Annotated in this window: 118 protein-coding genes, 2 riboswitches and 1 other annotated feature (1 of these 121 cut by a window edge); of the genes, 17 read left to right on the top strand and 101 right to left on the bottom strand. The window is 43.9% G+C overall.

All coding sequences use genetic code 11. From position 1 onward, the window contains the following. Nucleotides 1–20: 20 nt before the first annotated feature. Both rlmD (CHH91_RS10900) and CHH91_RS10895 read right to left on the bottom strand, forming a co-directional pair. Nucleotides 21–1,421, bottom strand: coding sequence for a 23S rRNA (uracil(1939)-C(5))-methyltransferase RlmD (rlmD, locus tag CHH91_RS10900; RefSeq protein WP_095223465.1), 1,401 nt, complete (start codon nucleotides 1,419–1,421; stop codon nucleotides 21–23). A 201-nt stretch (nucleotides 1,422–1,622) separates the two neighbouring features. Beyond that, entirely contained in the window at nucleotides 1,623–3,149 is a 1,527-nt protein-coding gene (locus tag CHH91_RS10895; protein WP_095223464.1) for an AbgT family transporter, read from the bottom strand. A 574-nt stretch (nucleotides 3,150–3,723) separates the two neighbouring features. On the opposite strand from CHH91_RS10895, the gene CHH91_RS10890 reads away from it, so the two are divergent. Both CHH91_RS10890 and CHH91_RS10885 read left to right on the top strand, forming a co-directional pair. After that, entirely contained in the window at nucleotides 3,724–4,482 is a 759-nt protein-coding gene (locus CHH91_RS10890; protein WP_095223463.1) for a DUF5694 domain-containing protein, read from the top strand. Nucleotides 4,483–4,713: 231 nt separating this feature from the next. Beyond that, nucleotides 4,714–6,024: an MATE family efflux transporter gene (locus CHH91_RS10885; protein ID WP_095223612.1), complete on the top strand. Its 1,311-nt coding sequence runs from the start codon at nucleotides 4,714–4,716 to the stop codon at nucleotides 6,022–6,024. 550 nt (nucleotides 6,025–6,574) lie between these two features. On the opposite strand, the gene CHH91_RS10880 is transcribed toward CHH91_RS10885, so the two are convergent. From CHH91_RS10880 to CHH91_RS10855, 6 genes are all read right to left on the bottom strand, one after another. After that, complete coding sequence (locus tag CHH91_RS10880; protein WP_176465760.1) at nucleotides 6,575–6,805, bottom strand: DUF3953 domain-containing protein; 231 nt, start codon at nucleotides 6,803–6,805, stop codon at nucleotides 6,575–6,577. A gap of 66 nt (nucleotides 6,806–6,871) precedes the next feature. Beyond that, entirely contained in the window at nucleotides 6,872–7,531 is a 660-nt protein-coding gene (locus tag CHH91_RS10875) for a hypothetical protein (protein ID WP_095223461.1), read from the bottom strand. Nucleotides 7,532–7,853: 322 nt separating this feature from the next. After that, on the bottom strand, nucleotides 7,854–8,837 hold the full coding sequence (locus CHH91_RS10870; protein WP_095223460.1) for a tRNA dihydrouridine synthase: 984 nt from the start codon (nucleotides 8,835–8,837) through the stop codon (nucleotides 7,854–7,856). 256 nt (nucleotides 8,838–9,093) lie between these two features. Further along, nucleotides 9,094–9,771 carry an N-acetylmannosamine-6-phosphate 2-epimerase gene (locus CHH91_RS10865; protein ID WP_095223459.1) on the bottom strand — a complete coding sequence of 226 codons (678 nt, stop codon included), beginning with the start codon at nucleotides 9,769–9,771 and terminating at the stop codon, nucleotides 9,094–9,096. Nucleotides 9,772–10,340: 569 nt separating this feature from the next. After that, entirely contained in the window at nucleotides 10,341–10,661 is a 321-nt protein-coding gene (locus CHH91_RS10860; RefSeq protein ID WP_095223458.1) for a carboxymuconolactone decarboxylase family protein, read from the bottom strand. Nucleotides 10,662–10,678: 17 nt separating this feature from the next. Further along, the gene (locus CHH91_RS10855; protein WP_286160754.1) at nucleotides 10,679–11,044 is read right to left on the bottom strand and encodes a tautomerase family protein; all 366 of its coding nucleotides are present in this window, start codon (nucleotides 11,042–11,044) and stop codon (nucleotides 10,679–10,681) included. Nucleotides 11,045–11,182: 138 nt separating this feature from the next. Here CHH91_RS10855 and CHH91_RS10850 point away from each other — a divergent pair, with 138 nt between their 5' ends. Next, nucleotides 11,183–12,061, top strand: a complete 879-nt coding sequence (locus CHH91_RS10850; protein WP_095223456.1) for a LysR family transcriptional regulator — start codon at nucleotides 11,183–11,185, stop codon at nucleotides 12,059–12,061. 302 nt (nucleotides 12,062–12,363) lie between these two features. Here CHH91_RS10850 and CHH91_RS10845 read toward each other — a convergent pair whose 3' ends face one another. The 3 genes from CHH91_RS10845 to CHH91_RS10835 form a co-directional block, all read right to left on the bottom strand. Next, a complete protein-coding gene (locus CHH91_RS10845) occupies nucleotides 12,364–13,317 on the bottom strand; it encodes a DNA/RNA non-specific endonuclease (RefSeq protein WP_095223455.1) in 954 nt (317 codons plus the stop codon). A 587-nt stretch (nucleotides 13,318–13,904) separates the two neighbouring features. Further along, nucleotides 13,905–15,290 carry a 23S rRNA (uracil(1939)-C(5))-methyltransferase RlmD gene (gene rlmD / locus CHH91_RS10840; RefSeq protein ID WP_095223454.1) on the bottom strand — a complete coding sequence of 462 codons (1,386 nt, stop codon included), beginning with the start codon at nucleotides 15,288–15,290 and terminating at the stop codon, nucleotides 13,905–13,907. 108 nt (nucleotides 15,291–15,398) lie between these two features. Beyond that, nucleotides 15,399–16,316 carry a diacylglycerol kinase gene (locus tag CHH91_RS10835; protein ID WP_095223453.1) on the bottom strand — a complete coding sequence of 306 codons (918 nt, stop codon included), beginning with the start codon at nucleotides 16,314–16,316 and terminating at the stop codon, nucleotides 15,399–15,401. A 366-nt stretch (nucleotides 16,317–16,682) separates the two neighbouring features. Here CHH91_RS10835 and CHH91_RS10830 point away from each other — a divergent pair, with 366 nt between their 5' ends. Next, nucleotides 16,683–17,345, top strand: a complete 663-nt coding sequence (locus tag CHH91_RS10830; RefSeq protein ID WP_286160753.1) for an O-methyltransferase — start codon at nucleotides 16,683–16,685, stop codon at nucleotides 17,343–17,345. Between the two features lie 50 nt (nucleotides 17,346–17,395). On the opposite strand, the gene CHH91_RS10825 is transcribed toward CHH91_RS10830, so the two are convergent. The 13 genes from CHH91_RS10825 to CHH91_RS10770 all read right to left on the bottom strand — a co-directional run bounded on the left by CHH91_RS10825 (nucleotide 17,396) and on the right by CHH91_RS10770 (nucleotide 30,927). Then, a complete protein-coding gene (locus CHH91_RS10825; RefSeq protein ID WP_095223451.1) occupies nucleotides 17,396–18,097 on the bottom strand; it encodes a dienelactone hydrolase family protein in 702 nt (233 codons plus the stop codon). 126 nt (nucleotides 18,098–18,223) lie between these two features. Then, nucleotides 18,224–19,654, bottom strand: coding sequence for an Asp-tRNA(Asn)/Glu-tRNA(Gln) amidotransferase subunit GatB (gene gatB, locus CHH91_RS10820; RefSeq protein WP_095223450.1), 1,431 nt, complete (start codon nucleotides 19,652–19,654; stop codon nucleotides 18,224–18,226). Then, entirely contained in the window at nucleotides 19,651–21,117 is a 1,467-nt protein-coding gene (gatA, locus tag CHH91_RS10815) for an Asp-tRNA(Asn)/Glu-tRNA(Gln) amidotransferase subunit GatA (RefSeq protein WP_095223449.1), read from the bottom strand. Before gatA ends, gatB begins: the two co-directional genes overlap by 4 nt. Before the next feature lie 11 nt (nucleotides 21,118–21,128). Beyond that, nucleotides 21,129–21,419 carry an Asp-tRNA(Asn)/Glu-tRNA(Gln) amidotransferase subunit GatC gene (gene gatC, locus CHH91_RS10810; RefSeq protein ID WP_093727350.1) on the bottom strand — a complete coding sequence of 97 codons (291 nt, stop codon included), beginning with the start codon at nucleotides 21,417–21,419 and terminating at the stop codon, nucleotides 21,129–21,131. Nucleotides 21,420–21,695: 276 nt separating this feature from the next. After that, a complete protein-coding gene (locus CHH91_RS21250) occupies nucleotides 21,696–21,830 on the bottom strand; it encodes a hypothetical protein (RefSeq protein WP_286160752.1) in 135 nt (44 codons plus the stop codon). Nucleotides 21,831–21,842: 12 nt separating this feature from the next. Next, nucleotides 21,843–22,760 carry a tetratricopeptide repeat protein gene (locus CHH91_RS10805; RefSeq protein WP_141234154.1) on the bottom strand — a complete coding sequence of 306 codons (918 nt, stop codon included), beginning with the start codon at nucleotides 22,758–22,760 and terminating at the stop codon, nucleotides 21,843–21,845. Continuing rightward, entirely contained in the window at nucleotides 22,712–23,104 is a 393-nt protein-coding gene (locus CHH91_RS10800) for a helix-turn-helix domain-containing protein (protein WP_176465759.1), read from the bottom strand. Before CHH91_RS10800 ends, CHH91_RS10805 begins: the two co-directional genes overlap by 49 nt. A 218-nt stretch (nucleotides 23,105–23,322) precedes the next feature. Further along, nucleotides 23,323–24,522: a CamS family sex pheromone protein gene (locus tag CHH91_RS10795; protein WP_095223446.1), complete on the bottom strand. Its 1,200-nt coding sequence runs from the start codon at nucleotides 24,520–24,522 to the stop codon at nucleotides 23,323–23,325. 13 nt (nucleotides 24,523–24,535) lie between these two features. Beyond that, nucleotides 24,536–26,542, bottom strand: a complete 2,007-nt coding sequence (gene ligA, locus CHH91_RS10790) for an NAD-dependent DNA ligase LigA (RefSeq protein ID WP_095223445.1) — start codon at nucleotides 26,540–26,542, stop codon at nucleotides 24,536–24,538. 14 nt (nucleotides 26,543–26,556) lie between these two features. Next, a complete protein-coding gene (pcrA, locus tag CHH91_RS10785) occupies nucleotides 26,557–28,776 on the bottom strand; it encodes a DNA helicase PcrA (protein ID WP_095223444.1) in 2,220 nt (739 codons plus the stop codon). Nucleotides 28,777–28,789: 13 nt separating this feature from the next. Continuing rightward, complete coding sequence (gene pcrB, locus CHH91_RS10780; protein WP_095223611.1) at nucleotides 28,790–29,479, bottom strand: heptaprenylglyceryl phosphate synthase; 690 nt, start codon at nucleotides 29,477–29,479, stop codon at nucleotides 28,790–28,792. Between the two features lie 138 nt (nucleotides 29,480–29,617). Then, nucleotides 29,618–30,610: a Gfo/Idh/MocA family protein gene (locus tag CHH91_RS10775; protein ID WP_095223443.1), complete on the bottom strand. Its 993-nt coding sequence runs from the start codon at nucleotides 30,608–30,610 to the stop codon at nucleotides 29,618–29,620. Nucleotides 30,611–30,624: 14 nt separating this feature from the next. Beyond that, nucleotides 30,625–30,927: a YerC/YecD family TrpR-related protein gene (locus CHH91_RS10770; protein WP_095223442.1), complete on the bottom strand. Its 303-nt coding sequence runs from the start codon at nucleotides 30,925–30,927 to the stop codon at nucleotides 30,625–30,627. Nucleotides 30,928–31,090: 163 nt separating this feature from the next. On the opposite strand from CHH91_RS10770, the gene CHH91_RS10765 reads away from it, so the two are divergent. Next, complete coding sequence (locus tag CHH91_RS10765; protein WP_095223441.1) at nucleotides 31,091–31,357, top strand: YgaP family membrane protein; 267 nt, start codon at nucleotides 31,091–31,093, stop codon at nucleotides 31,355–31,357. A gap of 38 nt (nucleotides 31,358–31,395) precedes the next feature. On the opposite strand, the gene purD is transcribed toward CHH91_RS10765, so the two are convergent. The 17 genes from purD to CHH91_RS10680 all read right to left on the bottom strand — a co-directional run bounded on the left by purD (nucleotide 31,396) and on the right by CHH91_RS10680 (nucleotide 49,171). Continuing rightward, a complete protein-coding gene (gene purD / locus CHH91_RS10760) occupies nucleotides 31,396–32,649 on the bottom strand; it encodes a phosphoribosylamine--glycine ligase (RefSeq protein ID WP_095223440.1) in 1,254 nt (417 codons plus the stop codon). 18 nt (nucleotides 32,650–32,667) lie between these two features. Beyond that, nucleotides 32,668–34,194 (bottom strand): bifunctional phosphoribosylaminoimidazolecarboxamide formyltransferase/IMP cyclohydrolase, encoded by a 1,527-nt coding sequence (gene purH / locus CHH91_RS10755; protein WP_095223610.1) that lies wholly within the window; start codon nucleotides 34,192–34,194, stop codon nucleotides 32,668–32,670. Nucleotides 34,195–34,199: 5 nt separating this feature from the next. Beyond that, nucleotides 34,200–34,772 (bottom strand): phosphoribosylglycinamide formyltransferase, encoded by a 573-nt coding sequence (gene purN, locus CHH91_RS10750; protein WP_095223439.1) that lies wholly within the window; start codon nucleotides 34,770–34,772, stop codon nucleotides 34,200–34,202. After that, nucleotides 34,769–35,794, bottom strand: coding sequence for a phosphoribosylformylglycinamidine cyclo-ligase (gene purM, locus CHH91_RS10745; RefSeq protein ID WP_095223438.1), 1,026 nt, complete (start codon nucleotides 35,792–35,794; stop codon nucleotides 34,769–34,771). Before purM ends, purN begins: the two co-directional genes overlap by 4 nt. A gap of 10 nt (nucleotides 35,795–35,804) precedes the next feature. Beyond that, entirely contained in the window at nucleotides 35,805–37,217 is a 1,413-nt protein-coding gene (gene purF, locus CHH91_RS10740; protein ID WP_095223609.1) for an amidophosphoribosyltransferase, read from the bottom strand. After that, on the bottom strand, nucleotides 37,193–39,415 hold the full coding sequence (gene purL, locus CHH91_RS10735; RefSeq protein WP_095223437.1) for a phosphoribosylformylglycinamidine synthase subunit PurL: 2,223 nt from the start codon (nucleotides 39,413–39,415) through the stop codon (nucleotides 37,193–37,195). The genes purF and purL overlap by 25 nt, the downstream gene beginning before the upstream one ends. Continuing rightward, nucleotides 39,399–40,082, bottom strand: coding sequence for a phosphoribosylformylglycinamidine synthase subunit PurQ (purQ, locus tag CHH91_RS10730; protein ID WP_095223436.1), 684 nt, complete (start codon nucleotides 40,080–40,082; stop codon nucleotides 39,399–39,401). The genes purL and purQ overlap by 17 nt, the downstream gene beginning before the upstream one ends. After that, nucleotides 40,079–40,330, bottom strand: a complete 252-nt coding sequence (purS, locus tag CHH91_RS10725) for a phosphoribosylformylglycinamidine synthase subunit PurS (protein WP_095223435.1) — start codon at nucleotides 40,328–40,330, stop codon at nucleotides 40,079–40,081. The genes purQ and purS overlap by 4 nt, the downstream gene beginning before the upstream one ends. Further along, nucleotides 40,327–41,040, bottom strand: coding sequence for a phosphoribosylaminoimidazolesuccinocarboxamide synthase (gene purC, locus CHH91_RS10720; RefSeq protein ID WP_095223434.1), 714 nt, complete (start codon nucleotides 41,038–41,040; stop codon nucleotides 40,327–40,329). Before purC ends, purS begins: the two co-directional genes overlap by 4 nt. Before the next feature lie 25 nt (nucleotides 41,041–41,065). Then, nucleotides 41,066–42,361 carry an adenylosuccinate lyase gene (gene purB / locus CHH91_RS10715; protein WP_095223433.1) on the bottom strand — a complete coding sequence of 432 codons (1,296 nt, stop codon included), beginning with the start codon at nucleotides 42,359–42,361 and terminating at the stop codon, nucleotides 41,066–41,068. Continuing rightward, nucleotides 42,358–43,485, bottom strand: a complete 1,128-nt coding sequence (gene purK / locus CHH91_RS10710; RefSeq protein ID WP_095223432.1) for a 5-(carboxyamino)imidazole ribonucleotide synthase — start codon at nucleotides 43,483–43,485, stop codon at nucleotides 42,358–42,360. The genes purB and purK overlap by 4 nt, the downstream gene beginning before the upstream one ends. Further along, nucleotides 43,472–43,963, bottom strand: coding sequence for a 5-(carboxyamino)imidazole ribonucleotide mutase (purE, locus tag CHH91_RS10705; RefSeq protein WP_095223431.1), 492 nt, complete (start codon nucleotides 43,961–43,963; stop codon nucleotides 43,472–43,474). The genes purK and purE overlap by 14 nt, the downstream gene beginning before the upstream one ends. A gap of 100 nt (nucleotides 43,964–44,063) precedes the next feature. Then, nucleotides 44,064–44,163: riboswitch (purine riboswitch) on the bottom strand. A gap of 119 nt (nucleotides 44,164–44,282) precedes the next feature. Next, a complete protein-coding gene (locus tag CHH91_RS10700; protein ID WP_095223430.1) occupies nucleotides 44,283–44,501 on the bottom strand; it encodes an NETI motif-containing protein in 219 nt (72 codons plus the stop codon). Next, nucleotides 44,464–45,039, bottom strand: a complete 576-nt coding sequence (locus CHH91_RS10695; RefSeq protein WP_095223429.1) for a DUF2179 domain-containing protein — start codon at nucleotides 45,037–45,039, stop codon at nucleotides 44,464–44,466. The genes CHH91_RS10700 and CHH91_RS10695 overlap by 38 nt, the downstream gene beginning before the upstream one ends. Before the next feature lie 43 nt (nucleotides 45,040–45,082). Next, nucleotides 45,083–45,850 (bottom strand): tryptophan-rich sensory protein, encoded by a 768-nt coding sequence (locus CHH91_RS10690; RefSeq protein ID WP_095223428.1) that lies wholly within the window; start codon nucleotides 45,848–45,850, stop codon nucleotides 45,083–45,085. Nucleotides 45,851–46,013: 163 nt separating this feature from the next. Further along, nucleotides 46,014–47,348: an NCS2 family permease gene (locus tag CHH91_RS10685; RefSeq protein ID WP_095223427.1), complete on the bottom strand. Its 1,335-nt coding sequence runs from the start codon at nucleotides 47,346–47,348 to the stop codon at nucleotides 46,014–46,016. 111 nt (nucleotides 47,349–47,459) lie between these two features. Then, nucleotides 47,460–47,561, bottom strand: a riboswitch (purine riboswitch). Nucleotides 47,562–47,656: 95 nt separating this feature from the next. Further along, nucleotides 47,657–49,171, bottom strand: coding sequence for a UDP-N-acetylmuramoyl-L-alanyl-D-glutamate--2,6-diaminopimelate ligase (locus CHH91_RS10680; RefSeq protein ID WP_095223426.1), 1,515 nt, complete (start codon nucleotides 49,169–49,171; stop codon nucleotides 47,657–47,659). 179 nt (nucleotides 49,172–49,350) lie between these two features. On the opposite strand from CHH91_RS10680, the gene CHH91_RS10675 reads away from it, so the two are divergent. Beyond that, nucleotides 49,351–50,403: an FUSC family protein gene (locus CHH91_RS10675; RefSeq protein WP_095223425.1), complete on the top strand. Its 1,053-nt coding sequence runs from the start codon at nucleotides 49,351–49,353 to the stop codon at nucleotides 50,401–50,403. 17 nt (nucleotides 50,404–50,420) lie between these two features. On the opposite strand, the gene guaA is transcribed toward CHH91_RS10675, so the two are convergent. From guaA to CHH91_RS10640, 7 genes are all read right to left on the bottom strand, one after another. Then, nucleotides 50,421–51,941: a glutamine-hydrolyzing GMP synthase gene (guaA, locus tag CHH91_RS10670; protein WP_095223608.1), complete on the bottom strand. Its 1,521-nt coding sequence runs from the start codon at nucleotides 51,939–51,941 to the stop codon at nucleotides 50,421–50,423. 249 nt (nucleotides 51,942–52,190) lie between these two features. After that, nucleotides 52,191–54,380 (bottom strand): DUF4129 domain-containing transglutaminase family protein, encoded by a 2,190-nt coding sequence (locus CHH91_RS10665; RefSeq protein WP_095223424.1) that lies wholly within the window; start codon nucleotides 54,378–54,380, stop codon nucleotides 52,191–52,193. Next, the gene (locus tag CHH91_RS10660) at nucleotides 54,373–55,617 is read right to left on the bottom strand and encodes a DUF58 domain-containing protein (RefSeq protein ID WP_095223423.1); all 1,245 of its coding nucleotides are present in this window, start codon (nucleotides 55,615–55,617) and stop codon (nucleotides 54,373–54,375) included. Before CHH91_RS10660 ends, CHH91_RS10665 begins: the two co-directional genes overlap by 8 nt. Beyond that, entirely contained in the window at nucleotides 55,607–56,575 is a 969-nt protein-coding gene (locus CHH91_RS10655; RefSeq protein ID WP_095223422.1) for an AAA family ATPase, read from the bottom strand. Before CHH91_RS10655 ends, CHH91_RS10660 begins: the two co-directional genes overlap by 11 nt. Nucleotides 56,576–56,728: 153 nt before the next feature. Further along, complete coding sequence (locus CHH91_RS10650) at nucleotides 56,729–57,946, bottom strand: cation:proton antiporter (protein ID WP_095223421.1); 1,218 nt, start codon at nucleotides 57,944–57,946, stop codon at nucleotides 56,729–56,731. 3 nt (nucleotides 57,947–57,949) lie between these two features. Beyond that, nucleotides 57,950–58,447 carry a cation:proton antiporter regulatory subunit gene (locus CHH91_RS10645; protein WP_095223420.1) on the bottom strand — a complete coding sequence of 166 codons (498 nt, stop codon included), beginning with the start codon at nucleotides 58,445–58,447 and terminating at the stop codon, nucleotides 57,950–57,952. A gap of 11 nt (nucleotides 58,448–58,458) precedes the next feature. Then, nucleotides 58,459–58,677: an AbrB/MazE/SpoVT family DNA-binding domain-containing protein gene (locus tag CHH91_RS10640; RefSeq protein ID WP_095223419.1), complete on the bottom strand. Its 219-nt coding sequence runs from the start codon at nucleotides 58,675–58,677 to the stop codon at nucleotides 58,459–58,461. A gap of 257 nt (nucleotides 58,678–58,934) precedes the next feature. Between CHH91_RS10640 and CHH91_RS10635 the strand changes: the two genes are divergently transcribed. After that, nucleotides 58,935–59,210, top strand: coding sequence for a hypothetical protein (locus CHH91_RS10635; protein WP_095223418.1), 276 nt, complete (start codon nucleotides 58,935–58,937; stop codon nucleotides 59,208–59,210). Between the two features lie 37 nt (nucleotides 59,211–59,247). Here the strand turns inward: CHH91_RS10635 and CHH91_RS10630 are convergent, their stop codons facing one another. From CHH91_RS10630 to CHH91_RS10620, 3 genes are all read right to left on the bottom strand, one after another. Then, complete coding sequence (locus CHH91_RS10630) at nucleotides 59,248–60,336, bottom strand: N-acetylmuramoyl-L-alanine amidase family protein (RefSeq protein ID WP_095223417.1); 1,089 nt, start codon at nucleotides 60,334–60,336, stop codon at nucleotides 59,248–59,250. 215 nt (nucleotides 60,337–60,551) lie between these two features. Next, a complete protein-coding gene (locus CHH91_RS10625; protein ID WP_217973721.1) occupies nucleotides 60,552–61,367 on the bottom strand; it encodes an N-acetylmuramoyl-L-alanine amidase in 816 nt (271 codons plus the stop codon). A 177-nt stretch (nucleotides 61,368–61,544) separates the two neighbouring features. Further along, nucleotides 61,545–62,018, bottom strand: a complete 474-nt coding sequence (locus CHH91_RS10620) for a VOC family protein (RefSeq protein ID WP_095223415.1) — start codon at nucleotides 62,016–62,018, stop codon at nucleotides 61,545–61,547. 132 nt (nucleotides 62,019–62,150) lie between these two features. On the opposite strand from CHH91_RS10620, the gene CHH91_RS10615 reads away from it, so the two are divergent. After that, nucleotides 62,151–63,893, top strand: a complete 1,743-nt coding sequence (locus CHH91_RS10615; RefSeq protein ID WP_176465757.1) for a methyl-accepting chemotaxis protein — start codon at nucleotides 62,151–62,153, stop codon at nucleotides 63,891–63,893. Nucleotides 63,894–63,935: 42 nt separating this feature from the next. On the opposite strand, the gene CHH91_RS10610 is transcribed toward CHH91_RS10615, so the two are convergent. After that, nucleotides 63,936–64,148, bottom strand: coding sequence for a hypothetical protein (locus CHH91_RS10610; RefSeq protein ID WP_095223413.1), 213 nt, complete (start codon nucleotides 64,146–64,148; stop codon nucleotides 63,936–63,938). 227 nt (nucleotides 64,149–64,375) lie between these two features. Here CHH91_RS10610 and CHH91_RS10605 point away from each other — a divergent pair, with 227 nt between their 5' ends. Continuing rightward, a complete protein-coding gene (locus CHH91_RS10605; RefSeq protein WP_095223412.1) occupies nucleotides 64,376–64,663 on the top strand; it encodes a hypothetical protein in 288 nt (95 codons plus the stop codon). A gap of 27 nt (nucleotides 64,664–64,690) precedes the next feature. Here CHH91_RS10605 and CHH91_RS10600 read toward each other — a convergent pair whose 3' ends face one another. Next, nucleotides 64,691–65,188: a GNAT family N-acetyltransferase gene (locus tag CHH91_RS10600; protein ID WP_095223411.1), complete on the bottom strand. Its 498-nt coding sequence runs from the start codon at nucleotides 65,186–65,188 to the stop codon at nucleotides 64,691–64,693. A gap of 460 nt (nucleotides 65,189–65,648) precedes the next feature. Between CHH91_RS10600 and CHH91_RS10595 the strand changes: the two genes are divergently transcribed. Next, the gene (locus CHH91_RS10595) at nucleotides 65,649–65,873 is read left to right on the top strand and encodes a YozQ family protein (protein ID WP_095223410.1); all 225 of its coding nucleotides are present in this window, start codon (nucleotides 65,649–65,651) and stop codon (nucleotides 65,871–65,873) included. A gap of 39 nt (nucleotides 65,874–65,912) precedes the next feature. Here CHH91_RS10595 and CHH91_RS10590 read toward each other — a convergent pair whose 3' ends face one another. The 16 genes from CHH91_RS10590 to CHH91_RS10515 form a co-directional block, all read right to left on the bottom strand. After that, nucleotides 65,913–67,415 (bottom strand): PH domain-containing protein, encoded by a 1,503-nt coding sequence (locus CHH91_RS10590; RefSeq protein WP_095223409.1) that lies wholly within the window; start codon nucleotides 67,413–67,415, stop codon nucleotides 65,913–65,915. Next, complete coding sequence (locus tag CHH91_RS10585; protein ID WP_095223408.1) at nucleotides 67,415–67,909, bottom strand: PH domain-containing protein; 495 nt, start codon at nucleotides 67,907–67,909, stop codon at nucleotides 67,415–67,417. Before CHH91_RS10585 ends, CHH91_RS10590 begins: the two co-directional genes overlap by 1 nt. 244 nt (nucleotides 67,910–68,153) lie before the next feature. Continuing rightward, nucleotides 68,154–69,632, bottom strand: coding sequence for a DHA2 family efflux MFS transporter permease subunit (locus CHH91_RS10580; protein ID WP_095223607.1), 1,479 nt, complete (start codon nucleotides 69,630–69,632; stop codon nucleotides 68,154–68,156). 180 nt (nucleotides 69,633–69,812) lie between these two features. Then, nucleotides 69,813–70,436 (bottom strand): TetR/AcrR family transcriptional regulator, encoded by a 624-nt coding sequence (locus tag CHH91_RS10575; protein ID WP_095223407.1) that lies wholly within the window; start codon nucleotides 70,434–70,436, stop codon nucleotides 69,813–69,815. Nucleotides 70,437–70,595: 159 nt separating this feature from the next. Then, the gene (locus CHH91_RS10570) at nucleotides 70,596–71,504 is read right to left on the bottom strand and encodes an aldo/keto reductase (protein ID WP_095223406.1); all 909 of its coding nucleotides are present in this window, start codon (nucleotides 71,502–71,504) and stop codon (nucleotides 70,596–70,598) included. 22 nt (nucleotides 71,505–71,526) lie between these two features. After that, the gene (locus tag CHH91_RS10565; protein WP_095223405.1) at nucleotides 71,527–72,723 is read right to left on the bottom strand and encodes an ornithine--oxo-acid transaminase; all 1,197 of its coding nucleotides are present in this window, start codon (nucleotides 72,721–72,723) and stop codon (nucleotides 71,527–71,529) included. Between the two features lie 126 nt (nucleotides 72,724–72,849). Continuing rightward, a complete protein-coding gene (locus CHH91_RS10560) occupies nucleotides 72,850–73,464 on the bottom strand; it encodes a YczE/YyaS/YitT family protein (protein WP_095223404.1) in 615 nt (204 codons plus the stop codon). Further along, nucleotides 73,454–73,900, bottom strand: coding sequence for a GNAT family N-acetyltransferase (locus tag CHH91_RS10555; protein WP_286160751.1), 447 nt, complete (start codon nucleotides 73,898–73,900; stop codon nucleotides 73,454–73,456). The genes CHH91_RS10560 and CHH91_RS10555 overlap by 11 nt, the downstream gene beginning before the upstream one ends. Before the next feature lie 188 nt (nucleotides 73,901–74,088). Then, a complete protein-coding gene (locus CHH91_RS10550) occupies nucleotides 74,089–74,673 on the bottom strand; it encodes a DUF2238 domain-containing protein (protein WP_095223403.1) in 585 nt (194 codons plus the stop codon). A gap of 104 nt (nucleotides 74,674–74,777) precedes the next feature. Then, the gene (gene dltD / locus CHH91_RS10545; protein ID WP_095223402.1) at nucleotides 74,778–75,938 is read right to left on the bottom strand and encodes a D-alanyl-lipoteichoic acid biosynthesis protein DltD; all 1,161 of its coding nucleotides are present in this window, start codon (nucleotides 75,936–75,938) and stop codon (nucleotides 74,778–74,780) included. Beyond that, nucleotides 75,938–76,174 carry a D-alanine--poly(phosphoribitol) ligase subunit DltC gene (gene dltC / locus CHH91_RS10540; protein WP_095223401.1) on the bottom strand — a complete coding sequence of 79 codons (237 nt, stop codon included), beginning with the start codon at nucleotides 76,172–76,174 and terminating at the stop codon, nucleotides 75,938–75,940. The genes dltD and dltC overlap by 1 nt, the downstream gene beginning before the upstream one ends. 15 nt (nucleotides 76,175–76,189) lie before the next feature. Next, nucleotides 76,190–77,347 (bottom strand): D-alanyl-lipoteichoic acid biosynthesis protein DltB, encoded by a 1,158-nt coding sequence (dltB, locus tag CHH91_RS10535; RefSeq protein ID WP_095223400.1) that lies wholly within the window; start codon nucleotides 77,345–77,347, stop codon nucleotides 76,190–76,192. Beyond that, nucleotides 77,344–78,852, bottom strand: coding sequence for a D-alanine--poly(phosphoribitol) ligase subunit DltA (gene dltA / locus CHH91_RS10530; protein ID WP_095223399.1), 1,509 nt, complete (start codon nucleotides 78,850–78,852; stop codon nucleotides 77,344–77,346). The genes dltB and dltA overlap by 4 nt, the downstream gene beginning before the upstream one ends. Before the next feature lie 17 nt (nucleotides 78,853–78,869). Then, nucleotides 78,870–79,016, bottom strand: a complete 147-nt coding sequence (locus CHH91_RS10525) for a teichoic acid D-Ala incorporation-associated protein DltX (protein ID WP_095223398.1) — start codon at nucleotides 79,014–79,016, stop codon at nucleotides 78,870–78,872. Between the two features lie 15 nt (nucleotides 79,017–79,031). Continuing rightward, nucleotides 79,032–79,703, bottom strand: coding sequence for a response regulator transcription factor (locus CHH91_RS10520; RefSeq protein ID WP_095223397.1), 672 nt, complete (start codon nucleotides 79,701–79,703; stop codon nucleotides 79,032–79,034). Nucleotides 79,704–79,785: 82 nt separating this feature from the next. After that, nucleotides 79,786–81,531, bottom strand: a complete 1,746-nt coding sequence (locus tag CHH91_RS10515; RefSeq protein ID WP_095223396.1) for a sensor histidine kinase — start codon at nucleotides 81,529–81,531, stop codon at nucleotides 79,786–79,788. 195 nt (nucleotides 81,532–81,726) lie between these two features. Here CHH91_RS10515 and CHH91_RS10510 point away from each other — a divergent pair, with 195 nt between their 5' ends. After that, complete coding sequence (locus CHH91_RS10510; protein ID WP_095223395.1) at nucleotides 81,727–82,356, top strand: cupin domain-containing protein; 630 nt, start codon at nucleotides 81,727–81,729, stop codon at nucleotides 82,354–82,356. Between the two features lie 65 nt (nucleotides 82,357–82,421). On the opposite strand, the gene CHH91_RS10505 is transcribed toward CHH91_RS10510, so the two are convergent. Further along, a complete protein-coding gene (locus CHH91_RS10505) occupies nucleotides 82,422–82,853 on the bottom strand; it encodes an RrF2 family transcriptional regulator (protein WP_095223394.1) in 432 nt (143 codons plus the stop codon). A gap of 159 nt (nucleotides 82,854–83,012) precedes the next feature. Here CHH91_RS10505 and hmpA point away from each other — a divergent pair, with 159 nt between their 5' ends. Then, nucleotides 83,013–84,188, top strand: coding sequence for an NO-inducible flavohemoprotein (gene hmpA, locus CHH91_RS10500; RefSeq protein WP_095223393.1), 1,176 nt, complete (start codon nucleotides 83,013–83,015; stop codon nucleotides 84,186–84,188). Between the two features lie 37 nt (nucleotides 84,189–84,225). Here hmpA and CHH91_RS10495 read toward each other — a convergent pair whose 3' ends face one another. Continuing rightward, nucleotides 84,226–84,663 (bottom strand): Rrf2 family transcriptional regulator, encoded by a 438-nt coding sequence (locus tag CHH91_RS10495; RefSeq protein WP_095223392.1) that lies wholly within the window; start codon nucleotides 84,661–84,663, stop codon nucleotides 84,226–84,228. A 152-nt stretch (nucleotides 84,664–84,815) separates the two neighbouring features. On the opposite strand from CHH91_RS10495, the gene CHH91_RS10490 reads away from it, so the two are divergent. After that, a complete protein-coding gene (locus CHH91_RS10490; RefSeq protein WP_095223391.1) occupies nucleotides 84,816–85,457 on the top strand; it encodes an NAD(P)-dependent oxidoreductase in 642 nt (213 codons plus the stop codon). A gap of 38 nt (nucleotides 85,458–85,495) precedes the next feature. Here CHH91_RS10490 and CHH91_RS10485 read toward each other — a convergent pair whose 3' ends face one another. The 5 genes from CHH91_RS10485 to CHH91_RS10465 all read right to left on the bottom strand — a co-directional run bounded on the left by CHH91_RS10485 (nucleotide 85,496) and on the right by CHH91_RS10465 (nucleotide 90,702). Further along, nucleotides 85,496–86,005: a type 1 glutamine amidotransferase domain-containing protein gene (locus tag CHH91_RS10485; protein ID WP_095223390.1), complete on the bottom strand. Its 510-nt coding sequence runs from the start codon at nucleotides 86,003–86,005 to the stop codon at nucleotides 85,496–85,498. Between the two features lie 81 nt (nucleotides 86,006–86,086). Continuing rightward, on the bottom strand, nucleotides 86,087–87,382 hold the full coding sequence (locus CHH91_RS10480) for a CitMHS family transporter (RefSeq protein WP_095223389.1): 1,296 nt from the start codon (nucleotides 87,380–87,382) through the stop codon (nucleotides 86,087–86,089). Nucleotides 87,383–87,507: 125 nt separating this feature from the next. Then, nucleotides 87,508–88,209, bottom strand: a complete 702-nt coding sequence (locus CHH91_RS10475) for a response regulator (protein ID WP_176465756.1) — start codon at nucleotides 88,207–88,209, stop codon at nucleotides 87,508–87,510. Then, complete coding sequence (locus CHH91_RS10470) at nucleotides 88,175–89,815, bottom strand: ATP-binding protein (RefSeq protein ID WP_095223387.1); 1,641 nt, start codon at nucleotides 89,813–89,815, stop codon at nucleotides 88,175–88,177. The genes CHH91_RS10475 and CHH91_RS10470 overlap by 35 nt, the downstream gene beginning before the upstream one ends. Nucleotides 89,816–89,928: 113 nt before the next feature. Further along, on the bottom strand, nucleotides 89,929–90,702 hold the full coding sequence (locus CHH91_RS10465) for an SDR family NAD(P)-dependent oxidoreductase (RefSeq protein WP_286160750.1): 774 nt from the start codon (nucleotides 90,700–90,702) through the stop codon (nucleotides 89,929–89,931). A gap of 136 nt (nucleotides 90,703–90,838) precedes the next feature. Here CHH91_RS10465 and CHH91_RS10460 point away from each other — a divergent pair, with 136 nt between their 5' ends. After that, nucleotides 90,839–91,435 (top strand): TetR/AcrR family transcriptional regulator, encoded by a 597-nt coding sequence (locus CHH91_RS10460; protein WP_095223385.1) that lies wholly within the window; start codon nucleotides 90,839–90,841, stop codon nucleotides 91,433–91,435. Nucleotides 91,436–91,479: 44 nt separating this feature from the next. Here CHH91_RS10460 and CHH91_RS10455 read toward each other — a convergent pair whose 3' ends face one another. From CHH91_RS10455 to CHH91_RS10440, 4 genes are all read right to left on the bottom strand, one after another. Next, on the bottom strand, nucleotides 91,480–92,844 hold the full coding sequence (locus CHH91_RS10455) for an amino acid permease (protein ID WP_095223384.1): 1,365 nt from the start codon (nucleotides 92,842–92,844) through the stop codon (nucleotides 91,480–91,482). A 147-nt stretch (nucleotides 92,845–92,991) separates the two neighbouring features. Then, entirely contained in the window at nucleotides 92,992–94,338 is a 1,347-nt protein-coding gene (locus tag CHH91_RS10450; RefSeq protein WP_095223383.1) for an amino acid permease, read from the bottom strand. A gap of 76 nt (nucleotides 94,339–94,414) precedes the next feature. Next, nucleotides 94,415–94,639, bottom strand: a binding site (T-box leader). A 75-nt stretch (nucleotides 94,640–94,714) separates the two neighbouring features. Next, nucleotides 94,715–95,509, bottom strand: a complete 795-nt coding sequence (locus tag CHH91_RS10445; protein ID WP_095223382.1) for a 2-keto-4-pentenoate hydratase — start codon at nucleotides 95,507–95,509, stop codon at nucleotides 94,715–94,717. Nucleotides 95,510–95,685: 176 nt separating this feature from the next. Then, complete coding sequence (locus CHH91_RS10440; protein WP_095223381.1) at nucleotides 95,686–95,874, bottom strand: hypothetical protein; 189 nt, start codon at nucleotides 95,872–95,874, stop codon at nucleotides 95,686–95,688. A gap of 133 nt (nucleotides 95,875–96,007) precedes the next feature. Between CHH91_RS10440 and CHH91_RS20565 the strand changes: the two genes are divergently transcribed. After that, the gene (locus CHH91_RS20565) at nucleotides 96,008–96,172 is read left to right on the top strand and encodes a hypothetical protein (protein WP_176465755.1); all 165 of its coding nucleotides are present in this window, start codon (nucleotides 96,008–96,010) and stop codon (nucleotides 96,170–96,172) included. Between the two features lie 548 nt (nucleotides 96,173–96,720). Then, a complete protein-coding gene (locus CHH91_RS20560; RefSeq protein WP_176465754.1) occupies nucleotides 96,721–96,861 on the top strand; it encodes a hypothetical protein in 141 nt (46 codons plus the stop codon). Nucleotides 96,862–96,875: 14 nt separating this feature from the next. Here CHH91_RS20560 and CHH91_RS10435 read toward each other — a convergent pair whose 3' ends face one another. Both CHH91_RS10435 and CHH91_RS10430 read right to left on the bottom strand, forming a co-directional pair. Continuing rightward, on the bottom strand, nucleotides 96,876–97,442 hold the full coding sequence (locus CHH91_RS10435; protein WP_095223380.1) for an NADPH-dependent FMN reductase: 567 nt from the start codon (nucleotides 97,440–97,442) through the stop codon (nucleotides 96,876–96,878). Beyond that, nucleotides 97,442–98,509: an LLM class flavin-dependent oxidoreductase gene (locus tag CHH91_RS10430; RefSeq protein WP_095223379.1), complete on the bottom strand. Its 1,068-nt coding sequence runs from the start codon at nucleotides 98,507–98,509 to the stop codon at nucleotides 97,442–97,444. The genes CHH91_RS10435 and CHH91_RS10430 overlap by 1 nt, the downstream gene beginning before the upstream one ends. 120 nt (nucleotides 98,510–98,629) lie before the next feature. Here CHH91_RS10430 and CHH91_RS10425 point away from each other — a divergent pair, with 120 nt between their 5' ends. After that, entirely contained in the window at nucleotides 98,630–98,998 is a 369-nt protein-coding gene (locus tag CHH91_RS10425) for a winged helix-turn-helix transcriptional regulator (protein WP_095223378.1), read from the top strand. Between the two features lie 39 nt (nucleotides 98,999–99,037). Here CHH91_RS10425 and CHH91_RS10420 read toward each other — a convergent pair whose 3' ends face one another. The 19 genes from CHH91_RS10420 to CHH91_RS10330 form a co-directional block, all read right to left on the bottom strand. Next, the gene (locus CHH91_RS10420; protein WP_095223377.1) at nucleotides 99,038–99,676 is read right to left on the bottom strand and encodes an FMN-dependent NADH-azoreductase; all 639 of its coding nucleotides are present in this window, start codon (nucleotides 99,674–99,676) and stop codon (nucleotides 99,038–99,040) included. A 177-nt stretch (nucleotides 99,677–99,853) separates the two neighbouring features. After that, nucleotides 99,854–100,360: a DUF3231 family protein gene (locus CHH91_RS10415; RefSeq protein WP_095223376.1), complete on the bottom strand. Its 507-nt coding sequence runs from the start codon at nucleotides 100,358–100,360 to the stop codon at nucleotides 99,854–99,856. A 114-nt stretch (nucleotides 100,361–100,474) separates the two neighbouring features. Beyond that, the gene (locus CHH91_RS10410) at nucleotides 100,475–101,335 is read right to left on the bottom strand and encodes an SDR family oxidoreductase (protein WP_095223375.1); all 861 of its coding nucleotides are present in this window, start codon (nucleotides 101,333–101,335) and stop codon (nucleotides 100,475–100,477) included. 147 nt (nucleotides 101,336–101,482) lie between these two features. Continuing rightward, nucleotides 101,483–101,962 carry a GNAT family N-acetyltransferase gene (locus CHH91_RS10405; protein ID WP_095223374.1) on the bottom strand — a complete coding sequence of 160 codons (480 nt, stop codon included), beginning with the start codon at nucleotides 101,960–101,962 and terminating at the stop codon, nucleotides 101,483–101,485. Nucleotides 101,963–102,047: 85 nt separating this feature from the next. After that, complete coding sequence (locus tag CHH91_RS10400) at nucleotides 102,048–102,416, bottom strand: VOC family protein (protein WP_095223373.1); 369 nt, start codon at nucleotides 102,414–102,416, stop codon at nucleotides 102,048–102,050. A 30-nt stretch (nucleotides 102,417–102,446) separates the two neighbouring features. Beyond that, nucleotides 102,447–102,884: a DinB family protein gene (locus tag CHH91_RS10395; RefSeq protein ID WP_286160749.1), complete on the bottom strand. Its 438-nt coding sequence runs from the start codon at nucleotides 102,882–102,884 to the stop codon at nucleotides 102,447–102,449. Between the two features lie 357 nt (nucleotides 102,885–103,241). Next, entirely contained in the window at nucleotides 103,242–103,727 is a 486-nt protein-coding gene (locus tag CHH91_RS10390; protein ID WP_095223371.1) for a hypothetical protein, read from the bottom strand. Beyond that, a complete protein-coding gene (locus CHH91_RS10385) occupies nucleotides 103,708–104,538 on the bottom strand; it encodes a DUF3100 domain-containing protein (protein WP_095223370.1) in 831 nt (276 codons plus the stop codon). Before CHH91_RS10385 ends, CHH91_RS10390 begins: the two co-directional genes overlap by 20 nt. Then, nucleotides 104,522–105,817, bottom strand: coding sequence for a M20/M25/M40 family metallo-hydrolase (locus CHH91_RS10380; RefSeq protein ID WP_095223369.1), 1,296 nt, complete (start codon nucleotides 105,815–105,817; stop codon nucleotides 104,522–104,524). Before CHH91_RS10380 ends, CHH91_RS10385 begins: the two co-directional genes overlap by 17 nt. Before the next feature lie 295 nt (nucleotides 105,818–106,112). After that, entirely contained in the window at nucleotides 106,113–106,652 is a 540-nt protein-coding gene (locus tag CHH91_RS10375; RefSeq protein ID WP_095223368.1) for a PadR family transcriptional regulator, read from the bottom strand. Between the two features lie 42 nt (nucleotides 106,653–106,694). After that, nucleotides 106,695–107,876 (bottom strand): YhgE/Pip domain-containing protein, encoded by a 1,182-nt coding sequence (locus CHH91_RS10370; RefSeq protein WP_095223367.1) that lies wholly within the window; start codon nucleotides 107,874–107,876, stop codon nucleotides 106,695–106,697. Nucleotides 107,877–108,087: 211 nt separating this feature from the next. Next, nucleotides 108,088–109,233, bottom strand: a complete 1,146-nt coding sequence (locus CHH91_RS10365) for a family 43 glycosylhydrolase (protein ID WP_141234152.1) — start codon at nucleotides 109,231–109,233, stop codon at nucleotides 108,088–108,090. 18 nt (nucleotides 109,234–109,251) lie between these two features. Then, nucleotides 109,252–110,037 (bottom strand): HAD-IIA family hydrolase, encoded by a 786-nt coding sequence (locus CHH91_RS10360; protein WP_286160748.1) that lies wholly within the window; start codon nucleotides 110,035–110,037, stop codon nucleotides 109,252–109,254. A 22-nt stretch (nucleotides 110,038–110,059) separates the two neighbouring features. Then, complete coding sequence (locus tag CHH91_RS10355; RefSeq protein WP_095223366.1) at nucleotides 110,060–110,317, bottom strand: DUF6171 family protein; 258 nt, start codon at nucleotides 110,315–110,317, stop codon at nucleotides 110,060–110,062. Continuing rightward, the gene (locus CHH91_RS10350; RefSeq protein WP_095223365.1) at nucleotides 110,314–111,528 is read right to left on the bottom strand and encodes a sn-glycerol-1-phosphate dehydrogenase; all 1,215 of its coding nucleotides are present in this window, start codon (nucleotides 111,526–111,528) and stop codon (nucleotides 110,314–110,316) included. Before CHH91_RS10350 ends, CHH91_RS10355 begins: the two co-directional genes overlap by 4 nt. Continuing rightward, nucleotides 111,528–113,018 (bottom strand): alpha-N-arabinofuranosidase, encoded by a 1,491-nt coding sequence (locus CHH91_RS10345; protein ID WP_095223364.1) that lies wholly within the window; start codon nucleotides 113,016–113,018, stop codon nucleotides 111,528–111,530. Before CHH91_RS10345 ends, CHH91_RS10350 begins: the two co-directional genes overlap by 1 nt. A gap of 29 nt (nucleotides 113,019–113,047) precedes the next feature. Then, nucleotides 113,048–113,671, bottom strand: a complete 624-nt coding sequence (locus CHH91_RS10340) for a YesL family protein (protein ID WP_095223363.1) — start codon at nucleotides 113,669–113,671, stop codon at nucleotides 113,048–113,050. Nucleotides 113,672–113,696: 25 nt separating this feature from the next. Continuing rightward, nucleotides 113,697–114,536, bottom strand: a complete 840-nt coding sequence (locus CHH91_RS10335) for a carbohydrate ABC transporter permease (RefSeq protein WP_095223362.1) — start codon at nucleotides 114,534–114,536, stop codon at nucleotides 113,697–113,699. Beyond that, nucleotides 114,536–115,343, bottom strand: the 3' portion of a protein-coding gene (locus tag CHH91_RS10330; RefSeq protein WP_095223361.1) for a carbohydrate ABC transporter permease. 131 nt of this gene lie beyond the right edge of the window; only the last 808 of its 939 coding nucleotides appear in the window; its start codon lies off the right edge, out of view; the stop codon is at nucleotides 114,536–114,538. Before CHH91_RS10330 ends, CHH91_RS10335 begins: the two co-directional genes overlap by 1 nt.

The following is a 115,343-nucleotide window of genomic DNA, read 5'->3' as shown; positions in this document are numbered from 1 at the left end:
TCTGTCCTTTTTATTCTTGCTCAATCTAAAGTTAATACAGCAACACACTCCACATGCACTGTATGCGGGAATAAATCTACCGGCTGAACTTCCTTCAAAGTATATCCGAAATCATTCAGTTCCTTAATATCGACTGCGAATGTTTCTGGATTACAGGATACATAAACGATCCGCTTAGGTTTGGATCGGCCGATTTTTCTCATAACTTTCCCGCCGGCACCAGATCGCGGAGGATCCAGCAGCAGTAAGTCCGGCGTGCCAAATTTCTCTAAGACTTGATCCATTCCAAATCTGGCATTATCGGCTAAGAAATAGGTGTTGGAAATGCCGTTGTCTGCTGCATTGCGTTTTGCTGATTCGATGGAACTTTCTACAATTTCGATGCCGGCAAGTTTTTCTACTTTGCTAGCAAAAGGAAGTGAAAAGGTTCCTACCCCGCAAAACAGCTCCAGCATCGTTTCTGTTTTTTTCGGCTGTGCCATTTCAAGGGCAAGGTCGATCAGCTTCTGTGCCTGTACTGGATTTACCTGGAAGAAGGTGTCAAACCAAAGACGATAGCGATAGCCTCCGATTTCATCGTAAATGAAATCACGCCCGGCCAGTAGATGCATGTCCTCCGCTTGGATGCTATCGGCCCAGTCTGTATTCACCAGCCATAATAGACTTTTTACCTTCGGGTAATTTTCAATCCGTTTCTTGAGCTGCTCAGCGGCCTGAGCCAATCCTGCATCCGGTGTTTGTGTCGCAAATAGTGCAACCATGATTTCCCCTGTCACAAAGGACTGCCTTACCATCAAATGCCGAAGCAGGCCCTCATGCGTATCTTTGTTATACCCACTTAATGCATGGTCCTTTACCCAGCTCGCTACTTCCATTGCGACTGCCTTCATCTCTTCTTCCATGATCAAACATGTCTCGAGCGGGATGATCTTACGGAAATTTCCTTGTTCATGCAAGCCCATTGAACCATCCGGCGCAAAAGCAAAATCCATCTTATTGCGATAATGCCAAGGGTTTTCCATACCAAGGGTGTCTTTCACTAGCTCTGGATCAAAACCCTGTTCTAACAGAGCATCCTTAACATGTGTTGTTTTATGTCTTAATTGCCCTTCATACTGCCAATGCTGCCAAGCGCATCCGCCACATAGATCGAAATGTGGGCATGGTGCAGTAACGCGTTCTGGATGTGCCTCCAAAACTTTTTCCAAAGTCGCTTTGGATCTTTTCGCATGCGGCCAAGCGACTGTGGCCTGCACTTTTTCGCCTGGTAATGTCTTCGGGACAGTCAGTTTCACTTTCCGCAGCTTGTCCTGTCCCTTATCCACCCATACAACTGCCTGGCCAGACCCTTTATTATCTAGTTGGCCTATTTCTGTTTCCATGATTTCTGGATCGAGGATTACTCTCGTTGCTTTATTCATTATTTTTCCTCCCTTCTTATGAGGAATCTATTTATCTATCAATTAAATGGTAGGTAATTTTTCTGAAATGATTCCTATACTTTTTTAACATGTTTTTCAGCAGGATGCCAGATAAAGTTTCTGCTCCATGTATATCTCAATACTTACAAATGGAAAAAGACCTGATTCCATTCAAGGAATCAGGCTTCTATTATGCAAAGATCAAGGATATTCGACTGGAGTACCAGGACCTATCGGCAGCCCAGTCCACATCCAAATCAGCATCATTACTACCCATCCGATAGTAAAAACAATGGAGTAAGGAAGCATAGTCGAAATCAGCGTTCCAATTCCGACCTTTTTATCATATTTTTGGGCGAAGGCGATGACGATCGCAAAGTAAGGCATCAGCGGGGAGATAATGTTTGCGGTTGAGTCGGCTATTCTGTATACGAGCTGTGTGAACTCAGGTGAATATCCTGACAGCATCATCATCGGGATGAACACAGGTGCCATGATAGCCCATTTAGCAGAGGCACTTCCGATAAACAAATCGATAAGAAAAGCGACTGCGACGAAGATCAAAATCAGCGGTATGCCCGTAAGACCAGTCGCATCAATGAATTCTGCACCTCGTACAGCGAGGACAGTACCAAGATTTGATTCATTGAAATAAGCAACGAATTGCGCTGCCGCGAAAGCAAGGACGATGTAGGAGCCCATCGTTGCCATGGTATCCGACAATTGATTGGCGACATCTTTATCATTTTGGATTTCTTTTGTCATAAGACCGTACACAAGCCCTGGTATGAAGAACACAATCAAGATGACTGGAACAAGTGTATTGAGGAATGGCGCATCGATAATACTGCTTTCACCCGCGCGCAATGGTCCCCACGAGGGAATTACCAGCAATGCAATGCCCACGATAGTAATAAGGAAGGCGATAAGTGCTCCCCATAAGCCCCTTTTCTCTAGAGGCTTTAAGTAGTTAACCTCTCCCTGGACAGCACCTTTGTACGTACCAAGTCGTGGTTCTACAATCTTGTCAGTCACCCATGTACCTAATATGGTAATCAGGAAAACGGAAGCGAACATAAAGTAATAATTCATTGCGTAATTCATGCCCTCGGCATATGAAGGATCAATAAGTGCTGCGGCGTCTCTCGTCATACCGCCAAGAAGCGGATCAAGCGACGTGAGTAACAGATTTGCGCTGTAGCCTCCCGATACTCCAGCGAAGGCAGCTGCGAGTCCAGCCAACGGGTGCCGTCCCAGACCTGCAAATAATACTGCTCCCAATGGCGTCAGCACCACATAGCCTGCATCTGCAGCCATACTGGACATCACCCCAGCGAATACTAAAGCCGCTGTCATCAGTGTCCGGGGAACGGACGTTACAAGACCACGAAGCGAGGCACTGATCAATCCTGACCGTTCTGCAATTCCGATACCAAGCATCGTTACCAAAACTGTTCCAAGCGGAGCGAAATTAGTGAAGTTAATTACTGCACTCTCGAATAGATATAAAATCCCTTCAGAGTTCAGCAGGTTTTTGACAGCGATTGTTTCCCCTTCATTCACAGGGTCCTCTACACTTACACCGATAGCAGAAAAAATAGCCGATAACACAACCACTGCTGCAGCAAAAATAAAAAATAACGTAACCGGATGCGGAAGCTTGTTGCCAACTCTTTCGATAAAATTCAAAGACCGCATGATGAAATTATTTTTTTGCGACTGCTCCATCCCCTATACCTCCTGTTTAAATTAGTTTAAAAATTCAAACAATTGTATAAAAATAACAACCTAAGTATAGACAAGAGTGTGGGTGAATGAAATAGGCAAAAAATCCAGTTCTTGGTATTATGATTTTATATATAAAAGACCCAGTATAATGAAATAATATTTCACATATACCAGGTCAATATGAGGATTATCATGTAGTAAAAAGAACGACAATTACATATTTCTATCTGATTCTATTATTAATTTCTTCCGCCGCGGGAATTTGATTTAGCTTTTCCTCTTCTTTGTTCATCAGGACGTTTTCCTTCGCCATTCTTTTTCTCACGAGGTGCATAGGAATCTTTAACCATGGAATCTCCCTCCTCTTCTCATCAAATTGTTCAGAGTTAGGATTTCCGTAATCAATTTCGTTATGCAAAATGCTGAACATGTAATTATAAAAGAGGAGCAGGAATGAACTAAGCATTCAACCTGGGAAATAGTTTTACTATGTGTTCAAGGATTTTTAAGTAAAGACAGTGATATTCAATCCAACAGTTATTCACGGAAAAGTGAAAAGGAGGAGAATCATAAAGTGGTTAAAGTTAAACCATCTGTTCTAATTTTGGGAACTTTCCATATGGGAGAGCGTGGCAACCGAGATATTTATAAGCAAGATACAAGAGATATGAAAGCTAAAAAACAGCAGGACGAAATGGAAGAAGTCGTTGAATGTATCAAGCTATTCAATCCAACCAAAATAGCAGTTGAATTTGAATCAATCAGAGCAGATCTTCTTGATAGCCAGTATAACGATTACGCAAAACAAGGGATAAAAGATGAATTAGAGAGTGACGAGATACATCAAATCGGTTTTCGACTTGCTAAAGAACTCGGTCATGACAAACTATTTCCAGTGGACTGGAATCGTCCTGTGGGAGGTGTTCCTTTAGGATATGTTTATGATTTTTTAAAAGAAATCGACCGAGAGTTGTATGATCAAGTGATTGAGGAAGGTGACAGACATAATGAAAGTGTACAATCCTTACTGGAAACAAAAACAGTGAGAGAAGTTTTGATTTATCTGAACGATCCCCGTAATACAAAAAAGCAACAAGAAACGTATATGAAATTTGCATTAGCTGCCTATGAGGATTTCTACGTTGGCATTGATTGGCTTACAAATTATTGGTATCGCCGTAATCTGATTATTTTCGCAAATATAAAGAGACTCGTACAAAAATCCGATGAAAGAATTCTAGTGATATATGGAGCAGGACACAAATATCTTCTTGATAATTTTTTTAATGAAAGTGCATTGTTCCATGTTCATGAAGTTTCAGATTATTTATAATCAAAAGTTCCTTAACGATGTGCAAATACGGTCAAATGAAAATTCTTCGAGTTTGTACCGATTTCTGTTCTATGTTATAACCTAAAAATAGTGTTTTGCTAATGGATTAGACGGTATGCATCGTTTATACCATTAATCCAGCTAAATATAATTATGGACAGCACATCCATATATAAACGTTAGGAAGTGTCATTCACCTTGGTGCAACAGGATTTTACAGAAGGCCGCATTATGAAGCAGCTCTTCACATTTGCCGGACCTATTATGCTTACGAACTTATTACAGGTTTCGTATCAATTCATCGACAGTCTCTGGGTCGGGAATCTTCTGGGCGCAAATGCGCTTGGTGCAGTTACCGTATCCTCCACTGTTTTGTTAACAGTACTTGCATTCATAATCGGAATAAATAATACTACCTTGACGGTCTTGTCCCAGCAGAGAGGACGAGGAGACGCAAAAGGATTAAAAGACTATCTAAACGCCTTCGTTGTCGTACTCGGATTATTATCCATTTTTGTTGGTATTATCGGTTTGCTTTTCTCCCGTCAGATTGTCATCATGCTCGATACACCTGCTGAGATGGTGGATGAAGCTAAGGCCTACTTACAAATTAACTTTATCGGTATTCTATTTTTAATGGGATACAACTTTATCGGCACTGTCCTAAGAGCTTTAGGGGATAGTAAAACACCGTTAAAGTTTGTTTTCATCGCCGTCATTTTAAACACCATACTCGTTCCGCTATTCATATCAGTCTTTGGCTGGGGAATACAAGGCGCAGCATATGCCACTGTCTTATCGCAGGCAGTCGCTTTCCTTTTAGGTTTGGGATACATACTTCGCAATGGACTCGCTCCGTTGTCTATCCCCTTCTTACCAAAGAAGGAACAAGTATTGCTTATTTTAAAGCTCGGCATTCCATCTGGACTGCAAATGATGGTCATCTATGCTGGTGTAACAGCCATTATGAGTGTCGTCAATTCCTTCGGCGGCGCGGTCGTTGCCGGCTTTGGAGCCTCTCAAAGAATTGACAGCCTGATTACCCTTCCTGCTATGGCATTAGGAACAGCCGTCAACAGTATGGCTGGTCAGAATATCGGTATTGGCCGCTGGGATCGAGTAAAAGAAATCGCCAAGTATGGAGCACTCTACAATTTAGCCATTATGCTCATGATTGCAGTCCTTGTCTTTTTACTCGCTGAGCCTTTAACAAGTTTGTTCATTGAGGAGAAATCAGCCGTTTCATTCGGTACCGACTACTTAAAGATTATTGCTTTCTTTTATCCCTTTATCGGGCTTAATTTCATTTTAAACGGTATAGTGCGAAGCTCGGGTGCCATGTACCAAGTACTGATTTTAAACATCCTATCCTTCTGGCTGTTGCGCTATCCGCTGACGTATATTTGCTCCTCTTACATTGGGGAAAACGGTATTGCACTGGGAATGGGGATTAGTTTTATTCTAAGCAGTATTTTTTCTTTTAGTTATTATAAGTGGGGGAAATGGGATAAGAAGGAATTGTTTGCAGAGGAAAAGCGTTAATCATTTAATACTTAACTACTACTCGTAAGACAATAACCAATTTGTTGTATAATAATAGAAAACAATAACACATGAGGTGATTAGCTTGAACCTCCTCACCACGTCTATTGCCATCATACTCAGCCTGTAATTGTCTGTATTTTCTTTGGGAGACCTTTACAGGCTGAGCCTTATCCCAAGGAGTTGGTGGCAAGTGAAACCATGTAGACAAAATAGAAGCCGTGCATATTATCGGCATCATCGAAGAAGAGTCATTCAGCGTAAAACGAAGATTGGAAAACTTTACGGATGGCACGTACGCCATACTGGCTATTATGCAAAAGGAAAGGTACATTGCTCTTGCTGGATGTGTACCCAAAAGACGAATAGAGATGGACTTCCTCATTCCCAAACCATTCAATTAGATCGTTTGAATAGTCAATTATGTAATTACTTTGATGACTGTGAAATTTAGTCTTTACAGAGCAGGATGATACATTTATCCTGCTCTTTTTAATTTGCTTAGAAAGACTGCGGAAATGTTTAGTTCTATCCGTATCCATAATCTCTTTCATATCCAAAGAGTATAGACAGCAACAAAAAGGACAAATACAGATACAACAAAACACGTAATAGCATCCGCCTGACGCTTTGCCTTAAATTGAGATATTCCCATAACAATCATCATTAGGCCTAAGAAGAAAAACATATATGGAGTTAACTCATGATTACCTGTAACCAAACCATAAACTGCTATCATTACTACTATAAAAGCTAAGGCAATTCGTAATACTTTTAACAAAATAACAGCCCCTAACATAATGTACGTGTCAATCGAACCCTTTATCGTGGGTCCCTAATTTTAGAGTTAAAGTTTCCTCATCTTTTCACCAGACTTAATAATGATGTTGACACCAAATGCATTACCCGATTCGACGTGGTTCTCTATATTAGAGACATCGATATCCGTCTTTATTTTTACAACCTTTATCTCTTTTCTATCTAAACTAATCTCATAAGGAGCTTTATTGTTCATAAGTGAGACCATTGGAACATCATCTTCAAAGTGGAAATCCTCGTGAAATTCAAGAGTAAATTGAACATCATCGCTACTGTAATTTTCAAAAGATAAATTACATTCTCCACTCAGTGTAGATTCATCAACCATTTCAAATTCACAATTACTATTCTCCACATTGTAATAAACAGCATCAATTCCTTCCGCAAATGTCTTTTGATAAGTACTAATAATCATTTGGGGCAAAACAACAACTAAAATAATTGCAACCAAGACTGCACGCTTATGAAATTTCTTCAACGACCTGGTAAGGAAAAACAAACTCGCAATGAATAGAGTCAATGAAAATACAACAATGAAGTTCAAACCATTTACAGTACGAATCGTAAAATTCAAGACTGATAAAATGGTATCTCCATATGGAGTTCTATGGGGAAAAGGAAAACTTATTGCTATAGATACAATGAAAAGGAAAAGCGCAACCCATAACATTTTTTTACTTCTTATCAACTGTACACCTCCGACTCAATAGTTAAAAAATATATACCTATGTCTACGAAAACTACACAGATTTAGATTCAAATATACTTATTATGTAAAAGAAGAATAAGTAATTAAGTCACCTACTTTTTTAAAACTACATATAAAATAGACCTTGAAATCGGAGTATTTATTTTCCGACAACAAGGTCTGATTAAAGAATGTTTATTCCACTAACCTGTAATAAAAACGGCCTAGTATCATTCGGTTTATTACTGTTATTTATATTAGTCAAATCCACTTTTAGGAACCAAACTGGCTCAGGTTTCCACTTCACTTATAGGCTAAAATTCTACTGCTCTTCCACCTCATCAAGATACTTTCTCTCAAAGTCATCAAGCAATGCACGTACTTCATCTGTTGACTTCGTGTTCATGCATTGGTTTCTTAATTCACTTGCTCCTCTGAATCCACGTAGATAAATTTTGAAGAATCGAGGAAGAGGCTTGTACGCACGGGCTTCTGTTTTAGAATATTTGTCATGGAGATCCAGATGCAGTCTCAAAAGATCAAGCAATTCCTTGCTGCTGTGCTCTTTCGGCTCCTTTTCGAAGGCAAATGGATTTGTAAAAATACCGCGCCCAATCATAATACCGTCAACTCCGTATTGTTCAGCGAGTTTCAGGCCAGTTTCACGGTCAGGGATATCGCCATTGATCGTTAGGAGTGTATCTGGCGCTATCTCGTCACGAAGTTTCTTGATTTCCGGAATCAGTTCCCAATGTGCATCTACTTTGCTCATTTCCGCTCTTGTACGCAGATGGATGGACAGATTAGCAATATCCTGTTCCAATACATGTGTAAGCCAATCGCGCCATTCTTCTATATCGGTGTAACCAAGTCTGGTTTTCACACTAACTGGCAATCCGCCAGCTTTTGCAGCTTGAATCAGTTCTGCTGCAACTTCCGGACGGCAAATAAGGCCGCTTCCCTTTCCATTTCCCGCAACATTAGGAACAGGACAGCCCATATTAATATCCAAACCTTTAAATCCCATCTCTGCCATACCAATGCTCATTTGACGGAAGTTCTCAGGCTTGTCTCCCCATATGTGGGCTACCATCGGCTGTTCATCCTCCGTGAAAGTCAAACGACCACGTACACTGTCTTTTCCGTCTGGATGACAGTAGCTTTCTGAGTTCGTGAACTCTGTAAAAAACACATCTGGTCTGCCAGCTTTGCTCACTACATGACGGAACACAACATCCGTCACATCTTCCATAGGTGCCAATACAAAAAATGGTCGTGGTAAATCACGCCAGAAATTATCTTTCATATATAAAATCCTCTCATTATAGTTACCAGATCAAATATTTATTTAAAGAGCAAAATGCCTTTGCTTCTTTTACACTTATAGCATTTACATATCAAACTACAGTAAAAAATACAACATTTTATTTTACTACTAACTAGTAAAAAGTGCAAAGAAAACTGTATAACAGCGTAGATACACAAAAAAAGACCCAGAAATCGGAGATACTTATTTTACCGAAATCAGGGTCCTTATATCAAATCTATGTACAGTTAAGCCATCAATTTAATGTCTCTACAAACCGTTCCGTAATTTGCTGAGGTCTAGTAATCGCACCACCGACCACAACAGAATACGCACCAAGTTGCAAACAGCGTTTTGCCATTTCAGGAGTTATCACATTTCCTTCAGCAATGACAGGAATACTAACACTCTCAATTACTTCTTTTAAAAACTCAAAATCGGTATCATAAAGCTTCTTATTCTTTATTTCCTCCGTGTAGCCGTACAAAGTAGTCGACACACAATCAAAGCCAAGCTGATCAGCTTGTATGGCATCCTCTAAAGTAGCAATGTCCGCCATCAATTGTATCGATGCATCCTTTTCTCGAACATACCGTACTAATTCCCCTAATTCAATTCCCTCAGGCCTTCTTCTTTCTGTAGCATCCATAGCGATCATTTCACATCCGCTTTCCAACAGCTCATCAATCTCTTGAAATGTGGGTGTGATGTATACCGAGGAATCATTGTAATCACGCTTAACTATTCCGACGACTGGCAGTGTCACTTCTTTTTTTATTTCTAAAATATCTTCTTTAGAATTGGCACGAATACCTTTTGCTCCTCCTTGCTTAGCAGCTAATGCCATTTTGGACATGATGAATGAACTATGTAGTGGTTCTTCTGGTAAAGCCTGACAGGATACGATTAAACTATTTTTCACTTCATTTAGCATTTGTGAATTTCCTCCTGATGGATTATAGATACTGCGCTTAAACTTAAGTATAACTAATATCTCTTATACTGAAAAAAAAATATCTGTAAATAAACTTTATTTGTCCCTCAATAAGCGTAATAACTGTAAACCGTCTGATGGATAATTTCTTAAAGGACCTGCCCAACGAGGATAGGGAAAAGGTATAACTGATGAAATAAAAATAATTATATTACAGAGTACTACTCCATTTAAAATAGAGCTCATAAAAACTTGAGAAATCTCTCGTTTTAAATATATAAATAAATAAACAAACAAGTAGAAAGGACATAACTGGACCACCTGCTAAGGCGAAGATTCTTTGTTGTTTATCTAAACTGCTTTCCCAGCTACAATAACCAAAATGAGACCAGCGAATATGAAAATGCAGCCTTCCTATACTAAAATTTTGCTTGTTATCTTTATTCCAATTTCCCAGATAAATTCTCGCATGGGATTTAGACGATAAAACAACCTACATTAATATAACTACTGGAGGATAATAATTATCTTCACTAAAGCACACTACTCCAGAGAAATGTAGCATCATCTTAATCGCCAAAGATAATTTTAGCAGTCTCTAACGCTGATGCTGCTTTTGGCCATCCGACATAAAAACTGAGATGTGTAATCACTTCTATAAGCTCTTCTTCGGTAACACCATTTTCTTTTGCCAAATGCAGATGGTACTTAAGCTGATCTAAATTGCCTCCGCTCACCAGGGCTGAGACAGTCACCATACTTCGATCTCTGAGGGAAAGTTCCTCTCTCCTCCACAAATCACCAAAAAGGACTTGCTCTGAATAGTCGACAAATGTTGATGCAAAATCCCCAAGTGAAAATCTCACGGTTGGTTTTATTGGTTTGTGCATATCCTTTCCTCCTACAATCAAATTATCATCTGCGCAAGACCATCTCCAAAGGACCAATTCTCTAAACTTGTTTCAACTAACACAACAAATATATCTTCTTTAGGTATATTAATTTGACTGTGCAATTGATTGGCTAATTCCTTATATAAGGATTGTTTCTGTTGCTGCGTCCTTCCTGGACCACATGTGATTTGAATATACAAAAGACTATTACTCCTATCATTTCTAAGAAGATAAGTCGGGTCGTAAATAAATTCTTCTTTCTTGTGAGAATGGAATACCTGAAAGCAGTCCTTTTCCGGAACATTGAATTCTTTCATAAGTGCCTCCATTATCGTATTGCTTACAAGAGATAAACTATCTTTATCGTGCTCATTCTCCATATAACTCACTCTTACGAACGGCATCTTCATGTCATCTCCTCTCCCTTGGTTAATTTTAATTTTACGCCCGAAAACTTGTTTTGTATAATTGAATAATATAAACAATATTATTCAATTATCGAATGGAGATTATTAAAAATGGATTTAAAGGAGTTAAAAGCATTTCAAACAGTTATCCAAGAAGGCACATTCTCAAAAGCTGCCCAAAAATTGAATTATGCACAGTCCACCATCACCAATCAGATAAAAAGATTAGAAGCGGAATTGGGATTCAAATTATTTGTAAGGGGCTGGGAGGCTAAGTTGACCCCTTCAGGGCAAATTTTCGCCAAAGAGGTAGATCAGCTTATCCACCATTGGGAATTTGTATTGGACCAGTCTCAAAAATTGCAAAAAGAAGAAGTTGGAACACTTAATATAGGAGTCATAGAACCTGTTGCCACCTCTGTTCTTCCTGCAGTCCTCCAAAAGTTCCGAATCCAAAAACCCAATATTACATGCAATTTTATTATCGGTAATACTGACTTTCTCCACAAGGAACTGCTCAATCATGAAATAGATTTTGCCATTTCAGGAGAACCAGCCATTCACACCCAGCAATTTGAAGAGTTATACAAGGAAGAGATATCTTTCATCATGGCAAAAAAACATGCTGATACAATTGGAGACATTTCCTTAATTAAGGATCTTTATGAGCAACCCCTGTTTATAGGTGGGGAAAGCTGTTTATATCATATGAAATTACAAAAGGAACTATCGCGAAGACACGTTAAACCATTCACTTATACAATTGGGCAAATTTCTGCCATACCCGAATTTCTTAAGGGTTTCCCTTCGATAGGAGTGGTACTTTCCTCTTTAGCATTATCAGACGAATTTATCAAAGTACCAATAAAAATGGAGGATCCTTTCATCCCAATAGGTATCTTATATAAAAAAGAATCAAATCAATTCCTGAAAAATACAAAGAAATTATTGTTTGAGTTATTTCGTCAAGAAACTTATCCGTCATCTTGATCTTAGCCTTAGAGGAGGAGAGAAGAACAGAGAATAATAACTATGGCTATGCACAAAAAAAGACCCGGATATCGGAAATGTTTTTTACCGAAATCCAGGTCTTATTAGGTGATGTTCTATTAAGTTAGACATAACAGAAAGAAATAAATATAACCCAAAACATTAATATAGCCGGCAGATTCACAATAATATTATATACAGTTGTAGTCGGAAGCCAATTATAAGATGATATATCATTTGTCTTTTAATGCATAACCAAACGAGAAAATATTCTTTCAATCATTTATTAAAATTATAGAGGCTTACTCACCTACCATTCCGTCATTATCACGATCGTCCATGTATGGGTATAACCAATGATCACTCGTTATCGGCATACTAAAACCTGCCGCTTTCGCTTCTTTAATCGTCACCTGTCCATTGCCGTTTGTATCTACACTAGAAATATCGTCGCTTGTGTTTGAACTGGCTGATTCGGAAGGCATATTGCCTGTTAATCCGAGTGATTCGTTCACTTCGTCCGGGTTAACATTTTCAAATGTATCAACAATCTCGTTTCCTCTTAATGTATAGGTATACTGATAACTTGAAGGAATCTGGGTTTCTGTATCCGGATAGGTGATGATGGCTTCAAAATTAGTGGCTCCTCCTGCATCACGGATATTTTTTTCCATATAGGCTTGATCACCGTGCCGGTTGAGGGTGCTGTCTTGAGGAGTAATATTATAAGCATTCGATACCCCTCCGAGAGAATCAGCAATGATATGCCCCTCATCTAAAACGTCACTTTCAACACCAGGAACCTTTGCCTCATCAGAATAGTACCTGCCTGATGATAATACAGGTTCACTGCTGTCATCTTGTAAAATGATTTCATCAGCAATGACACGTACCAGTTGCCCGTATTCATTAGTGAATGCCCAATATTCACGGTCCCCATAACCAATGTCCACGGCGACATGCGGTTGACGATAACCAGATAAATCACCACCATCTACCTCCATAATATCGTAGCCAGGAAACTCTTCATCATCTGCACCGGTTGAAGCTTCCTTCGCTTGAGGCTCCTCGCTTTCTTGTTTATCCTCAACCTTCGCTTCAGCTTCTTGCCTTTCAGTTTTGGTATCTGAACTCTCTGCTGCTATTACTTTAGAAACTGTTTCTTTATCGGTAGTGGCTGCATCTTCTACATTGGTACAACCAACCATGAATATGATTGTTAAAAGTAAGACTAAATAGTTCATTCTTGTTTTCATTTTAGGATTCTCCTATGAGTTTCGTATAAATCACTCTTAAAGTCTCGTATTATATCCCCTTGGGTATTATTCCATGAAATCTGCTACGCTGCTGCTTCCTTTGACTTCCAGAGGTGTGTTTCTAACCCTTGTTAGCTTAATTGATCTTTTATACTTCTCCTATCAATATTTCTTTAAGTAGATTCTTACAGTCAAATAGATGACTAGTTCAATTTTATCATATAGATATCTTATTATGCTTACAGTAATTTCTTGATTAGTAGATTTCTTAGTAATTCTTTAGGCCCCCTTTGCTTTACTTGATATAAAAAGACAATGTAAAAACCTTAAAATTGGTAGAGCTAATATTGCCAAATTCAAGGGCTCTTTATAGGAAGGTCTTGTACTCGTAACTTGTTCAACAATGATAAACACTTCCTAAATCCTTCCGAACCCCCTATTTTCACATTTTTCTGTTCAAAGTTGGCTGTTTTTCACCTTTATTCCTCAGTTAAAATAAAAACCTCCGATAATAGAAATAAGACCCGGAAATCGGAATTGTTTATTACACCGAAATCCAGGTCTTATTTGATTGGGAAGAGTTTATTTTAGTTAGACACCTTCAACTCAATCTCCGCAACACATTCAATATGCCCAGTCTGAGGGAACATGTCTACAGGCTGTACTTGCTTCGTCTCGAAGCCACCATCTTCCAAGAAGCGTAAATCACGAGCTAGCGTGCTTGGGTTACAGCTGACGTACACGATGCGTTTTGGCTTCATGTCGATCATTGCTTGAAGCAAATCTTCTTCACAGCCCTTACGCGGCGGGTCGACGACGATAACGTCAGGGTTTAAGCCTTGTGATTTCCACCATGGCATCACTTCTTCGGCTTTGCCAACGTAGAATTCTGCGTTGTCCATGTGGTTTAGTTTGGCGTTCATTTTAGCATCGGAAACTGCTTGTGGTACGATTTCCACACCGTAAACTTTCTTCGCTTTTTGAGCTAGGAATAACGAGATTGTACCAATTCCTGAGTAAGCGTCAATGACAGTTTCATTTCCGCTCAGGTTGGCATATTTCAGCGCTTGGTCGTACAATACCTTCGTTTGTGCCGGGTTGACTTGGTAGAAGGATTGCGCAGAAATGGCGAATTTGATATCCCCGATTGTATCGTAGATATATTCTTCTCCCCATAGCAGCTTCGTCTTGCGGCCAAGGATGACATTCGTGCGTTCCTTGTTGATATTCTGTACAATCGATTTGATTTGCGGATACGTTTCATGCAGCTCCGCAACAAGCTCTTTTGCATATGGCAGTTCGTTTACACGTGTAACAAGTACAATCATCGTCTCATTCGTCTGCTGGCCTGTGCGGACCATGATATGGCGCAGCACACCGCGATGTGTTTCTTCATTATAAGCAGGAATGCCAAGACGGCTGGCGATGCGGCGGACAGCTTCTACCATTCGGTCATTGACTTCTTCCTGAATAACACATGTTTCCATATTTTCGATGATGTCATGACTGCGTTTGCGGTAAAAGCCTGTGATCATTTCACCGTTGCGTTCTGCTGTCGGAATCTGGATCTTATTACGATAGCGCCATGGATCGTCCATACCATGCGTTGGATGCACAGGTACATGCTCCAGATGGCCGATTTTCTTCATGGCGTTTTGTACTTGTTTTTGCTTCATGTCCAGCTGCATCTTATAGCTCATATGCTGCAGCTGGCAGCCGCCGCATTGGATGTATACATCACATGGCGGTTCAACTCGATGTTCACTTGGCTTTGTTACTTCAAGAAGTTTACCAAAGCCGAAATTTTTCTTCGTTTTAATCACTTTCACTTGCGCTGTCTCACCTGGAAGCGCATATGGTACAAACAATGGATAGCCGTCTATTTTACCGACTCCGTCTCCGTCATGTGTCAGGTCTTCGAAGGTCAGTTCGATTGTTTGATTCTTTTCAACTGGTGGCGCTAATTTTGCCATTTTCATCGTCCTTTTTGATTTGCTTTCAAGATTGTATCACATTGTGGCTGAAATCAGAAATCCAGGTCAATTGCCCGGGAAATATGTCGAAAAAAGAAACAAGACAGCTTAGTCAACTAAGCTATCTTGTTTCTGAATGAATTCCTCTGTCACGAAGTATTCAATGTGCTGATGCAAATTGACGAATTCACCTGGCAATAAACCACCGTATTCGCCATCAATGTTCAACTGCATTTTATCAGCAGGTTTTACCTTAATTCGGTTCGCTCTTGTATAGAAGATAAGATCATGATCCAAATGCGCTCCTCGGATTGCCAAGGAAGCGATACGGATGAATTCAGCTATGTTCGTTTTGCGTAAAATCACCAAATCGAATAACCCATCATCCAACAGCGCGTCCGGTGCGAGCTTCTCGAAGCCTCCGACAGAGTTTGTGTTGGACACAAGGAAAAGCATAATCTCGTCCTCGAACCATTTCCCATCATACTCAATTTCTACCTTGATCGGACGAAGCGATGGCAGCATTTCAATGCCTTTTAAATAATAGGCCATCTGGCCAAGCATCGTCTTCGTCTTGCTTGGAACATCATAGGTAAGCTCAGTCAGCTTCCCCCCGCCAGCAATATTCATGAAGTAATGATCATTGACCTTACCGATATCAAGCTTGCGAGTCTTGCCTTCTACAATAATCTCAGCTGCCCGCTTGATGTTGCGCGGAATATATAGTGCCCGAGCTAAATCATTCGTCGTACCGACCGGAATGATACCGAGCTTCGGCCGGTTTGGCTGTTCAGCTAAGCCAGATACGACCTCGTTGACAGTACCGTCCCCGCCGCATGCAACGACAAGATCATAGCCGCGCTCTACTGCCAAACGCGCTGCCGCCGTTGCATCTCCTTCACATGTGGTTGCATGCGCCGAAGTCTCATAGCCTGCCTTTTCAAAAATTTCTAATACATCCGGGAGTTCCCGTCTGAACGCTTCTTTACCTGAAGTTGGATTGTAAATGATCCGAGCGCGTTTCATTGTATTGCCTCCTACCAAACCTTACGTTCACATTGTCCAAGTCTTATCATAGCTTTTTTTTCCTATTTTGAAAAGGTCTTTGCCCGTTTCTGGAAGCCTATCTCCTGTCAGTATAGGAATAATATGACCTTTTTAACCGGGTATCCGCAAATTACTGTCCTTTGGTCAAGTACGTCAACAGGCCTGCCATTCCCAGATTTTTCATGAAAAATTCCATCTTGCTAGCTTGTAAACTGGCATATTACTGGCTCTTTTCGTATATGTATTGATGTTCTGCTTTATTTTGTAGCGACAATATAACGAAGTAATATAGTTTTTTCTATTCATCCGATAAACTAAAAGAAAGATGAGGAGGAGATGAAACGCATGGAGAACAAATGGACCGACGTTGATAATGTGTTTTTGAAAAGCTTGCTGCCTGCTGAAGAGGATCATGAATATGTACTGGAAGCAAATCGAGAAGCAGAACTGCCTCAGATCGATGTATCCCCCTTGCAAGGAAAGCTGCTGCATTTGATGGCCAAAATCAGAGGTGCTAAGCGAATCCTTGAAATCGGTACTCTTGGCGGCTACAGCACGATTTGGCTTGCCAAAGCGCTTCCCGCTGCCGGAAAACTGTACACCCTGGAAAACCACCCCTATTACGCCGAAGTAGCGAGAAGCAATATTGAAACAGCTGGACTGGAGGATAAAGCAGAAGTTATCGTCGGTAATGCAATAGACACACTGCCAACACTCTATGACGAGCAAAAAAACGTTTTTGATTTCATCTTCCTCGACGCCGATAAACAAAGCTATCCAGAATACCTGAAATGGGCTATCAAGCTAGCAGCACCTGGAGCCGTCATTATCGCCGATAATGTAGTCCGCAGAGGCGAAGTAGCGAACGAGCAGAGCACAGACGAACGCGTGCAAGGCGTACAGCAGTTTTTGAAATTGCTTTCCGAAGAACCTCGTATTGAAGCTACAGCTGTGCAGACTGTCGGAAGCAAAGGCTATGACGGATTTGTTCTCGGCTATGTAAAATAAAATAAGGTAAGATGGGCGCTTTCTTTATGTTTAAGCACAAGCGTCCATCCTTAATTGAAATTCTCCTTCAGCCAATACTTCATCCCATCCACCATATCCTCTGTAAATTGATGATCGACTTCATTGTATATATCGAAAGTGACATCTGGACTGCTGCAGTGTGTGTAATAAGCATACTGTCCAGAACAATCGAGAGTCTGATCGCTATCTCCATGCATTAGCAATACAGGCTTGCCGCTATATGTATAATTTATTGGGTCATACGTTTCCAGCACTTTTCCTTCCTTGCCTGACAGTTTGTCTCTTCCGTCAGCTCTCCTGAAAAATGCATCTGCCACAACAAAAGCGCCGGATCCATTCACATTGACCAAGCCTTGTATGTCAGGATTCTTTGCAAAAATACTATTAGCTATAAAACCGCCCATGGAACTGCCAATGACCAGTATATTTTTCTTATCTATTTTCAAGTCAGCTACCAATAAATCGAATTCATCGATTGTCTGAAATACTGTACCCCAGAACATTTGCTGACGAGTATGAACGTTAAAGTAATTATCTACAGTTCCTCTGCTGTCATGATGGACTATATCAGGTAAAACGACCGTATAACCTTCATTCTGAAGCTCTTCCGCCAAGTCATAATATCCAGCCGTACTGCCTGCCCATCCATGATAAATGATCAGTATAGGAGCTTTTACGTTTGTACCTTGAAAAGAGCGATAAGACAGACAGTTTCTGTTTACTGTTAGCATCAATTGAGTGAATTTCCACCTTGCAGCCTCCCCTTTCTGATATTCTATCAAAACTAGCAGTGACCTGGGGACGACCTTAAAAATTTCAACACAATAAAAAACCCCGCCAAAAGGCGGGGTTTTTTATTAGCGTTTATTCATTTCCGCAATCAGGATTTTGTTTACCATCGGCGGGTTGGCTTGGCCTTTTGTCTGTTTCATGACTTGGCCGACTAGGAAGCCGAGTGCACGGTCTTTCCCGTTCTTGAAGTCAACAACAGACTGTTCATTTTGATCAAGGATCGCTGTAATGATTTCTGTCAGCTGACCTTCATCAGAGATTTGGACAAGTCCTTTGTCTTTTACAATCTGCTGTGGATCGCCACCATTTTCAATAAGCTCCGCGAATACTTTCTTCGCTAGTTTAGAGGAAAGAGTGCCATCTTCAATCAATGTAATCATTTTAGCTAGTCCTTCTGGCGTTAGAGCTGTATCAGCAAGGTCTTTCTGCTGTTTGTTCAAATACGCAGAAACCTCACCCATCAGCCAGTTGGAAGCAGCTTTCGGATCAGCGTCAGCTTTCAATGTCGCCTCGAAGAAGTCGGACATTTCCACGCTTAGCGTCAACACCATGGCATCATAAGCAGGCAAGCCAAGCTCATTTACGTAGCGGGCTTTACGAGCATCTGGAAGCTCAGGGATGGATGCACGAATGCGTTCTTTCCAAGCGTCGTCGATGTACAATGGTACAAGATCCGGTTCCGGGAAGTAACGGTAATCGTCAGAACCCTCTTTAACACGCATCAGAATCGTCTCTTTTGTAGACTCATCATAACGGCGAGTTTCCTGCAGGATTTCTCCTCCAGCAAGCAATACCTTCTGCTGGCGTTTTTCTTCAAACTCCAGACCTTTTTGAACGAAGGCGAAGCTGTTCAAGTTCTTCAGCTCTGCTTTTGTACCGAATTTCTCTTGTCCGATCGGACGAAGGGAAATGTTGGCGTCACAGCGCAGGGAACCTTCTTCCATCTTCACATCAGATACGCCAGTGTACTGGATGATGTTGCGAAGCTTCTCAAGGTAAGCATACGCTTCAGCTGGTGTACGAAGATCTGGCTCAGACACGATTTCGATCAATGGAGTTCCTTGACGGTTGTAATCGACAAGGGAGTAGCCGTCGCCTGTGTGAGACAGTTTACCAGCGTCCTCTTCCATATGGATACGTGTGATACCGATTTTCTTTGTATAACCGTCCACTTCGATTTCAATCCAGCCATTCTCTCCGATTGGCTGATCGAATTGTGAGATCTGGTAAGCTTTCGGGTTATCCGGATAGAAGTAGTTCTTCCGGTCGAATTTTGTATGTGTCGCGATTTCACAGTTCAGTGCCATCGCAGCTTTCATAGCAAAGTTCACTGCTTCTTTATTCAAGACTGGAAGCACACCTGGGTACCCAAGGTCGATTGGGTTGGTGTTTTCATTTGGTGCGGCACCGAATGCATTTGGGCTCGGGCTGAAGATTTTAGATTTCGTTTTCAGCTCCACGTGTACTTCGAGTCCGATGATAGTTTCGAAATTCATCCTTTTACGCCTCCCAATGCCGGTTTCTGTTTGTGATGATCTGTCGCTTGCTCAAATGCATAAGCAGCGCGGTAGATCGTCGCCTCATCAAAGTGCTTCCCGATGATCTGCAAGCCAATCGGCAGCCCTTCACTGGAGAATCCGCAAGGCAGGGAGATTCCTGGTACGCCTGCAAGGTTTACAGGGATTGTCAGGATATCAGTTGCGTACATAGTCAATGGATCTTCTACTTTTTCGCCAACTTTGAAAGCTGGAGTCGGAGTTGTTGGTCCAACGATGACATCATAGTCCTCGAACACTTTGTCAAAATCGTTTTTGATCAATGTACGTGCTTTTTGTGCTTTTTTGTAGTACGCATCATAATAGCCGGAGCTAAGAGCGAACGTACCAAGCATGATACGGCGTTTTACTTCCTCACCGAAACCATCGCGGCGGGAATATTTGAATACATCGATCATGTTTTCCGCTTGTGTAGAGCGAACACCATAACGGACACCGTCAAAACGCGCCAAGTTAGCAGATGCTTCTGAAGAAGATAGCAAGTAGTATGCTGCTACTGCATAACGGGAGTGCGGCAGGGAAACTTCTTCCCAAGTTGCGCCAAGATCTTCATATACTTTCAATGCAGCCTTGATGGATTCACGCACTTCATCAGAAACACCTTCGCCAAGATACTCGGAAGGAACGGCAATGCGCAAACCTTTCACATCTTGTTTCAAAGCTTCTGTATAGTTCGGGATTTCCACGTCTGCACTAGTGGAATCCATTTCATCATGACCTACGATTGCTTGCAGCAAGTGTGCGTTATCTTCAACCGTACGAGTCATCGGACCGATTTGATCAAGAGAAGATGCGAATGCAACAAGACCGAAACGGGATACAAGACCGTATGTAGGCTTCAGGCCAACTACACCACAGAATGCTGCTGGTTCACGGATGGAACCGCCTGTATCGGAACCTAGGGAGAAGAATACCTCTCCTGCAGCTACAGCAGCTGCGGACGCACCGCTGGAACCGCCAGGAACATAATCTGTGTTCCATGGGTTGCGTGTTGTGAAGTAAGCGGAGTTCTCATTGGAAGAACCCATCGCAAATTCATCCATGTTCAATTTACCGATTGTAACAGTTTTCTTATCCTTAAGCTTGGAAACAACTGTCGCATCGTAAAGCGGGTCTGTGAAGTTATCTAGGAACTTACTCGCACAAGTTGTACGAAGACCTTTTGTTACGATATTATCCTTGATACCGATAGGAATACCGAATAGCGGGTTGTCGCCGCCCTGCCCGTCCAATTCCTTTGCAGCTGCACGTGCATTTTCTTCATCAAGCGTCAAGAAAGCTTTCACTTCATCGTCTACTTCCTTGATACGCGCGTAGGAAGCATCCACAAGATCCGTTACTGTGATCTCTTTGTTATGTAGCTTTTCCTGCAATTCTTTCAATGTATAATCAAACAAAGACATAATCTTCCTCCTCAGTCCAAAATCGACGGCACACGGAACTGGCCATTTTTCTGATCCGGTGCATTTTTCAATGCATCCTCCCGGTCGATCCACTTGCGCGGTTCATCCTCACGCATAACGTTCTTCAAATCAAGCACGTGCGTCGTAGGCTCCACGTTATCTGTATCAAGCTCATTCAAAAGCTCGGCATACCCGATAATCGCATCAAGTTCCTTCGTCATTTTTTCTGCTTCTTCATCAGTAATTGCAAGACGCGCCAAATGCGCTACATGCAACACCTGTTCTTTCGTAATCTCTGACATACTGTCACCTCCGGAATTCACCTTACATGTATATAAAAATGATCATAGCAAAAGGAGCTGCCGTAAAGCAACCAGACTATAACATATAACTATTTTAGCACGTTTTGACCGCCAAACGAAGTCAAGCACAAGAAAAAGAAAAAGCCCGCCTTATCCGAAAATAAAGCGGGCGATTGAGGGTCTTACTTAAGGGAAATAGTACATGATGTACTTATTCGGCGAAGGATTGGAAACTCCTTCTTACAAAAAGAAAAAAATGCAGATTTAGCTGCATTTTTAGAATGGTAGATTTATGATTGTGTAAGCGCGTGGTTGACTATCAAATGCACTATCTTCTTGATAAGATTCAGCCAAGACAACACTAGCACCTAAAGTCAATAGAACCGCCGCAGTAAGCAAAAACTTTTTCATAATTAAAACCTCCTAGATTTTTAATAAATCATCATAAGATTTGCTTGCCAATTTATAATAATATGCTGCATTTTTATATTTTTTTATCTCTTCGAAGTGTGCAGCTATCATACTCGAATATGTTATAAGGTGAACACTTTCTTGTTGCTCTTGTAAGTAAGGTATCAATTTATTAGTCATGAGCTGTTCATAATCATCGAATCGTTTCTCAACTATTGCTTTGAATACATCCAACTCTATTAATATCTGACTTGGAATTACTTTTTGTTTTTGCAATATGACTTCAGCTTGATTTATATAATCCTTCGCGTTGAAATAGTCTCTAGTCAAAATGTATTCCCTGATTAAAGCCATAACGGTCGTTAATTTGTAACTGCTATGGGCATCCTCGATATCAAATGCTATCTTGAAATACTTAATTGCCTCATCTGAATTTCCGCCCCTTGAATGTAAATAACCCAAGTTATGGTTAGTCAGTTGAATAACGTCATGAGATTCTGTAATTTCGCCTAGATGTTTTGCTAGATTATACTGCTTAATTGCCTCTTCAAGCATATGAAGTCTTCTATAAGCAATACCTAGTATTATATGACACTGTGCACAACGTACAAATTTATAGCTATTTCTAAAAATAGCTAACGCTTTGTTAGCATATTCTAAAGCACTAAGATCATTAACCAACTTACTGTGTAGGATACTTATTACATATAAGAGATCTGCCTTTTCATCATCGAGAAGATCTAATGTTTCCATAATAGACTCAGCTTCCTGGTATAAATTGAGTGCTTTAGGAAATTCGGATAACTCCATATGGTAATAATTCCCAACAAATTTATTCCAATAAAAAGCTTGACGTGCATCAAAAGAGTTCTGAACTTGTTCTAAACGTTCAATCTGCTCCTTCGCTTCCTGTACTCTGCCTTCCACCAAAAAAACCTAATCTTCTGTATTTCGAACAACATCTCATGGTCGGAATTATTCGCTTTGAACAGTGTTTCAAGTTCCTCGAACCGCTGTCTTCGTTCGTCGGCATTGTGCACTTCATACAGCATGCCGTACCATTCCTCAGCCTTTTCCTTGATCATATCCTCGTTCTCTGCGTTAAGCTGGATTCCGAGTCTTTCGCATAACAACGTAATGACTTCTGGACTGGCGTCAGTTTTCTGGTTTTCGATTTTGGACAGGTAGGATTCCGAAACAATGCCCGCTGCTAGGTCTTCTTGCGTCATGTTTTGCTTGATTCTATGTAGTTTAATTAAAGGGCCTATTTCCATGTGGGCTACACCTCGAAACATGTTTATTTCTTTCCGCGTAAGAGCTTGTGCCCAAGACCATTGCTGGGATGTGTTCCTGTTTTCATTCTAACACATCCCAGCTTTAAGTATATTGGGAAAGTAGGGATTGAAGCATGTGCTTCTATACCTATTTCCTGGTGATACTTTCCTAGTCTTGTCTAAAAATGTATTGTTTTGTCTCTTCTGTTATGGCTGCTTTAATTAAGGATGTAAACTTCAGGTTCTTTCGTATCGTGCTCCCTCGTGATGATTGCTTCCGTTTGATCATTCGAGGTGATGTTGATTTCCAGGTCATAATAGTTCGGGAAGATATCCATGATCTGGCTGTACGCATACTGCGTGAATGCAACGACTTCAGCGTTCCCTTCAAATTGAATCGGAATATCGATCGTCAGCTTCTTAAGCTCGTCATTTTGGTAGAATCCTCTGCCAACCATTCCTGTGTAGTTCGGGAAGAAGCTTGCCACCTTCGTAGTGAAAGCGGAAATATATTGACTTTCATCAGGGAAATTCTCCTGTGCATCATCAGAAGGGAATAAGACGTTCTTTTCGTCGATCTTATCCCAATCCCCGACCGAGCTGCTGCCTTTATCTACAGTCGTTTCAGCAACGAAGTTACCTGGCACGACAGATTCCTTCTTGGCTTCCCGATACACCGCGATATGAATTGGAACTTCGCTTAAGCCGTCGATACCGCGCATTCTTTCGACAATCTTCTTGGCCATTTCATTCGCTTGCGCAAGCATTTCATCCTGCGGGATATCCTCCCGGTAAGGACCTTTGCCACCAGTCGTAAACTGGTATTCCGACTTCATCGCAAGAGCGATGGAGACTCCGCCCAGCTTGATATCCCCGTTATCATCCTCGACCATATAATCCTGCTCCAGGATATGCGATAGATACTTCGGATTATCACGGAAATCCTTTTCCGATGCTTTATCTTCGTTCAATTCCGGATTAAGGCCAAGCTCCTTGGCTTTTTCATCATCGGTCTTGTCCTGTGCCTTGGCATAACGGCCGATCCAGCTGTAAAGTGTATCACTATCGAGCATTTGACCTTCACGGAAATAGTAATCTTCCGGACTGAATACATCCTTCGAATGGTTGCGAAGCCCCTCTTCGACTTCGTCAATATCCAAACGGTTGGCAATCTGGTTGATGATTACGCCGCGAGCTGCGCTAGTCTCATAGTTGACGACACCTTTTGATTTACCGCTCTCATAAGGCAGCAATACTTTGTATTCTTCGTCAGAGAAATTGTAGCTGGAAACGACGGATGTTTTTTCCCCGCCATCTGCCGTTTCCTGCTTCACTTCCTCTTCCCCGCCGCCAGACGGCCCGCAGCTTACCAGCAATACGAGTGCTCCTATAGACAGAACACCTGCTAATTTCTTCATGTGTTTCTCCTCTCTATTCCTGTAACGCTTCGATCAGACGTGCTTCATTCCATATCTCTATACCGAGCTTCTCTGCTTTATCATATTTCGATCCAGCATCCTCGCCTGCAATCAATAAATCTGTCTTTTTGCTGACACTGCCAGTTACAATGCCACCAAGTGCTTCGATTTTCTCTTTTGCCTCTGGTCTTGTGAGAGCGTCCATTTTACCGGTCAAAACGATGGTTTTGCCGCTGAAGATGCTGTCACTGGTTACTTCCTGCGGATTGATGCCCTTATATGTCATATTGACGCCTACAGCTTTCAGCTCTTCAATCAGTTGGGTAACTTTGTCTTCCTGGAAATGCTGATAAATGGAATCAGCCATTTTCTCGCCGATTTCATCAATCGCAACAAGCTCCTCAACGGTTGCCTGCTGCAATCTGTCGATCGTTTCAAAGGCTTGCGCCAATGTTTTCGCGGCTTTCGCTCCGACAAAGCGGATGCCCAGCCCGAACAATAAACGTTCAAGCGAATTTTCCTTGGACGCTTCAATTGATTTGAGCAGATTGTCCACCGACTTCTCGCCCATACGCTCCAAACCAAGTAAAGCATCCCGGTCGAGTTTGTACAAATCATCAATGGTGTGCACCAATTCAGCACGATACAGCTGGGTGATGACCTTCTCCCCTAGTCCATCAATGTTCATGGCATTACGGGAAACAAAATGAATCAGCCCTTCGACGAGCTGTGCCGGACAGTTCGGATTGATACAGCGCAGAGCCACTTCTTCCTCCAAACGAACAGTCTCACTGCCGCATTCCGGACAGTGCTCCGGCATATGGAATTCCTTCTCTTCTCCTGTACGTGCATCAGTAACGACACGCACTACTTCTGGAATGATGTCACCGGCCTTTTTAATGACAACCGTATCCCCGATTCGAATATCCTTTTCGCGAATCAGATCTTCATTATGCAAGGTTGCGCGCTGTACTGTCGTTCCTGCCACTCGGACTGGCTCCAGCAATGCTGTCGGTGTGATGACACCAGTACGCCCGACATTCAGCTCGATATCATACAGCTTCGTCGTCACTTCCTCAGCTGGGAATTTGTATGCAATTGCCCAGCGCGGTGTGCGGGCCGTAAAGCCAAGTTCATCCTGCTGTTCACGCTTGTCCACTTTGATTACGATACCATCGATTTCGTAGCTCAGTTCACGTCGTTTGGCGCTCCATTCCTCGACATAAGCAAGTACTTCCTCGATTGTTTGGCAGCGGCGGCGTTCTTTATTTGTCTTGAAGCCTAGCTGCCCCAAGTAGTCGAGCAATCCGCTATGGGAATCCAGATTATTGGTCTCCCATTGACCGGAGCCATAGAGGAAGACGTCCAGATTTCGGCTGGCAGCAATCTTCGGATCAAGCTGACGCAAAGACCCAGCTGCTGCATTACGCGGATTCGCAAAAGGCGCTTCTCCGTTTTCTTCCTTCTGGGCATTCAGAGCTGCAAAGGACTTTTGCGGCATAAATGCCTCTCCGCGCACCTCGATTGCTTCCTCTAAATCAATTCGAAGCGGGATGCTGCGAATTGTCCGTAGATTCTGGGTAATATCCTCACCAGTCGTACCGTCGCCACGTGTTGCTCCTTGGACGAACTCTCCGTTATCGTAGCGAAGGGATACAGCCAGTCCATCAATCTTCAGCTCACAGATATAGGAATAGTCATCTGTCTCCAAGCCGTTCCGGACCCGCTTATCAAAGCTTCGCAAGTCTTCTTCGTTGAACGCATTGCCCAAGGATAGCATCGGCACGCGATGCTCCACTTTGTTGAATGATTCAAGCGGAGTCCCGCCAACACGCTGGGAAGGCGAGTCACTTGTGATAAGGTCGGGAAATTTCGCTTCGATATCAAGCAGCCGTTTCAATGTCTGGTCGTATTCATAATCAGACACCTGTGGATTATCGAGAACATGATAATCATAATTATATTGATTGAGCTTCTTGCGCAAATCCGCAAGCTCTAGAATTGCTTCTTCTTTGTTCATGCTTGCCACCTCAGTTAAGCTTTTGTGATCGGTGCGAATGAAGCAAGGAGCCGTTTGATGCCTACTGGCGCAGGAAAGGCGATATCAAGCTCCATCGCTTCTCCTTCTCCATTGACCTTGACTACTGTTCCTTCGCCCCATTTCTTATGGACGGCCTTGTCGCCAGGTCCCCATCCGAGAGCGTCCGCTCCGGATTTTGGCTTCGGCTTGCGTACGATACGCTTTTGCTCCTGTGGTTTAGCCACTTGACGGCCGCTTCCAAGTCCAAACGGATTCTGTTTTGTTTCTTGGATGCCTTCCAGCAATTCATTCGGAATTTCACCGATAAAACGGCTGACAGGGTTCATATTCGTCCGTCCGAACAATGTCCGCATCTTAGCGTGCGTGAGGAATAACTCCTCTTCTGCACGAGTGATGCCGACATAAGCAAGGCGGCGTTCTTCTTCCATCTCTGTTTCATCCATTTGTGAACGGCTATGCGGGAATACATTCTCTTCCATCCCAATCAGGAATACGACTGGAAACTCAAGCCCCTTGGCACCATGCAGTGTCATAAGGATGACTTTATCATCGCTGGATGGATCTTCATCCATCGAATCGATATCTGCAATCAGCGCAAGATCTGTCAGGAATGCAACCAGTGTCTTATCTTCACTCGTCTGCTCGAAGTTTTTTGTTACTGTTTTGAACTCTTCCAAGTTCTCAAGTCGGCTCTGTGATTCGATGCTTCGTTCTGCTTTCAGCATCTCCTCATAACCGGAACCTTCCAGTACCTGCTCGACCATATCTGTTGCAGTCAGGAATTCAGTCTGCTTGCTCCAGTTGCTGATCATCGCTCCGAACTCACTAAGCGCATTGGCAGCTTTGGCGCTCACACCAGTAAAATCAACTTCCTTCAGCGTATCGAACAAGGAAATATCGTGCTCATTCGCATAGGCCTGCAGTTTTTCGATCGATGTTTTACCAATGCCTCGCTTTGGTTCATTGACCACCCTCTCGAAGCTGATATCATCATCTGGATTGGCAATCAGACGGAGGTAAGCTAGCATGTCTTTGATTTCTTTACGGTCATAGAACTTCGTGCCGCCAATCATTTGATACGGCACGCCCGCTTTTACAAACGTTTCCTCAATGGATCGGGACTGGGCATTCGTCCGGTAAAGGATAGCAATATCGCGGTAATGCCGCTTTTTCTCCATCATGACCATTTCTTCGATTTTCTCTGTTACATATAGTGCTTCATCCCGCTCGGTGGCTGCTTCATAGTAACGAAGCTTTGAGCCATCGATATTATCTGTCCAAAGATTCTTCGGCTTACGACCTGTATTGTTGCCAATTACCTTGTTAGCTGCATCCAGTATTGTCTTCGTCGAGCGATAGTTCTGCTCGAGCATAACGACCTTCGCGTTCGGATAATCCTTTTCGAAGGAAAGGATATTGGTAATGTCCGCACCCCTCCAGCGATAGATGGATTGATCAGAATCCCCTACTACACAAAGGTTCTTATATCGGGATGCCAGCTGGTTTACCAAGCGATACTGTGCGTGGTTCGTATCCTGATACTCATCCACATGGATGTACTGAAAACGACGCTGGTAATATTGCAGCACTTCTGGCACCCGGTCAAATAGCTGTATTGTCTGCATGATCAAATCATCGAAATCCAATGATTGATTGCGGCGCAAGGTTTTCTGGTACAGGTCAAATATTTCTGCCACTTTTCTTTCGTAGACACTTCCAGCTTCCTTGCTGTATTGTTCAGGTGTAATCAGTTCGTTTTTCGCTGAGCTGATGGCACCAAGCATCGCACGCGGATCGTATTGCTTCGGATCTAGATTAAGCCGTTTTAGCGCTTGCTTGATTACAGAAAGCTGATCGCTTGTATCCAGTATGGAAAAATTGCTATTGTATCCTATTCTGTCTATATCACGCCGTAAAATGCGTACACACATAGAGTGGAAAGTCGAAACCCAAATCTGTGAGCCTTCATCTCCAACTAATTTGTGTACACGTTCCCGCATTTCACGAGCTGCTTTGTTTGTGAAGGTAATCGCCAAAATACTGCGGGGCGACACTTCCTTCTCACCAAGTAAATAAGCAATCCTGTTCGTGAGTACTCGTGTCTTACCGCTTCCGGCACCTGCCATGATCAGGAGCGGTCCTTCGGTATGCTGTACCGCCTCTGCCTGTTCTTTATTCAAAGCCTTTATTAAATCATTCGCCAATCGGCTCATGTTTGCACCGCCTTTATTTCTTCCCTTTTACTGCTGCCACTGTCTTCAGGGCAGCCTTTATATTATCATACACGCTGTTTCCGACAATAATCACATCAGCATATTGCTTCATCTCTGCTGCCTGCTCCGGGGAAGCGATGCCGCCTCCATAGAATAGCAACGTATTGGAAAGCTGATTTTTCACCTTGCTTACAAGTGCAGGATCTGCATACGCTCCGCTGTTTTCCAGATAAAATATCGGGAGCTTGTACATATGCTCCGCCATATACGCATAAGCAACGGTGTCTTCTTCGGTTGGCAGCTCGCATTGGGTATGTGTGAAAACCTTCGCTTCCGGATTGATGACACAGTAGCCTTCCATCATGATTTCATCCCAGTGCATCATATCCCGATACGCCTTGACTGCTTCATGATGCAGCCCCATGATCCATTGCTTATCCTTGCTGTTCATCACCATCGGCACATAATAAAAATCGTAACCAGGTGTCAGCGCATCTATCGTGCTGATCTCCAGAATCACCGGAACTGTGTGGCGGCGAATCCGCGCGAGCAAATCAAGTACACCATCAAGCGTCACATTATCTGTACCGCCGACAATGATAGCGTCCGTACCGGATTCACAGATTTTCTCCAAATCTTCGTCACCGATTTCCTTAGCCGGATCAAGCTTGAATATATGTTGCCACTCTTTCATGTTATACACGTGCATATCCTCCATTACTTGCTTCCATAACGTCCATTATAGCAAAAATCGACTTGATAATTTAGTGGTTAAGGCTAGGAAATACGAAGAGTTTACGAACGAAGAAAGCCCGGCAACCAATTGCCAGGCTTTCTTTTGTCATTGAATCCGATCTGCCGGGAAAATCAAGCCAAACTGACTTCGCGCTTTCTCCATGATTTCCGCTACAGCCAGCGCCAGTTCATGTGTGTTGATACTTGATTCCCGTTTTCCTGATTGAATCAGGTTCACGAATTCCTCTATCTCATATCTCATGTTATTGTCGTTATCCTGCGGACCGCTGATGGTTTCCTCTGTGCTATCGTGGTATTGGATCGAAACGTTTTCAAAATGACCGATATGGTCGATCCTGATGGTCGCATCTTCTCCTTGGATTTCAGATGGTAAAGTAGAGCTGGTAATTTTCGAATAGTAAACAACCGCCTCCATTCCATCATACGTCAGCGTTATTGTCGCTTGGCCATCCACGCCGGACTCAAGCAAAGTTCCGCTCGCCTTGATTTCCTTCGGCTTACCGAACAGTGCAACAAGCGGATACAAGCAATAGATCCCGATATCCATCGTAGCTCCATTACTAAGTTCCGGATTGAACGCATTCAGAATCGTCCCTTGTCGATAAGCATCATAGCGGGATGAGTACTGACAAAGCTGTGCCACATATCTGCGTACCGTTCCGATTTTCGATAAATTCTGCTGAACGGCATGGAAGTTCGGCAGAAACGTCGATTTCATCGCTTCCATCAGCAACACATCGTGCTGCTTTGCCGTTTGTATCAGATCATTCACTTCCGCAGTATTGGAAGCAAGCGGCTTTTCACATAAAACATGAACACCATGCTGCATGAAGATCTTCGACTGTCCCGCATGCAAAGCATTTGGACTCGCAATATAAACGGCATCGATTTCTCCGCTCGCCGCCATTCCTTCAATGTCGGTGAACGTATGTACTGCTTTGTGCTTACTAGCGAATTCCTCCGCCTTTTCTAGCTTACGTGAGTAGACGGCCGTCAACTCGAAGTTTTCGACCTTTTTAGCTGCTTCCAGAAAAATTTCTGTAATCCAGTTCGTTCCGACAACACCAAAGCGTACCATCCAATGTCAGCTCCTTAGTCTTCTGTTTTTTCTTCCAGACGCTCAAGTACCGTATTATAACCCTCATTACCATAATTAAGACAGCGTTTCACGCGGGAGATCGTCGTTGTCGATGCACTCGTTTCCTGGACGATTGCATGATATGTCGCTCCAGCACGAAGCATCTTCGCCACTTGAAGGCGCTGTGTAAGAGATTGTATTTCGCTGATTGTCGCAATGTCGTCGAAGAAGCGATAGCATTCCTCGATATCCTTTAATGAAAGAATCGCCTCAAATAATTCATCTAAATGCTCACCACGGAGCTTATCAAGCTGCATGCAGCTTCCCTCCCCCATACGCACGGATGTGCTTCTTACCTTATCTTTTATCATACATCATCTGAGCGGATTTGCGTAATACGACGTGCATTGGAATTTTATACTAGCATAAACGCTGAAAGCAGCAGGGAAACTAAGACCACAAAAGGAAGGGGGGCTACAATTGAAACCTAATATGGGGATAGTACAAGCGATGATCCGAATTACTGCTGGAATCAGCATCGTCGGATATGCAACAGCTGTTCTTGTGACAAGACCGAGGAAGTTATCCGCCCATTTAGCCTTGCTGGCAGGCGCAATGAAAATTGCGGAAGGAATCGTACGCTATTGCCCAAGTATGACCATCATCAATCAATTTTTGCATAAACAGGATTCCCAAGATCAAGAGCAAGATTCCCAGGGGAAAGAAAAGGATTCCCAAGGAGAATAAAAAAGAAGAACTGGCCCGTATACCAGTTCTTCTTTCCTTTATTTCCCGAATCCAATATCAGTCCGATAGTGGAAATTCGGATTATCTTTAAAAATTTCAAGTCCTGTTTTGACACTTTCCACCGCATCCGTGCGATTATGGTGTACAGAGCCGATGAACAAGATGCGGCCTCCGTTGGAAAGATAACCGTCTGCCGTTTTTTCCGTACCGGCGTGGATACAGTAAACGTCCTGCGGCAGCTCTGTTAAGTCAGGAATTGGAAGCTGCTTGTCATAGCTTCCTGGGTAGCCGCTTGCAGCGATGACCGTTCCGGTAGCGTAAGCATCCTTCCACGTCAGCTTAGGATCTTCGCCAGCTGTTACATCCTGCATGACCTGCAGCAAATCATTCTCCAATAGCGGGAGGATGACCTGTGTTTCAGGGTCTCCGAAACGGGCATTGAATTCAATCACTTTTGGTCCGTCTGTTGTTTCGATAAGACCGGCGTACAAAACACCTGTAAAAGAACGGTCTTCTTTCACAAGTCCAGCAGCAGCAGGCTTCAGAATACGTTCGATTGCTTCATCAATCACTGTCTGCCGTAAATCAGGAATTGGTGCATATGCACCCATACCGCCTGTATTCGGGCCCTGGTCATTATCGTAAACGCGCTTATGGTCACGAGCAGGCACAAGCGGATAAACATTTTCCCCATTGACGAAAGCCATTAGAGAAAATTCCTTGCCATCAAGGAAATCCTCGATAATAACAAGGCTGCCCGCTTGGCCGAACTGGTTGTCGACCAGCATGCTTTCTACAGCTTCCTGCGCTTGCTCAACTGTCTGGGCAACTACGACACCTTTACCAGCAGCAAGCCCATCTGCTTTCACAACGATCGGTGCACCTTTTTTCGCAATATATGCTTTTGCTTTATCTGCATCAGAGAAAGTCTCACTGGCTGCAGTAGGGATAGCATGTACACGCATAAAGCTTTTAGCGTAATCCTTGCTTCCTTCGATCAAAGCAGCTTCCTTTGTTGGTCCGAATACATTCAAGCCTTCCTGTTGGAAAGCGTTGACGACACCAGCAAGCAACGGAATTTCCGGGCCGACAAATGTCCAGTCGATTTGTTCTTCCTTAGCAAAATGGACCAGGTCTTCCACAGCTGTTACATCAATCGGCACACAAGTGGCCAAGTCGGCTATACCGCCATTACCTGGTGCTGCGTATAATGCCGTTACCTCAGTACTTGAAGCTAGCTTAGCGACGATACTATGCTCGCGGCCGCCGCTGCCTATAACCAGAACTCTCACAATGTCTCCCCCTGACAATTAGTGCTTGAAGTGGCGCATATCTGTGTAAACCATAGCAATATTGTGCGCATTGCATACAGCTACAGAATCCTCGTCACGTTTTGATCCGCCTGGCTGGATGATAGCTGTCACACCAGCTTTCACTGCCGCTTCGACTGTATCCGGCATCGGGAAGAATGCATCCGATGCGAGCACCGCACCTGCTGCTTTCTCACCAGCCTGCTCCAAGGCGATTTTAGCAGCTCCAACCCGATTCATTTGTCCTGCCCCGACACCGATCGTCTGATCATCCTTTGCCACAACGATGGCATTGGATTTCACATGCTTCACAACTTTCCAGGCGAAGAGAAGATTCTTCATTTCGTCTTCTGTCGGCTTTCGGTCAGTCGCAACAGTGAGATCCGCTTCTGTTACAGCACCTGCATCATAATCCTGTACAAGCAGACCGCCGCTTACGCTGACGACCTTTTTCGGTTGTCGGATTTTATCTGCAGCAAGCTCCAATAAACGGATGTTTTTCTTCTCCGTCAATAAAGCCAATGCTTCTTCTGTGAAGCTTGGCGCGATGACAATCTCAAGGAAGATCTCCTTCAGCTGCAATGCCGTATCTTTATCGACTTCACCGTTCAAAGCAACAATACCGCCAAAAATAGATGTCGGATCTGCTTCAAATGCTTTTCGGAAAGCATTCGAAATAGTTTCTCCGATACCGACACCGCAAGGGTTCATATGCTTGACTGCAACAGCAGCAGGCTCTTGGAACTCCATGACGATCTCCAGTGCTGCATTCGCATCCTGGATATTATTATAAGAAAGCTCCTTGCCATGCAGCTGCTTCGCATTTGCGATGGAAGCACCTTTGACGATTGGATCCTTGTAGAATGCCGCTGCCTGATGCGGGTTTTCCCCATAACGCAAGGATTGGACTTTTTCATATGTCAGTGTCAATGTTTCCGTATCATGCTCTTCATTCAACTCAGCAAAATAACCCGCTATCATCGCATCATAGTTTGCTGTATGGCGGAATACCTTACCTGCTAAGCGGCGTTTCGCTTCATAAGAAAGCTCACCCTCCTGTAATGCAGACAATGTCATGTCGTAATCTTCTGGATCAACTAGGACAGTGACACCAGCAAAGTTTTTGGCTGCCGAACGAAGCATGGTCGGTCCGCCGATGTCGATATTTTCGATGGCATCCGCTTCTGTAACACCTGGCTTCTCAATCGTATTTTTAAACGGATAGAGATTCACCACGACCAAATCAATTGGCGTGATGTCGCGCTCCTTCAGCTGCTGCATATGGCTTTCGTCATCTCTTCTAGCTAACAAACCGCCGTGTATGGCTGGATGAAGCGTCTTTACACGTCCGTCCATGATCTCATCAAATTTCGTTACGTCAGACACCGCTACAGCTGGAATGCCTGCTTCTTGAAGCTGTTTCAAAGTGCCTCCAGTCGAAATGATGTCATAATCCAATGCTGCCAATCCTTTGGCAAATGGGATGATACCTGTTTTATCTGATACGCTGATTAACGCACGTGGCATTGCAGTCATTCCTTTCTACCTTGTTCTTTGAGTATGTACGAAATCGTTTCCGGATAAAGGCGGTGCTCAATTGCTTGGATTCGCTGATGCAAGGTTTGATGTGTATCATTTTCCAGGACCGGAACTGCTTCTTGGGCAATGATATTTCCAGTATCCATTCCCGCGTCAACGAAATGAATCGTCACTCCGCTCACCTTCACACCTGCAGCCAAGGCTTGTCCGATCGCATCCTTGCCGGCAAATGCAGGCAGCAGCGACGGATGGATGTTCAGGATACGCTCTGGATATGCCTCCAGCAGAGTGTGTCCGATCAAGCGCATGTAACCCGCCAGAAAAATCCATTCAATCTGTTTTTCCTCCAGCTTAGTAAGGATAGCTTGTTCATAGGCTTGCTTATCTTTAAAGGCTTTCGGATCGCAGACAAAAATCTCCGCTTCCCACTCTTTTGCTTTTTGTATAACAGGTGCTTCCGGTTTGTCACAAACAAGCAGCTGGATTGTACAAGGTAATTCGGCAGCCTGCACAATCGCTTCTGCGTTGCTGCCGCTGCCGGAAGCAAAAACGGCAGCTGGAATCATGCGGAAAACTCCACGCCTGTCTTATCCGTCACGTCACCGATGATCCAAGCGCTTTCGCCAAGCTCCCGCAGAATGGAAACTGTTTCTTCTGCATCTTCTTTAGAGACAATTAGTGCCATACCGATTCCTGTATTGAAAACACCGAGCATATCCTCAAAGACTAGCTCTGCCTTTTCCATTAGGAATTCATAGACAGCCGGCAGCTCCCAGCTTCCAGTCTGTATCCGGACTCCAAGATCCTCTGGCACTGCGCGCGGCAGGTTTTCATGGAAGCCGCCGCCAGTAATATGAGAGATACCATGGATATCAATCTTCTCTTGGACAGCACGTACTGCTTTTGCATAGATTTTGGTCGGTTCAAGCAGGATTTCTCCTAATGGACGATCAAATGGCGCGTACACTTCGTCCAGTCTCAGACCATGCTGCTCAATCAGACGGCGCACTAGAGAGAAGCCGTTGGAATGCAGACCACTGGAAGCAATCCCAATAATCGCATCTCCTGCTTTAACATCAGCACCGCTGATCAGCTTCTCCTTTTCCCCAATACCTACGACAAAGCCCGCCAAGTCATATTCTTCTGCTCCATACATACCTGGCATTTCAGCTGTTTCGCCGCCTATCAATGCAGCACCTGCTTCAACACAGCCATCAGCAATACCTTTGACAATCTGTTCGATCTTCTCCGGTTCATTTTTGCCGCAGGCAATATAATCAAGGAAAAACAACGCTTGTGCACCTTGAGCGATGATGTCATTCACACACATAGCGACAAGGTCGATTCCTACCGTATCATGCTGATCCATATCAAAAGCCAGCTTCAGCTTCGTACCAACTCCATCTGTTCCGGAAACAAGTACCGGTTCTTTATAGGAGAAAGACGACAAGTCAAACAGTCCTGCAAACGCACCGACACCCCCGATCACTTCCGGTCGGTTCGTACGATTGATATGTTTCTTCATTAAGTCTACTGCGCGATAGCCTGCTTCGACATCCACGCCGGCTTGCTTGTAAAGTTCGCTCATGCTTGCCCTCCTAACATTTGTACGCCGGAAGTACGGTATCCGGGTAGATTTCAGTTGGATAGTTTCCTGTAAAGCATGCCTTGCAAATACCATGTGTCATCGTATCGTTGTCACCAACGATGCAATCTTCCAGACCCTCGACTGATAGGAAAGATAATGAATCTGCTTCGATCAACTCACGCATCTCTTCAATGCTGTGATTAGCCGCAATCAGCTCTGATGTCGTCGACGTATCAATACCGTAAAAGCATGGATTTTGAATCGGAGGAGAAGCGATACGCACATGCACTTCGGTTGCACCAGCTTCCTTCAGCATCCGGACAATCCGTTTGCTTGTCGTTCCGCGCACGATTGAGTCATCAACCATGACGACGCGTTTTCCTTCGACAATACCGCGTACAGCCGATAACTTCATTTTTACACCCTGTTCACGAAGTTCCTGGGAAGGCTGGATGAAGGTACGGCCAACATAGCGATTCTTGATCAAGCCAAGCTCATATGGAATGCCAGAAGCCTCTGAAAATCCGATAGCCGCTGAAATACTTGAATCAGGAACACCTGTTACAACATCCGCTTCAATCGGGGCTTCCTGCGAGAGCACTTTCCCCATCTTTTTACGGGAAGCATGCACGTTCTGGCCATTCAAATTGGAATCCGGGCGAGAGAAGTAGACATACTCCATGGAACAAAGCGATCTTTCAAGAGTGGAAGAAAAACGCTGCGTATGAAGACCAGCATCACTGATTGTTATCAATTCACCTGGCTCCACTTCACGTACATATTCCGCTCCTGTAACATCAAATGCACATGTTTCAGAGGAAACTACCCATGCATCACCAAGGCGGCCAAGTGACAACGGACGCAATCCCTTCGGATCGACAGCTACGAACAGCTGTGTTTCAGTAAGGATTGTAAGGCTGTAAGCACCTTTGACCATACTGAGAGCCGACTTGATTGCCTCTTCCAGTTCTATCTGACCGCTGCGCTTGATCAGATGGGCAATCACCTCTGTATCAGAAGAAGTCTGTAAAATGCTGCCCTGTGCTTCCAGCTGCTGCTTCAGTCCATATGCGTTAACGAGGTTTCCGTTGTGTGCGATTGCCAGGCTATCTTTCTGGGAGCGGAACAGCAACGGCTGTACGTTTTCATAGCCTCCGCCGCCAGCAGTGGCATAGCGGACATGGCCGATTGCTGCATTGCCGTTCAGCTTGTTGAACTGTCCTTCGGAGAATACCTCATTGATCAGGCCGATTCCTTTGTGCAAATGAAGGTTTTCCCGGTCAGTCGTGACGATACCGGCTCCCTCCTGCCCGCGATGCTGCAAGGCATGAAGGCCGTAGTACGTCACTTCTGCTGCTTTCTCATGTCCCCATATCGCAAAGACGCCGCATTCCTCATTCAAGCCTTTGATTTCAGCAAGCATGGAATAGCTCCTTTCCAAAGTGCCTCGAGTGTCGGTACTGCTTCTGAGATGATGGATCGTCCATCTTGTTCAATTACAAGCTCTGCTTCTTCTGTTACCAAACCAATTTGCTTTGCTCCTGGCACTGCCTGTTCGAAAGCTGCCTGGTTTTCTGGAGAAACCGTCAAAAGGAAGCGTGACTGTGATTCACTGAAAAGCGCTGCCGTCATATCACCGTCGATTGTTACCTTAGCACCAAGCTCTGTACCGAATAGACTTTCTGCCAATGCAACAGCAAGACCGCCTTCTGCGAGATCATGTGCAGATGCTATGAATCCTCGCTGAATGCTAGCTAGTACTGCTTGCTGGTTGCTCGCTTCCACATCTAGATCAATAGCAGGTGCTTTACCGTAATAACGTCCTTCCAGTACATTCTGCAGCTCGCTTCCGCCGAATTCAGCCTTCGTTTCACCTAGTAGATAGATAGCATCACCAGCTTGCTTGAACTGGCTTGTCGTTACATGCGCCAGGTTCTCTACCAAGCCGACCATTCCGACGATAGGTGTCGGGAAAATTGCTTGCTGATTCGACTCGTTATAAAGCGATACGTTACCGCTGATAACTGGCGTTCCCAATGCTAAACATGCAGCGCTCATACCATCAACGCTTTTTTCCATTTGCCAGAAGTTCTCTGGTTTATCCGGGTTTCCAAAATTCAAGCCATCTGTCAGCGCAAGCGGCTTCGCACCTGAACTGATGATATTACGAGCTGCTTCTGCCACAGCAATCTTGCCGCCAGTTTCTGGATCCAGATAAATATAGCGGGAATTACAATCTGTCGTCATTGCAATTGCTTTCTCTGTTCCGCGTACGCGCACGATTGCCGCATCACTTCCAGGTGCGACGACCGTACTTGCACCAACCATGGAATCATATTGATCATAAACCCATTCTTTGCTGGCAATCGTCGGCTGCTGCAAAAGCTGCTTCAGCGTCGCTGCATGATTCATGACAACTGGCTTATAATCGATAGACTGGAATTCTGTGTAATAGTCAGGTACCTTTGATTCTTTGTAATAAACTGGTGCATCCTCAGCCAAACTATCTACCGGAATCTCTGCTGCAACTTCACCATGATGCAAAAGACGGAACTGTTTGTCATCCGTTACAGTACCTACAGCAACCGCTTGTAGTCCGTATTTTTCGAATACTTCGATGATGCCCTGCTCTTGGCCTTTCTTCACGACAAGCAGCATGCGCTCCTGGGATTCAGACAGCATCAATTCATATGGCGTCATGTGCTGTTCGCGCTGCGGTACAAGATCAAGGTTCATTTCCATACCCATACCAGCTTTACTCGCCATTTCACTTGCACTTGATGTCAAACCAGCTGCGCCCATATCCTGGATACCTACAAGTGCTTCATGCTGGATCACTTCCAAGCAAGCTTCGATCAAAAGTTTTTCCATGAATGGATCACCTACCTGAACAGAAGGACGTTTTGATTCAGATTCTTCGCTCAAGTCTTCTGATGCAAACGTTGCACCATGGATACCATCACGTCCAGTTGGAGCACCTGCGTAAATAACTGTATTACCAACACCAGCAGCAATCCCTTTTTGGATATCCTTTTGGTCGATCAAACCGACACACATTGCATTGACGAGCGGGTTGCCTTCGTAGCTAGCATCAAACTGAATTTCTCCGCCAACAGTCGGTACACCGACACAGTTACCGTAGCCAGCAATGCCGTGGACAACTTCCTCAAGCAAATATTTAACACGCGGTGTCGTCAGGTTACCGAAACGCAAGCTATTCAGTAGTGCAATTGGCCGGGCTCCCATCGAGAATACGTCACGAATGATACCGCCAACTCCGGTCGCTGCGCCTTGGTAAGGCTCGACAGCAGATGGGTGGTTATGACTTTCGATTTTAAATACAACCGCTTTGTCATCACCGATATCGACAATTCCGGCACCTTCACCTGGTCCTTGCAGGACATGCGGTCCTTCCGTTGGGAATTTGCGCAATAGCGGCTTGGATGTTTTGTAGCTGCAATGCTCGGACCACATAACGGAGAAAATGCCTGTCTCTGTGAAATTCGGCTGTCTGCCAAGGATATTCTTTACAGATTGGAATTCCTCATCTGTCAATCCCATATCTCGGTACAAACGATCCTGTTCGATTTTTTCCGGACTGATTTCAGCTTGTTGTAACATACATTTCCCTCCAGTGTTGTAGTACGGATTGGAACATTGCAAGTCCATCGCTTGAACCGAGCAGATCCTCGACAGCTCGTTCCGGGTGAGGCATCATGCCTAGCACATTACCTGCTTTATTGACGATTCCGGCGATATCAGCCCGAGAACCATTCGGATTGTTCTTGTAAGTAAAAACAATCTGATTATTTTGCTTCAACTCTTCCAGTGTTCTATCGTCACAATAGTAATTTCCTTCACCATGGGCAATCGGAATTTGAATTAGCTCGCCTTTTTCATAGCCGCTTGTGAACATCGTATCGGCTCTTTCGACAACAAGGGTTTCGTAATGACACATGAACTTCAGCTTTTCATTCCGCAGCATTGCACCCGGCAGCAAGCCTGTTTCCAATAAGATCTGGAAGCCATTGCACACACCAAGGACGGGCGTGCCTGCTTCTGCCTTTTGCTTTATTTGGTTCAGCACATCGGACACAGATGCGATGGCTCCGGAGCGAAGATAATCACCGTAGCTGAATCCGCCCGGAAGCAAGATAGCATCATAGTCTGTCAGATTCGCATTTTCATACCATACTAGATCCGCTTCTTCTCCTAAACCGTCTTTGACCGCATGGTACATATCCCGGTCACAGTTGGAGCCTGGAAAGACGATGACAGCAAATTTCACGAGTGTATACCCTCCTCGACTGTATAGCTGTATTCTTCCATGACAGGATTGGCTAGCAGCTTATCACACATACGCTGTACTTCCAGTGCTACATCCGCTTCATCCGGCAGTGTCATTTCGATGTACTTTCCGACACGAGTATCTGCTACATCCGGGAATCCATTTGCCTGCAATGCTTCCTGTACAGCCTTACCTTGCGGGTCCAAAACCCCTTCTTTCAGCGTGATAAAGATTTTTACCTTTTTCATTTTGCTGCCTCCAGTCGATTTAGAATTGCATCATATACGTCGATCAAGCTACCAAGGTCTTCACGGAATACATCCTTGTCCATCTTGCCGCCATTCTCCTTGTCCCAAAGCCGGCATGTATCCGGGGAAATTTCATCAGAGAGAAGAATGGAGCCGTCTTGGTCACGGCCGAATTCCAGTTTGAAATCGACCAGCTGCAGACCTACTCGGTCAAAGAACGTCTGCAGATGCTGGTTGACCTCCAATGCTGCTTGCTTAATATAAGCAAGTTCTTCTTCATTCACATCCGTCAGCAGTAATGCATGTGCATCATTGATGATCGGATCATCCAAACTATCATCCTTATAGTAAAGCTCTGTCAAAACGGGTTGGAAAACGGTCTTCTCCGGAATACCAAGCCTTCTCGTAATGCTTCCTGCTGCAACATTCCGAACGACTACTTCGAGCGGTACGATCGTCGTCTTTTTCACAAGCTGCTCTGTCTCGCTGAGCGGCTTGATGAAATGCGATGATATGCCCTGCTTCTGCAAGTATTCAAAAATATGGGTCGAGATAAGATTGTTGTAGCGGCCTTTTCCTTCAAAGCTTGCTTTCTTCTTGCCATTGAATGCTGTTGCATCATTTTTATAAGACAGCACGAGCTCTTGCTCATTTTCGGCTGATTGAAACACTTGCTTGGCTTTTCCTTCGTACAGCAATTTCCCTCTCACATTCTCCACCCCGTTTGTCAAAGTATTATTCTAATCCGATCTTATGGAAAATCTGATCTACATTTTTCAAGTGGTACGTATAGTCGAAGCAGTCATCAATTTCTTCCTGGCTAAGGAAGGCAGAGATTTCGGTTGTTGCTTCGATGAGCTGTTTGAATTGTGTTTCTGTCTCCCACGCTTCCATCGCTTTCGGCTGAACGATATCGTACGCTTGTTCACGGCTCATGCCTTTATCAATAAGTGCAAGCAATACACGCTGGGAGAAAATAACGCCGTAGGTCCGATCGATGTTACGCTTCATGTTTTCAGGGAAGACCGTTAAATTCTTCACGATATTGGAGAAGCGGCTCAGCATATAATCAAGCGCGATTGTCGCATCCGGCAGGATGACACGCTCTGCAGATGAATGGGAGATATCGCGTTCATGCCAAAGAGCAACGTTTTCGTAGGCTGTGACCATGTGACCGCGGATCAGGCGTGACATACCGACCATGTTCTCAGATCCGATTGGATTACGTTTATGCGGCATTGCAGAAGAACCTTTTTGACCTTTGGCGAAGAACTCTTCCACTTCACGCGTTTCAGTTTTCTGAAGCCCGCGGATTTCAGTCGCGAATTTCTCGATGCTAGTTGCGATCAATGCCAGAGTGCCCACATATTGTGCATGTCGGTCACGCTGCAATGTTTGCGTGGATACTGGTGCCGGCTTCAAGCCTAGCTTCTTCGTAACGTATTTCTCCACATACGGATCGATATTCGCATATGTACCGACCGCACCCGAAAGCTTGCCATATTGAATCGTGTCAGCTGCAGCGTCAAAACGCTCCAGATTACGTTTCATTTCTTCATACCATAACGCCATTTTCAAACCGAAAGTCGTTGGCTCGGCGTGCACGCCATGTGTACGTCCCATCATGACAGTATGCTTATGTTCCTTCGCTTTAGCTTCCAAGATCTCGATGAAATTGACGATGCCTTTACGGATGATTTGGTTGGCCTGCAGCAAAAGATACGATAAAGCAGTATCTACTACATCCGTGGATGTCAGGCCGTAATGCACCCATTTCCGCTCTTCGCCCAATGTTTCGGATACAGCGCGAGTGAAGGCAACCACATCATGACGTGTTTCCTGCTCGATTTCCAAAATGCGATTGATATCAAAGGATGCATTTTCGCGCAATGCTTTTACATCGGCTTCAGGGATGATGCCTAGGTCACTCCACGCTTCGCATGCTAAGATCTCAACCTCAAGCCAAGCCTTATATTTGTTTTCATCCGTCCAGATGCTACCCATTTCTTCTCTTGTATAACGTTCAATCATGCTTTGTTTCCTCCTAGTGATCGTGTAAAAGCGTCGCTTTCATCCAGCAGGGTCTTACGTGACGTCCCAACCATTGTGAAATGCCCCATTTTCCGTTTTGGCTTTGCTTCTTGCTTGCCGTAGTCATGGATATGGGCTAGTGGTCTGTCAGGCTGCTGCCAATACTGGTCCAGCTCTTCTCCTAATAAATTTATCATAACGGCGGCCCCGATAAAATGGACCGGCAAAAGCGGCAAACCACATACTGCTCGGATATGCTGCTCGAATTGCGATACCGTACAAGCTTCAATTGTATAATGACCGGAATTATGCGGTCGCGGCGCCACTTCATTCATATAAAGCTCATTACCCGAGACGAACATCTCGACGGTAAAGGTACCGACAACTCCGGCTGCTTCCGCCAGCTTGCCAGCAGCGTTACGTGCTTGCTCGGCTACCTCGTTCGTAATGCTGGCAGGTGCGATAGTCCGATAAAGGATGTGATCTCGGTGTTCATTTTCTGCTGCCGGGAAATACGTTATCTCTCCATCCTGGCCTCTTGTCAGTACAATCGATATCTCCTTATCGAATGTTAGCCATGATTCTACAATGCAGCGTCCATTCTGCCGAACGAATGCAGCAGCTTCTTGCAGGTCTTCCTTAGATTCCAGTTTTAGCTGTCCTTTGCCATCGTATCCGCCTCGGCACGTTTTTACGACCGATGGAAAACCGATTTCCCTAACCGCTGTCAGCAATTCCTTCTCGTCTGTCACTATCGTAAAAGGCGCTACTGGAAGATCCAGTTCTTTCATCAGATTCTTTTCATTTGCTCTATCTCGACTGATTTCCAATAGAAGGGAACCTTGCGGGAGCTTTCCCTTTTCCTCCAGCAGTTTAGCTGCATCCAAATCGACATTTTCGAATTCATAGGTGACAACATCGCTTAAGCTCTCTAGTTTTCGGATAGCGTCTCTATCATCATAGGGTGCTTCGATATGCAAGTCCGCTACCTGTGCAGCTGGACAATCATGCGCCGGGTCGAGGACAATGATTCGATATCCCATATGCTTTGCGGCTGTCGCCATCATGCGGCCGAGCTGCCCGCCCCCAAGGATACCGATAGTGATGATATTATTTGGTCGCAAGCTGATCCCTCATTTCTGCTACTTGTTTCTTCATACCTTGCTGATAAGCAGTCAGGCGCTCAGCAATTTGTTTGTTATGAGTGCCGAGGATTTGGGCCGCCAGGATACCGGCATTTTTAGCTCCTGCTTTTCCGATTGCTACTGTAGCTACCGGAACACCGCCTGGCATCTGAACGATAGAGAGCAAAGAGTCCATCCCATCAAGTGCTTTTGTCTGTACTGGTACTCCAATCACAGGCAACGTCGTTTTACTTGCTACCATACCTGGCAGATGAGCTGCACCGCCTGCACCGGCAATGATCACCTTCAAGCCTCTTTCTCTAGCATTCGCTGCATAATCAAACATATCCTCAGGTGTCCGATGAGCTGAAATCACTTCTTTCTCAAAAGATATTTCCAGCTCTTCCAAAAGCTTGCACGCATGCTCCATTGTCTCCCAATCAGAGATGCTGCCCATGATGATTCCAATCTCTGCCATCCAAATCCCTCTTTCCTCTTTTTGCCGTAAAAAAAGCCTATTCACCTCTCCCGCTAACTGAGAGAAGACGAATAGGCATACGATGTCGTAGGCTCATAATCATGCAGTCATCTTCCCTCATAGTCCGCCATTTACGGTAGCAGGTAGAGACTTCCGGACCGTATTTCCGGAAATATATGAGGTACGATCTATAAAGCACAGCTTCTAGCTTTATGCTGTAGTGTTGTCAAATCCAGCCGTGTCTTTCATGCATGTTTATGATAACAATTCTGACACACATCGTCAATGAAAAAATCGAACGATGGTTAAATTGTTATATTTAATGTTCGGTTTTTAGTAATTTCGTATCAAAAATAACTTTCCTTCCGATCGGTTCTACCTTCTTTGTTCCATTCTCGGTGGTCTCTCGAAAAATTGGTTCTTCCATCTTCCGGACTGGCAGATAACCCTCTGCTTTGATACGATCCAAGCAAGCATCGATTGTCTCATTCTCACCGAGCTCAAATCGTTTCTTTGCCGGCTTCTTTTCTTTTGGCATTACGAATACGCTCCCTCTTTACACTTTTCACCCAGAAACCGCCAAAGATTTGACGAGGCTCGTAGGCAATGATAAAAGCCTTCGGATCGACTTCTTTAATAGCCTCATACAACTGAAGTTCGTATTTACGAGGTGTCAGGATCTGCATGGCAAGTCGGTCCCCGTCCATACCGTAAGCAAACCAGCTGGTAACGCCATAACCCTTTTCACGAAGTCGTCTCGTAAACTCGATACTCGGGTCGGATGAGATGACGTTGACGGTAATGTAGCCGAGTGCCAGCTTCTCTTCTATCTTCGAACCGAGAATGACACCGATTCCGAAGCCAAGTGCATAGGCAATCAGGTTCTGGATTTGATCCAAATTGTCTAGGACTAGGCCAAGACCAATCGTATAGATCGTAATCTCGAATACACTGACGCCTGCTGCAATATACCGTCTTCCTTTTAATGTGAGGATGACACGCAATGTATTAAGACTTACGTAAACGATGTTAACAACAAAGATGATCAGCAGCATGACGAGCGGTATTTCCAGCAACTTGCATCCTCCTCTTACACAAAAAAATTAGTACCTTATTGAATCAATATCCATACTTACGTTTTTTCCTGCGGAACAAATGAATCGGTATCGCAATCAATATGATCACTGCCATGATACTAGCTATCGCTGTAATAGCCGGGAACTCTTCTGCCCTCGCAGCAGCAATGGCAAAATACGCCCAAATGAATACAAGCGGATAGACACTATCCCGGAAAACATGCATAAAGCCAATAGCCAGAATTGCACCGGCGATTAGAATGATGATTGTCCATACTTCTCCTGACAAAAGCCATCCTTCAATATTATCAATCCCTAGCGATACAAATAAAATGCCGACATTCAGAATTGTCGCGACGGAAACCCAGCCGATATAAATCGAAAACGGGAACAAATCAAATTTCCGTCGGTCAGATGAAGTGGCAATGGTTTGATACAGAATAATCAAGGAGACCAGCAGCGCCACCATCGGAATGATAGAAATGCTGAATAGCTGATAATGGAAAGTGAATAGCCAGGCAATGTTGAAGATACAGCTCGCTACGAAAGCTCCAGCTGCCTTTCCATACCATTCTGTTTCACGTGTCGACCGCAGAAATAAGCGGATGACCCAAATAAAAGTGAACAAATAAATAACTCCCCAAATACTGAAAGCATAACCTGCTGGCTGAAATAATACATCAAGCTGATCAGATAGTTGACGGGTGTTCTTCCCTCCGAGCGGCAAGGCGTTGGACAGGTAATTGACGACGATGACTGCGATAAATGCCAGTAAGCTGAACCAAGCCAGCTTCACTGAACGGTTACTCATAGGTACTCCTCCTCCTCGCCCGCTGACAGACGATTTTAATCTCTCGTAAGTATAATACAATTATACCCGTCACCGCCGCAATCAACGCATAAAGGTAAAATCCGATCACAAAACTGTCAATTTTCACCCAACTAAAAAACCGCCCCGATAGGAGCGGCTTCTATTATGCCAAAAAGATGAAGTATAACAGGAATACAACGAACAAGAACCACATGACAGGATGGATTTCCTTCGCGCGCCCTTTTGCAAGTAAAGTAAGCGGATAGAAGATGAAACCAACTGCAATACCAGTAGCGATACTGCCTGTGAGCGGCATCATGAGAATCGTAAAGAAAGCTGGTACAGCAAGCTCTGTTTTATTCCATTCAATTTCCTTCAAGGAAGTGGCCATCAGGACACCAACCACAATCAAAGCTGGAGCTGTTACTTCATTGGTGATGACAGATAACAGCGGGCTGAAAAATAATGCCAACAGGAAACAGATTGCAGTAACGACGGCTGTGAAGCCAGATCTTCCCCCTGCGCCTACGCCTGTAGTCGATTCAACATATGCAGTAGTATTGGAAGTACCTAAGATAGCACCTGCAACTGTCGCACCGGAATCTGCAAGCAACGCTTGTCCAGGATTCGGCAATTTACCATCTTTCATCAAACCAGCTTTGCTGGCAACTGCAACCAATGTACCTGCTGTGTCGAAGAAATCGACAAATAGGAAAGTCAGGATGACAGTCAGCATTTGGATTGTGAAAATATCACCGAAATGAGAAAATGCTGCACCAAATGTAGGTGCAAGGCTTGGTACACTTCCGACAACGTCACCAACTGCAGTTGGAGGATCGATCAAGCCGACAATCATACCTGCTGCCGCTGTAATGATCATTCCAATGAAAATTGCTGCACGGAATCCGATAACCAAGAGGATTGCTGTAACAAAGATACCAAAGATAGCTAATAGCGCCGGACCGCTGTGGATATCGCCAAGAGCCACAACCGTATCTTCACTCATAACTACGAGATTCGCGTTCTTCAGACCGATGAAAGCAATGAAAAGTCCAATACCAGCACCGACTGCCAGCTTCAAGGTCGGCGGGATCGCATTGATTAAAAGTTCTCGCAAACCAGAAAGAGATAGAATCATGAAAATCACACCAGAAGCAAGTACGCCTGCCAATGCAGTTTCCCATGGAATTCCATAAGTAAGCACAACCGTGAAAGCGAAGAATGCATTCAACCCCATACCTGGAGCGAGTGCTATTGGCAATTTAGCGAAAACACCCATGATCAGGGTACCAATTGCGGAAGCGATAGCTGTAGCAGTGAAGATTGCGCCAGCGTCCATACGGCCGCCATTTATTGCGCTGTCAGGCACGCCTTGCAGAGTCAGCACATTCGGATTGACGAACAGGATATATGCCATCGACAAAAATGTCGTGATACCGGCGATTATCTCAGTCCGGTAAGATGTGTTCAATTCGTCAAAACGGAAAAAACGTTTCATAACTTGTTACTCCTCCTGTTGCTTCGATTGGGCAGGATAAGCTTTCAAATAAAAAACACTTCTGCCAAGGGCAAGAAGCGTTTCTTATCTACACCACATCTGATTATGTAACTCAGATCGAAATGTCAGCGTAGTCAGGTTAATGACGGTAACCTGGTAGAAACTCATGGGCCATATTCCCAAAATTATACGAAGACGAAAATATATAGTATTAATACTCTTTCACTATAAAAGCATTTTGCCTGCTTCGTCAATGTTTTTTCGGTAAATGTACCTAAGAATAGTATTAGTAATCGTTTCCATCCTATTCAACTGATAGTGGGTTGCACCTTTTCTGCATGTTGTTCTTCAAAATATGATCGAATGATAGCGTGATCAGAATGTGGTATAGCTTTTCCTCTAACGAACTGCGCGCCGTTGATTTGTCCGCCTGTAAGCAGGACAATATCTCCTTCTTCGCTGAGATCTAGTGCAAGACAGACAGCTTCGGCTCTCGTCTTTGCCGTGGACACATTATGCACTCGGTCAGTAAAGCCCTTACACACCGCATCGATGATGATTTTCGGATCATGATGGCCTGGATGATCAACAGACACTACAATCTCATCAGCTCTTCCCTCGATTGTCTCTGCCATTTTCGGCATCTTCCCGAAATCCCTGATACCGACTCCCAATATCATTACAATCAAGCGACGATGCGGAATAGCGTTTACCGCCGTCAGGAGCTGATCCAATGCAGCTGGAGTGTGGGCATAATCGAGAATGATTTTCCTGCCGCCGTACTGTTCGATTACCTCAAAACGCCCCTCGGGACTTTCGATTGTTGCTAAGACATCCACGATTTCTTCCAGATCAAAACCAAGCTGCATCGCTGTCCCTATTGCTGCAAGAAGATTAGCCACATTGTACTCACCATAAATCGGTGCATGAATTGTATAGGAGCTTCCATTTGTATAAAGCTCAAATTGGATACCAAGCGCATCTGTGTGTATATTTGAGGCAATCAAATCTGCCCCGCTATTTCTCTTAAGGCTATATGTCAGCAACTTCCCTTGGTACGTATCCAGAATATCCTGCGCCATTCCTTCGTCATCTATATTTACGATCGCAGTAGCGGCTTGTTCAAATAATTTCATCTTCGCCCGCTTATAATTCTCCATCGTTCCATGGAATTCCAAGTGCTCTGGCGATAAATTCGTATGAATTGCAACATCAAATGTCATGGATGCGGTACGCTTTTGATCCAATGCAATAGACGTTGCCTCCATCACAACCGCCTTCTCCCCCTCCATCGCCAGCTGTTTGAAAAGCACATGCAGATCAGCAGATTCCGGAGTAGTAGGCGTACTTTTAAAGAAATTGATTTTCTCTTTAGACGTAATGATACCGCAGGTTCCAATTGACGTAGTCCGAAGCTGAAGCTGATTCAGCAAAGATCGGACATAAGCCGCAACTGTCGTTTTCCCATTTGTTCCGGTGACAGCAACTGTAACAAGCTTTTTCCAGGCCTCATCTGATAGCAACACTGCCATCTGCGCCATCGCCAGCCGAGCATCCTCTACGACAAGGAAGGTGCAATCCTCATACTGGCGATAATAGGATTTCAACAATTCTTCATCCGTTCCTACAATGATAGAAGCACCTTGCGCAATACTATCCTCGATAAAGGCGTGCCCATCATGATTATCCCCTTGTATACAAACAAAAACATCATGTTTCGCTATAAAACGGGAATCAAAACGGACGTTATTGGCAATCGTACTGGAAGTACCGTAAATACGTTTGAAATTGACTTTATTCTGTTTCATTAAATTGATTATCATGGCTACCCCCTGAGTTACCGGTCAAAGTATTTTCTTCTTTTACCCGTAACTTACTGCGGTTATACCATCACTTCAAAAAACATGCTCCAAGCCCCATAACTCTTCCAGTTACAACCATTGCCTGCCAGCTATATACACTTTATAATGTAAACATGATCCATCAAAGGTGTTGACATAAAGTGAAGAAGTATTTCATCGGCAGTCGTGTCATCAAGACAGGGATTGCTGTGTTTTTTACTGCATTAATTTGTGAAATCGTACACATATCTCCGGCTTTTGCGGTCATTGCCGCTATCGTGACGATTGAGCCGACAATTCATGCATCCATACAAAAAGGTCTGATCCGTTTACCAGCCAGTATGGTCGGAGCAGCATTTTCCGTTCTTTCCATCTATTTATTCGGAGCTTCTCCGCTGACCTACACGGCAGCGGCTTTTTTGACGATTCTGGTTTGCTACAAACTGAAGCTCCATGCAGGTTTGATTGTAGCAACGATTACAGCGGTTGCTATGATCGACGTTGAGCATACTAGTTTATGGGCGGATTTCTGGGCCCGTCTCGGCGGAAGCGTCATTGGAATCATCATTTCTACTTTGGTTAATATGTTTATCCTGCCGCCAGATTACTTCAAGAAATCTCGTCAGCAGTTAGATTTGGTTATATCGCATACAAATGAGCTGCTTCATGCCTTTGTCGAGATACGGATTAGGCAAACACAAGGAGACCAGCCAGTCCAAAGTTTGACAGCATCATTCCGCCAGCTGACCGACCAAAGGCTGCTCCTGGAACAGTATGTGCAGCACCAGCAACAGGAAATCCGTTATCATTTTCCAACTTCAAATGCGAAAGCGGTACTGGATAAAGAGGCCGCCCTGACTCAGAAGCTGAAATTAGTCCATTACCATCTTTGGAATTTGATTCACGCTGGGCGAAGCGGCAAACAGCTGCATTGGAATATAGAACAGCGCAACCGTTTTAGTGCAGCAGCTGAAGCAGTCCAAGAAAGAATGTCACATTGGATGAAGGAAGATCAGGTGTCAGATGAAAGACTGTTCCATGACTTGTTCCAGCTATTCTGGAACATCGACATGCCGAAAGATCCGGAAGATGGCTACTTTCCGATTGAGAGCATCTATCTGTATGAATTGCTTTCCATTCACGAGCTCATATGTGACCAGCATTCCGAAAAAAACAATTTGCTTATACAAAAAGAGGCCATGCTATCTGATTGATAGCATGGCCTCTTTTTTTATTCCCACTCGATTGTTGCTGGTGGCTTACTAGTTATGTCATACACGACGCGGTTTACATGATTCACTTCATTGACGAAGCGTACAGAGATACGCTCCAATACATCCCAAGGGATACGAGCCCAGTCGGATGTCATTCCATCGATACTAGTTACCGCACGAATACCTAGCGTGTAATCATACGTACGAGCATCTCCCATTACACCAACGCTCTTGAAGCCAGGAAGGACAGTGAAGTACTGCCAGATATCACGTTCAAGACCAGCTTTCGCAATCTCCTCATGCAGGATGGCATCGGATTCGCGGACGATTTCCAGTTTCTCTTCTGTGATTTCACCGATGACTCGGATTGCTAGTCCAGGACCTGGGAACGGCTGACGGTGAACGATTGCATCCGGCAAACCAAGCTCTGTTCCTAGTTCACGTACTTCATCTTTGAACAATGTTTTCAATGGCTCGATCAATTCAAACTGCATATCTTCCGGCAGTCCGCCCACGTTATGGTGAGATTTGATCGTCTGTGCTGTTTCTGTACCACTTTCAACGATGTCTGTGTACAGTGTACCTTGTGCAAGGAAATCCATGTTTTCAAGCTTGGATGCTTCATCATCGAATACATAGATGAATTCATTACCGATGATTTTACGTTTCTGTTCTGGATCGGAAACGCCTTTCAGCTTGCCCAAGAAACGGTCTTGAGCGTGCACTGCAACCAAGTTGATTTTGAATTCGTCACGGAAAGTCTTCTCAACCATTGCACCTTCGTTTTTACGAAGCAAACCATGATCCACGAAAATACATGTCAGCTGGTCGCCGATTGCTTTGTGGATAAGAGCAGCTACTACGGAAGAGTCCACTCCGCCGCTCAATGCACATAGGACATTTTTGTCACCGACTTGCTGGCGGATCTTTTCTGTTTCCATTTCGATGAAGTTCTCCATTGTCCATTCCGCTTTTGCATGGCAGACGTCAAAAACGAACTGCTTCAGCATATGGTTTCCGTACTCGGAATGGCGCACTTCAGGGTGGTACTGAACACCATAAAGGTTACGATCTTTGTTGCTGATGGCAGCAACTGGGGTGGACGGGCTTGTAGCATCGACGCTGAAGCCTGGTGCTGGATCCAATACTTTATCACCATGGCTCATCCAGACTAGCTGTTTTTCCGGTGAATCTTTAAAGATGACAGATGGGTTTGTCAATGTGATTTCCGCACGGCCGTATTCCCGGCTGTCAGCACGCTGGACATTTCCTCCGAAATGCTGCATCATCAGCTGCATACCGTAGCAGATACCCAATACTGGAATTCCTAGTTCGAAGATTTCTTCGTCACAGCGGAAGCTATTTTCGTCATATACACTGTGCGGTCCGCCGGAAAGGATGATTCCTTTCGGGTTCATCTTGCGAATCTCATCTGCTGTCAGTTTGTGGGAATGTAATTCGCTGTATACACCGAACTCCCGGATCCTTCTTGTGATCAATTGATTGTACTGGCTTCCAAAGTCCAGTACCAATATCATATCTGTATCGATATCCAAAGTCTGTCCACTCCTTCATTATTCTCTAGATATAAGCAGGTCGGGTGCATGCACCACATTTTACCTTTATCACGTCTTGAAAAAACAGAAGCTGAATCCGCGCCATGTTCAAGGCGGAATCCAGCAAAAGTAACGTTGTCGGCTCAAGCCTTCACAAACGTCAGCAGCACTGTACTGCGTCCTTCTGAAGGTGCTTATTGCCTCTTATTCTATCAATGTGCCCAAAATGGGTCAAGATGCCGCTTGTTTAATTAAATTTTCCCACAATTCTACAGCATTTATCCATGCAGGTGCACTTTTTTCATTGCGGTACAGAATTCTTTCGTATTCGCTCGTAAGCTCAGACATCCGTTTATTGCCGAATTCCTGATCAATTGTAGCGGCATATTCCCTGAGTGTCTGACCAGAATGACGCTTGAATCCCTTATGCGCCAGCAGCCGCAGCAAATAATGATAGGCTTTACCATATGTCTCCTCGGATTGTTCATTCCGGTATTTTCGAATGTAATAGGCTGTCAGCCATTTATATCGGGTGAAATACAAGGCAATAGCGGCTAATAAAAGTACGGCCGACGGAATAATCCAATACAGTGGATGAAGTGAATTACTAGCCGTCTGGCTATCTGCCACCTGTTCTTCTTCCTGCTGCTCTTCTGGCTGCTCTGGAGCCGGACTTTGTTCTTCCTGTTCAGGCGTATCTGTTTCTGCTTCTGGAGTTTCTTCTGCCGCATCTTCATCACTAGTAAACTCTGCAGGGTTCGTAAATCCTTGCGTTGGTTCAAACGGAACCCAACCAGTTTCCGGGAAATACACCTCCACCCATGAATGGGCATTTCCGTTCGTAACGATATAAGAGGACATCCCATCTGGAGTGGATATATTCGGGTTCGAGCCCGGCTGTCCTGCCGTGAACCCTTTCACCCAGCGCGCAGGAATATCAGCTGATCGTAACAGTACGACCATTGCAGAAGAAAAGTTATCACAATACCCGATTTTGCTTTCAAATAGAAACTGATCGACATAGTCCTGATCATCTTCCGGTACAGGTATATCCTGTGTCTGATACTGGAATCCGTTTTGATTGAAATATTGTTCCACTGCCCTCGCTTTATCATACCGTGTATTGGCAGAAGAAGTTATCTCCGCAGCCAAATCACGGACGCGCTCCGGCAAATTCTCAGGCAGCTGCGTATAACGATAATGGGTATTGTCGTCATCCAGCTCAGAATCATTGCGCAGGTCTTCGATATTATACTGTGGTTCCTCGAAGGCAATTGTGTAATTCTCATCTGGATACTGGGCTCGATTGAATGTTTCCACCACTCCGAAATCCGAATCAACTGCAGCTCCTACTTGGCCGCTGAAAAATGTCTGCACACCATAAGGATATACGAGCCTGTCCAGCACTTGATTTTGACTAGGATAGACGATTGCTTCCCGCGCTTCCGTAGCTACATTTTCCGTGTAAAGATCGATTCCGACCGGATCGCCGCTCTGGAAGCTTTGCGGTTCTGCCTCTCTTGAGCGTTCCCAGCCTTTTCCTGTATACACATCTTTACTGTCAACACGCCAATAACCGCTTGCATCTGTTGCTGCCCAGAAGGCAATGGAATTATCTTGTACGAACGGTCCCCCCAGACGGGAATCATTTTCTCCGTATCCGACTTTTTGAATACCGCCTTCTCCTTCATTTTCATTGTTGTTATCTGACATCGTTTGGATGAATGGCACGGGATCAGCCCATTGCGGCGGGAGCTTCGGTGCTGCATAGCCTACCGCAGCCGAAACGGCAAGTATGGATAGAAGCGGGATACTCCAGAGCAGAACTTGCTTCGGAAACTGCCGTTTTTCTCCGCCCTGATATAGCCTCGCGAAGGCAGAAATCCCCATCGCGAAAAAGCTGATCAGAAAGACACGGACAATTGCTCCGCTGCCATCATAAGGTGTAAACGTATCAAGTATCCCGATGTACAGGAATGTCATGATAATAAAGAAGAAAATGCGATTGGCAACAATGAACCAGTAATAAAGCAAATAGCTCATCAGCCAAAGCAGAGTCAAAAATAATAGCGTTCTAAAAAATGGCGTAAGGAATGCAAATTCGCCAGTGAAGAGCAATTTGAGATTGCTTTGCAGCTCCGATAGGATGAAAGTGAACCAGCTTCCGGATATCAAGTTTTCCTGCATTAGAAATACTTGCAGAACTAATACCATCAAAATGAACTTCAACAAAAAGCTAAGCCACCAGCGCAGCTTGAGAGCGGACAACAGGAAGCAGATAGCTGTGAACACGACAAAGACTGGCAAATTGCCTGTATCGCTGATCTGATCAAGCGGACGAAGCCATTCCCAAAACAAAAGGAATCCACACACAAAGATAAGATAACGCAGCCATTGTAATTGACCGACCCTTCTACTCATTCCGCTGCACCTCCGTTTTGGCTGTTTGCTGAATCGGATAGATGTCCATTAGATGACCAAGCTGGCGAACTTCCCGTATAAGGTTCTTTTCCTTGGTTCCGACTTCAGCGTGGCGATAGATGTATAAAATGGTCAGTAGATAGCCGCTCTGCCTTAGTTTGCGCAGCACAGCCAGCTCCCGGCTGTCCAAATCGGTTGTTACATAGTAGACTGTCGACCCTTTAGGCTGTCGTGACAGTTCTGCTGCCAATGCCTGAAGCCGCGGCTGTTCCTGCTCCTGCTGTACAGTAGTCAAATACTGCTGCACACGCTGAAGCTGCGCACTGCCCATTGCGGCAGGCAGCCACTTGGCTGAATTGCCGATGCTGATGAAACCGACTTGCTCATTTCTGCTTTTCAGCTTCTGATAGACAGAAAAAGCAATGACGACTGCATATTCAAAAAGATCTGCCGTCTGTCCGGTTCCCCTTCTATCAAATGCGACAAGTACATCTGCACTTTTTTCCTGTTCGAATTCCTTCGTCATCATATCCTGTTTTCTGGCGGAAGCTTTCCAGTCGATCCAGCTGAACCGGTCACCCGGGGTGTACTCCCGTATGCCAGAGACGACGCTCGTCTGCTTTGAACGCGGAGCATAAGCAACAGCAGCGCCTTCTTCAAAGACGCTTTGCGGATTCCCGACTGTAATCTCTCTTTCAGCTGGGTAAACATGCAGCTTCTGCATGACTTCAAAAACCGCTTCTTTTTCGACCAGTTGAAATGGGTCGCCAGTACGCAGACGAATTTGATGAAAGCTATGCTCACCTCGCGGAAGTCTATCCAGCACATAACTGACTCGGAGATGCCTCCGGAACCAAGGAAACAGAATATGCTGCTTAGGCTGACGCAAATGGGAAATCTGGAGTGTTCCATCTGGTCTGCTCACCTTCAGCAAGGATCTGTCATACAAATCTTCCATTTCTAAATATACAAGCGGGAAAGGGAAACGACGAGTCAAGCTGATTTCGACGGTCACTTCTCCGCCGCTCCTGATATATGATTTGGAAAGCGTACGATCCACCTTCCAGCTGCTGAGTGGGTAGCCCAGCATCAGGAGCACATAAAGCAGAATCGGAAGAAAGGCATAAAATAGGAACCAGCTCACAAAACCGCCTTGGAACATGCTATAACAAAACAGGATGGCAGCCAGCAAGGCTATACCAACGAGCTTAAAAACAAAGCGGAACTTACCTTTCATGTACAGATTCCCTCTCGACAGGTACGTCTATAGCCTTCAGCAGACGCTGAACCAATCTTTCAGGTGTCAGCCCATCATAGCGTGCCTCTGAACGGAGTAAAATACGATGGCCTAGAACAAATGGCGCCAAAACTTGCACATCATCCGGGATTACATAATCGCGGTTATGAATATAGGCATATGCCTTCGCAGCCCGCATCATAGCAATAGATCCACGCGGACTAAGCCCAAGATAAACATCCGGATGGCTGCGTGATAATTGCGCCAAATCCACTATATATTGCTGTATCTGAGAATCGACATACACGTTTGCTGCCGCTTCCTGCATGTTCAGCAAATCGGCTTTAGTCATGACAGGCTCGACGCGATTGATTGGATGTTTCATACCAACAGCATCAAGCATCTGCATCTCTTCTTTTGCATTCGGATATCCCATCTGTATCTTCAGCAGGAAGCGGTCCAGCTGTGCCTCAGGCAGCGGATAAGTTCCTTCGTAGTCAACAGGGTTCTGTGTTGCCATTACAAAGAACGGATCATCTAGCGGCAGTGCATTGCCCTCTACTGTGATATTCTTTTCTTCCATCGCCTCAAGCAAAGCAGACTGTGTCTTTGGAGATGTACGGTTAATCTCATCGGCAAGTACGATATTCCCTAGAATCGGTCCAGGACGAAACTCAAATTCCAGCGTTTTCGGATTGTATATGGAAACACCTGTAACATCAGATGGCAATAAATCAGGTGTGAATTGGATACGCTTGAAATCACAGTCAACTGAACGGGCAAGGGAGCGGACCAGCATCGTCTTGCCCACACCAGGAACATCTTCCAATAGAACATGACCTCCAGCGAGCAGCGCAGTCAGACTAAGTACAATTGGTTCTTCTTTCCCTATGATCACTTTATTGATATTATCTATGATCCGCGATACAGCCGGATGAAAGATTGATAGCTTCGTCATGCAAGCATTCCCTTCAAATAGGATTCGACAGAATATTTTGGACAAGTGTTCCTTATATGTTACCTGCCATACACGGATTGCCGCAAGCTATTTACTTGTAAAATTATTGGCATAACAAAAAGAAGGCACACATTGTGCACCTTCTTTTTATAATCAGGATTGACGAACCCTTTTAGGCTTGACTTCCTGCCATTTGAATATCTTATTAAGGAAATTGAAGATATGCTTAGATTCTTTTGTCATCAATGGGCCAAGTATGGCAAGAATCAGCACGTACAGCGCCGAGAAAGGCTGCAGCACCCCCATAAGTCCTCCCGCCAAACCTATATTGGCCATGATGATGGAAAATTCTCCACGGGAGACAATGGTCAGGCCGATGTTCGTGGACGCTTTATGTGACAGACCTGCCCGTCGTCCTGCAATCATACCAGCAACGAAGTTACCGATTATTGTGATAGCAACAGCTCCGAGTGCAAGCCATACAGCGTCTCCCAGTGTTGTCGGATCGATGCTCAGACCAAAACTGAAGAAGAAGATGGCCCCGAAGAAATCACGGAATGGGACAACCATATGCTCGATCCGCTCACCTTGATCGGTCTCAGAGAATACAAGCCCGAGCAGGAGCGCACCGATTGCTTCGGCTACATGGATTGTCTCCGAGAAGCCTGCAATAAAGAATAGTGATGCGAAAATGACAATGATAAATACCTCATTAGAGGAGATACGTAGAAGCTTGCTTAAAAGAGGTGCTGCCTTCCGTGCAATGACGAAGAACAACAGCATATAACCTAGCGCAATCAGAATGGACAGGATTGTTCCTCCCAAGGAATTGGAGTCACCTAGTACCAAGCCTGATACAGTGGATAAATAAACAGCGAGGAAGATGTCCTCAAACATAATGATACCTAGAATCAATTCTGTTTCCGTATTACCGGTACGGCGCAAATCAACGAGGACTTTTGCGACAATCGCACTGGAACTGATTGTTATGACACCTGCAATGATCAATGTTTCCTTGATTGGAAAACCAAGTATGAACGGATACAGGAAGCCGAGTGCAAAGTTGATCCCGATATAGATACTGCCGCCTACGACAATATTTTTACCTGATTTAATCAGCTTCCCGATTGAAAATTCGAGTCCCAGATAGAACAGGAGGAATAGAACACCAATTCGTCCGAGGAATGCGATGATTTCTTCACTGTGGACAAACTGGAGATTAATGATGCCAAAACTAGGTGCATGTGGTCCGACCAGCATCCCGATGATAATGAGGAATGGGATGATGGAGAAGTTTAACTTGTTGGCAAGTATGGCTGCGATTGCGATTAATACAAGCGCAGTCCCTACTTCAAAGACTAAATGGTCCATAGTCTATCCCCTTTCTTTCAAGAATAGTTCACTGCTGGCACGTTTTATATCTGCCCGCTCGCCGGAAATGACGATTGTATCTCCGCTTTTGAAAATCGAATCAACACCTGGATTCAGCTGCTTGGAATGATCTTTACGAACGATCCCGATGATATTGATATTGTAGTTCTGACGAATGCCGATTTCTCCAATGGACTTACCGATAATCGGTGCATTCGGGCCAAGCCTAAACCATTCGATCACAAGGTCATCGAATGCGACTTCAATTGTTTCCACTGCTTTCGGCTTATACGTCATTCCACCGATGATAGAAGCTAGCTGTCTTGCCTCAGAGTCGGTGAAAGTAACACCGGAGATGCTTTCGTCCAAATCTTCATCATCGTAATGGTAAACTTCCCGACGGCCATCATCATGGATGATTACGACAACTTTATCGTCATTTTCCGTCATAAGCTCGAACTTCCTTCCGATACCCGGCAATTCTGATTCACGGATGTTCATACTGATGCCTCCTATTTTAAATGTTTTGCTTTCTGGACGACTTCCTTGAACTTACTGTCGCTTAGTATTTCCTGCAGATCGTGGATCGAATCAAGATCCGCCTTCGCCATGAATACGATTCCGCCTTCTTCAACGAATGCAACATGCTCCCCTTCCTTGACGCTGAGCACATCCCGGATATGTTTCGGAACGGTGATCTGCCCTTTTGAACTAAGCTTTGCTAATTCCATGATTTCGCCCTTCTTTCAAGTTTTCCTTACATTCTTTACTTTCCTTACAAACCAAGTTTACTATATACCCAAACTGCATGCAAATGACGCGCTTACATTTTGGAACCTTTTCTGCCAGCTCTGTTCAATAATTTGTCACAAACAAACCACGTTTACTTTGCCAAATTACACTAGTCAACTTACTGCGTATCCTTTATACTAGAAATAAGAACAAACGTTCTAATCAATAGAGCATACTTAGGAGGACGAACAGCCAGATGCAATTTCGATACGCATACACTGCAGGCAAAGAAGCAGTTATCCGGCATGAGCTAGAGCGGAGCATTTCCAATTATGTGAAGGAAATCATCCCGGATGCACATCGACTCTATTCCAAGAAGACCTCTTCCACCAGTAAAGGACAAGTTCGACAGGATTGGCGCAATATCCTCAATAAGGATGGTAAGGAAATAAACCAGATCTATATCGAGATGTACAAGGAATTAACAGATGGGTCTTCCTACTACATTGCGGACGTCGAATTGACAAAATAAAAAACGATGCGGAATAACTCCGCATCGTTTCACTTTTTTATCGATAATAGCTCTCTAGACCTTTCACAATTCCAGAAGCAGCTTTTTCCTGATAACCGGATGTTGCCAGATTAGCAGCTTCTGCTGAATTAGTGATATAACCGATTTCCGCCAGGATTGCCGGTGCATTGGTATTACGCAGCACGCTGAAATCAGCCGCCTGTGTACCACGGTCAATTGATCCTAACTGGGAAGAGAGATTATCCTGCACTGTCGAAGCGAGCTGTACACTCGTATCGCCATCCGGATAATAATATACTTCCGTTCCATTGACATATTCTTCAGAAGTGGCATTCAAGTGAATGCTCACGAACATAGAAGCATTCGAAGCATTTGACATAGCCGCTCTTGCTTCCAGTGCCACGAATGTATCATCGTCTCGCGTCATGATGACATTCGCTCCTAAATTCTCCAGCTGAGCCTGTGTTTTTAAAGCAATGGAGAGAACGACTGACTTCTCGTAAAAATAATCTCCGATCGCTCCGCTGTCTTTACCGCCATGACCTGCATCAATCACAATTGTTTTACCTTTTAACGGTGACAGGCTGTAAGATGCTTCATTTTCACTTGTCGTGATGAAATCCATGCTCACGTAACCCGTTGTACCATTATGTTCAATTTGGGCCCAGTTATTATCAATTGACAAAATAGAGACTGCATCTCCATTATACAAACTGTCAACGACATCAGCTGACATATTCGGAGTCGATCGAACATTCAAGGATGTAGCAACTTGAACATAACCTTCTGTTGCGTCAGCAGTCTGGGAAGTCTGCTGCACATCTGCTTGTGCAGATCCAGAATCCTGGATTCCGCTGACAAACACCATACTTATGTATCCTTCTTGCCCATAATAATCTATCTTGCCCCAGTCATGACTGACTTCCTTGATTTCAATCGCCTGTCCGCCTTGCAGCTTACCGATTACTTCTGCATCATTAGAAGGCTCCGCTCTTACATTCAGAGACGTCGATACGTCGATAGTTCCGCTATTCGCATAACTCGTTGCCGGCAAAAAAGCAACAACTGCTATAAGTGCGATAATAAAGACCAACAGCGAGCGGTGCGTCAGATGTTTCCCTAGCATACGATTCCCCTTCCTTATTTGTAGAATTTTGTAGATTCGCCATCCATTATAGATGAATATGTTGCCAATTAATAGTCTAATAGTCTTACCAAATAATTTACAATTCTCTTTACACAGAAGAAATTTAAGTTTTCATAGGCTACTTGACCAAGCAATTGAAGGTAAAAAGCAGCAAATACTGGATTTGCTGCTTTTTACCTTCGTGAATATATAGGTTATTCTGCGTATTTTTTTACTCCTTGCACAAGCCCAGTGGCTGCTTTGTCCTGATATGCACTCGATGCAAGCTTCTCCGCTTCCGCAGCATTTGTGACGAATCCGATCTCTGCCAGTACAGCAGGCATACTTGTGTTTCGGAGAACGTTGAAATCAGCACTCTTAATGCCTCGATCACGTGACCCAAGCTGGTTAACAAGACCGCTTTGCACACTGGAAGCCAGTGACTGTCCGCTGGATGACCCAGGATAATAATAAACTTCCGTACCGCTGGCAGATGTTGCTGATGAAGCATTTGCATGAATACTGACAAACACATCCGCACCTGCTGCATTTGCCTTAGCAGCGCGGTCTTCCAGCTCAACGAATGTATCCCCGGATCTAGTCATGACTACGTCAGCACCTTGTGCCTTGAGCTTTGCTTCTGTTTTCTGTGCAATAGGCAGAACAACATTTTTTTCAAGCACACCGTTTGCTACAGCCCCGCTGTCTTTCCCGCCATGGCCAGCATCGATGGCAATCGTCTTTCCTTCTAATGCTCCTGAACCAGTCTGTATGTAAGTCATGCTCACGTAGCCTGTCTTGCCGTTGTATGTAATCTTGCCCCAGTTGTTTGCCACTTCCATCAGATCAACTGTTTCTCCCGGGTGCAGACTTCCGATAATGGCAGAAGAAGTGGACGGCTCTGCCCTGACATTCAAAGTCGTGTCTACATCAACCGTTCCGCTTTGGGCGAAACTTGTTGATGGATAAAGCAGAATAAACGCGCCAAAAAGAACTAGAATTCCTATAAGTAACTGTCGTTTCATATACATGCATATCCTCCTTTGCTGATACGAATCAGATGTTGTCACAATTATAGAGGACATGCTGTATAGCAGATAGACCCAAACCGGTAAAGGGTGCAGACGTTCTAGATGGCAGACTTGTTTTTCCAGACATGGGTGTCCCTGCATAACCTTCTTCCCATTACTAAACTGCCATGGAGCTGCTTAACGATTAGCAAAAATCTGTTCTGTACTATGAGAGTAAACTTCGATAATGTTTCCAAATGGATCTTGGCAATAAACTAAGTAATAGGCCTTTTCTTCATCGAGCGGCCATATCTTGCTGATAATCTTCCCGCCTGTCTTCTCGATTTTTTTTGCCATTCCATGAACATCTCCCCCTTCAGCCACTACGCAAAGATGGAATATCCCTGGATCCCAAGGTTTCCTGACAGTCTCCCCCTTTGTTTCCGGAACGATAAACTCGAACAATTCTATGCCAACCTGGTTTGCTGCACTCATATGGACATTCCGAATATGCTTCACTTCATCTCCCTGAAGATCGCGGGTCATGTCTCCCTCTTCCGTTTTCATATCGAATGGTCCCGCAATGATTCGGAAGCCCAATGCCTCCTTATACCAATTGATCGCTGCATCAAGATTGGAAACTGTCATGCCAATATGCGTTATCGCCGTCATTTCGCATCTCCCTTTCCAAATTTCAGAGGATTTTTTTACAGAAATTTAATATCCTTTTCCTATTTCACTTCACAAACGTTTTCAAACACCGATTATATAGGTGAACAGATCTATGTTCAGAGGGGGATTACCATGAAAAAGAGACATGGCTTAGCAGTAAGGTTAATGATTGTCGTTGCAGTGATCACGATCATTTGCGGCGCGGCTGTCGGGACAATCAGTTATTTAACAGCAAAGAATGAACTGATTGATGCTGGAAAGATGGATTTGCAGCATATGGCGAACAGCGCCACCAGTCTTCTCACAGTGTTGAACGAGCGCGTGGAAAATGGTGAAATGACCTTAGAAGAAGCACAAGAAGAAGCCCGTACTATATTGAACGGTCCTATAGAGGGCGGCGCGCATGATTTATCGCAATCAAATTTCAATTATAAAAATGGCGCTGGCTATATTATCGCTTACGATTCCAAGGCAAATATGGTGCTTCATCCAAGAGAGGAAATTGGCTCGCCGCCGGGAGATGACAGCACGAAGAAAAATCGCGAAGACTTGATTGTATTAGCGCAATCGACGAATGATAATGACAGCTTCATGAGCTACGATGACACAGATGAAAAAACAGGAGAAGTCAGAGAAAAGATGGCTTACGTGAACTATTTCCAGCCCTGGAACTGGACGGTTGGTATTACGGTCTATACTGACATGTTTTATAAGGATTTGGAGACAGTCAAATGGATTATCATCGGCGTAACGATTGGTATCACACTAATCAGCCTTGTTCTTTTCTATTTCCTGATCCGTCCTAAATTGGCACAATTAAAAGAAGTGACGGACGCAGCTACACAGCTCGCCGCTGGTGATTTTAGAGAACAGGAGCTCAAAGAAACAAAAGATGAAATAGGCGTCTTGAGTAATGCTTTCACAAAGATGTCTGGCGAACTGCGTGCTTTGGTACAAAGCATCATTCAATCCAGTGATAAAGTGTCAGATGCAGCTTCGGAGCTTTCCGCTGTAAGTGAGGAAACATCTGCAAGCAGTGAACAGGTCGGGGTAGCAGTAGACGACATCGCCCAAGGAGCCAGCTCTCAAGCCTCTGATCTGGAAACAACAACCTATCATCTAAGCGGATTCAACGATAGCATCCGCCTGATGACAGCACAAAGTGATGCAATCGCCCAAGCGGCACTTCAAACAAGTGAAGCAACGGCAAAAGGCAGCGATATGATGCATGATTTGACGTCAGCCAACAATGCATCGATGCAGTCCGTAGAAGCTATCTCAGCCGGAATGCAGGAACTCGATAAGAACCTGCAGCAAATAGTAAGAATTACCGATGTTATCGAAAGTATCACAGAAGAGACGAATTTGCTTGCTCTAAATGCAAGTATCGAGGCAGCACGGGCTGGAGAACACGGCAAAGGCTTTGCTGTGGTTGCAAGTGAAGTTCGGAAGCTGGCTGATCAGTCTAATGGTGCTACAAAGGAAATCCAGCAAATGATCAGCTCCATTACAAAAGAAGCGGCAGAGAATGTAGCCCGGATTGAGTCCAATAAGCAGCAGGCAGAACAGCTGAATCACTCTGTCGTTGCTACCGCAGCTGAATTTGCGGCTATAGAAGCTGCAGCAGAAGCTACGAAGAATGCTGGCAGCAGACTAATTGAAGAAATCAAACAAGTCACTGCACAAACGAATGACATTACGGACAGCATCCAGAATGCATCCAGTGTATCTGAAGAAACGGCTGCCAGTGTGGAAGAAATAGCAGCATCCATCGCTGACCAGATTCAAGCTGTTGCAAATATTGCAGCATCCGCAGAAGAACTGACGCATATAAGCCGTCAGCTGAATGAATCGATTGCTGTGTTTAAGCTATAAAAAAAGCGACCCATGAGCATCAGCTCTGGGTCGCTTTTTTTATCAGGTACATCCTTCACATTCGTAATAGCGTTTGCTTGCATCCAATGTACGCAGCAAGCTGCCGATTTCGACTTCTTCTGGTTCAACGAATTCCAAATCTGCCACACGTTCCTTAATGGACTGGCGGGCTTCTTCTTCAGAAGCTGCAACGTGACTGAATTCACTTGTTTCGCCAGTTGGCAGGATTTTGTACTCGAATAGGTATCTTTGCATATTACCGGCCTCCGTAACACAATATCTAGTGTACATCCACTATACACCATCCCATATATGCAGGTCAATCGTAAAGATGCACTTCTAATATATTGCTAGTTTTCTTAATAATCTGTTTCCCAACCACGCCTTTTGCTAAACGGTTTTTCTGCTCGCGAAGGAAATTTACCTGTAGCCTTAATAAGTTGGGACAGCCCAGCATACGTTATACAAAGGAGGTAGGGACGTTGGAATTTCCTATGATCATAACAAACTTCTGGGATGCCGTGCTTGGTGTACCCATCGTTCTTATTTTTACGCAAATCGTGAAGCATCTGCTGCCGCTTCCCGGCAAGTATACGCCTACGATTGCCTTACTGAGCGGTTTGATTTTATCTATCTTTTTCAGCCATCCCCACAATCTCATTGCTGCAATATTTATGGGATATTTTTATGGCTATGCTGCTATTGGAAGCTATGCAGCCTTACGGACGACCCTTCGTGCCTATCGGAAAGACAAGCATGATTACCGCTAACGAGACGAACGCCGGGCAGGCGTTCTTTTAAATTCCATACACATTCTGGAGAATCGTATTCTTTACCCGCCCGAATGCTTTAGCATCATAAGCATGTGGATAGCTCATAAGCTGCAAAGGAAGTGGTTCCTCTCCCCGGCGTAAGGGCGGTTGCTCATAAGGAAAGTCGTGCAAGTGAAACCCGAGCTTTTCATAGAACCGCACACGCCGGGCAGCATTCTCTCCCCCATCTGGCGGCTCCACCTCAAGAATAATTGGTTTATCCAAGCTTTCTATGACTTCCCTCATGATTTTACTGCCCATCCCTTGGCCTCGAAAATCTTCATTGACTGCAATGTGTTCGATAAATGCTAACTCTGGCAATGTATAAATCGCGCAGAATGCCGCAAATTCACCCTGTTTTTCATATACATGAATGTGATAATCGTCCCTCTCTAGCAGCGTTTTTTGCTCCGCATAGCTGCGATATTCCTCGGGAGGAAAAGCACTTTCCATCAATTTATAGATCGTATTGAAATCCTGCATTGTAAAACGTCCTTTTTTCTATTAGTATACATGAAAAAAAGCGACAGCCGCAGCTGACGCTTTTTCATGCTTTAGGTTAGCACTTCAGTAATACCTTTCACTACTGCAAAAAATGTCACCCAAAGCGGAATACTCAAGCCTGTACCATATAATAACCCTACGAAAAAATTGTTTTCATTTTTTTTCATTTCTGTCCACTCCTTCATTTTTGAGGATGCAGAACTTTCTTATATAGATTCTATAATGAAAGCGTTTACATAGTAAAGGTTTTTCTTATGCCAAATTTCTGCACCATACGCTTTCTCACTTCAAGATTTCCCATATATTGACGGTGATAAACACTTCCCCTGCCAAACAGGACATTTGCATTATATATACACCATTTATGACCATTCAAACTACCGAACATATTTTGTCTTTATTTTGAGAAACTAATGTCTATACGGAAGGAGGAATACAGATGGCTAAATCAAAGCAAGAAACTGCCAATGAAGTTGCTGAAAAGATGTATGATGCAAAAGATTATAGCTATACAGATCTTATCGATAAGGGCACAGCCCTTACACATGAACAAGTTACAGATACTTACACCGAAGGAACCATAGACGGGAAGATCGATAATGTAAGGAAAGACGGATCTCTTAAAAATGGAGAAGGAAGAGAAATCCCTCGAGAGGGGTTTTAAATAAAAAGGGACAGCACATATTGAGCTGTCCCTTTTTCCCTATTGCCTCCGGACATCTCTTGTCCGTTGGTGAAACCATTCATAAAAACGGTTCGCTTCGCTTGCTGGAATATCTTTGATTTTATTATGCAAAACGGGCTTAGCCCGATTGACTGATTCGATTGTTGCCAAGTTGAGCCAGCGCTGGAGAGGATTCTGATTCCTGGCAATCTCGATCATTTTATTTCTTTTTGTCACAAACAGTGTCGTTGTGAATGCTCCCGTTTTTATCTGGAAGAATTTCTCGCTGATCAAATAGCTTGTATGTTTAAAATTCAAATAGCGATACATACCTATCAAAATTAGCAGAACAAGAGATACCATCCACCACTTCATTTCATAGCCTAGCAATTCTGGACGCCAGAAGTACAAGGTGATGGTCACTCCGAGCCATATAATACTTGGCTGGAGCAGGCGGTAAATCAGTACTTTTTGCTCAAGCTTCTCCATCGAAAGCTGTACCTGATACTCCGGTACTACCTCCGAAATCATAGCTTGTGCCTGCTTTAGCGAAAAATATGGATATAACGAGTTGATCGTTTCAGTCTCATCACTAATATCCAGTGAACCTGTACTGATCAGCTTCACTTTCGCTAATCCTAACAATCGATGTAATATCGGCTGCGTAATCTCAATCCCTTGCACCCGATCTTTTCGGATGGAAAAGGCTGACTCACTTAAAAGTCCCGTCTGGATATACATATGGGAATCATCAGACGCGAGCTCATAGTTACCGTACTTCTGCACGACTCGCCACATCCCGGCAAGCAGGGATATCACAACTATTCCAATAACACCAAGCGTCGTAATCCACCAGACTTTCAATAGCGGTAAATACTGACGTATTTCGCTCCAATCAAAGAAAATATCGAATTTCAGAACGAAAGAAATCAACAGCGGTACAACGAGTAAAAAACTCAGGGACGTGAAGGACGCTCTGATAAGCTCTTTTTTTGTCGGCTTGAAATGGATCGTTTTCTTCTCAGTACGAGGAACACTCTGTTCAGATACCGTATCTTCTTCTTCCAGGACTTCTTCGCTGATCACTGTGTTCTGTATAGGAAATGCCTCCTGTACAGTTCCTTTTGTCAGCTGCTCTAAACGAAAGGCTTCTTCTTTAGTTAGGACCTCGAATTCTACAGCTTTCTCCTTGGATCCTGTTTCGAATTTAATCGCAGTCAATCGAAGCAAGCGATGCAGAAGATTTGTGTGCCTCGTTACATTTTGGATTTTCTCGTATGGAACTGTTCGGCTAGATTTTGAGAAGATGCCGCTGTATAGATGGAACGCTCGCTCATCGGCTGTGTACTTCTCAAAAAACCATTTGAGGATATCACTGGTAATGGAAAGAATTAAAATGGCTAAGACGCCATATTTCGCATATGTACCCCATCCATCTGTATCAGTAAAAAATACAGCAATAATGAGAGGGAATATCCAATTCCTAATTGTTTTTGCGATACCAAAAAGCATAATGGCTGGATGATAACGTCTTTTCTCCATCAGTCATCCTCTTCCTTTGCCTTGCTATACGCTGCAATTTCATCCCTCAGTGCATAGGCTTCTTTATCAGGTAATGCCGGGATGCTGTATTCGCCAGCCATTGTCTCGATCTCTACGGCCCGAAGATTATATCTCCTTAGCAAAGGCCCTTGTTTCGTTTCGACAGATTGGATTTTTGTCACCGGAATTAGCTGATCCTTTTGGAACCATGCACCCTGTCTCAGCTGAACATATTCCTCGTCTATGTCGTAGCGCCAGTTGCGATGATCGATGACTGTTGCCAAATAACCGATAATACCTAACGGAATAGAGACGATAAGTAATATCAAAAGCACTGTTCCAATCCAAGCCGGCCATTCGAATAGATAATCCAATCCAAATAGGACCGCAAAAATCAGCAGTACGACTACATCAAAGATGCCATCGCCTATTAATCCAACGCGCAATGATTCTTTCGGCAATTTATGCTGGGGTTCTTTTACTTGCGTTTGCATCTGTTTCCTCCCTTTACTCCCTTTACTCTCTCCTCTTCTATTACGTTTAGAGAAATGATAAGTTCCAAAAATTGTACTAATGAGATAGTACACTACTGCCAAAAGGTAATCAATATAATTTTTGGAAGAAAATTCTTAAGATTTTCTTAAGATAAAAAGAGTGAGGAATATGTGTCGGGCTTTAGTGGATGTGATATATCCTACAAAAAAAAGAATGGATCCGGCAAGACCGGATCCATTCTTTTTATTTTGCAGGCTCAGGATTAACCTGACTGCTGACTTCTTGTTTTTCGATTTTCCTTACAGCATCACTGCTCGTGTCGACACGTTTTACAAACAGTGCAAGCACAAGTGCCACAATGTTAATCGCTAGTGCTACATAGAAGGAAGCATGGATACCCGCCAACAATGCTTTCTGCGTCATTAGTGCAGTAGTTGCTTCTGTTAAAGTGGCTGGGTCCACTCCTGCCATCAAGCTTTCGCCTTCATTTTTCGTTACAGTGTTCATAATCGTTACAAGGATTGCTGTACCGATTGAACCAGATACCTGCTGAGCCGTGTTATTAACAGCTGTACCATGCGGGTTCAGAACAGTTGGAAGCTGATTCAGACCATTTGTCATGATCGGCATCATTACCATAGACATACCGAACATCCGCAATGTGTAGATGAAAATGATATAGGCATAGCTGGAATCCAGCTGTAAGTGAGCAAGCATATAAGTAGAAACAGCCGTGATAGCCAATCCGACAACTGCCAAAATACGCGGTCCGAATTTATCGAACAACCGGCCGGTAATCGGTGACATCACACCCATGATAATGGCACCTGGAAGCATCATCAATCCGGAATCCAAAGGTGAGATTCCGCGTACATTCTGAACGTATGCCGGTGTCAGGATCATACCTGAGAACATAGCCACAGCGTTTACGACAGAAATAACGGAAGAAAGTGCAAACATCGGATGCTTGTAAACACGCAAATCCAGCAATGGTTTCTCCATGCGCAACTGACGCATAACAAAGATGACTAAAGCAATTGAACCGACAATCAATGTCGTTAGAACGATTGGATCTGTCCAGCCATCAGAGCTTGCGGAACTGAATCCATAAAGCAAGCCACCGAAACCGATGGAAGATAGCACTACAGATAGATAATCAAGTGTAGCTTCTGTATTTTGCTGCATCACATTCTTAAGCTTCCAGACAGCAAGTAACAAACTGATCACTGCCAAAGGAAGAATCATTTCAAACAATAGACGCCAGTCATAGTACTCTACGATATAACCTGACAAAGTAGGTCCGATAGCTGGTGCTGTGATCATAACTAAACCGAAAATACCCATGGCTGTACCGCGTTTTTCACGCGGGAAGCTGACGAGCATGATGTTCATAAGCAAAGGACCCATTACAGAAGAACCTGCTGCCTGGACCATCCGTCCAGTCAGCAATAGGCCGAAGTTCGGTGCGAAAGCCGCCAAAGCCGTACCTAATGTAAAGATGATCATTGATGTAATGAACAACATTCGGTTGGAGAACCGAGTAACTAAAAATGCGGAGGCTGGAATCAGCACCCCGCTGACCAGCATATAACCAGTCGCAAGCCATTGGACTGTGGAATAATCCTCAATATTTAAGTCAACCATGATTGATGGCAAGGCGACATTCAGTAAAGAGTTATTCAAAAAGGAGACAAACGCTCCTACAAATAAAATTGCCAGCATCAAATAAGGTACTTTTCTTGGTTGTGTTGCTTCGGTGTTCAAATTTCTATCTCCCTTTATTCAATTTTTAGTGCTGCAAAAGCGGCCGTTTGCAGAGTGTTGCGTTGATTCCTTGTTTTTGCAGAGTCTCAACTAGCTTCTTCATCAAATCATCGCTTTTCTTGATTACAGTGCTGTACATCAGTCGACCTCTTTTCTTTGCAGTCCTTTTTTTATCAAGCTAATTTGTGCTTCATAATTGAAAATGGCTTCTTCATCCGTAAGATTATGAACAAATACCTGCACAAGATTATGAAAAGTAATAGCTCCAACGATCCTGATGACATGCGTCAATTCCTGCTTATCTTCAATGTTCAGATAAGAGGTATCCACCATCTCAAGTGTTTGAGAACGTTCATTCTTCAAGCTTTCTTTATATATGTTATTTGCCATAGTATTTTCTTTCCTATGGTTCATATTCAGAAAAGCATACCGAAGAAAGTCATTATGCTCTTCATGATGACGTAAAGAAATCATATATCGGAACTGTTCCACCAAGGCTTCAAATAAATTACCTTTCTTTTCCTGAAGAATAGAATTCAGCTTTTTATTGTTCTCCTGCGCTACCTGATTCAGCAAATAATAATACAGGTCTTCCTTATCCTCGAAATACTGATAAAAGCTGCCTCGCGGTATTCCGGCATCTTTAATGATGTTCGCTATAGACGCTTCATGCAGAGGGACACGGGAGAATTCTTTTTTTGCTGATTGAATCAGTGTATTCTGTTTATCTTCCGGTAAAGAAAGAAAGGTTTGTTTCGGCATTTCTTCCCTCCTGCCTAAACATATGACACTGTGTCACAATTGATGATAAATTGATTATATGTGACACCGTGTCACATGTCAAGGCTATTTTACTAGTTATTACCATACGAATAGAAACGGATTGCCCGATAGGCAATCCGCTTGTCTTCTATCTTATCATCAAGGCAGATTATTACCTGCTGCTCGATACAATTTATACCACTCTTCCCTAGTCAGCTGTACATCCTGCGCCTTACAGATCGACTGGATTCGGTCCGGGTTCATAGAACCGATGACCGCTTGGATAGATGCAGGATGGCGCAGTATCCAGGCAATCGCAATCGCTGACTTGCTAACAGCATACTCATCAGCAAGTTCCTGCAAGACTGCATTAACTTCCGGGAAGTCTGGATTGTCGACGAATACACCTTCAATCATCCCAAATTGGAATGGAGACCAAGCTTGTACCGTCATCTTATTAAGCTGACTATAAGGGAGTAAACCTCCGTCCCGTACGACTGATTCTCTATTTTGCATGTTTACATTCAAACCGGCGTCAATTAGAGGCGTATGCATAAGACTGAACTGCAGTTGATTGATGATCAAATCTTCTTTCACATATTGCTTCAGCAGCTCTATTTGATGAGGATGATGGTTGCTGACACCGAAGTATTTCACCTTTCCGCTTTCCTTCAGATGTTGAAAAGCCTCTGCCACTTCCTCCGGCTCCATCAGTGCGTCAGGACGATGCAGCAATAAGATATCGAGATAATCTGTCTGCAGCCTGTTGAGGATAGCATCCACACTGGACTGGATATGTTCCTTCGAAAAATCGAAATATCCTTTGCGGATTCCGCATTTTGATTGTAGAATTACATCCTCCCGCTTAATCGTGCTTTCTTTAAGTGCTGAAGTAAAAACCTCCTCTGACGCTCCTGCGCCGTAAATATCAGCATGATCGAATAGGTTGATGCCAGCCTCAGTACTCGTCTCTATCACTTTAACAGCTTCCTGCGTATTCAGATCACTCATCCGCATACACCCTAAAGCAATTGGGGATGTGTTCAATTCACTTGTTCCCAGTTTCATCGATATCTCTCCCTTTTGTCTTTTACTGCAATACTTGCTTCAGTCGTTCCAGAGCCCATTCCAGCTCATCCTCGGTAATGATCAAAGGCGGCGCAATGCGTATGACTGTTTCATGTGTCTCCTTGCAAAGCACACCTAGCTCCTTCAATTTCTCGCAAAATGGCCTTGCCGGCTCCGTCAATTCGATACCGACAAACAATCCTCTGCCTCTGACTTCTTTGATTTTATCCGATGTCAGCTGCTGCAGCTGACTCTGTAGATACGCTCCAAGACGCTGAGACCTGGCGGCGAGATTTTCTTCTTCGAGCACATCCAACGCAGCAATCGAAACAGCACACGCTAACGGATTACCCCCGAATGTGGAACCGTGTGAGCCAGGGTTGAAGACTCCCATCACATCTTTATTACCTGCCACACAGGAGATAGGAAAGACTCCGCCGCCTAACGCCTTGCCAAGGATAAACAAATCAGGAGTGACATCTTCCCAGTCACAAGCAAATCGCTTACCTGTACGTCCCAGTCCTACTTGGATCTCGTCAGCAATGAATAGGACATTCTCTTGCTTACATAATTCCGATGCTGCTTTCAGATACCCTTCTGGCGGAATAATAATGCCAGCTTCCCCTTGGATCGGTTCCAGTATGAAGGCCGCAGTATTTGGCGTGATGGCCGACTTCAAAGCATCCAGATCACCGTACGGAATTATCTTAATTCCTGGAATCATCGGACCGAATCCGCGGCGGTATTCCGCTTCTGAGGATAACGAGACTGCAGCCATTGTCCGCCCATGGAAATTTCCGCTGCACACAATGATTTCTGCAAGGTCATCAGCAATCCCTTTTACATCGTACCCCCAGCGTCTGGCCGTCTTGAAAGCTGTCTCCACAGCTTCAGCACCAGTGTTCATCGGCAGAATCATGTCCTTCCCCGTTAAAGCCGCAACTTTTTCATACCATAATCCTAGCTGATCATTATGGAAAGCACGGGAAGTGAGCGTAACCTTCTGTGCCTGGTTGATTAGCGCTTCCATTATTTTCGGATGCCGATGCCCCTGATTCACTGCTGAATAGGCACTAAGCATATCCATGTAGCGCTTGCCATCGGTATCCTCTACCCAAACTCCCTCCGCCTTCGCTATGACGATTGGAAGCGGATGATAATTATTCGCTCCGTATTGGTCTGTCAATTGCATTAAATCCTGTGCATCTGTAGCCTTCATCCCAACTGCCCCTTTCCAGGTTCATTTGGCGCCCATGATACAGCGCAATCACTCTGCTTCCATTCTAACAAAGTAATAACACTATGTAAGCGCTATATCGGAAATAAAAAAATGAATCGTCTTCCGTTAAGAGTCAGACGATTCATAGATTGGCATTATGCCGAAGCGATGAAGAACAATAAATGCATATTGCAGCAAAATGCCTCCTAATAAAACAGTCAGCACCGTACCCGGTCCAATAGGACCAGCAAGCAAAAAAGCAGATACAAGGCAAATCGCATATAAAAATGTCCTGGCAGCGGCTACACTTGTATGCAGCTTATCGATTAAGACAAGCATAAGCCGGTCAATCGGAATAGGTGCGAACTTTGTATGCAGGTACAATGCTGTTCCTGCCGCAAGCAGCAGCTGTGCAGCAAGGAACAAACCCGTTCGGGTGATGATCGACTCCAGATGCATTCCTGACAGCACAAATAACCATCCATCAAGAAAAAGACCAGTTGCGAATGCAGTCAGCAAACCAGCTAATTCAGGTGCTGTACGAGTAAGCAGGGAATTTACCATAATAAAAAGACCTGCCAGGATGATTTCCCACATTCCTACTGTCATCCCTGCACTTTCAGCTAGTCCAACAAGTACTGCATCGAACGGCGATGTGCCCAAATCCGCTTCTATAGTTAAAGCAATTCCAAGCGTCATCAAGAGAAGACCTGAAAAAAAGAATATGCCCCTAACCCTCATTTTCCTGTTTCTCCATAATAAGATGAGGAATCCCATCTTCATCGAATTCATCTGAAACGCCTTTGTATCCTAGCTTTTCATAGAATCCTTTTGCTTGGACTTGCGCATGGAGTTTGTATTTCTTTTTGCCTGTCTGCTTCGCTATCTCTTCAAGACTTGAAATGATGACACTGCCCAATCCATACTTTCGATACTGCTTCAGCATGCAAATACGTTCCAATTTAGCGTAATCATCTACATAACGAATACGGCCTGTTCCAACTGTTTCTCCTTCATGATAGACAAGGATATGTTGGCAGCCATTTTCTAACTCATCAAACTGATCGAATTCATCCTCTAACGCGACCCCTTGCTCTTCCACAAACACCGCTAATCTTATTTCCTTCGCTTTTTCTAAATCACTCTTATCCTGTATCATTTTATATGAAGCCATCATACGCCCTACCTTCATTATTTATAAATCTATTTAATCAATAATTTGTTGCAAATGCAACATAAATCATTGAATGGAGTAAGTATTTACTTGGCACATACCATTCACTTTCTGCGAGACATGTATTTGCAGCGTGAATTAACCTGATAACCACCATAAAAAAAGAGCTGCAATGTTAATTGCAACTCTCTTCACCCGCGTATCTCTTTCCCTTCAAGCGGCTTATTTCGGAATAAAGCATAAATTCCGAGGATGACTCCTCCGAGCAAACCAGCAATCAAATCTGTCATTGTATCCGTGTTTCCGCTTCGCTGCATCACACTTGTCACCGTCATGTCTCCAATAAATTCGACGCTTTCCCATATTGCACTTCCTATCGTTGCCATACCGCAGACAAACAGGAAGATGATCCACCGTGAAATATAGATGCCTGCTGGCCGCAGCACTTTATAACGATAGACGGCCAGTGCAAGCCAAGCGATATACATGCTTCCAACTACATGAAGCGTGACATCCCACCATTTGTACTTATCATAAAAATGGAAGATAGCACCCAAGATAAACGTACAGATAAGCAGGCCATAAAATCCGAGAATATGCGGTACACGGAATGGCGTGCGCTGGAAAAAGAGCAAGCCAAGCGGCAGTGCACTCATAATTACCCTGCCTCCGCCTTTCGTCCAGGAATTTGTATCTCCATTTTTAAGTTCTATCACAAAGGAGACCACCATGAAGCATATGAATAGAAAGCTTAATGCAATAATCGTTTTCCTCAAACCTCATCTCTCCTTAGACTCTTTTTTCATAGTCTAACCAGTTTGGAGAGATTCTAGTGTTGATACGAAAAAAAGCGATCCACCGGATTGGTGAATCGTCTTTTCTATTGAAGGAATTTCTCCATGTCTTCGTCTAAGTAAACCCAGCCCTTCCAGCCGATATGAATCGTGTCACGCATAAAATGCGGATCATATTCGTGCCCGGAATAGTCGGCATAGGTAAAACCATTATCATCAATCTGCTTTTTAATACGATTATAATAGTCTTCCCGCCCTTGTTTTGGGAATCCTGTGTAATCGTAATACTCTCCGTTAACTGGGATGATGACAAAGAGCGGTTTAGCATCTGCTTTTTTCAGAATATCCAGCATCAGCTGGAAATCCCCGTATTCAGGAGATTCCGCATAGGAATGTCCTTTGTTTTTGCCTTCCATTTCTTTTATATGGCTCTTCTTATGTTTATATACCTTATAGTCGATATGGAATTTTGAATTCTTCGTGCGTTTTTCACCGTAAGCATCCGCTTGAGCCTGCAGTTCCTCCCAAGTCTTGTCCTTCACTTTATCCGACTGATGCCGGTTCGACGGCTCATCCTTGATGAGTGTGAAATATAAATCCTTCTTCTTCAGCATGGATATGTAAGCTTTAGCTGGAGCGGATAATAGATTGAACTTGATTTTCTTTTCATCTAAGTATGCATCGTAAAGCTGAAAGAGCATCGTGTCATTCTTCACCGCGTCATATGTCATCAGCCTTTGCATCAATCTCTGCTTCACCTGCTCATCTATTTCTTTATTGAATGGCAGCTGGTATGCCTGCAAGGACGAATAATTAGGCGCAAAATGCTGTTCATCTGTACCATGTTTTACGAACCACTGCGGTGACACGATGATCACCATCCTTTTATCCTTCAGTTTGTCAGCTTGTGTTGCAAAGTTGAGATCATTGATGATGGATGTTGTACCGCCTTTTCCCACTAAATAAGGAGTAAAATCAGCTCCCGTTGCTTCGAAGTAATTCGACGGATGAAACGGATCCCAGCGTGATAGCTCGGAGGATCCGTAAATCGGAACATATCCTGGATCAGCAAGCATCTCACTTTGTAAATATGTTCCCTGAAACATATTCGGTTCCAGACTGGTTGCTGACTCTTGCAATCGATCTGCCGGCACCAGTTTAGCCAGCCAGGAAGCCGGCACAAAGACGAGACCGGCAAACAGGACCAATGCTAAAATAATCGGTCCGAATAGATACTTCTTCTTCATTATTTCAGCTCATTCAGACGTTCGATAATTGCATTTGGTGTATTCCACGTATCACGGTCGAACTCTGTAATCGGTACATTGATGCCAAGCTGTTCTTCAAATTGAACAATCAGCTCCACTGTTGCAAAGGAATCCAGCAATCCTGCTTCGAAAATATCTAGATCGTGCTCCTCTTTTACAACATCATCTTCACAAACTTCTGCAATAACTTGTAGTACTTTCTCTTTGAAATCCATTAATATATTCCCCTTTTATTGAAATGGTCTGCCGGAAAACAGATAAAATCCGAAACAGACGACATGAAAAGTAATGACAATCGACACAATTGTCATAATCTTGCCTGTCGGCCAGCGCTTATGTTTTTTATTCCACGTCTCAAAATAATTGAAAGCTGTCATCATCAAGGCGTGATAAGCCCCATAGACAATATACTGAATTGCTAATCCATGCCATACTCCCATCAGCAGAAATAGCAGGATATAGCCGAGATTTGAAACGAGCATTTTGTTTTGGATCCATTTTTTCTTTTTCATCAGGAAGACGAATCGCATGAACACATAGTCTCGGAACCAAAATGACAGCGACATATGCCATCGGTTCCAAAAATCCTTAATGTTACGGCTGATGAACGGCATGTTGAAGTTCTCCGGTGAACGTATGCCCATCATATAGCTGACACCGACTGCAAATAACGTATACCCCGCAAAGTCGAAGAACAGATATAAGCTATAACTGTACATATACAGCAGATGATAGCTGAACCGGCCGTCTGCGATATGATCGAGATTCATGATGAAATAGGTGTTGATTGCATACCCGATGATGAACTTATACAAGAAACCGAGGAAGATCTTATTGATCCCTTTATAAAGCAGCTCCTTGTATTCTTCTGGCGTCCATCGCTTTTCTTCGTCCTTCTGAAAACGTCGGAACCGATCAATCGGACCAGACGAAATCGTCGGGTAAAACAGCATGAAATTAACAAGCTGATAAATCGACAGCTGCTGTTTGATCAAACCATCTCTCGTTTCAATGATGACTTGTACAGCACGGAATGTCAGATACGAGATTCCGAGAAAGCTTGCCCAGTTATCCACAGCCAGGAACGGCAGAATCTTCGATAAGATCAAAGGCAAAATTGACAAGAAACTCATTAGATAGAATACAAGACTGCTATTCTTTTTCTGCCTATATGAGATATAACCTTTGATCAGCACCAGCTGCAAGATAGTGAAGATGATGAGTGAATAAAACCCTTCATCTCCGCCTGAAAAGATCAAGGCCAGGACAGCAATCGAAACGAACACATTGTAATAGCGCAATTGCTTGCCCATGATACCGAGAATCATCGTTGGCAGCAGCAGGATGCCTAGAATAATAAAGAAAAGGAACGAACTATACGGGGTCATGCGAATACCTCTTCCTTCATCTTCTTACGGTCGGCTTTCCCGTTCATTGTCATTGGAATGATTGAATGATAAGTGAATTTACGCGGAATCATATAAGCTGGCAGCCGCAAAGCAAGATCCTTCCGAATAGCTGCTGTGAGCTGGTACTCTTTTTCAAAGTCATGTTCCTCTGGGACGACAGCGGCAATCAAATATTCAATTTCCTCTTCCGGCACATAAGGAATGATAATGGCAGACTTGATATATTCGGATTGATGTAAGTGGAACTCGATTTCCTCCAGCTCCATCCGGTAGCCATGCAGCTTGATCTGATAATCCAGTCTGCCTTGGCAGTAAACTAATCCGTCCTTGATAAAACCAGCATCTCCAGTTTGATAAGCTTGCATATCATACAGAATGCCATATGCTTGTTCTGTCAGCAGCGGCTCACCAAGGTACCCTTTTGTCACACTCGGTCCCACGAGAATAAGCTCACCTTTTTCTCCATCCGGCACTGGATTACCTGCTTCGTCCACGACGAGAATCCGCATATCCGGTTTCGGACGGCCGACCGGCAATGCTTCCTCTTTTGCCAGCAATTCCGGTGTCACTTCGATCGACGTCACGGCAACTGTTGCCTCTGTTGGTCCGTATGTATTGAAAATCCTCGCTTGCGGGAAACGCTCCTTCAATTCTTTTGCTGTCGCAAGCGGCAGAACTTCTCCACAGAATAGGAAGGTATCCAGCTCTGGAAGCATCTCCGCATTGAAGTCTGGGTTAGGAAGACACATTTGAACAAAGGATGGTGTAGAAGTCCAAATTTGCAAAGCCGAATTGCTGAGGTTTTCAAACAGCTGCTTTGGCTTATTGATCACATCTTTCATCAGCGCATGGATGGTACCTCCGCTTTGTAACGCCGGATAGAAATCCATCACAGATAAATCAAATGAGAATGGTGCTTGATTCAGGAATACTTTTCCTTGTTCGAGCGGAAAGTCACTCGTCATCCAATCCGTGAAGGATTGCAGGTTCGCTGCTGTTACTTGCACACCTTTCGGATTCCCGGTGCTTCCGGATGTGTAGATGATATAAAATACTTCATCTTCCTTCACCCACAAGTCACGATCGATAATATTTTCTTCTTGTTCCAGCTTTAGAGCTGCTGGGTATAAAACTGCAATATTATCGAGCCTAAGGTCAGAATCAGTTGTATTGATGACCAAGCCCGCTCCGGATTTCTCCACGATAAGCCGCACCCTTTCCATCGGAATGGATGTATCGATAGGGATGTAAGGATAGCCAGCCTTTACACAGGCAAGGAAGGATACCGGCATATCCGTTCCCATATGACCGTACACAACAATCGGCGTCTGCCGTTCAAGCTGACAGCTATTTTGGATAAGAGCTGCCAGTCTGTCCGAGCGCTCCCAGAGCATCCTGTAGCTGATCGCATCCTCCCCATTACGGAATGCCGTCTGCTCCGGTCTAATTGCCGCATGCTGTGCAATAGTTGTTAAAAGTTTCATTGTGATATCTTCTCCAATTAAAAATCGTTATATATGTAGTTGCCTGTATTGGCTGTATGGAAGCCATACAGCATGAACAAGGTGATAAGTATTGCCAAATAAAAACATGTATGCACGACAAAGCGGACACCTGTATGTGCATACAGCTGCTTGATCTTATTCATTTCTCCCTCTGCCTTCTATTCAAATTTATACCCGGTGCCTATGACAGTCCGGATATGATGGGACTCATCACCAAGCTTGGCTCGCAGCTTCTTAATATGCGTGTCTACGACTCGATTGTCCCCTTCGAAGTCTATGCCCCATACATGATTCAGAATTGTTTCACGTGAAAGGACGTTATTTTTATGCTGCAGCAGAAGCAGCAGCAGATCATATTCCTTCGGTGTCAGCTCGACTTGCTGTTTATCCACTTCCAGCTGACGTGACTTTGTATTGACCACGGCATGACCGAAGCTGAGCATATGACCATTTGGCAAGTAATGTTCTGTCGCTCGCTTCATCAAGGAATTAGCCCGCGCAACTAGAACTTTCGGACTAAACGGCTTCGTTACATAATCATCTGCTCCCAGATCGAATCCATGAATTTTATCATCATCACTGGATTTGGCTGTCAACAGGATGATCGGCACACCCGATTTTGCACGGACCTCTTTTGTAACCGCAAATCCATCCATCTTCGGCATCATGATATCCAGTATGACCAGATCGGGATAAATAGCATCAAACCAATCAATAGCACTGCTGCCATTATCGGTTTCATGCACTTCCCATCCATCCATTTTAAAGTAGTCCGCCACTACTTCCCGGATGCGTAATTCATCCTCGACAAGCAGCACTTTCTTTCTCATCGTGAATCCTTCCTTCCAACTGATATACATAAATTAACAAGCTCATATGTCCTTCATGTGTCCAAATAAGTAATTTTCCCCATTACTTATAAAATCGCACGATGAAACGGACTCCTTCTGGCGTATTCTCCACTCCGTAGCTGAAGTGGTGCAAATCGAGAATTTGCTGTACGATTGCAAGTCCCAAACCTGTACCGCCTGTCAATCTGCTACGGGATGCCTCTGTGCGGTAAAAACGGTTCCAGATTTTATCAAGCTGCTCCTCCGGTATTTGGGAACCCTTGTTATCAATCATGAACACACTGCGGGCGGTAACCAGATCTGTTTCAATACGGATAGTAATGACAGAATCTGTTTCACTATGACGGACTGCATTAACAAGCAGATTCCGCATCACCCGCTCCATCCATTCATAATCTGCTGTGATCGGCATCTCATTCCTAGGCATCACTTCAATGGATACCTGCTTTTCCTTTGCCATGCAGTATAGTTTGTCGGACAGATCTTCTATCATTTCACTCAGAAGGAATGATGATTTCCTTAGTTTAATAGCTCCGTTCTCAAGCTTGGCCAAATCAAGCATATCTCCTATCAGCACTTGCATCTTGTCGGATTCCTCAATGATCACGTCAATATAGTGATCCTGTTTGTCCGGACTGATTCCATCCTGCAGCCCTTCTGCGAAGCTTTTGACAATACTGAGCGGCGTCTTCAGCTCATGTGAAGCATGCTCAAAGAATTCACGCTGCGCTTTTTCCATCTGTTTACGTTTCTCCATATCCTGCTTCAGCTTTTCATTGGCCTGCTTCAAGTCATCCAGTGCTACATCCAAGTTCTGTGCCATGATCAGCATGCTATTGGAAAGGCTGCCAAGTTCATCTTTTTGCTTGATTGGCTTCACCGACGAAAAGTCTAGGTGGACCATTTTTTTAGCCATTTCATTCAGCTTGATCAACGGACTGCTCACAAGACGCGAGTAGAACAAAGAAAGCAAGAGAATGAGGACGAAACCCGCGATGCCGATATACAGATAAAATACGCGCAGTGCTTGATTTGTATCTTTTGTTTCCTGCAAGGATGTAACAGAGAACAAGTATTGCATCTCTCCATCCTTTTTGACTGGTTCAATCAGTACAAGGTTATGCTTTCCACTCCATGATTCTATCCAGTCCAGCTGTTGACTCCCACCTTTGTTAAGCTGCTTCAGCAGATCTTCATCAAGCGGGAACCATTCCAGCAGGGCATCATAAAGGAGACCTAATCCTCTATTGGACATACCGCCCCGAGGCAGCGAAACGCTTTTTACTTTACCTTTCCATGTCATTTCATTTTCTTCGAGATGTTCGCCGACACTTGCCTCATCCTTCGTAATAACAGATGGATAAATGACCGAAGTGACCGACAAATCTGTTTCTCCATTAACTACTAACGCATCTCCTTCACTGATGTCCAGCGCATTCAAGTCGATGCCATAATCAGTGACAAATAAAGATAACGCTACCTCGAGAACTTCTCCTTCTTCTGTTTCCAGCTTAATGTGGAATGGATCCTCCACCAGCTGATATCCCTCTTCATCTACAATCGTTAACGGACTTTTTGTCTCCTTCATATAAGATAGCGTCTGCTTCGTCAGCTCGTCAGAGCTCCAGGAATTCTCCTTATAACCATCTGCTAATGAATGCAGATGCTCGGCAGCTTCTTTTGTTTTATAGTGCTGATAAAAGCTATCAAAGAACACAAGCTGAAAAATCATTATCATAGCGTAAAATGCCAAGAAGAATAAAGCTGTCACAGCGAACAGCTTGATGGTTATACCTCGTTTTCTCATGTTTTACTCCTTTATGTAATACGACAGTTAATTATGTATACAGTAATTCACGAATATGTTTTTTGTGTGTCCGTACACAACCTTCATCAGCGTACACGGATTTGTATAAATATGGAACCCCTTTTTATAAAATCCAAAAGCCTGCCTCTTGCATAATCTAACTTCGAAGCATTTCAATAGAAAGAAGGGGACGGTATGGGGAAAGAAAATGAGTACATGGACTATACGAAGGGCAATGTCCAGTATTTTAGCGATGTGAATAAAAACCGCCTGTTCACTCGGAATAACCGCAATTATATTAACCGGCTTGGCCGGGATGTATTGAATACACTCGGAGACGTATCTCTTCTGGATATATATTTGAGCAAAGGGAAAACAGTTGAACCCCATTATCATCAAAACGCTGCAGAACTTGTTTATTGTATAAGCGGATCAGCTCAAGTTTCCCTGATCAATCCATTCACAAACAAAGTCGAAAACATCCGCATCACCCGGGGCCAAGTCGCGAATGTCCCGCAAGGCTGGTGGCACTGGGAAACAGCAGCAGAAGATCAAACGCATCTGCTGGCAATTTTCGACGCACCATACCCTGAATATATTTTCGGCTCGGATATCCTGGCGAGGACACCGGCAGAAGTACTCGCTAAAACCTATTGCTTGGATAAAACAAAACTTCAGGAAACATTGCGCCCGCTCAACAACCAGACCATCATCATCGGCCCGCCAGACGAATGCAGCCAGCAGCGCTCTGAGGATCAAGAATCACATGATACAAGTCAAACAGAGGACTACACAGACGGGTACCACTACTACCGCTTCAAATAAGAACAGCCTCTCCTTATGCCGGAGAGGCTGTTCTTATTTAAGTAAGGTATTAGTTCAATTGTTGTTTATCGAAGCAGCATCCGCAAATCCGCTTCATTCTCTAATAGATCCTGCAAGGTATACGCATCCAGCACCTGAAGATAAGCCTGCAGTGCCTTACCTAATATTCCCCTCAAACCGCAAACAGAAGCAATCGGACATGTATTGTTATCCCTATTGAAGCATTCCACCAAATAAAAATCATCTTCCATTCTACGCACAACCGCTCCGATATTGATTGCTTTTGGATCACGTGCCAGTTTAATACCTCCGGAACGCCCCCGAACAGCTTCAATATAGCCAGCCTGGCGCAATTCATGCGCCACTTTCATTAAATGATTTTTAGATATATGATATGCTGTCGCAATTTCTTGAATAGTCGATAGCTTGTCTGGTTCTTTCGTTCCCAAATAAAGAAGGATCCTTAGAGAAAAATCGGTATACATCGTCAATCGCATCTTGGTACATCCTCCTCTTCTTGAGGATTATAGCATAACTGAATAAATGAATGGGCATAAAGAGAATGTGACATTTTCGTTAAAGTGGTATTTAAAATATATCTTTTATCTGCATTTAGTTCTATGATAGAGATAGATCGATGAAAGAAGGAATCCAACATGTTATCAAAAGAAACTATCGACATCATCAAAAGCACGGTACCTGTGCTAGAAGAACACGGTACTCAAATTACTACTGTCTTCTATGAAGAATTGTTTAAAGCACACCCTGAACTTCTGAACATTTTCAATCATGCAAATCAGGCAAGAGGCAAACAGCAAACAGCACTCGCTAATGCTGTCTATGCAGCTGCAGTACATATCGATAAGCTGGAAGCCATTCTGCCGACAGTCGTACAGATTTCTCACAAGCATGTGAGCTTAGGTGTAAAACCTGAACATTACCCAGTTGTAGGCGAATACTTACTTAAAGCAATCAAAATGGTTCTTGGAGATGCTGCGACACCTGAAATTTTGAAAGCATGGGAAGAAGCATATGGTGTCATCGCTGATGCCTTCATCGGTGTTGAAGCGAATATGTATGAAGAGAATGAAAAGAAAGAAGGCGGCTGGGCATTCTTTAAAGACTTTGTCGTCGAAAAGAAAGTCCAAGAAAGTAATGTTATCACGTCATTCTACTTGAAACCTGCTGATTCGGAACGTGTACCTGATTTCGAACCAGGTCAGTATATTTCCGTCCGTGTATCCATACCTGGGGAAAAATACATGATGATTCGTCAGTACAGTTTATCTAAGACGCCTTCATCGGATACGTTCCGTATTTCCGTGAAGAAAGAAGACGATAATAATCCCGATGGCAAGGTTTCTGTCTACTTACATGAACAAGTAAAAGAAGGAGACAAACTCGAGATAAGTGCACCTGCTGGTGTCTTCACACTTGATAAAAATGCGGATAGACCGATTACTTTCATCGCAGGTGGTGTTGGAATTACGCCAATCATGAGTATGTTAGAGACTCTAGCAGCAGAAGATTCCAAGCACGAAGTCGTCTTTTTGCAAGCTGCCCGCACTCCAGAGTTTGCTGCTTTCACTAAGCAGATCCAAAGCATTCAAGAAAAAATGCCTAATTTAACGTATCAGACATATTATGAAGATAAAAGAATCGATGAAACTGTCCTCAAGGATATGGTGAAGACAGATAGCGATGTGTATGTTTGTGGTCCAGCTGGTTTCATGGAATTTGTCATCTCTACTTTATACCACTCTGGTGTAAGAAAAGAACAAGTTCATTTTGAGTTCTTCGGCCCTGCCGCTGATCTTGAAAAAGCTCAATAAAACAAGTAAGCGCACTGCCCGAGGCAGTGCGCTTTTTTTATTCTATCCGTTTGTCTTGCTCTTCTATACTTTTCACAATATCCTCAATTGTCACATGTGCCAACGCTTTCTCCATGACAGCCTGTGCTCCAGCGAATATCGGAAGAATGGCTGCTTGGATATTTCTGCCCACTGTACATTGTGGATTTGGATTTCCATGAACACTGAAGAGCTCGTTCTCCGGGACTGCTTCCACAGCTTTGTACACATCAAGCAGCGTAATTTCATTAAGCTTGCGAGCTAGTTCTGCTCCAGCTACTCCTGGCCGTACATGGACCAAATCCGCTTTTTTCAGCATACCCATGATCTTACGGATAACGACCGGGTTCGTATTGACACTGGCTGCGATGAACTCAGACGAATTGACCTCGTCCTTATTCACCTCAAGAAGTGTCAGTATATGAATACCAACAGCAAAACGGCTGCTTATTGACATAATTTCCAGCTCACTTTCAAATGAATTCCTATCTTTATAGTATAACGCAAAATGAAACAGGTAAAAGGAAAGTGTTGACAGGTTATCTCCTGTAACCTATCATATTACATGTAACAATTTAAATTACAGGTTAATCATAAGGAGGATTTCTCATGAAAATAGGAGTTATCGGAGCAACGGGTAAAGCTGGCAGCTTAATTACAAGAGAAGCATTGGATCGCGGACATGAGGTGACAGCAATCGTACGCAACGCTGCAAAAGTAGATCAAAGCAATATCAATGTACTGGAAAAAGAAATATTCGATATCAAGGCAGATGATATTAAAGATTTTGATGTAATCGTCAACGCCTTCAATTCTGCTCCCGGTCAAGAGAAACAGCATATCGAAGCGGGTCATATTCTTATTGAAGCATTGAAAGATGCTCCTTCCACTCGCCTGCTCGTTGTCGGGGGAGCTGGAAGTCTGTTTGTGGATGACAAGAAGACAACGCGTATCTTCGAAACACCAGACTTCCCGGATGCTTATTTGCCGACAGCTACCAACATGGGAGAAAATCTAAAAGAGCTGGAAAACAGTGAAGGTATCCAATGGACATACATCAGTCCTGGCGGATTCTTCGATGCAGAAGGTAAAAGGACTGGCAGCTACCAATCCGGCGGTGATGTCATGATTTTGAATAAACAAGGCAACAGCTATATCAGTTATGCTGACTATGCTATTGCTATGTTGGATGAGATCGAGAAACCTGCACATCCAAATGAACGCTTCTCTGTCGTTGGGGAAAAGGAATAATAAAAAGGCGCAAGACCAAACGGTCCTGCGCCTTTCTATTATTTCAACAGATTCAATGATTCGCGGTTGAATGCTTCCAAATCATCAGGTGTTCTGCTTGTTACGATGTTATGACTAACGACTACCTCTTCATCTTTGTAGTTAGCACCAGCATTGATCAAGTCTTTACGAACACTGCGATAGCCTGTAATATCCTTGCCTTTAAGCAAGTCTGTATCGATCAATACTTGCGGACCATGGCAGATGGCGAATACAGGTTTCTCATTTTCTACGAAAGCTTTCGCAAATTCACCAGGACGGTCATCTCCGCGAAGCAAGTCAGGAGAGAATCCTCCAGGAATCAATAATGCATCGAAATCACTTGCATCCACATCGGAAATCGCTTTGTCGATTTTCACTTTCTCGCCGTGCTTACCATTAACTTCTTTACCAGCTTCGAACTCAATGTTTACGACACTGTGGCCAGCTTCTTCGTATGCTTTTACCGGACTTGTATATTCGATATCTTCAAATTCATCTGTAATTAAAACTGCGATTTTTTTACTCATATATAGCCCCTCCTATTATTTCCTTAACTTAAGACTAACAGATGATTTTCACTCTGTTCAAGTATCGTGCTCAACAGAAGATCACCCGATACTGATAACTCCAAATATCAACGCTGCAATCGTCATCACAATGGTCGATCCGAATGCCCAGAGCATTGCATAGCGCTGCAATTCACCAAATTGGATACCTACCATACCGATTAAAAGGTGGGCTGCAGCTACTAACGGGCTCAATACGTGCACTGGCTGCCCAAGCAACGCTGCACGACCGATTTCTACCTTGCTGACACCGTACGCCTGTGCTGCTTCTGCCAGAATCGGCAGTACGCCCAGATAGAATGCATTATTGGACATAAAGAATGTAAATGGCGCACTGATGATAGCAATGATGACAGCGAGATAAGGGGACATGAACTCTGGGATGATGGATACGAGTGTATTCGCCATCGCATCAATCATTTCCGTTCCAGACATGATACCTGTAAAAATACCAGCAGCTATGACTATCGTCGTGACTGCTAATCCGTTTTTCGCATGCGCTGCCATTCGGTCCTGCTGATCACTCATACGTGGGTAGTTGATCATCAGAGCGACAGCAAAAGCAACCATGAACAATATTGTCAGCGAGATGAAGTCCATGATTAGGCAGACAAGCAATGCTATTGTAAGCAGCAAGTTGACCCAAACAAGCTTCGGACGGCGATAAGCTGGCACCTCTTCTGCAGCACTGATTTCCCGTTGTGTTTGATTATCCAGCTGCACAACACCTAGACGCTTCCTTTCCTTTCTACCAAGAATGAAAGCTACTGTTATCGCATAAACGAGCCCTACTCCCATAACAGGAATTATCGGTATGAACAGCTCAGATGCTTCCAGATTCAAAGCAGCCATAGCCATAGCCGAAGCCCCGCCCCATGGGGTGATGTTCATGACTCCCATCGAAAGCATGGCTACTGTAGCAAGAATCAAACGATTCATCCCTAATCGTTTGTAAAGCGGCAGCAAGGCCGAAACAGTGATCATATATGTCGTTGTGCCATCTCCATCAAGTGCTACCATCATAGAAAGAATTGATGTACCAACAACGATTTTAAGCGGATCTCCCTTAACCACCTTCAAAATGAAATTGATCAGCGGATCGAAAAGACCAGCATCAATCATGACCCCGAAGTAAAGGATAGCAAACAGGATCATTATAGCGGTGGCCGCTATTCCCTCTACACCTTCCAGCATCATCGGTCCGAGCGAAGAAGTGAAACCGCCAATTATTCCGAAAAGGATAGGAATAAGCGTCAACGCCACAAGCGGCGATAGCTTTTTAGACATAATCAAATACATAAATACAGCAACCATGGAGAAGCCCAATAAAGATAACAAAAGAATGTCCTCCTTCAAACAGCGCTACTTGTTAGCGCTTTCATTTGGAAGAAGTGTAACATTATGTTCAAGACATGCACAGTTTACTTACATTAAGTGCATTTTTTTCATTTTTCTCACGGAGATCAGGATGTGTTTTCAGCGCTGTATTTATACTTGCGTACAGGTCTCCCGACTGTTCCATAGGTGACTTCGACCTCCGCTTCTTTTCTCGATACCAGATATTCCAAGTAGCGACGGACAGTGGAATGGCTTATGCCTACTTTCGCTGCTACTTCCTCAGCCTTTTCGCTGTTCTGCTGCTCCTTCATTGCTTGTCGCACCGATTCCAAAGTATGACGGTCGACTCCTTTTGGATAGTCCTCCTGCTCCACTGCTTCTGCTGTATGTATGTTCGGGTGAAAAAATGCGTCTACTTGCTGCTGACCTATTTCATTGCCCGGTTGAAGTTCTCTTTTATAGATAGAATATTCCTTTAAGACACGATGGAAGCGATCTCCATCTACCGGTTTAATCAAATAACTGTACACGCCCCCGCGCATTGCCTCACCGACCGTCTCCGTATCATTCGCTGCTGTCAGCAGGATGACATCTGTCCTCCGGTAATTCTGGCGGATGAACCAAAGGATATCAATACCATTCATATCAGGCAGATAAACGTCTAGCAGTACCAAGTCAGGCTTCAATGCCTGAAGAAGACTCTTTGCCTGCTCACCATTTTCTGCAACACCAATCAGTCGATACCCTTCCATCTGATTCAAGTAATTCTGAAATATCATTGATGCTTCTACATTATCTTCCACTATCAGAACGTTCATCCGATCCATTTTCCACGCTTCCTTTCGGGAGAACAATTGTTGCGAGTGTTCCTCCTGCTTCACTGTCTCCATAATACAAAGTACCACTTAGTTTCTCCAGTGCTGCCTGTACGATAGTCAGTCCAATTCCATGCCCATCGCCAGCATCCTTTTTGGTTGAATAACCATCTACCAACACTGCCTGTTTTTCCTTTTCAGTAAGCCGCTTCCCATTGTCCTCGATATCGACTATCACTTCTTGACCTAAATCTGTGAAAGACACAAACACTCTTCCTTCTGTACCTCGGTACTTCGAAGCAGCCTCAAGAGCATTCTCTAATAAATTGCCTATAATTGTCACGATTTTCTCCGTTGCTTCCGGCCGCAGATCAATGTTCATACTGCTGCCTTCATCAATCGTCAATGATACCTTCAGCTCTTTGGCCCGATTGAATTTTCCTAGCAGGCAGGCCGCAATCATCGGTTCTTTTATGCTTGTCATCAGCAAATTGACGACACTCTGCTGTTCCTCCACCTCCTCTGAGATGAGTACGAGTGCCTTGTCATATTCCTGTAAGCGGATCAACCCATACAATGTATTTAATTTATTCATGAATTCATGATTGGAAGCACGCATCTGATCAGCTTGCTGCTTCATCTTTGCGATTGTCTCCGAAACATCGATCACTTCTGTTTCAGGACGTAATGTGAAGACGACACCTAATGTTTCTTCCGCTTCTTTTATCGGGGAAGCATCCACAATATAAATATCTCCAGCAACAAAAGTATACTTGTTATACCTACCTTGGCCGTCAGTCAAAACTGCTTGGTAAATAGATTGCAAATTCGTCTGATCGATGGCATCCTCCAGCACGGATTTACGCTTGAATATTTCTTGGGCTCTTCGATTAATAGATGTGATGTGACCTTTGCGATCGATGGCTATGGTAGCATCTTTGATCGATGCCAGCGTTGTCTCCTTTTCTTTGAATAAGAAGGAAATCTCCTCTGGTTCTAATCCATAAATCAGCTTTTTCACTCGTTTGGCCACGAAATAGGCACCTACCAGCCCAACTGCGAAAATGAGCAGAAACCATATGAGGACCTCCTGTATGTAGGAAAGTATTTGGTCATTCAGGTTCTGCTTTAGAAAGCCGACCGACGCTACACCAATGATCTCACCAGCTTCATTTCTTATCGGTGTTTTCGCTTTAACCGCATAACCGGAGATACCATATCCTTCGTAAATGACTTCCTTTCCTTCTTCCAATACAGGGTCATTGCTCGTCTTTGTCGGTTTGCCGATTCTCTCCGGTTCTGGGTGAGAAATGCGGATTCCGTTCGTATCAGCGATGACAATATAGTCTGCACCGCTATTTTCCTGGATCTTTAACGACTCCTGCTGGATTATATCGTCATTTTCCCTCTCCTCCAGATGTTCAAGAATCGTTTCATCCTTCGCAGTAAGTTTAGCTACAGCCATCGCTGTGTTTCCTGCATCCTCCTCGACTATCTCATCCACTTTCCTTATGAATAGAGCGCTTACTAATAATAGACTGATCACGAGCAGGATTGTCACTAAAAGGACAATCTGACCTAGTAAACCAAAACGACGCCTTCTCAGCAATTTCCCCATAATAGTCGTCCCCTTTATTCCTCTCTTCTATTATCTTACTACTTTCAAACTTTAGGAAGAAGAAAGGTTACGAAAATAAAAAAGCACCCACCTGAAAAGTGGATGCTGTCTTATTATCTGCTTGTATAACCTGCATCTGCATGAATCGTAGTACCAGTTACATAAGAAGATTGATCAGATGCCAGCCATAGGCTTGCTTGAGCAATCTCTTCCGGTTGACCGAATCTGCCAAGAAGGCTTAGCATAGGTGCGAATTCCTCTTCTGTCTGTCCAGTTTCCTGCAAAGAACCTCTGAGCATCGGTGTATCAATGGCTCCAGGAGCGACTGTGTTTACACGGATGTTCATTGGACCATTTTCAAGAGCTGCAACCTTTGTCATACCTACAACGCCATGCTTCGCTGCAACGTATGCGATGTTATTAGGCTGCGGACGGAAGCCGCTGACAGAAGAAATGTTTACGATACTGCCGCCTTCACCTTGCTTGATCATTTGCTGTAATTCATATTTCATACAAAGCGCTGTACCTGTTAAATCCACCGCGATCAAACGGTTCCAATACGCTTCGTCGAATTCTGCTGCTGGTGCATTATCCGGTGTAAGAGCTGCATTATTGATAGCCACATCCAGACGTCCGAACTTTGCTACTGTCTCTTCTACCATCTGTTTTACTTGTGCTGAATCAGATACATCCACTTTCACGAAGAAAGCAGTTCCGCCAGCAGCTTCAATTTCTTCGACTGCCGCTTTACCTTTTTCTTCATTGAAATCTGCTACGACAACCTTCGCTTTCGCTTCAGCGAATAGTTTCCCAGTTGCCAGGCCCATCCCCATAGCTGCGCCGGTTACGATCGCTACTTTACCTTCTAAAACTGGAAATGTCATCATTACTTCCCCCTTGTGTTTTACGCTTACGTTTCTACTATAGAAGAGTCCTTTTGGCTCGACAATATGCGATAATGGAGAAAGAAATTTATCTTGAACAAGACAGAGCAATCTGTTCAATAAAAGTGAGGAAAAAACTGTGAGTACGATTTATCCAGACAAACGCGTAGAAAGAACCCAGCACGCATTAAAAGAAGCTTTAATGAGACTGTTGGCAAGGAAAGCGCTTCATAAAATCCATATCTCTGAAATAACCGAAGAAGCCGGTGTCAGCAGAGGGACCTTCTATACCCATTATGAAAAGAAAGAAGATCTGCTGGATGAACTCTCTGAGGATATGCTTGAAGAAATGACTCTCTCCTTCCGAAAGCCATATGAACAATTAGGAATGATAGACTTTCGGAGCCTGCCGCCAGAATCCATCGTTCTTTTCGATCATTTCCTGGAAAATAAAGCATTTTACCAGCTGATGCTTGGCAGCGCTTCAGATAATTTTTTCAAAGAAAAAATGACAGATCAGCTTCATTACCTCTTCCGGACAGACTATGCTTTTTATTTCCGTCAAATTGATGCAGAAATAGATCTTGAACTTTTCTGTACGTATCGCATCCACGGCATGATCGGATTGATTGTGGAATGGATTCAAAAAGGATTCGATAAACCTGCACCTTTCATGGCAGAACAGCTGCTGCATATCTTTAGGTTCCATACCGAGAGTGTTATGATCAGGCATTAAATAATCAAAGAACAAAAAAGCCCTCCAAAAGAGGGCTTTCCTAATTAATTGTTTTCTGCATTATTTTTTGTTTTTACCCGGACCTGATACACAACCAACAAAATAATGAACCATACAGGTGTGACAAACAAGGCTACTCGTGTATCTTCAGCTAAGGCAAGAACTACGATGACAAACGCTAGGAATGCCAGGATCAAATAGTTTGAAATTGGCGATAGCGGCATCTTGAACTTGCTTTTACTTGCCAGCTCCGGACGAGTCTTACGATATTTCAAGTGGGCTAAAACAGTAATTCCCCAGATGAAAATAAAGCAGACTGTCGAGATACTCGTAATCAAGGTGAATACACCTTCAGGCATGACATAGTTAAGGATAACCGCGATTAATATAACGATTATGGAGAAGAACAACGCGTTCTTCGGCACTTTGCGGAAATTCAGTTTCTTGAAAGGCTTTGGTGCGTGGTCTTCCTTAGCCAAGGAATAGACCATGCGGCTTGTACTGAATACCGCGCTGTTGCAAGCTGATGCTGCAGACGTCAACACGACAAAATTGACGATACCCGCAGCTGCTACGATTCCTACTGCGGTGAACACCTGTACGAACGGACTTTCCTGAGGATTGATTGCATCCCATGGATAGATACTCATAATGACGATGAGCGCGCCGATGTAAAATACAAGAATCCGTATCGGAATATTATTGATCGCCCTTGGGATGACTTTTTCCGGATCTTCCGTTTCCCCTGCTGTCAGACCGACAAGTTCAATTCCGACAAAGGCGAATACAACCATCTGGAACGATAGAATGAATCCATGGATACCGTTAGGGAAGAAACCGCCGTGATCCCAAAGGTTCGCGAAGCTGGATGGTCCAGCATCTGTAGAGAAGCCTCGGAGAATCATGAAGACACCGACAACTATCAATGCCAAAATCGCAATAATCTTGATTAAAGCAAACCAAAATTCCATTTCACCGAACAGTTTCACTGTGGCTAGGTTCATTATGAGCAGAATCACAAGTGCAACCAAACCAGGCATCCACTGCGGCACTCCCGGGAACCAGAATTGTGTGTAGATTCCTACTGCTGTTAAATCAGCCATTGCAATTGATATCCAGCAGAACCAATAGGTCCAGCCAGTAACAAAGGCAGCTCTGTCACCGAAGTAATCTCCGATAAAGTCCACGAATGATCCATATCCAAGATTACTTAATAAAATCTCACCCAGCGCTCGCATGATAAGAAAACAGAAAATACCGGTAATTAAATATGCAAATAAAATGGATGGTCCAGTCAGATGAATTGACTTGCCGGCACCAAGGAATAATCCTGTTCCAATTGCTCCTCCAATAGCGATCAATTGGACGTGCCTGTTTTTCAATCCTCTGGCTAACTTTTCTTCAGCCATATGTATGCTCCCCTCTTCCTTCATTTCGAGCATGGAATATGTGTAGTAAAGCCCTGACTCAAAATAAGTATACTAGTATATAGTATCCGAACAAAAAGAGGGGTGCAATAATCAAATTTTTCTAAAACTTAACTTTATAGGTAAGGATTACAGCCTATTTTTATGCTTCTTGAAGAAATACGCCCCAATAATTACTAGATAGATTGCCAAAGTGACTGCTGTGATGACTACTGACGTGGTCCATATTACACCAATTAAGATTAGTAACAGTGCAATGATTGCAAGCCATGTGGTCACCGGAAATGCTTTGACATAATATGTTGCTTTGTTTGTCTTGCCTTTTCGGGATTTCAAATGGGCGAATGCAATGATCAGCCAAATGAAAAGAACCGTATAGCCAAGCGATCCCATCAAATAATCGAATGTCTTACTTCCTATGAACAAGGATATTAGTACCCCGACATATAAGAAAGAAGTACAAACAAGTATAGCAACAACCGGCACCTGTCGTTTTGACAGCCAGGCAAACCGCTTTGAAATCCTGCCGTCCAGTGCTTGTGTATAAAGCACACGTGATGAACCGTAAAGGCCAGAATTCATGGACGAGATGATTGCCAGTAAGATGACAGCGTTCATGATATGATCCGCTCCTGGTATTCCGATAAGCTGGAAAACAAGGACAAATGGACTTACTGCTGAACTGTTCACTTCATTCCAGGGGATAAGACTCACAATTATGAAAAACGGAAATAGATAAAATGCAATGATACGGGTAAGCGTGCTGCGTACTGCCTTTGGCACGACCTTTTCCGGATTTTTCGTTTCAGCCAACGTTACACCAATGATTTCTGTTCCTCCATAGGAATAGATCACAACAAGCATTGCGGTGACCAGTCCTCCGGCACCATTTGGGAAAAATCCGCCATGTGCTGTCAAATTGCTTAATCCAGGAGCTGTGTGATCTCCGAATGAAACTAATAATAGGACAACACCAGCAAGAATGAAGAGAATAATAACACTTATTTTGATTAATGCCAGCCAGTATTCTGTCTCAGCGAATGCTTTTACTGAGAAAAGATTCACAGCTGTCACAATCACTGCAACAATCAGCGTCAAAAGCCATACCGGATAATCAGGAAGCCAGTATTGCAGGAAGATGGCTGCTACAACAGCCTCAGCTGCTATATTCAAAACCCACATTTTCCAATAAATCCAATCCAAGAAAAATGCCGGGAACTTTCCGATACTATTTTGGACCAAATCACGGAATGTTCTTGCTTCCTTATTTTGTACTGCCATTTCTGCAAGTCCTTGCATGACGAATAAAAGTATGATGCCTCCAATTAAATAAGCAATAATGACAGAAGGTCCAGCCATATCGACAGCTGAGCTTGAACCTTTGAACAAGCCGGCACCGATAGCTCCACCCAATGCCATCATCATAATATGCCGCGCTGTCATAGTCCGTTTTAATCCATGTTGATCTTTCTTCATGATTGTACCTCCATCTTGATGTTCTGAGCATTTCTCCAAAGAAAAAAGCCTTCCGTCTCGTCTCCATCTAGGATGGAAAAGAGACGGAAAGCTTTTTCACTTCCGCGGTACCACTCTTGTTGGTTTTTTAAAAACCCACTCTTCACCTTGTAACGAAGGTCACTCGTCAAAACCTTAGATTAAATCTGTCAGCCCTGCTGCTCCAGGGTGAGTTCGAAGGAGGACATAGACTGCGTTTCACCACCCCGCAGCTCTCTATCACTATGTCTATCCTTCTACTACTCCCATTCGTCGCTTTTGTTAAAATATTTCGATCAATTTCGAATTATTCATAATAATAAGCGCAGCAGAATAGTTTGTCAACATTTCTTACAAATTAATTCACTTGGAGTTTTACTTTGCCTAACAAACTGAATTCAGCTTCATACAGCCCCTTCCCTAGTGGAATTGGTGATAAAAATGTACCCGAGCTGATTACCATTCCCTTTTTCAGGAACATGTTCTTTTCAGCTAATTTCTCTGTCAGCCAAGCTACCGAAGTGACCGGATTCCCCATTACTTCCGAGGCAAATCCAGTACCTAACTCTTTTCCGTCATGTGTTAATGTAAGCTTGATGCGTTCTACTTCACCCAACGTCAAATCATCTCTGCCCTTATCCGAAACAACCACTTTCCCTGTCACACCATTATCGCAGATTAAGTCCATCAGTTGGAACTTCGGGAACCAGTCAGTGAAACGGGAATCGGGTATCTCTATACCAGCTGAAAGAACACTTTTTTCCAAAATCTCGGCTTCTTCCGCCCCGACACTTAGATCCTCCTTCAAAATAAAAACTACTTCAGGCTCCAGCAGCGGAGATAACATCGAATCCAGCTCTATTTCGGTATTACCAGTATGTACTGTGTCTTCGAATAACGTTCCATAAGCCGGCTCCTTCGCTCCGAATAACGCCTGTGTTGCGGGGCTAGTCATACTGATTTTATGCCCTTTACGTTGCTTGCCGTTTTTTTGCGTTCTTGCTTTGACAAAAGTCTCCTGTACTCCATAAGCCTGTTCTACTGTTAGCTGATGTTGACGGCTGATAAAGTGGATTGGCTGCTTTGTGTCCTGCACTTCAAGAAGCCGTGCTGCCAACTCCTCTTTACTGACTTGTTTCGTCTCTTCTGGCATTTCTTTCTCCCTCTCTTTGTTTGAATTATCTGATTTATAAGATTATAGTATACACCTTTCTTTATTTCCAGGTAAATTCCGTTTTACATCTAGTTTCAAGATACTCTTTCTCTCCAATTAATTCTGCACCACAATAAAAAGAGCACCTATCTTTGATAGATGCTCTTGTTTTCTTCTTATTTTTCGATTATTTTTGCATTTGTCACATTCGCAAGATTAACAACTTCTCCAGCTACACCGAACCAGCCGTTTTCACTTGCCTTAATTTCATTAACGACGTGAACATAAGAACCGGACTGATAATCTGTGAATGTGTACTTTTCTCCACCAATAAACGTAAATTCTACATCAAACTTCTCTTGCACGAATTGTGCCTCCTTCGAATTTTATCTCATAAGTCCTTTTCCCTTCACTGACATAGTTAAACGCTTATTTGCTTATTATCAAACTATTTAGTAATCTTAAGATATAGCATTTTAGCTAAAAAGGGAGATTATAATGGAAAAGTACATATTTCTGCATCTTGTTGGAATCTTCATCCTAATTGGCGGTATTTTCTTATCTCTAACAAATACATTTATCGGCGTGAGTATAGCTGTGTTTGGGGCTCTTATGCTTGGAGTTGGAGCATACTTGGTGCCGAGTAAAAAAGCGAAGTCTTAGCTTCCAGGCATTATAAGTTCCATGCTATGAGCTCCAAAAATATATCCCAGCTATATTCGCAAAGTTACTACGGCAAATGTCAGACTGTAATAAATTATAGTCCAGCGTTGAAGCTGCAATTTTTTTTAGACAAAGAAACCATCGAAAAACCTGTTTGCCCCGCCCACCAGTTTCCCTCTACAATCTTTCTAAGGATTCTTGCAACATCATCATCCTTTATAATTCGACACTTTCCCTCAAAGAACTACAAATTAAGCCTCTATAAACACATTGTCAAACCACTTACAATATTAGTAAGACAAGTATATAGCGGAAGGATGATGCAATGTGTTGCTTAAGATGAAATGTGTCTTCTTACATGCTTTTAAGAAAGGTGATCCAGGCGGTGCGTCCATTCTTTTCTCGCGTTATTTTCTTGTAACTTCCATTTAATTCACAAGATATCCCTCTATTACTTAGCATACAAATATGGATGCAACTTCCATTTCTAATCTTGGTATAACAGAAAATGAAAATCTTGTAATTGATCCGACAGGCGGTGAGTTATAATGGATGGAACCGGCATCTATTATACTTTGGTTCTGAAGTCCAAATCCATGATAGAAGACGGTGGTTCTGGAACAACTGGCATCTATCGTGTATATGAAGATGGTACGATTATTGAAGAATACACAGAAGGCTCCCAATAAAGAAGCCTTTTTACTTAGAAATCGTATTCTGCTTCTCTTTTCATTCGTATGGAAGCTTGTGCTTCCGCCAAGTCGAATGCATCTTCAATAAGTCTCTGCAATCGAAAATGCACATCATCATTTATAATTTTTCCATTCAGGAAATCCTTTTCTTCTGCAAATACAAAAGTCGACACAAGATGAGCTTTCATATACGAAAGAATTGGTTTGAGCTGCTGCTCTGCCACTAGAAAATGTTTTGCTGAGCCAGCAGTGACCACGATACCTGCGACCTTATCGCGTAATGCTTGTGTTGGCAGCAGGTCGAATACATTTTTCAGTGTTCCTGGAATGGATGCTTGGAAGATTGGTGTACCAATAAACAGAATGTCTGCTTGCATGATCTGCTCGGTTACATATGCCGTGTCACCAGTGTAATCCAAGTAGTTTCTTCCATCGCTGAATTGCAGCTGATAGTCAGCTAAGTCCAATAGCTCGTGTTCTGCATTCGGATAAGCAGTAATCATCTCTTCCCAAAGAAGCGACATTGCTGTCTTTGTCTTTGATCCGACAATCGAGCCGGATATTCCTACCACTTTCATTATTCAGCGCCTCCCTGCTTCGTATATTTCTTGATTGCCGGAAATATTTCAGTACCGATATACTCGATGTTTTGCTCCATTTTCTCGAAAGGTACACCGCCGAAATCAAGCTGAGCTAGATAACGCTGATGACCGAATTGCTCATGCTGATAGAGGATTTTCTCAATGATTTGCTGCGGACTGCCAACATTGATGATGCTTCGATGATCGGCACCTTGTGCGAATAATTGTTTTGGGAACCCTTGTCCATTCGTCTTTTTCATACCTTCATTAATGTGCGGATAATAATCACGTAACGCTTCCTGCGTTGTCTCTGCTGCATAAAAGAATCCTGTCGTTGCTACTGGCAGCTGAGTAGGATCGAATCCTCGCGCTGCCAGCGCTTCCCTATACGTATCAATTGTTCGTTTGAATACACTTGCCGGACCACCAAGCATCGCTACTGTCATAGGTACACCAGCATAGCCTGCTTTCACGGCACTCGCTGGAGTACCGCCCACAGCACGCCAAATTGGTAAAGAACCAGTTACTGGACGCGGCAAAACTTCAGCGTTTCGCAAAGGTCTGCGGAATTCACCGCTCCAATTGACGATTTCTTCCTCATTTAACTGAAGCAGCAAATCAAACTTCTCTTCGAATAGTTCCTCATAGTTATGCAGATCATATCCGAGCAATTCAAACAACCCAATACGTGATGCACGACCGGCAATGATTTCCGCGCGACCATTGGATATCAAGTCAAGCGTCGCAAAATTCTCATACACTCGTACAGGATCTGATGTACTAATGATTGTCGAGGAACTTCCGATTTTGATTCTTTCCGTAGCTTGCGCAATTGCTGCCAGTATGACAGCATGAGCCTGTGATGCAAAGTAAGGCTGATGGCTTTCGCCAACACTGAAGAAATCGATACCAGCCTGATCGGCAAGCTGTGCTAACCGTACCATCTGCTGAATCCTTTCTTTGGCAGAGATACGCTCTCCTGTTCGCGGATCTGCTAAATGGTCGCCTAATGTGTATATTCCGAATTCCATTCCCTTACTTGGATCAATGCGATATTTTTCCATACTCCTGTCTCCTTAAAGCTTTATCTTACAACCATTATCCTCCAAAGCACTCCTATTGGAAAGTACGCACTTCAAAGTGGTATAGTATAGAAAAGGATACTGTGAAATGGGGGATATAAAATGAAAGATGTACCTGTAGAAATCCAACCGGAAATGTGTAAAGTGACCGACGCGCTTGGTATTCTTGTAGGAAAGTGGAAACCGGTCATCCTGCTGCATCTGCTTAACAGCGGAACACAGCGCTTCAATGAGCTGAAGCGAAGTTTACCCGGTATCACGCAGAAGATGCTGACAAACCAGCTGCGCGAATTGGAAGAAGAGGATATCATCGAACGTAAAGTATATGCACAAGTGCCTCCGAAAGTAGAATACTCTATTACAGAGTATGGCAGAAGCCTAGAACCAATCCTGCATGCGATGCATGTATGGGGAGCTAAGCACACAATCCATAAGCAATCGAAGAAGCAAAATGAAGCGGAAGCTAAATAAATAAAAAAAGATGAACTGTCGCCAGTTCATCTTTTTTCATTATGCTTGGTTTTTCAAACGTGCTGCTGCTTCTTTCACTTGTGCAAGACCAGCTTCTACGATAGAAGCAGCTTCGCCAGGAGAAGCATTATGACCTTCGATGATTACTTCTTCGATGATTTCCATTCCGAAGATACCGCCGAAAACATTACGCATATAGTTAACAGCCATTTCCATTGGTGCAGCTTCTGGTGCAGAGTATACGCCGCCGCGTGCATTTAGGAAGATTGCTTTTTTGTCAGTCATCAATTGGATCATGTTGCCTTCTGCATCATATTTGAATGCAAATCCTGCAGCATAAACATAGTCGATGAATGTTTGCAATTTAGCAGGAATAGTCAAGTTCCATAGTGGGAACGCGAATACAACTACATCAGCTGCTGTAAGAAGATCCATCGCTTTCTGTTTTGCAGCCAATAGACGCTGTTCTGTATCATTTAGTTCAGCACCAGTTTGTACTTTACCGAAAGCATCGAACAACTCTTGGCCGAAATAAGGTGTATCCTCTGCGAATACATCATAAGTAGTGATAGAAAGGTTTTCTGCACCTTCCATTTCCTGCATGAAAGTTTCATACATCTTGCTAGAAATCGCCTCAGAAGCTGGGCGGTTATTTGCTTTGACAACTAATACGTTCATTTTGTAAAACCTCCATTATTCCTCATTCAGGATCGTATTCCCCTAAATCCCCTGTTAACTATTATTAAGTTTTTTAGACGCTGCAACAAGTACGCACTTAAAAGTGGCATAGTATCTTTTAGGATACTATTGGGAAGGTACAACAAAAAAGCAGCCTATCCAGGCTGCTTCCTTAGCTTAATCTTCTTGATTCTGATGTAATGGAGGTGGAATAAGCCAGCCCTTTTCCTTCATAAGCTTGAGGAATTTGGCACCTAACATCGCTTTGTTTGTATGGAACTGTCCGAACATCATGCCAACGTCTTCTCTGATAGACTGACCCATCATCGTACTGCAGCTGACAAGGCCGGCAGCCACTGCAGCAGAAGCCGTAGCTGCTACGTCTGGATCAATAAAGCGTGCTCCAACCGGAATGGATTCCAGATCCACTTTTGGTGGTTCCGGAGCAGCAGGAGGCAACGCAATACCATTTGCTTTCAGTATCTCTGATACTTGCTTAACCTCTGCTTGAGCCCCATCAATTGCTTCGCCGATCAATTTCTTTAAGTCATCATCACCAACATGATTCAATAGCATCTGATGATTTGCAATCATCTTATTACCAGTTAAAACAAATGTCCACAATCCGTATACTTCGCCATAATGCAACGGCTCATCCTGCGGGTTTCCGCTCAAAATTCCCATTGTCATCCTCCTAAACAAGTTCATACTTGTGCCGCCTTTCCCTTGCACAGGTATTAGGATGAGCCAAATCAGGAAAAATTATGTACAAAAAAGCCGGCCCATAGGCCAGCTTTTTTACGCTTGTTCCTTTATCTGTTCAATTCCTCTGCGAAGTGGCGTTACTTGTCTTCCAAGCAGTTTTTCAAAATCATCGCTTGCTACTTCCAGAGCACCCTCTCGGATTCCTTTCTGAATATCAACTAGCATTGGCAAAAGGAACTCCGGAACACCTGCTTCCTTCATGATTTCAGCATAAGCTTGATCATCGACTTGCTGCACTTGCACTTCCTTGCCCAGGACTTTGCCTACTTCTTTTGCAATTTCTGCTTGAGAAAGAAGCGGTCCAGACAGTTCGTAGATTTTGTTTTCATGCCCTTCTCCTGCTAATACAGCTGCCGCTGCTTCTGCATAATCCTGCTGCAATGCCCAGCCAACTTTTCCATCTCCTGCAGATGTGACCCAAGGCGCTCCTGCAAGAACTCCTTGAATACTGGAAGCCTCATTTTCAAAGTACCAGTTGTTGCGAAGGAACGTATACGGAATCCCTGTATCCATGATCGCTTGCTCTGTAGCTTTATGCGTCGGAGCCAGGAACAGCTCACTTTCCTGTGCATTGACAAGACTTGTGTAAGCAATGAATTTCACTTTTGCTTTAACTGCAGCTTCTACTGCCTGTGCGTGTTGTCGAATGCGTGTGTCATTGTCTCCATCTGCAGAGATAAGCAATAGACGGTCAACCCCAGCAAATGCTTTATCCAAAGATGCAGGCTGATCAAAATCACCTTGTCGCACCTCTACTCCTTGTGCACGCAAATCTTCGGCCTTTTCTGGATTACGAACACTTACCGCTATATCTCCAGCAGGAACTGTTTCCAGTAATTTCTTCACAATTTTACTTCCTAGATTACCAGTAGCACCTGTTACTAAGAGTTTCATATGTATAGCCTCCATCTTCATGTAATTAATTCTATTACCTGTAATCAATATAGTTACCAGTAAACGTACTTGTCAACAAAAGAGCCTTCTCATTATTGTCCAGCATAACTTTTAACCGATTCATTATTCTTTTTAAAAAAGTTTTTATCATACACGAACCTCTAATGGATAACTCATCACTATAAGCATCCCTTTCGAACCGATAACTCGGCGTCCCGTATCCTTGTATCCATACTTCACGTAAAGCTTACGAGCAAACTCATTCGCTACATTCACCGCAAGCACAATTTCATTTATGTGCGGAAATTGATATTGCACAAATTCCGGAAGCTGCTGCAGCGCAGCTTTTCCGTACCCTTTTCCGAGTTCATGGTAATCCGTGGATAAAGTACGCAGCAGTATTGCTCTGGGATTATCGGAATATGGCTGTACGCCTTCCTGTTCATGTAAAGCGAAATAAACGACAAGACGATCATTCTCTCCCCCTAAGATAGCGTGACGATTCGGTTCGGCCTTGCATAAGGGGATACTCTTGGACGGATGTGCAGTAAAACGGAGCTGTTCTTCTGATAGTACATAGGCATCAACCAAGCTTGCATATGTTTCTTGAAAGTGAATTAGTTCCATAACGTCTTCCCTTTCAGTAAATTGTTGAACTAAATTAAAATGGAATTTCCTAATTAACAGAATGCGTGGTTAGAACTTTTATAGACTACGATGTCACGCGCACATAATATCCATCAGGATCAACAATACGAAAATCAAGTTTTCCCCATGGCCGAGCGGCAAGTTCAGATTCAATATGTCGAGGATATAAACGATGGATTTTGTTAAATACCATTTCCACGTCATTTACAGGGAGAATTAGTTCAACGCCTTTTCCTTTCCTCGATTCAGCCATAGCAGCAAAATAGTGATCATCATTCAGTACGGATTCATCAGTGAGCAAAAGTGACCCGCCATCCTCACCCTTAAAGACTGCTCTTTTCTCATCATAATCGGCACAGCCTTTGCCGAATAGACACCGATAGAAAATCATGGATGCAGGTAGCTCACGTACGAATAGTTCTGTATGAAACATGTTTAACACCACCCCATATTTTTATGACTATCAGAACAGAGGTCCATTAAAACCATTCAACCTTGCTATAACGCCAATCTGACCAGCATGATATGCTTCATGAGAATAGACATGATGGAACAGCCAGCGCATTGTCGGTTCAGATGGAGGTTTCCATCCATCTGAGAAGTCAGGAACATCTACCAGCCTGTCCCAGTCTTTTACTTGTAAAGATTTCAGAACTTGATCAGTCTCTTTCCTGATTTGGAGATACTGTTCTAACGGATTCCGATCACTTCCCGATAATCTGCTTTCTTCCCCCAGCCCGATCTGAAATACCCAGTAATCCTCCGTTTGAGCCATATGTTCGATTACCCAGGAAATAGTATTATGGTAGGCATCAGCATCCCATTGCTGCGGAGAGAGTTCCTGCAAATAAGGAATAAGAACCTTTCTGACATCATTTCGATATGTATATATGAAAAGCAACTCCTTCCACAAAAGATATATATAGAATATTCTATCAACACAAACAATATTTGGAAAGGATCAGACCTCCAGGTGGAAGCACTTTCTGTCTGACCTTGAATGTTCTGCTAAAGTTCGACCTAACAAAATAGGGGTGCTTGTCAGCACCCCTTTTAAGATTTAATCGTGCCGATACACGTACCAGATTTCGATATCAATCCCAAAAAATAACATTCTTTTGAGCGGCTGTCTGAAACGTTCTGGAGCCGAAGGAAATCATCAGACTTTTAATAAATTTGGAACCTGACGAAAGGAAAGCCACAACAACCTTGGCAGATAGTATCAGTAAAAATAAAAAACTGGAGGATAACCTCCAGCTTACTTTCCAGCTAAATATAGCCCTAACTCTGACAGTAGCGCACTGCCGACATAAGTTCCGGTAAAGACAAACACTGCGACAATACCGACTTTCCAGGACGTCTTGCGCAAATCAACTAATCGATCCACAACTGAAATTCCTGCAAACGTTAAAATAGGTGTTGTAATGGCAAGAAAGTCCACATAACCAATTGCCTCTACAAAGAAATCAAAGCACATGCACAAGATAAGGGACGTGACAGCGACCCAGCCAAGCATTGGAAACTCTTGCAGTATCTTTACTGGCGTTTTCTTCATTAAATCAGACAGCAGCACACCGATCATCGAAAATAGCCATAATGTCAGTAGACCCATAATTGTCATCCATTCAACGGGCGTGGATTCAGGGTTCTTGAGCAGCTTGATTTGCTGGGTGAAGAGGATCAGAGCTGTACTAAGCAGAATGATAAGGCCATATTTAACGTATTTATTCAGCTGCACGGACATCTGTTGGCACCTCCTGCTGTTTTTTCGTTCTCGTCAGTTTGTTGTAAAGGAAACGCTGCAATGGGACGGCCAGGAACACCATTGTGAAAGTTCCGAGGAAACTGGTGAGCAGCTGACTTGCTGCGGCGTAACCAAGGATGGTGCTTTCCATTTCAGGAACCCGTTCGATCAACGTTGCAGATGAGGCAGTCATCATGCTCGCGGAACCAACTCCGGATGCCATCGCCAATGCTTCTACACGAAAACCAATATCAAGCATAATCGGTGCAATCAAACTAAAGAAAATGGTACCGAAAAGTGTTCCGATAATATAAAGTGACAAAACTCCTTGCCCTTCCTTCGATTCCAGTGTGTACTTTTCCGATATGTATGCAAGCTCCCCTTCCCGGCCAAGACCTAGTGTCGCTCCAATAGCTTCTCTCCGCAAACCGATAAGCAATGCCACCGGCAAACCTAATAATACAGTCCCAAGATTTCCAAGTTCCTGAGCAATGAATACCCATCCGACATTGAGGATTTCCCTCAGCTGCGGCGCAACATCCGCTCCGTACCTTGCCATTAGCGGCAGCATGATAAAGATTAAATATTTGCTGGAAAACTGCACATTCACTTTGCTGTATATTTTTTTCAAAAAACCTTTCCGAATGAATGGTAAGCCAAGAATCATCGTAATCAGAATCGCAAAAGCAAGCGGCAGCAGTGAAACAGAGAATGCTCCGAACGAAAGGGATTGTGTCCCGATCATTTCTGCTGCGGTAATAACAATAAGTGCGAAGACAAGTAAAATGACATAATTACGCTTCAATACCATGCTCCTCCTTTTTTTCTAAAATAGATGAAATCAACTGTACATATTCCGCGTAAGACCTTTTGTACAGCTTTGTTCTATCTATCTTGCCATTCAACTTTTCAAGCACCTGGAACAAAAACCTCGGGAAGATATCATAGATATATTCCGGGTCGATATCGATGAAATCATCACCATGAATCGTACCTGTAAAACCACTGTAGCCAATTTGTATACACGGCATCATATAGGACAAATCCCCAATATCGCCCGCTGCACTAATGCTGTTGTCTTCCCAAATATCCTCAATCTGTTCCTCTTCTTCAAAAGCTTCCTTTACAAAAGATGATAAATAACGATTTTGCTGAAACGGTAAATACCCCAATTGGGTATCAATTTCAACTTCACCCTGGAGCGCCATTGCACTGCCTTGTGCCGCAGCATCCAATCGCTTTGCGACTGTCAGCATATATGATGTCGATAACGTGCGTAAATCAGTTCCTACTTTAATATGATTTGGTATGACATTTGTCGACATATCAGATTCCATCACAATTGGATTCAGTCGGACTTTTTCTTTTTCATCCAGCTGCTGCCGGCTGAGACTTATCGCCGTATGAAACAACGTAGACATGTTGTAGGCATTGACAGAAGAAAATGGATCGAAGCCAGCATGTGTAGACTTTCCTTTAAAGGTGTAACGCTTATATAGGAAACCTGCCAAATCACAATCAATTTCGATGGTCCGTTTCGAAAATTCACCGCCCATCGCATGCACACAAATACTCACATCGATATCATCGAACACACCAAGCTTCATTGCTTCCGGTTTTCCGCCGTAATGTGAAATGATTCCTTTTTGCATCAGCTCATCACGAAAAGCAAGATCCAGATATTCCTCTGCAGGAACAAAAATAAAACTGATTGTATAATCGAATTGTTCATATGCCTTTGAATCGACTAGCTGGCGATAAAGGGAAAGGGCAATGGCAACCTGTGTGTAATGCCCGCAGTTATGAGCAGCACCAGTTTCTGGATCAGCCCGGAAATGTGACGGTGCATACACGGCGTCTAATTCAGCCAAAAAAGCAATATGTATAGGCTTTCCTTCACCAAGTGTTGTTCGCAAACCAGTTGTGCTGAATTCTTGAATGGAACACTCCGGATTACTTTTAATCAGATAGTCCATGACCGCTTGTTTTGTGTGTTCCTCTTTGTAACCTAATTCAGGACTCTCGTAAATGGATTCTCCAAGTTTCTTAATTTCCTCGTAATATGTATTTAACAGAAATGCCGCCCCCATTCGCTAAATATTTTAACAATTAAGATTAATTTAACTATTCATACAGAATAAAGTCAATAGTAAAAAGTGTTTTATCGAGTAAAAACCGAACTTTTTTCATGATTCATTCATTAAGATTCGTTTAATTTTTATTTTTCGCTTTATTACACTATAGAACAAGCGGAAATCAGTACTGACAAGGAGTATTATTCGGTTTTACCTTTCACTTTCTTCCAATCAATTACTGTCTCTATCTTTCTCCACAAAAAAATACACCGCAAAAGCTATGGCTTCTGCGGTGTATCTCAAACAATGTTTAAAAATCCCCTTGTTTAACTCGCTTGATCAACTCTTCCAACCAGTGAATGGTATGTTCCGTTCTTGTTGTTACATAGCCACTCATAAAATCAATGAATTTTTCTTTTTCTTCATCTTTTTGGACAAGCTTATCGAATGTTTTGATTTGCTCCCAGCGATCATTGATTCTTTCTAGCTTATCTTCGAGAATACTGACTACTTTGTCACGATCGACATATTTGATATTAGCCAAGCAAACGACCATGTCACTTATCTTATCTGCATTTTTCATGACTTTATAGATCTTTTTCGGCAGCTCTTCGCGACCCTTTTCTGTAATCTGAAATACTTGCTTATCGGGGCGATGTTCTTCTTTTATGATTTCCACTGCTTCAATTAATCCTTGCTTAGCTAAGGCATCGAAATGATAGTAAAGCTTGCTTTCAGTCAGCCCGCCAAGTTGATCTAATGGGATAGGCTCGGATAGCTGTTTTTTTAGTTTATAAGGATAGTTATTATCCTCCATCAGTTTGCTGAGTATGAAAATTTGAATGGACATTCTCTTTGCTCCCTCAAGCAGAATGATCTTATTATATCAAATTTAAACTGTCACTTTAATAGCTTCTGTTTCTTCGCTGCTATTTCCGCCTTCTGCCGCCTTCGGTTTATGAACGAAAGCAATGATGATAATGTTAATCAGCATTGCAGCCGCACCTACCGCAACCATCGACCAGATAAATGGACTTGGGCTTGTGCTTCCGAACAGATTAGCAAAGTATGCTTGCACAGAGTAATACATTGGTGAGATATGACTCATCCATTCATATGGCGCATACATCATATCGCGAGACATTGTAGCACCGTTTGCTAGTGTTTGCATCAACAGGATTGGCAAGTTTAGGATCATACCAGCTTGACCAAGCAAGAAGATGAAGATGGCAGCAAAGTTGAAGCACACCATATAGTTCAAAATTTGCTGCCCTAGCATACCAAAGAACAAATCACCGCTAGGATCATTCACTAGATAGACAATTCCTGTAGCTACGAATGCAGCAGCAACTGCAATGATTAAAGCAGTCAATTGTACATATAGGAATAGACGGGTTTTACTTGCTTTTCCTTGGCTGGCTTTAAATGCACCAACTAATTGCATTGCTCCGATCATTGCACCAACATATCCAGCCATTGTTAAGAACATAGGCAGCATGTTGTTATTCATACCGTCCGGCATTTCATTGATCGTTACAATATTACCTTGATATGCAGTTTCAATTTTATCGCTTAGTGCTGCAGCTTGATCCTCAGGTACGTTGAAGTTCATCAATACACCTTCAGCTGTCTGCTGCGAGAACTGTGCACTCAATTGGTTATTAATCTGCCCAACTACTGAGCGCATCGTAGAGGAAACAGTCGTTGCACCAGCTTCATTCATTGTGAAGTCGATACTAGAGGAAGCTTCTCCACTTTGTACATTCTCCGAGAAATTATCCGGGATATGGACAACTAATGCCAAATCATTTTTCTCCAAATCATCTAGTGCTTGCTCATTCGTCATATCGGTTTCGATATCCTTAAAAGGCAGCTTTTCTGTCAGCTGATCTGCGATTGTAGCACCAACTTCTCCAGCATCGTCATTTACGATGGCAACCTTTAACTGATCGACGTTCCCTGGTATTGCGGAATACCCAGGCAGGAATATTCCCAGCATGAAGACAGCATATAGAATACCCATGAAAATGGCGCCGATAGCTCCTTTAGATTTTATGAAGTGTGTATATTTCATAATTGCATCCTTCCTTAAGTAAGAGATTATTTTAGTTTATTTAAAGTACTCAAATCAGAGTACTTTTGTTAGAGCAACTAATATCTTATTTCACTTTCTTAATGAAGTCAACAATGTTTTTCTCCCTTTCACGATGCAATCAAGATTAATCGTATTCTCTTCACACATTTGACATAAAAAAATCCTTATACAACTGTATAAGGATTCACGTTTACTCAATTATTATTGTTGCTTTTATGTTGCTCGAATTCTGAAGCCTATATCCTGGTTCACCGAAGTATGGCATCCCATCCTTCCAGAAGAAACGCTGGATCCTTGCATGACGGTTTGGGTCGTATAGTGGGTTTCCTTCAATCTTCTTATAGGATCTAGCATGGTAGACAAGCAGATCAAAACCCTCTTCCGTCACAGTAAAGCTGTTATGACCAGGTCCATAAAGACCGGTAGTCTCCGAGCTTGTCAGCACAGGATCTGGCAGCTTTGTCCATGAGGCAGGATCAAGCAGATCAGCGTCTTCATCTGCATATAACAGCCCCATCGCATAGCGGTCATCCGTTGCACTAGCAGAAAATGTCAGGAATACTTTTCCGTGTCGATGCAGAAATGCAGGGCCTTCGTTAACGTTGAAACCATCTGTCTCCCATGGGTGTTCAGGTTCTGCCAGTAGCACTTGCTCACCCTTGATCGTCCATGGATTTTTCATTTCGGCAATATAAAGATTAGAGATTGTATCATTCTCTGTTTTTTGAGCACACACAAGATACCTTCTGCCTCGATGTTCGAACGTCGTGGCGTCCAATGAGAAGCTTTGAAAATCTGTATTGATTGCTCCCTTTTCCGTCCATTCATGGGAAAAAGGATCACCTGTACATTCCAGCACATATGGACGTATTGCCCACACATCCTCTTTTTCTCCAGCTGCAAAATGTATGTACCATTTGCCATCTATTCGATGCAGCTCCGGAGCCCAGATATGCTCTGACAATATGCCGGATTCACGCGCCTTCCAAACCGTATATTCCTCTGCCTCACGAAGACCTTCCAATGTCTTGGCGCGGCGCAGGACAATTCTGTCGTACTTCGGATAGGAGCCGGTGAAATAGTAGAATCCGTCCTCTGCTTTCAGAATATATGGATCAGCGCGCTGCTCGATGAACGGTTCCGGGAAAGCCTCCGTTTCAATCTTTCCTTCTATTTCGTATGTCCCAGCTTCACTAAGATCTGGCAGATTCGGCCAGCTTACACGGTATGCAGCTTGTACGCCCTCTTCAATACATACGTCGACTGTCTTCGGAAGCTCCACAAGCTCTCCTTGCTTCGCGCGAACCTCTATATGTTGGACATCAATTGTTTTCATCCTATCTCCTCCATATTCTTATGTGAATGGAAGCTCCTTGATGGACGGCAGGATCAGATCGGGCTTGATACTAGAAATATCCGCCTGTTCTTTTGTTGTATTTCCGGTGAGCACTAATGCTGTTTTTAAGCCGAACATAGCTCCCATTGCGATATCGGAAGTCAGACTGTCTCCGACGATCATCGTCTTTTCTGGTTGACTTCCAGCTTGCTGCATTACCTTTTGGTACATAAAATGCGATGGCTTGCCGACGATAATATCGGTTTTCTTGCCTGTTGACGCTTCAATCGCTCCGATCAGTCCACCCACATCCAGCTGCAAGCCATTCTTTCCCGGGAAAACAGGATCCTGATTGGTGGCGAGAATCCTGGCGCCGTGAATGACAGCTCGGAATGCCTGGTTCAGATCATGATATGTAACACCAGTATGCAAGGAAATCACGAGCCAATCGGCATCCTCTGGTTCTGCTGCAAGCGTCAGCCCAGCTTCAGCAAGTTCTTCCCGCAGCCCTTCTTCGCCCAGCACCCACACAGGCAGCTTCGGATAATGGGTCTGCAGATAATCCGCTGCAAGATAGGAGGAAAGAATAATATCTTCCTTTTCCCACTGAATACCTTGCTCCCTGAAATATGCTGCAATCTGATTTCGGGAATGCGTGCCTCGATTGCTCAGCCCAATCACCCGTTTACCAGCTTCTTGCAGGGTCCTGATCGTTTCAGCAGCTCCATCTATCAATGTAAAATCCTTCCATATTGTTCCGTCCAAATCGAATAGAATGCTATCCATTGCTTGGTAGTAAGTCACATCCATCGCCTCCTTGCTTTGATTATACCCGCTGCCAGCGATCTCCGTCAGGATATGGGCAGCGTTTATCCGGAAGGGAGGCTCGGAATACAACAAAACAGCCGCAGTGTGCACACGTATGATCCGCTGTAAGTGACGGACAAGCCGAACATATTGCTAAACGAGCAGACACGGTGTCTTCTTCAGCCAATACAGGCTCCAATGCTAATTGATCTGCAACAAGCGCTGCAGCCTCCTCCACTGTAAAGCTTTTCTTTTGCTGGCAAGTCCGGCAAGTCATCGACTGCCGATCCGATCCTGCAGCGGGTAGCTGATCTGCTCTTTCTTGAATTGATTGATAAGAAGAAGACCCGTACAGCGATCACGCAAATGGTAAGCTTCATTCAAGCTATCCTGTACAAGTTGTGATCCTATGCCAATTTCCTCAGCTGAAGCAGGTGCTCCGACCTGCAACAGGTAATATTGCAATGCTTCCGGCGTCGGGAGTGCCGCAATCTTCAGACGGATTTCTTCCCAATTTTCCTGCAAGGAAGCCGCATAAGCTCCTGTTGATTCTGAAGGATCAAACTGCTCAATCCAATCTTTATATAATTCCGTAATGATGCTGCAAGCAACACCGACTTTGGCTCCATGAAGAAGCTGTCGTTTATCTGTCTCGAGTAACTGCATCTCCCAATAATGGGACAAGTGATGCTCTGCTCCTGAAGCAGGGCGGGAGAAGTCCAACACCTGCATGATGAGACCAGATTCGATTAGTGCTTCCATTAAAATTCGTATGCCCGCTTCATCCGCCTTGGCTATTTCCTCGACATGTTCGACACATGTGTCCAGTGAGTGTCTCGTCATTTTAGCTGCAAGCGGATTGTATGGTTCTCCTCCTACTCTGGCGGATATTTCCCAATCGAGCAAAGAAGTGAATTTTCCAAGGATATCTCCGAAGCCAGCTGCTGTAAGCGATCGAGGAGCCGCACATAACACATTCAAATCGGCAAACACAGCCACCGGGGCGGCTGTCTGGATTGTCTGCTTCACTCCCCGCAAGATCAGTGGCGCTCCTTTGGAGGTGAAACCATCGACTGATGCTGCTGTCGGAACTGCCACAAATGGAATGGAGAGCTTCTGGCTGCAGAAACGCGTAATATCATGGATCGTTCCCGCCCCTACTGCCAACAGGACATCTGTATCCACCGGTGTTTCAACTAGTACCTGCACAAGCGAGGCTTCATCGGCATTTACTTGACCATGGTGATTTGCTAAAAGTTCGATCGTTTGGACATGGATATTATCCTTTTCTAGCAGTGCTGCCAATTGCTCCCCTGCGGCTGCTCTAGTCTGAGCATCCATAATAAGGACAGCTTTACTCAAACCTTTCTCATTCAAGTAATCTCCAATCGATGCAAGTGCGCCAGCTTCCACTTGCAAGAGCGGAAAAGTATCCGGATTTATCCCGAACTCCTCTGCCAATGTCAGCATATCAGCAGATAACTGCATCAGATTCCCTCCTTGATTGTCAAAACTGTCACGCTCATTGGCGGTAACGTAACCTGTAATCCGCCATCCTGCTCGGCGAAATCTGTAAATGGCACTACCTCCACTTGATTTGGCGCATCAAATGTATTACGGGCATCTCTTTTGTCAGAAGTGAGAATCTTGCCGCTAACAGTTCCTAATGCCGCACCGCGAAACTCTGTATTTATTGCAACTTCATTTGTATGATCCAGATTACAGAAGCTCACATGAATCTTGCCATCTTTTCCTTTTGATACAGAAGTACTGACAGCTGGATATACCAAATCGCCATGCTTTATTTCATCTGATTCCAGGTGAGAGGAAAGACGTTCTGCATCCTGGTGCACTTGGTACAAATCAAATACATGGTACGTCGGTGTCTTGATCATTTCCTGTCCTTCTGTCAGGATCATCGCCTGCAAAACGTTGACTGTTTGCGCGATATTAGCCATTTGGACCCGGTCACTATGATTGTTGAAGATATTGAGTGAAGCACCAGCTACGAGCGCATCACGGATTGTATTTTGCTGATACAGGAATCCTGGGTTAGTGCCAGGTTCCACGTCGAACCACGTTCCCCACTCATCGATGATCAGCCCAACGCGTTTATCAGGATCGTATTTATCCATGATCGTGCCATGCTTTTCAATCAACTCTTCCATATGAAGTGCACGCTTCAGCGTCAGATGCCATTCGTCTTCGGAAAAATGAGTAGCAGAGCCCTTACCAAGCCAGAAATCACCTGGAATCGTGTAGTAGTGCAGACTCAATCCATCCATCATAGATGCTGCTTCTTGCATGAGTGTCTCTGTCCAATTATAATCATCGACATTAGCCCCGCCTGCAATCTTATACAGCTTGTTGTCTCCATAATTACGTACATAAGTTTGATAACGGCGATATAAATCTGCATAATATTCCGGCCGCATATTCCCGCCGCAGCCCCAGTTTTCATTTCCAACACCGAAGTACGTCAGCTTCCATGGCTCCTCGCGGCCGTTTTCCTGGCGCCAAGCCGTCATTGGCGATTCACCATCGAATGTCATGTACTCAACCCACTCCGACATTTCCTGGACGGTGCCGCTGCCGACGTTTCCGCAAATATACGGCTCTGCTCCGAGCAGCTCGCAAAGCGTGAAGAATTCATGAGTTCCGAAATGGTTATTCTCTACGACTCCTCCCCAATGGGTATTGACCATTCGCTTACGCTCTTCACGCGGACCAACGCCATCCTTCCAGTGATATTCATCGGCAAAGCAGCCGCCTGGCCATCGCAATACCGGTATATTAAGCTTTTGAAGAGCTTCCAGTACATCATTGCGGATGCCTTTTGTATTCGGTATCGAAGAGTCCTCCCCGACCCAGATCCCTTCATATATACCTCTGCCAAGATGCTCAGCGAAATGACCGTAAATATTTTTATTGATTTTCCCTTCTGTGACATCAGCTTGAATGATCAATTTAGTCGACATGCTTATCGCTCCAATCTATCAAAAGTAAACTAGCTGGCTAACTGTTCGGCGTGCTTCATCGTAGAGAACACCTTCATGCTCAGCCACATCCAGCCAAACGCGCTGATACTGAAGCAGAAGAACAGCAGCAGCACCGGCAAGCCGATGCTATGATACAAAAGCGCAAACAGAAGTACACCGATCGACAGCGTGATATGAAACCTCGTCAGCCCAATGATGAACGCACTCCTGATAACCTGGAATGTACCTGCCTTGTAATTCGCCAGCAGTGGGAAGCTCCAGAGCACAACCGTCATATAGCAGAAAATGAGCACATAGAAAAGGAAGGGCACCAGGAAGAATAACTGTCCATCCGCTTGTCTGATAAGCAGATAGTTTGTATACAGGATGAAACCCACTGCTCCAAGGAACCACCCTAACTTGTTTGCTGACCAAAACTCCTGTTTAAATGCTTTGCGGAATGCTTGGTTCACCTTTACTTCCTCTCCATTCAAAATCCGGCGGGAAACCTGCAATGCAGCTACCGTTGCTGGAGCTACTCCGGCAACGATCAGTCCTAAGAGGCTGTACAACAGGAACAGTGCATTCAAGTGTGCAAAACGGGTGATCCACAAAAGAGACTTATCGAGATTACTCATCGCTTTCTTCAGCATGGTTTTAACTCCTTTCTAATCAGGCTCAGCCTTTGACGCCGCCCACAGTCAATCCGGAAATGAAATAGCGTTGGAAGAAGATGAACAGAATCACAATCGGAACAATTGTCATAACAGACCCTGCAATCAAAACATCATAGTTATTCCCGTAAGGCGTAAGCAGTGTTGCCAGCCCGAGCGGCAGCGTGAACATATCATTCGAACGGAGCACGAGCAATGGCCACAGGAAGTTATTCCAGCTGCCAAGCCCTTGCAGGATTGCCATCGCTGCCAGGGAAGGTCCCATCAACGGGAGCATGATTTTAAAGAAGATGCCATATTCTGTCGACCCGTCAATCCGTGCTGCATCCATCAGCTCTTTCGGCAGACCAAGTGCGTATTGCCGGAAGAAGAAGACTGCTACCGGAGCAACGACACCTGGGAGAATCACGCCCAGATACGTATCAATCAACATCATATCGATCATAAACTGGAATAACGGCAGCATCAGAATCTCAAATGGCACCATCAGGATGAACACAACAGCGACGAAGAAAATATTGCTTCCTTTAAAGTCATACATCGCCAGCGCGTAGCCAACCATGGAAGAAAAGAACAAGGACAAAACAATCATCAATGCAGAAATCCAAAGACTGTTTCCATACCACGTCCAGTATTCTGCCGATTGTGTGAAGATGTAAGTGTAATTGCTTAGCGTCAATTCATCCCAAGGAAAGCTGAATGATATGCCGTTTCGCATCATGGAAGATGACGGGATAAACGACGAAAGCACCAAGCTTATGATCGGGAAAAGCGCAATCAAGCTGACAATGGCCATAACAAGAGTGGCGATGAAACCGAGTGCTTTGCTGTTGGATTTTTTCATCATCTATCCTCCTTCTTGAATGTGCCGGTAGCAATTAAATAGATAATGCTGATAACGAAGATAATGAGCATTAACACGACGCCGAGCGCAGCCCCGAAGCCCATATCATTCTGCTGGATCCCCTGCTGGTAAATATAAGCTGCAATCGATAAACCGATGTTACCTGGTGAACCAACTGCCCAGAAAACATAGCTTTCTTCAAACATTCGAAAGCCGTTGATGATTGTGATCGTACTGACAAAAATGATGATCGGCTTCAGCATTGGCATCGTAATGAAACGGAAGCGCTGCCATCTAGTGGCACCATCAATTTGGGCTGCTTCATACATTTCATCTGGCACATTTTGCAAGGCTGCCAGGAAGTAAAGAATATTTACGCCGATCCAGCGCCAGCTGGCTAGCAGGACCATCAGTCCGATCGCCGCCCAAGGTGTAAACATCCATTTGATTGGATCGAAGCCAAACAGCCCGATTAGCTGGTTAGCAACAGCGCCTTCCTGCTCACTGAACATGAAGCGAAAAATCATACCGCCGACAATGGTCGATGTAAGTGCCGGGATAAAGAGTGAAGCCCGGAAAAGCGTCCGGAAGCGGACATGCTTCGAATTAAGAATTACCGCGAGCACCATCGGTATGATAGTCAAAATCAATACGGTAAGTACGACATAAGCTGTCGTATTGGAAACAGCTCTGTAAAACGTAGGGTTAAAAACGCGCTCATAGTTGCTCATTCCAATGAATTCCACCTGTCCAGGAAGCACACGCTGGAAACTCATGATCACTCCCTGGATTGCAGGATACACTGTG

The sequence above is a fragment of the Virgibacillus sp. 7505 genome (genome assembly GCF_002272135.1).
Lineage (GTDB): Bacteria > Bacillota > Bacilli > Bacillales > Amphibacillaceae > Terribacillus.
Note: the sequence above shows the minus strand (reverse complement) of the source record. Positions and strands in the feature narration are given on the sequence as shown.

What these genes read in the sequence shown, in the direction of transcription:
- rlmD (WP_095223465.1), bottom strand. Translation starts at nt 1,421, where the DNA reads ATGAATAAAGCAACGAGAGTAATCCTCGATCCAGAAATCATGGAAACA.
- CHH91_RS10895 (WP_095223464.1), bottom strand. Translation starts at nt 3,149, where the DNA reads ATGGAGCAGTCGCAAAAAAATAATTTCATCATGCGGTCTTTGAATTTT.
- CHH91_RS10885 (WP_095223612.1), top strand. Translation starts at nt 4,714, where the DNA reads ATGAAGCAGCTCTTCACATTTGCCGGACCTATTATGCTTACGAACTTA.
- CHH91_RS10870 (WP_095223460.1), bottom strand. Translation starts at nt 8,837, where the DNA reads ATGAAAGATAATTTCTGGCGTGATTTACCACGACCATTTTTTGTATTG.
- CHH91_RS10865 (WP_095223459.1), bottom strand. Translation starts at nt 9,771, where the DNA reads ATGCTAAATGAAGTGAAAAATAGTTTAATCGTATCCTGTCAGGCTTTA.
- CHH91_RS10860 (WP_095223458.1), bottom strand. Translation starts at nt 10,661, where the DNA reads ATGCACAAACCAATAAAACCAACCGTGAGATTTTCACTTGGGGATTTT.
- CHH91_RS10855 (WP_286160754.1), bottom strand. Translation starts at nt 11,044, where the DNA reads ATGGAGAATGAGCACGATAAAGATAGTTTATCTCTTGTAAGCAATACG.
- CHH91_RS10850 (WP_095223456.1), top strand. Translation starts at nt 11,183, where the DNA reads ATGGATTTAAAGGAGTTAAAAGCATTTCAAACAGTTATCCAAGAAGGC.
- CHH91_RS10845 (WP_095223455.1), bottom strand. Translation starts at nt 13,317, where the DNA reads ATGAAAACAAGAATGAACTATTTAGTCTTACTTTTAACAATCATATTC.
- rlmD (WP_095223454.1), bottom strand. Translation starts at nt 15,290, where the DNA reads ATGGCAAAATTAGCGCCACCAGTTGAAAAGAATCAAACAATCGAACTG.
- CHH91_RS10835 (WP_095223453.1), bottom strand. Translation starts at nt 16,316, where the DNA reads ATGAAACGCGCTCGGATCATTTACAATCCAACTTCAGGTAAAGAAGCG.
- CHH91_RS10830 (WP_286160753.1), top strand. Translation starts at nt 16,683, where the DNA reads ATGGAGAACAAATGGACCGACGTTGATAATGTGTTTTTGAAAAGCTTG.
- CHH91_RS10825 (WP_095223451.1), bottom strand. Translation starts at nt 18,097, where the DNA reads ATGCTAACAGTAAACAGAAACTGTCTGTCTTATCGCTCTTTTCAAGGT.
- gatB (WP_095223450.1), bottom strand. Translation starts at nt 19,654, where the DNA reads ATGAATTTCGAAACTATCATCGGACTCGAAGTACACGTGGAGCTGAAA.
- gatA (WP_095223449.1), bottom strand. Translation starts at nt 21,117, where the DNA reads ATGTCTTTGTTTGATTATACATTGAAAGAATTGCAGGAAAAGCTACAT.
- gatC (WP_093727350.1), bottom strand. Translation starts at nt 21,419, where the DNA reads ATGTCAGAGATTACGAAAGAACAGGTGTTGCATGTAGCGCATTTGGCG.
- CHH91_RS21250 (WP_286160752.1), bottom strand. Translation starts at nt 21,830, where the DNA reads ATGAAAAAGTTTTTGCTTACTGCGGCGGTTCTATTGACTTTAGGTGCT.
- CHH91_RS10800 (WP_176465759.1), bottom strand. Translation starts at nt 23,104, where the DNA reads ATGGAAATAGGCCCTTTAATTAAACTACATAGAATCAAGCAAAACATG.
- CHH91_RS10795 (WP_095223446.1), bottom strand. Translation starts at nt 24,522, where the DNA reads ATGAAGAAATTAGCAGGTGTTCTGTCTATAGGAGCACTCGTATTGCTG.
- ligA (WP_095223445.1), bottom strand. Translation starts at nt 26,542, where the DNA reads ATGAACAAAGAAGAAGCAATTCTAGAGCTTGCGGATTTGCGCAAGAAG.
- pcrA (WP_095223444.1), bottom strand. Translation starts at nt 28,776, where the DNA reads ATGAGCCGATTGGCGAATGATTTAATAAAGGCTTTGAATAAAGAACAG.
- CHH91_RS10775 (WP_095223443.1), bottom strand. Translation starts at nt 30,610, where the DNA reads ATGGTACGCTTTGGTGTTGTCGGAACGAACTGGATTACAGAAATTTTT.
- CHH91_RS10770 (WP_095223442.1), bottom strand. Translation starts at nt 30,927, where the DNA reads ATGCAGCTTGATAAGCTCCGTGGTGAGCATTTAGATGAATTATTTGAG.
- purH (WP_095223610.1), bottom strand. Translation starts at nt 34,194, where the DNA reads ATGCCACGTGCGTTAATCAGCGTATCAGATAAAACAGGTATCATCCCA.
- purN (WP_095223439.1), bottom strand. Translation starts at nt 34,772, where the DNA reads ATGATTCCAGCTGCCGTTTTTGCTTCCGGCAGCGGCAGCAACGCAGAA.
- purM (WP_095223438.1), bottom strand. Translation starts at nt 35,794, where the DNA reads ATGAGCGAACTTTACAAGCAAGCCGGCGTGGATGTCGAAGCAGGCTAT.
- purF (WP_095223609.1), bottom strand. Translation starts at nt 37,217, where the DNA reads ATGCTTGCTGAAATCAAAGGCTTGAATGAGGAATGCGGCGTCTTTGCG.
- purL (WP_095223437.1), bottom strand. Translation starts at nt 39,415, where the DNA reads ATGTTACAACAAGCTGAAATCAGTCCGGAAAAAATCGAACAGGATCGT.
- purS (WP_095223435.1), bottom strand. Translation starts at nt 40,330, where the DNA reads ATGAAAAAGGTAAAAATCTTTATCACGCTGAAAGAAGGGGTTTTGGAC.
- purB (WP_095223433.1), bottom strand. Translation starts at nt 42,361, where the DNA reads ATGATTGAACGTTATACAAGAGAAGAAATGGGTAGCATCTGGACGGAT.
- purE (WP_095223431.1), bottom strand. Translation starts at nt 43,963, where the DNA reads ATGGCAGAGATTGGAATCATCATGGGCAGCATCTCTGATTGGGAGACA.
- CHH91_RS10700 (WP_095223430.1), bottom strand. Translation starts at nt 44,501, where the DNA reads ATGCCAAAAGAAAAGAAGCCGGCAAAGAAACGATTTGAGCTCGGTGAG.
- CHH91_RS10690 (WP_095223428.1), bottom strand. Translation starts at nt 45,850, where the DNA reads ATGAGTAACCGTTCAGTGAAGCTGGCTTGGTTCAGCTTACTGGCATTT.
- CHH91_RS10685 (WP_095223427.1), bottom strand. Translation starts at nt 47,348, where the DNA reads ATGAAACGTTTTTTCCGTTTTGACGAATTGAACACATCTTACCGGACT.
- CHH91_RS10680 (WP_095223426.1), bottom strand. Translation starts at nt 49,171, where the DNA reads ATGATAATCAATTTAATGAAACAGAATAAAGTCAATTTCAAACGTATT.
- guaA (WP_095223608.1), bottom strand. Translation starts at nt 51,941, where the DNA reads ATGATATTGGTACTGGACTTTGGAAGCCAGTACAATCAATTGATCACA.
- CHH91_RS10665 (WP_095223424.1), bottom strand. Translation starts at nt 54,380, where the DNA reads ATGAGTAGAAGGGTCGGTCAATTACAATGGCTGCGTTATCTTATCTTT.
- CHH91_RS10660 (WP_095223423.1), bottom strand. Translation starts at nt 55,617, where the DNA reads ATGAAAGGTAAGTTCCGCTTTGTTTTTAAGCTCGTTGGTATAGCCTTG.
- CHH91_RS10655 (WP_095223422.1), bottom strand. Translation starts at nt 56,575, where the DNA reads ATGACGAAGCTATCAATCTTTCATCCGGCTGTATCGCGGATCATAGAT.
- CHH91_RS10650 (WP_095223421.1), bottom strand. Translation starts at nt 57,946, where the DNA reads ATGGACCATTTAGTCTTTGAAGTAGGGACTGCGCTTGTATTAATCGCA.
- CHH91_RS10645 (WP_095223420.1), bottom strand. Translation starts at nt 58,447, where the DNA reads ATGAACATCCGTGAATCAGAATTGCCGGGTATCGGAAGGAAGTTCGAG.
- CHH91_RS10640 (WP_095223419.1), bottom strand. Translation starts at nt 58,677, where the DNA reads ATGGAATTAGCAAAGCTTAGTTCAAAAGGGCAGATCACCGTTCCGAAA.
- CHH91_RS10635 (WP_095223418.1), top strand. Translation starts at nt 58,935, where the DNA reads ATGCAATTTCGATACGCATACACTGCAGGCAAAGAAGCAGTTATCCGG.
- CHH91_RS10630 (WP_095223417.1), bottom strand. Translation starts at nt 60,336, where the DNA reads ATGCTAGGGAAACATCTGACGCACCGCTCGCTGTTGGTCTTTATTATC.
- CHH91_RS10625 (WP_217973721.1), bottom strand. Translation starts at nt 61,367, where the DNA reads ATGTATATGAAACGACAGTTACTTATAGGAATTCTAGTTCTTTTTGGC.
- CHH91_RS10620 (WP_095223415.1), bottom strand. Translation starts at nt 62,018, where the DNA reads ATGACGGCGATAACGCATATTGGCATGACAGTTTCCAATCTTGATGCA.
- CHH91_RS10615 (WP_176465757.1), top strand. Translation starts at nt 62,151, where the DNA reads ATGAAAAAGAGACATGGCTTAGCAGTAAGGTTAATGATTGTCGTTGCA.
- CHH91_RS10610 (WP_095223413.1), bottom strand. Translation starts at nt 64,148, where the DNA reads ATGCAAAGATACCTATTCGAGTACAAAATCCTGCCAACTGGCGAAACA.
- CHH91_RS10600 (WP_095223411.1), bottom strand. Translation starts at nt 65,188, where the DNA reads ATGCAGGATTTCAATACGATCTATAAATTGATGGAAAGTGCTTTTCCT.
- CHH91_RS10595 (WP_095223410.1), top strand. Translation starts at nt 65,649, where the DNA reads ATGGCTAAATCAAAGCAAGAAACTGCCAATGAAGTTGCTGAAAAGATG.
- CHH91_RS10590 (WP_095223409.1), bottom strand. Translation starts at nt 67,415, where the DNA reads ATGGAGAAAAGACGTTATCATCCAGCCATTATGCTTTTTGGTATCGCA.
- CHH91_RS10585 (WP_095223408.1), bottom strand. Translation starts at nt 67,909, where the DNA reads ATGCAAACGCAAGTAAAAGAACCCCAGCATAAATTGCCGAAAGAATCA.
- CHH91_RS10580 (WP_095223607.1), bottom strand. Translation starts at nt 69,632, where the DNA reads ATGCTGGCAATTTTATTTGTAGGAGCGTTTGTCTCCTTTTTGAATAAC.
- CHH91_RS10575 (WP_095223407.1), bottom strand. Translation starts at nt 70,436, where the DNA reads ATGCCGAAACAAACCTTTCTTTCTTTACCGGAAGATAAACAGAATACA.
- CHH91_RS10570 (WP_095223406.1), bottom strand. Translation starts at nt 71,504, where the DNA reads ATGAAACTGGGAACAAGTGAATTGAACACATCCCCAATTGCTTTAGGG.
- CHH91_RS10565 (WP_095223405.1), bottom strand. Translation starts at nt 72,723, where the DNA reads ATGAAGGCTACAGATGCACAGGATTTAATGCAATTGACAGACCAATAC.
- CHH91_RS10560 (WP_095223404.1), bottom strand. Translation starts at nt 73,464, where the DNA reads ATGAGGGTTAGGGGCATATTCTTTTTTTCAGGTCTTCTCTTGATGACG.
- CHH91_RS10555 (WP_286160751.1), bottom strand. Translation starts at nt 73,900, where the DNA reads ATGATGGCTTCATATAAAATGATACAGGATAAGAGTGATTTAGAAAAA.
- dltD (WP_095223402.1), bottom strand. Translation starts at nt 75,938, where the DNA reads ATGAAGAAGAAGTATCTATTCGGACCGATTATTTTAGCATTGGTCCTG.
- dltC (WP_095223401.1), bottom strand. Translation starts at nt 76,174, where the DNA reads ATGGATTTCAAAGAGAAAGTACTACAAGTTATTGCAGAAGTTTGTGAA.
- dltB (WP_095223400.1), bottom strand. Translation starts at nt 77,347, where the DNA reads ATGACCCCGTATAGTTCGTTCCTTTTCTTTATTATTCTAGGCATCCTG.
- dltA (WP_095223399.1), bottom strand. Translation starts at nt 78,852, where the DNA reads ATGAAACTTTTAACAACTATTGCACAGCATGCGGCAATTAGACCGGAG.
- CHH91_RS10525 (WP_095223398.1), bottom strand. Translation starts at nt 79,016, where the DNA reads ATGAATAAGATCAAGCAGCTGTATGCACATACAGGTGTCCGCTTTGTC.
- CHH91_RS10520 (WP_095223397.1), bottom strand. Translation starts at nt 79,703, where the DNA reads ATGAGAAAGAAAGTGCTGCTTGTCGAGGATGAATTACGCATCCGGGAA.
- CHH91_RS10515 (WP_095223396.1), bottom strand. Translation starts at nt 81,531, where the DNA reads ATGAGAAAACGAGGTATAACCATCAAGCTGTTCGCTGTGACAGCTTTA.
- CHH91_RS10510 (WP_095223395.1), top strand. Translation starts at nt 81,727, where the DNA reads ATGGGGAAAGAAAATGAGTACATGGACTATACGAAGGGCAATGTCCAG.
- CHH91_RS10505 (WP_095223394.1), bottom strand. Translation starts at nt 82,853, where the DNA reads ATGCGATTGACGATGTATACCGATTTTTCTCTAAGGATCCTTCTTTAT.
- hmpA (WP_095223393.1), top strand. Translation starts at nt 83,013, where the DNA reads ATGTTATCAAAAGAAACTATCGACATCATCAAAAGCACGGTACCTGTG.
- CHH91_RS10495 (WP_095223392.1), bottom strand. Translation starts at nt 84,663, where the DNA reads ATGTCAATAAGCAGCCGTTTTGCTGTTGGTATTCATATACTGACACTT.
- CHH91_RS10490 (WP_095223391.1), top strand. Translation starts at nt 84,816, where the DNA reads ATGAAAATAGGAGTTATCGGAGCAACGGGTAAAGCTGGCAGCTTAATT.
- CHH91_RS10485 (WP_095223390.1), bottom strand. Translation starts at nt 86,005, where the DNA reads ATGAGTAAAAAAATCGCAGTTTTAATTACAGATGAATTTGAAGATATC.
- CHH91_RS10475 (WP_176465756.1), bottom strand. Translation starts at nt 88,209, where the DNA reads ATGGATCGGATGAACGTTCTGATAGTGGAAGATAATGTAGAAGCATCA.
- CHH91_RS10470 (WP_095223387.1), bottom strand. Translation starts at nt 89,815, where the DNA reads ATGGGGAAATTGCTGAGAAGGCGTCGTTTTGGTTTACTAGGTCAGATT.
- CHH91_RS10465 (WP_286160750.1), bottom strand. Translation starts at nt 90,702, where the DNA reads ATGATGACATTTCCAGTTTTAGAAGGTAAAGTAGCGATCGTAACCGGC.
- CHH91_RS10455 (WP_095223384.1), bottom strand. Translation starts at nt 92,844, where the DNA reads ATGGCTGAAGAAAAGTTAGCCAGAGGATTGAAAAACAGGCACGTCCAA.
- CHH91_RS10450 (WP_095223383.1), bottom strand. Translation starts at nt 94,338, where the DNA reads ATGAAGAAAGATCAACATGGATTAAAACGGACTATGACAGCGCGGCAT.
- CHH91_RS10445 (WP_095223382.1), bottom strand. Translation starts at nt 95,509, where the DNA reads ATGCCAGAAGAGACGAAACAAGTCAGTAAAGAGGAGTTGGCAGCACGG.
- CHH91_RS20565 (WP_176465755.1), top strand. Translation starts at nt 96,008, where the DNA reads ATGGAAAAGTACATATTTCTGCATCTTGTTGGAATCTTCATCCTAATT.
- CHH91_RS20560 (WP_176465754.1), top strand. Translation starts at nt 96,721, where the DNA reads ATGGATGGAACCGGCATCTATTATACTTTGGTTCTGAAGTCCAAATCC.
- CHH91_RS10435 (WP_095223380.1), bottom strand. Translation starts at nt 97,442, where the DNA reads ATGAAAGTGGTAGGAATATCCGGCTCGATTGTCGGATCAAAGACAAAG.
- CHH91_RS10430 (WP_095223379.1), bottom strand. Translation starts at nt 98,509, where the DNA reads ATGGAAAAATATCGCATTGATCCAAGTAAGGGAATGGAATTCGGAATA.
- CHH91_RS10425 (WP_095223378.1), top strand. Translation starts at nt 98,630, where the DNA reads ATGAAAGATGTACCTGTAGAAATCCAACCGGAAATGTGTAAAGTGACC.
- CHH91_RS10420 (WP_095223377.1), bottom strand. Translation starts at nt 99,676, where the DNA reads ATGAACGTATTAGTTGTCAAAGCAAATAACCGCCCAGCTTCTGAGGCG.
- CHH91_RS10415 (WP_095223376.1), bottom strand. Translation starts at nt 100,360, where the DNA reads ATGGGAATTTTGAGCGGAAACCCGCAGGATGAGCCGTTGCATTATGGC.
- CHH91_RS10410 (WP_095223375.1), bottom strand. Translation starts at nt 101,335, where the DNA reads ATGAAACTCTTAGTAACAGGTGCTACTGGTAATCTAGGAAGTAAAATT.
- CHH91_RS10405 (WP_095223374.1), bottom strand. Translation starts at nt 101,962, where the DNA reads ATGGAACTAATTCACTTTCAAGAAACATATGCAAGCTTGGTTGATGCC.
- CHH91_RS10400 (WP_095223373.1), bottom strand. Translation starts at nt 102,416, where the DNA reads ATGTTTCATACAGAACTATTCGTACGTGAGCTACCTGCATCCATGATT.
- CHH91_RS10390 (WP_095223371.1), bottom strand. Translation starts at nt 103,727, where the DNA reads ATGTCCGTGCAGCTGAATAAATACGTTAAATATGGCCTTATCATTCTG.
- CHH91_RS10385 (WP_095223370.1), bottom strand. Translation starts at nt 104,538, where the DNA reads ATGGTATTGAAGCGTAATTATGTCATTTTACTTGTCTTCGCACTTATT.
- CHH91_RS10380 (WP_095223369.1), bottom strand. Translation starts at nt 105,817, where the DNA reads ATGGGGGCGGCATTTCTGTTAAATACATATTACGAGGAAATTAAGAAA.
- CHH91_RS10375 (WP_095223368.1), bottom strand. Translation starts at nt 106,652, where the DNA reads ATGTCCATTCAAATTTTCATACTCAGCAAACTGATGGAGGATAATAAC.
- CHH91_RS10370 (WP_095223367.1), bottom strand. Translation starts at nt 107,876, where the DNA reads ATGAAATATACACACTTCATAAAATCTAAAGGAGCTATCGGCGCCATT.
- CHH91_RS10365 (WP_141234152.1), bottom strand. Translation starts at nt 109,233, where the DNA reads ATGAAAACAATTGATGTCCAACATATAGAGGTTCGCGCGAAGCAAGGA.
- CHH91_RS10355 (WP_095223366.1), bottom strand. Translation starts at nt 110,317, where the DNA reads ATGACTTGCCGGACTTGCCAGCAAAAGAAAAGCTTTACAGTGGAGGAG.
- CHH91_RS10350 (WP_095223365.1), bottom strand. Translation starts at nt 111,528, where the DNA reads ATGCAGTTATCTGCTGATATGCTGACATTGGCAGAGGAGTTCGGGATA.
- CHH91_RS10345 (WP_095223364.1), bottom strand. Translation starts at nt 113,018, where the DNA reads ATGTCGACTAAATTGATCATTCAAGCTGATGTCACAGAAGGGAAAATC.
- CHH91_RS10340 (WP_095223363.1), bottom strand. Translation starts at nt 113,671, where the DNA reads ATGCTGAAGAAAGCGATGAGTAATCTCGATAAGTCTCTTTTGTGGATC.
- CHH91_RS10335 (WP_095223362.1), bottom strand. Translation starts at nt 114,536, where the DNA reads ATGAAAAAATCCAACAGCAAAGCACTCGGTTTCATCGCCACTCTTGTT.